We start from the raw sequence: 115,343 nt of genomic DNA on the forward strand, positions 1-115,343 counted from the left end.
TATTAGGCACGCCGCCAGCGTTCGTCCTGAGCCAGGATCAAACTCTCCATAAAAGAAGAAAATGAATAGCTCATTTCTTGCTGACTTTGAATCCGAAGATTCGTTTGTGTTTGTGTCCCCGATAGAGTCGGTTCGACAAACTGTATTTGTTAACGTTTTGCTGTTCAGTTTTCAAGGTTCATATCGTTACCTCTGCTTCAGAAGCAACTTTTATATAATATCAATTCAAGCTTTGAATGTCAACAACTTTTTTGATATTTCTTCTTGCTTTCATATCCCAAAAGCTCAAGGTTGTCCACCTTAACATTTACATACAAGTTAGTCAACAACCAATTATAACTTTGTCGTTTTGCTCACTCACAAATGCGACGTTTACTAATATACCATCTAGTTTTAACGATTGCAACTTTTGTTTCAAAAAAATGTTCTGCTATGTTCTATAGAACCTCTCGTCGATAATTTAAATTCGATTATACTCTAAGCTTATTATGAAATAATGAAGGTAGAATTACAAAGCGAAAAAGATGTCCGCTTTGTAAAACAACGTTTTCTGTCGAAGCAGATAAGTAAAAAATAAAGTGCGAATGCTTCCAGTTCGATTTAGACGCGATATTCTTCCCAAGTTGTCTTTCCAAGAAGATACAACCTTAACATGCCGCTTTCTCATTATGTATTCCTGGATCCATATTATCGCCTATAATCAGTATTCCTATATCTTTTTCGCCGGACTGTTTATCGTAGTAAGTACCTGAATACTAGCTGTTAACTCTTTAGGTATTACAATTTTCATGTTGTCGTTATTTGTTAAACTATTTATAGGGGACGTTAGGACCTCGTGATGAAATCAGCATGAGTGGAGTGGATAACAGCAAATCAGTTAGTTACTTTTAAACTTAGAAGACACTTATCCTCGATTCGATTCGTAAGTGTTCATATAAATCTGTCATGGTTTTGGTCGGGATCACGTCGTTGATTCAATCAACTGATAATGTCCATAGAAGAATTGTCCAAGGCCTAAGCTAACAATAGCTTTGATCGTTGCTCTAAAAATGACGAGCTGTTGACTGACTCCTTCATTTGACTGATCTCTAGTTTTCATCATTCATGAACGTCATATATCATAACCCCCTCTCCTCACACCCTTTAAAACGAGTTAACATACTCTATATCTACAATAATAGAAACCCATGGTTACTAAGTTTCAGCTTGATGTGGTCGATAATCTCTTGGTCAGTCACTTTTTCGCAAATATGGACGTAGTCTTTTTAGGATTTTGATCTCCTGCTTGAGATAAAAAATTTGGGGATTTCTAATGCCTGACGACGTCAAATAAGAATAAAAAAGGTGGGGTCTTAAATGAACATATGTTTTCGAGTCGATAGTTCATTCAATATTGGTACTGGCCATGTCATGCGTTGTTTAACTCTTGCAAAAGAACTCAAAAAGAACGGGCACTCTATATACTTTATCTGCAGGTTGCACGATGGTCATCTCTGTAATTTAATTGCAGGTGAGGATTTCAAAGTATTCAAACTAAGAAAACCAACAATATTTAAACCTTCATATAATTTACCAAAGCATGCATCATGGCTTGGTATATCACCGAAACAAGATATACAAGAAACAATTAACATAGTAAGTTCCAGTCAAATAAAATTTGATTGGATTATCATTGATCATTATGCTATAGACAAAGTTTGGGAAAGGGAAATCAGAAAATATATTCCGAGGATAATGGTTATTGATGATATTGCAGACCGTGAACATGATTGCGATATTTTATTAGATCAAAATTATTATCTACACGCTAACAATCGATATAATAATTTGGTTCCTGCTGCCTGCATCTTATTATTAGGTCCGAAATATACACTACTTAGAGATGAATTTATTGATATGTACAAATTGCCAAAAATCCGTAAAGAACGTAAGGTAGCATTAGTTTTTTATGGTGGCAGTGATCCTACAAATGAAACGCTGAAAGCATTAAATGCGATAAAAATGATACGATCAACTCCCCTACTAACACACGTGGTAGTAGGTCCATCCAACCCAAATAAATATTTAATAAAAAAGCAATGCGAGCAATATAATTTCATTTTCCATTTCAATATTAATTACATGGCCAAACTAATCTATGAGGCGGACTTCGCTATTTGTGCAGGTGGTAGTATAACTTGGGAAAGGTATTGTCTTGGTACCCCAGCAATATTAACAGCTATTGCCGATAATCAAATAATACTTTGTGAAAATATAAATAATTTAGGAATTGACCAATACTTGGGAGTTTCGGAACTTGTAACTGAGCATAATATGAAAGATGAGATTATATCTTTTCTTAAAAAAAATAATCTAAATGATTTAAGCAAAATATCTAAAAACATTGTTGATCTAAATGGTAAATCAAGAGTATTGAACATACTAAATACAATTAAATAGCTCTATTAGCGAAAGTAATAGAGCTTTTGATTACATTATTATAAATACGTAATAGGATCTCCAAATTTAAAATCTTTGTCAGCTTTTTTACCCAAAAGACTTTTATAATACTGTGGTTTTATACCAAATCCCGGTCGTACAATACGAATATTACTGGATGTAAACGCTTCTCCCTTTTTAATATCTTCTGCAGCATAGATGGATCGTCTAAATTGTAAGGATCTAACTTCTGATTTAGTAGGTCCATATTTTATCTTCCCCAATGACTTCCATGCCCTTTCCGTTTCCTCTACGAGTAACTTCATTTCATTCGGTTCCATTGAAAATGCTGAATCTACCCCACCTTCATTACGATCAAGAACAAAATGCTTTTCAATTATTGTTGCTCCCAGAGCAACACTTGCTACCGCCACTCCTATTCCCATGGTGTGATCAGATAAACCTACTTGGCAATCAAAAAGCTCTCTCATATGCGGGATTGTTAATATATTTGTATTTTCAGGTGTTGCAGGATAAGTACTGGTACACTTTAACAGTACAATATGTTGACAACCCGCAGCCTTTGCGGCACGCACGGTTTCATCCAATTCTGCAATAGTAGCCATGCCCGTCGATATAATCATGGGTTTTCCAGTGGCAGCGACTTTTTCAATTAACGGGATGTCATTATTTTCAAAGGATGCAATCTTATAAAATGGAACATTTAATTTCTCTAAAAAATCTACTGCTGTTTCATCAAAAGGCGTGCTAAATGGAATTAGTCCTAGCTCCGTTGCTCTTTTAAATATCGGTTCATGCCATTCCCATGGCGTGTAGGCTTGCTGATATAATTCGTATAAGGATTGCCCATTCCATAAACTGTTTTGATCATTAATTATAAAATCAGGATTTCTAACATTTAGAGTCATCGTATCCGCTGTGTACGTCTGGATTTTTAGAGCGTCTACTCCAGAATCCGCAGCGGCTTCTACTATCATTAGTGCTTGTTCTAACGATTGATTATGATTACCAGACATTTCCGCAATGATGAATGGTTTTCGATTGATCTGAAAAGGATTTTCGAACATTTTTTTATTCATGTAAATCCCCTTTAAATACATAGTTTCATTACTTAGCAGTTAAACCGTTTGATTTGTTACTTTTTCCAAAAATGATATACTTCATGACATTCAACTTGTTTACAACCCACTTTATGATAAAAGTTAATAGCATTCAAATTTCTTATTTGCGTTCCTACTTTAATTTTATTACATCCTTTTTGATAGGCTTGATACTCTACAGCATTAAATAAACTTGTACCTATACCGCTCTTACTAACTTCTTTAGTGACAGAAATCAGTTCTATTAGACACGTTTTTTGAAAATAAGAGCATAATACGAAGCCATTGATGATCCCTTTTTCATCCTTTGACAACATAAAATACTTATCAGTTTTTCCAAAAGCATTCATTGCCCATTGTTGATAAACATATTTCCCACCGCGTTTAGCAAATTCAGGATCCGATATAAATCTTGAATGAGGAAAATCTGCCAATTTAATAATCCTATCTACCTTTTCTAACGATTGATAAGTAGTTACATTTCGCGGCATTTCATTTATCTCAACAAGTTTTTTTTCGAATTGAATATTTATATCCGCTAAAAATGCTGATGTATCTTTTGCAATCAACTGCGCATTCACCGGATTGGCATTCTGATTCACAATTGCTATAAACAAATAATTACTAAATTCGACCTTTAAATTTCCCCACTCATTTTTAGTAAGAGACTTATTCAAGATAGCTTTTGCACATTTAATACCGAAAAAATCACTATCCCATTCTAACTCATTGAAAGTTACTGCATTTTCGGTAGAACCCACCATAACCTCCCCCCTTCGTATATTCCAATTTGTAAAATTCACATGAGTGACTTTTTGGACTTATCAAATTACCAAGTATTACAACGTTTAACTGGTTAACTCGCCCCTAAAAGTTTATTCATCTTTTTGTTGTATGTGATGATTAATCATTTGCCATTCCGGATATTTGTCAAGTAACTGTATGATATCTTCCAATGTAAATTCAGAGCTTTGTTGGTACAATGCTCCAATAATTTTTTTAATAAGGAGAAAGTCTGCCTGTGTGTCAACAGTCCAACGATGATGACTGAAATCTTTGTCATTAGAGACATTCAATAATTTGAATACTCCATCGTTATTAGTCATATATCTAGTCACATGCTCTCGATCCACTTTTAACTCCGCTTTGTCATATGCTTCTTTTAAAGCATGAAACGAAAACACCTCTGTATCCATCCCCCTTGGGAATGTCCTTATTAATGTATTAGAGACGTATTTGAGCGGGTGGTCACAAGTGAAATAGCTTTCTATAACTTTATCTATTTGTGCAGGATCAATAAGCGGACAATCAGATGTCAACCTGACCACTACATCTGCCTTTGTTTGAATTGCCGCCATGTAGTACCTTTTTAACACGTCCGTCTCAGAGCCTCTATAATACGAAATCTCCATGTTTTTGCATAAGGTTACAATAGGATCATCTATAGTTTGGTCCGTAGTCGCTACCACAATTTCATCAATAAATTTCGATCTATTTACACGTTCCAATTGATACTCCAAAAGAGGTTTACCTAAAACTTTCAAAAGTACTTTCCCCGGCAGTCTAGAAGAACACATCCGAGCCTGAATAATGGCAACTACCCGCATTTTCCCACCTCATTCAATCGAATAATAGGAGATCACTTTTTTTACTCCAGTTATAACATCATCGAGATCTCTCTCAGACATTTTCGAATATAATGGAAGTGTTATAATTTCCGAGTAAATTCTTTCCGCATTTGGACATAAATGTTTTTTATAACCCAATTTTTGATAATATGGGTGTAAATATACTGGAATGTAATGAACATTAACTCCAATATTTTCTGCCTGTAAAGCTCCAAATATTTCATTTCGATTCGTGCTTAATTTCTTAGAATTGATTCGTATAATATACAAATGCCAACTAGAGTAGCGGTCATGTTGCTGAAATGGTGTTATTATAGCATCTAGTTCTTCAAATGCTTTATTATATTTCATTGCAAGCCCTCTTCGCTTCTCAACAAATGTATTTAGTTTCTTCATTTGACTTAACCCTAGCGCAGCCTGTATATCCGTCATCCGATAATTGTAACCAAGATCTTGCATCTCATAGTACCAAGGCTCATTATTTTTACTTAGCTTCTGAGGATCACGAGTGATTCCATGGCCTCTAAACAGCAATAATTTTTCATAATAATTTTCATTGTTTGTCGTAATCATTCCCCCTTCACCAGTTGTAATGTGCTTAACGGGATGAAAGCTAAACATGGTCATATCTGCTAGGGAACCCACTTTTTCATCTTTATATGTGGCTCCTAAGGAATGTGCGCCATCAGCTATTACTATGATTCCGCTGTTTCTAGCTATAGATATTATTTCATCGTAATCAGCTGGCTGACCTGTAAAATCAACAGCTATAATTGCTTTTGTTTTCTCTGTGATTTGAGTTAGGATGGATTTAGGGGAAATGTTGTAGGTTCTTGGATCTATGTCTGCAAATACTGGCTGTCCACCTACATATAAAATACAATTGGAGCTTGCCGCGAAGGTCATAGGAGTGGTAATTACTTGATCCTTTTCTTTAATTCCAGCTGCAAAACAAGCAGCGTGCAAAGCAGCAGTTCCACTAGAAAATGTAACAGCATATTTCGCACCTACGAATTCCGCAACTGCCTTTTCAAATTGAAGTATCGTTGGACCGGTTGTAAGATAATCACTCTTTAAAGTATTAATGACGGCTTCTATATCCTCATCATCGATCCATTGCCGTCCGTAAGCTAAAAAAGTATCCCTAACGGGTTTTCCGCCATGAAGAGCTAGCTTGTTTTTATCCATTCTATGCTCCTTGCTTTTTATAAAATTTTAGTTGTTTTAAGCCACTTTTCAGTCTTTTCAATTCCCTCCTCTAAGGAAAATTTAGGCTCCCAGTTTAATAATGCTTTAGCTTTACCGTAATCACATAACAACTTTGGTATTTCACTCTGCGGATGAATGTGTTCTATATGCTGAATATGCTTGTGGTCTTTAACTATTAGTTTTGCCAATTCATTTATGCTGACATCTTCTCCAAGTCCTGCATTAATGACTTCACCGTTTACTTTATTTGAATAACCAGATTCGACAACAAAACGCGCACAATCTTCTACATAAAGCAAATCACGAGTTTGAGTCCCATCGCCGTATATCTGTAATGGTTTACCTGCCAACTTGTTTTTCAGAAAAATAGCCACGACTCCTCCCTCTCCGCCTGTTTTTTGATAAGGTCCATATGTATTAAATGGACGAATAACAGTTGCTGGAAGTTCATAAGCATAATAATAGGACAACACCATATTCTCCGCGGCTAGTTTCGAACCGGCATACGGCGAAGCAGGTTTAACTGCATTTGTTTCTTTAATTCCCTTATCGCTCCATGCCTGCTCATACACCATGCATGTGCTCATAAAGACAATCTTCACATTATAACGCCTGCACAGCTCCAGGATATTGAACGTGCCAATGACATCATTATTAAACGTGTTCTTGGGATGATCGATGCTATCCTGTACATTTATACTTGCAGCTAAGTGATAACAAACATCAAACTGATGGATAAACAAATGACCCAGTACATGCCTATCCTTTATATCCCCCTTGACAAAACCCTTAAAATTTTCTTTGTGTCCTAGACCCTCTAGATTTTCTATTCTTCCGTTTGAAAGATCATCCAGCACCCAAACCTGATGACCATCTCTCAATAGTCGATCGACTACCCATCTTCCGATAAATCCCGCCCCGCCAGTTACAAGAATATTCATAGGAATCATCCTCTCTGACCTTTTAAAACTATAATTATCTTATTTGCGCCAGCTAACATTTATTCATGTGAATTTTTTCTACAAAGGCCCGAAAAAATGAATCCTGACTTTCATTTTCATTGCTATCCCCTTCGACCATTCTACTTTTCTATACTATTGTGAAAGAACTATTTCGTAAGCCTCTTTATTAACTTTTTCAACCGTTCACCAGAATTGCTAAAATCAGGATAGGCATATTTGAGAAATTCAACTTTTTTACTTTCGACATAAGAATTCCAATTAGGATCATCAAAATAATTTACAACCAAATCTCCTAACTTTTGCGGATCATTTTGAACCAGTTCATCCAGACTATTAAAGTAACCTGTATAACCTGGAAACTCTTTGTTCAGAATGAATACGGGTTTGTTTGCGAGCATTGCTTCTAATCCTACTGTTGAAGGATAAGAAACAACTGCATCAATGTTAGGAAGAATATCGTAAAGATCAATATCTTTTGTGGAGTAAACGAATGGAAATTCTTTCGTTAATACGTGGTGATTTATATTCGGATAATCTTTAACCAAAATATTTAAATTAGCCTTTTTTGAAATTGTTTCAATTAAAACTCTCCACTTTCCAATACCTCTATTTCCCCTAACTACAATCATTAAATTCTTCTTTGTTGCATCCAACCCTAATTGTTTATTAAATATTGACCGATCTATTTTAGGGTTTGCAAATGCCTGATCGAATCTTGGATGACCAATTACTTCAAGGGATTCTTCAGAAACGCCCAACTTTTTATACCAGTCTATTTCAAAATCACCGTATACCGCATCAATTGTTGCCACTTTTGGTATATAACCGAACTCACTGCCTATGATGCCATGCTGCATACAAATTGTAGGTATACCCCTTTCGGCGGCTACTAAAGTTAATATTCGGCTGATAAAACTATGAGTATTCGATACAACGATACAGGATATAGAGACGTTTTGAAGGAAGCATTTAGTCTGTTCAATCCGATGTATGATTTCAGTTATTTTCGCTAAAAATATATTTTGAAAATTAATATTTTTATATAGGTGATGTTCTGTATGAACATTGAAAATATCTAGTGCCTTATTTTTCACTTGCATGACCGCTTCTGGTGTGGCGATTGGGTAATTACTTAAATAATCGGTGGGTATATGACTAACCTCTTTTTGGTGATCCGGGTTTCTTGGAGTCGTCGTCAAATGAGCGGATGGTTTTTTAGTACGTTTCCAGTTTTTATCGCCTGCCATGATGATCAATGTTTTTGCAGGGTCAAAACATTCAATGAACGTCTCTTTTGGAAATCGAAGGATTGTGTCGAAATTTAACAGAACTTTCGCTTCATTATTTTTAACTAAAGGTTGCTTGGTATGTGAGTGCTTAAACTGATCAAATGCTTCTTGAATCTCTTTTTGATCATTCACTTGGTTGATCAATTGCTTGGTGAATTCTTTATCGTTTAATTTATGATAAATCTCATCATTATTTCTAATTAATCCTGTAAAGTGACATAAATAGGGCAAGGAGAATCCGCTATACTTCAAATCTTTAAAATCATGAAGAAAGTCAAGGTATAATGACCAGTAATTCTTAACTTTAGTTTGCATCCTGTCACTCCTTCCAAAGTTTATCGATTCGATCGGACATGATTTTGATTTGCATTCATTTCTTTCTCAAAATACTGTTTGTACGAACAAAAGGATAATTTATCTATAATTCACCCCCCATATTACTTTGTCTTTTAAAGATTCTGAGCGTATAAGCTCCTAATCCAGATTCTTTATCGCAGCGATTTTCTTCTACTTGTTGTAATCCATATTTCTCAAAGATATTTTTATAGTTTCTTGGATATAACCGCCAATGTTCTGCTTTCTCCGCTTCAATAGTAATCAGATATGATCCAGTAATTCTTGCGATATCTTCAAAAATCCATTCGCTGTCTGGATGAATATGTTCTAGAACAGCCATCGTAAAAACCAGATCAAAGTGATGAGTAGGTAATTGCTTGATTGTTTCTTCTATTGACGAATGAATAATTTCTGAGTTCTTCTCTAATAACGGATAAGTTTTCTTTAAGGCAGTAATTGCGTTTTCACTTATTTCAATCCCGGTTAATTGCTTAAACCCATTTTCGTAAAGATGATTTAAATTTCTCCCAACATTACATCCAATTTCAAGAATTTTGCCGGTTTTCAGTATATACTTTTTGACATATTCAGTTAAAAATTCACTTCTTTTAACTTTATCAATATAGTGGTCTGGTTGACTTTGATGAACCCAATAGTCATGAATTTCCTGAAGGGTTTTCTTATTTTTTTTACTCATTTATTTCCCTCCTTGATCAATAAAAATTAACATATTTTATAAATATTGAAACCAAGTCATAAAAGATTTTAACTACTGACCTCAATACTGTTAGTACATTCAAGTTTATTCAACCTGACCTGTCAGCCTTTCGATTAACTTTTTCAATCTTTTTCCTGACATGACAAAATTAGGATAAGCATATTTGAGAAATTCAGCTCTTTTCTTTTGGGCATAAATATTCCAATCAGGATTTTCAAAGTATTCTATTATCAATTCTCCTAACCTTTTTGGATCATTTTGAACCATCTCATCTAAACCATTGAAATAGCCTGAATAACCTGGAAACTCCTCATTTAAAATGAATACGGGTTTGTTTGTAAGCATAGCTTCTAAGCCAACGGTAGATGAATAAGATACAATGCAATCAACGTTAGGGAGAATATCATAAAGATTATAATTTTTTGTAGAGTGTACGAATGGAAACTCATCAACTAGTGTATGGGGATTTTTACTTGGGTAGTTTTTGATTAACAGATTTAGATTATTTATTTTTGAAATGGTTCTAATTAAAGTTCGCCACCTGTCAATATCCTGATTATCCCGCATCACCATCAGTAATGTTTTCTGATTTGTATTTATCCCTAAATGATGGTCAAATTGAGAACGTGTTATATTTTGCTGCGAAAATGCCTGATCGAATCTTGGATGACCAATTATTTCAATGGAGCCTTCGGACGCTCCTGCTTTTTCATACCACTCCACCTCAAAATTACCGTACACCGCATCAATCGTTGCAATTTTAGGTAAATAACCAAATTCTCCTGAAATAATTCCATGTTGCATACAAATTGTAGGGATGCCCTTCTCTACAGCAACTAAAGCTAATATGCGGCTTATGAAACTATGAGTAGTAGATACAACTATACAAGAGACAGATACACTATCCAGGAAGTTTTTAGTCTGTTCAATCCGGTTTATGATATCGGATATCATGTTTAAAAACATATTTTGAAATTTTATGTCCTTATATAGATGGTGTGTTTCATAAGAATTAAAAATTGCCTGCGCCTTGTTTTGAATCTCTGTTACCGCTTTTTTTGTATCAACTGTGTAGTCACCTAAATAATCAATAGGTATCTGAAGAGCCCCTGGTATTGATATTTTTTTAGATTTACTTTTACCAGAAGTAAGTATTATGGTTTCGGAAGCATCAAAGTAATCATCAAGCGTCATTCTTGGAAATCGAAGCAATTTGTCAACATGTAATACTACCTTCCCATTTCTATTTTTAGCCAACGGTTTTCTTTGATGAGTCTGAATATACTTATGAAAAACCTCTTGGATTTCTCGTCGCTCTGTCACCCGACTGTTTAATTGGTTGATAAAATTTTCATTATATAAATCATCCCAAAGAACCTCGTTATCTTTAATGACGCTGTAGAAGTGACAAAATAAATAAGGGATGGAAAACCCTCTATAATTCAACGCTTCAAAATCATTCAGAAAATCGAGGTATAAAGACCAATAATTTTTTAAGAAGGTATTCATAAAATCCTCCTAACCATTTCCACTTCATTTTAAATTAGGTCTTCTTTCTCGAGCAATGCACGTAACTCATTCATGCTTAGTGGTTCTTGACTCCTGGAGCTATATGTTCCAGGAGTGCATTTTATTCTATTGCTATCTCTTACTCCTAAGTTTGAAACTCCGGGTATGATATACATATCCGATAACTCCCAAGCCTCTTTCGATTCATCATAGGTCATCAATTCTTCATACATTTTTTCTCCAGGTCTTAATCCCATTACTTCCACACTAATTCCTTCACTATTTATCCCATATTTCTCACATGTTTCTTCTATTATAATATTCGCCAAGTCCACTAGTTTGATTACTGGCATTTTTAACACAAAAACCTCCCCTCCCTTCGCTTCTTTCATAGCCTTAATTGTCAACTGTGTAGCCTGATTCAACGACATCATAAACCGTGTCATATTCTCATCTGTCATGGTAATTTTCTGGTTTACAAGAATTTGCTCTTTGAAAAGTGGAATTACTGAGCCTCTTGACCCCATTACATTGCCAAAACGTACACTTGCGAATATAGTTCGGCCGGAAGTTCTACCGTATTCTGCTGACGAAATCAATCTTTCCGCAATGAGCTTTGTCGCACCATACGTATTAGTAGGAGAAACTGCTTTATCTGAACTTGTGAAAACTACTTTTTTTACATTTTGAGAAATAGCAGCTCTAATCACATTATTGGTGCCGTTAACATTTGTCCTTACAGCTTCATATGGATTCTGCTCGCAAGTATCAACATGTTTCATAGCAGCTAAATGAAATACATAGTCAATATCTTGCATAGCAGCAAACAAACTATCATAATCACGAATATCGCCAATTATAAAATGTAATTTATCGTTATTTCCTATTTCATGTCGCAGTAATTGTTGCTTATACTCATCACGGCTAAAAATCTTAATGACCTGTGGATTTTTTTTCATTACCGATTGTACTATGCTCTTTCCTATGGTTCCGGTGCCTCCAATTATTAGTAATTTTTTTTGTGTAAAATCCATAATCTTTCCTCCTTCCTCAATCAGAATTTTTTACGCCTAGCAATAATACTTTTTCCGATGATACTATATATATTCAGAAAAAGATTATCGGTTAAAGACTTAAGCCTATTGCTCACTCGTCATTAATTATCCCCTCTGTACTTATTCACTTTTTCACACTCTTTCAAGTATTTTAATATACTACTAATGAATCTTTAATTCACAAATGTATAATTAGCAAATTATTTTCAATCACCAAAATATGGTACACGATTGAATTGTAGCTAAATAAATACTATGAAACATATGCGCTAAATTACTAAACAGTTAGAAAATCATTTACCCACAAAAAATAATCTAAACTGGAGTGTTTTTATTATGAAAGAAAAAAATACAGAGGGTCAAGAACTCCTATGTATCAATACAGAGAAGGTGTACGATTGGATTACAAAAGAAACAACGTTTAATCTGAATATTACTGATTTAGATTTGCCGATAAATCCTATTTCGGGTATGCCGTTAGAGTGTAGCGATATTGATATCGATACGGTTACTTGTGCGATTTCTCCTACAACAGGTCTTGACCTATCGCCGCCACCAATTGAAGTTTTAGATCGGGTCGATAAGAATTTCGTGATTGATGGAAAACTAGTGACACTACAGCTGGTAACCATTCGAAAAAACTTCGAAGTTTCTATTTTTGTCGATTTAGTACCAGATTTGGGAGGGGCGACAATTGAAGTCGACAGCGTAGAATTCACACGTATTGAACAAGTGATTCTTTGTGCGCCAATGGGTACAGATGTAAAAGTATCTTACACTGATTTGGATTGCTTTGTAATCGCAGCTACTTGCAATCCAACAACAACAGCGACTGCTGACGAACTTAATGTATCAGTTTCGGTACGACTATGCCAAAGCATTCAATCAACGTTTGATGTGACACTTGAGGTATGCGCAGACTTCTGTCGACCAAGGGATGGACTTTTATTCCCACCTTGCCCAGCACCAACGATTCCACCTCAATGTCCAATCATTTTCCCGAACAACGACAATAAAAATAATTGTTAGGGTACCGGCATAGAGCGAAGAGTAAATCTTCCGCTCTTTATTTTTGGAGTGCCTCTTCTATCATGCGCCTAGTCACTATCCAGTTAAGACAACAGCAATAGGTTAGCACCATTGAACCTCCTGCTACTCGCACTGTCAAAGAAGCAGCCAAAATAAAGAACAAAGAGTGGAAAAACCAAAAAGCAATCATTTCTTCTTGAGATCTAACAGATGCTCTAGTTGCCCAGATTAACCGAAAATTTTATTGAAAGAGTACTTGCTAATCATATTCGAAAGGCGGATAATAATGAAAAAATGCAAAGGGTGGTTATATTTACCTGTAGAAATAAAGGTAAGAGAAATGGACGCTAAATTACTTTTAGCATATTATGCAGCGAAAGAAGGCTATCAAGTTATTATAGGCGAACACAGGATCGTCGAATTAGCTTCAACAGTATATCCTAGGGGTATTTTTTTCTCAAAAGGATATCCTCGTGGTTTTAGGAAAAGAATCTTGACGAATGCAAAGAATAATGGGCATACAGTCGTTGAACTAGATGAGGAGGGATTGCTTATAAATGATACAACACGATACTTACATGATCGAATGATGATGGATATGTTTGATTTAGTTACGCAGGAATATTGTTGGGGAAGTTTTCAAAGGGAGGTTATTACAGGCGCCTTTCCGGACAAAGAACATAAGTGCTATATTGTAGGCAATCCAAGATTTGATCTACTGACGTCAAAATACAAAAATATTTATAAAGAGGACGTAGAACACATAAAAAATAACTATGGCGAGTTCGTTTTAATTAATACAAGATTTTCAACATATAATTCCTTAAGTGGAATGAAAAAAGATAATATTGATTCCATGTATTTTAAAAAGTTATATAATGATTTTGTGGAATTGACAAAAGCTATGTGTCAAAAATTTCCCGATACCCACTTCGTTATAAGGCCACATCCAGGAGAAGACCCTGAATCATACCATAATGAATTTTCCTCCAACAATAACGTACATGTAATCCACGAAGGCAATATCATCAAGTGGTTAATGGCAGCTAAGGTTGTTATACACAATGGGTGTACGTCAAGTATTGAGGCATTCCTACTTGGAAAAACAATAATATCCTATATACCAGCCACTTCAAATGACCATGATGTAATATTGCCGAATCAATTGGGAATAGAGGCTACCAATATTAAAGAGGTTAATACATTCTTACACAGTATTTTAAATAATAATAATTTTGCTTCCAGTAATTATATAGAGAAAATGGATCAGAACAAAAAAATCTTATTAGATTATTATGAGCTAACGGATAAAAAATTTTCATACGAATCTATCTTTCTTTTATTAAACTCCATTCAACTGCCTGCAGTACCAAACCATTTTTCTCCATCCCAAAAGACGCTCTACGTAAAAGAAAATAAGAAAGTAAAACATTTCTTTCCTTCGCTATCAAAGGAAGAAATACAGAATTTTTTTAGGAAAATAGATGAGGTGGAGGGTAACAGTAGCTCCACTTCCATTAAGATGATAGGAATAGACCTGTTTGAAATTAAGGAAGACAGGTTTGTGTGAGACCTTAATTCTCGCGAGAAATAAAATTGAACAATTCGAAGCCAGGGACCATACAACTCAAGGATTTTAAGGAATTAAAAATAACGCATCTCTCCTGTATGATAACGGAATTTACACCTCCGCTAATAGATAGGAGAGATGTGATTTTTTCTATAAAGCGGCAACTGTATTTTCCAAGAAAAAAGTCCAGAGAATTGTAGCGAAAAAATGCAGAGTGTAGCTACCCAGTAATTCACAATTTCTTCGATAGTGCGTTTGCCAATCAGAAGCTTGAGCCTGTATACGAAATAACGTTAGCATGGTGAATCAGCCCCCAGTGCTGCAGTTAAACGAGAGTCGGTAAATATTCGATTCCACTGACTAAATTCAAGATTTGGTGTAAGAATTAAGCTGTTTCGTTCATAACACTCTGAGATAATTTGAAATAGTAGTTCTGCGCTACCTTTTCCAAAAGCCAGATAGCGCATTTCATCTAAAATGATTAAAACTACTTTTTCTAACTTCTTACGAAAGTTCGTTATTCACCCGTTGGCCAATGCTGTTTCAAATTCTTCCATTAAGTGATATACGATAAAGAAAAACCTCAAAACCCTTCTCACAAGCTCTCCTTCCTAATGCAGAAGCCAAGTAAGTTTTGCCATTATCATAAGCCTTTCATAAGGACAAGATCCAACTGTCGACTGCGTTAGGTATCCATGCCATCGAGCGTCTAATCTATGTCCTAAAATCAAAAGAGTATATTAGCAAGTTGAAAACCAGAAACAAACACATCGTCACTTCTAACCTCATCATCAAGGATGTTATGTATATGGCCTATGAGCCACAAGATGCCTATTTATACTTTCAATGAAAACTGTTTAATCTCATGGTTCTTACGCACACTTGATGAATGGTTCATCCTGTCATTTTATGGGTATAGTATACAGGCCATCGCACGGTAACTCAATAGTTCAAGAAATACCGTTTACTCGGATCTACGTGCAACCGGAAGGCCGAACCATCAAAGGGACCTCTTTTAGACAAAAAAAACCACCTAATATTATAATTAGAAGGTCTTCGATCATAATTCTGTATCACGTCTAAAGTGAGTGTAAAACAGTGTCGTTTGAATCTTGACTGTTTCACCTATTCGCTATAAACGTGATACCTATACACTTTTTATGCGCTAACTGTACGTCCCAGGAGGGATTCGAACCCCCGACCGACGGCTTAGCTTACCACTATGGCTTTCGCCACCAGCAATGACTGTTTGTAGTCTGGACTATAACTTCACCATTTCAGGTGCGACACGTTTAGTCTCTACGGAACCTCACGATAATCTAAAGATTATACTTTGGAATTTCTACCTCCGGATTGACCGGACCTTTGAATTTCCTTGATCTTGATTATGTAATTAAAGATCGTAAGTTTCCTCGGTATTGCCACCAGCATGATCTGTTAAGGTTTCACCGATACGGTGTCGTCCACTTTACAAGTTCTCTTTCCTTGTAAAGGCTCCTATTCTTGAAGGCCGTTGCTCTATCCAGCTGACCTATTGAAACATATTCCAAACATCAATATTGTAAGGTCATTAATTCTAATATGATGGACTGCACATAAAGTCAACATATTTCTAAAAACATTTTTCATCATTTCTTATTTGCGTAACTTTCAAGACTCTGAATGCAAAAAAACCTTTATTATTTAGTTTGATAGTCCTGTCCAAATCCCCAATGATAAGTTACAATATCTATAATGGGTGTGACCTCTTCTCCATCGGCACCAGACCCTTTATGCTTGATTACTTCATGTTTATAACCTGGTGTAGGATCAATAAGTTTAATTCTGACATGGTGGAAGAAAGTGACTAATAGATTACAGAGTTTGATAAAAGATAAAAAATATCCTATTAAGTTTATGAATAACTTGATAGGATATTTTTTCTTGTATGACCCCTACGGGATTCGAACCCGTGTTACCGCCGTGAAAGGGCGGTGTCTTAACCGCTTGACCAAGGGGCCAAAATTATATGGTGGAGAAGGAGGAATTCGAATCTACGACCGATTGCCCTACCACTAGTAACTGAGTAATCCTTAAATAAAGATATTAGAAACATTTCTTCCAAACCCCATTTACTTAAACGACCACCTCACATCAAGTATGGACATTGAAGAATAAGGCTAAATGCGATAACGTCTCAAGACGGTGGAGTTAGTCCACGCACTTGGAAATTAAATAACGTTTCCACTGATCCGACTAGCTGATAAACAATCCCTTTTTCGTAAATTGGAAGTGTATCTTTTTCGGCTTGTTTTTCTTTTAACCGTTGCTCACGCTCAGGTTCAGGCTTCAGACCGCGTTTTTTGAAGCTGGTTTCTCTTTCTTGTCAGAAGCCTTGGCACGATCCCTTGCCTCGAGATAGGTGGCGCCAAAGGCAATGTTTTCTTCACCAATTCGCCTTTATCAATGACTAACATAATAAATTCACCCTGAATATGGACATTGGCGTACCTCCCCCAGTCTGTTATGTTTGTTTGATAACTTACATTATATAGAACTTGGGGAGTGCTCTATTTTATATATCTTGAAAGCTATGATCCCCAAAGGCCCTGAGTGATGAAATTTACTCATTTAACAAAATAAAACCATTACATCCGACAGTTAACAAACAGTTAGTTTTTTTGATATTAATAGTTAGGATAAAATTTTTTTGGTGATGATTGCTCAACACAATCATCACCAAAAATGCTTTTTTAAAAGCACCTCACGTTAACTTTTTTAAACCAATATGAAATCGTTGATGTCAACTATGCATTACCCCGATTTAGTTAAGAGGATAAACACCTGACTTTTCCGTTATAAAGAACTTATTTTGTACGGAAGATAAAATTCGCAAAGTTTGTGAGCATTTTCAGTATTGAATTTAATTAATGCGACGCTAGTCAAAGTTTATAAATCTCCTTTTATCGCTTAACTAACTTTAGTAGTCTTAATACCCACTTTCCTTATTTCGCCATGCTTTTTAAACTCAATTGCTGTTATTAATGTGACTATTAACGCCCCAATAATATCTGTCAGCATACCAACACTCATCAAAAGTAACGCTGCTAAAAACATGATTACTCTTGTGTATATATTTATTTCCGAGATTAAATAGCCTTCTAATGCGACCGAAAGGGCAAAAACCCCAACTAAAGCAGATACACACGCCAATGCAATTTCCATTGTAGACCCATCCATAAGTAATTCTGGACCGTACACGAAGAGAAATGGGACAATAAAGGCTGTAAGACCTAGCCTTAGTGCAATTAATGCAGTTTTATTGGGGTTAGACTTAGCTAAACTACTTGCGGCAAATGCCGCCACTGCTACCGGTGGTGTAATAACAGACAAACAGCCATAATAGAAAATAAACATGTGAGCGGCCATAGGGGTCACTCCAAATTCAATCAAGGCAGGTCCGACTACAATTGCTAGTACTAAATAAGCTGCTACTGGCGGAAGCCCCATGCCAAGAATGATGGAACTTACCATTGTTAGTACAAGCAATAAAAATAAACTACCTCCCGCAAGATCAGTTAATATGCCTGCGAAACGCAACCCTATCCCTGTCATGTCAATAACACCAATCACGATTCCCGCACAGGCACAGGCGCTTACAACCATTAAGCTTAATTTAACCCCTTCCTGTAATGACTCTACGATCTTTCGTATAGACATTCTAGTTTCTTTCCTAATCAAACACACAAGAGGGATGGATATGATTGCCCAGAATGCCGAATAAATAGGTGTATTCCGCTCCACCAAAAGAAAGTAGACTAAAACAAATATCGGGATGAGTAAGTGACCTTTTGTTAATAAAAGCTCTTTAACATTATAGACGTTCTCCTCTCGCTTTAAGCCAGAGCTAGTCTCAAGGCGAGCTGCATTTAAGTCAACCATAATAAAAACAGCAACAAAATATAATATTGCTGGTATTATCGCTGCAAAAGCCACTTCTGCATACTCAACTTGCAAAAAGTCGGCAATTAAAAATGCTACAGCTCCCATAATCGGAGGAAGTATTATTCCACCTGTAGACGAGATCGTTTCCACTGCGCCAGCGTATTCTGATTTGTAGCCCTGTTTCTTCATTAATGGAATGGTTAAAACACCTGTTGTAACGACATTGGAAACTGGATTCCCGCTAATGGTTCCGGAAAGTGCGCTTGAAACGATTGATACCTTTGCCGCTCCCCCTCGATATCGACCAACTGCGGCCATCGATAAATCAATGAATAATTTCCCTGCCCCCGATGCCGCTAAGAGTGATCCGAATATAACATATAGAATAATATAAGTAGCGGATACACCCAACGGCTGACCAAATATTCCCACATTACTCATACCAACCTTACTTACCACGTCCGCAAATGAATACCCTGTATGCGCAAATAATAAAGGTAACTTATTACCTAATAATGCGTAAATTATGAATATTCCCGATATTATAGGCAACGCCCATCCTAACGTTCTCCTTGTTGCTTCCAAAGTAAGTATTATCATGATAGCTCCAATAACAATAGTCATTGTTGAAGGGTTGCTAATCGCTGTTAAAAGACTAATATGGTTTAAAAATACATAACCTGTTACCCAAATTGATAGTAATGCAAGAAGAAAGCTTATAATTATGGGTATTCTACCTTCTTCCTGTCTTTCCATATTATCGCCATCTTTTTTCGTTATCAATGGGTAGGTTAAGAAAATAATTACTAAGGCTAAACCATAATGCATGGACCTTTGCTGAAGGGGTGGGAATATTTTTACACCGGCTGCATATAAGTGAAAAGTTGCTAATGCTAAACAAGTGACCCCGACTATCCTAATTATAATTTTTCGGTCCAAAAAAACATCTCCCTTCTCAGACTTTGAGGCAGAGTGTAGCATAATACTTATTTCTGCCTCAAAATTAAACTACCTATTCATTGGCAGTTACTCGGTTATACCTTTTTCTTCAAAATACTTTTCCGCTCCCGGATGAAATGGAATGCCTACTCCCTTTCGAATGCTTTCCGGATTGATATTTTTAGCTGTTGGGTGAATAGCACCCATTTTTTCAGGGTTCTCCAGCATCGTCTTCACGATTTCATAAACTAGCTCTTCATCCGTATTCTCATGTGTAAAAATATAGCCCGGAACAAATGGTATTTTCAATTCTTCGTCATTTTTGTAAACGCCTGGCTCGATAGTGGAAATAATTGTTCCCGGTTTATATTCCATATACTTTTCAATGACATCGTCGTCCACTGAAATGACCCTAACATCTTCATTGGCCTGCAATTCACGAACTAAAGTAGAAGGTATGGGTCCCATTAGCATACCAGCTTCTATACTTTTATCCTGAATGCCTTGTTGTACCTCTTGGTAGTCATAGGGGAGAATCTTATAGTCTTTTTCTGTGTACCCATATCCCACTTCTAAGATCTCTTTAAACATTGCTTCGGGAGCAGATCCAGGAAATACCCCGATGGTTTTTCCTTTTAAGTCGGCATAGGTCTGGATCGGCGAATCCTTTGGAACGACAATATGAATTGGCGCTCCTTCTGCATAGCCTACAGCTCTTAAGACAGTTGTATCTCCTTTGACATTATCAAAGGAACCCTTTTGATAAGCTTCATCTGGGCCGTACGAAGCCATTATTGCAAAGACTGGCTCACTTTTTTCATAACCGTCAATAACCTTTTGAATTTTTGAGGGCTCATCACTCGTCGCTTGTACTGAAAACACCGTATCGGGCATTACATCAGCATCTTTAATAATTTTTGTAAGCCCAGCTGCTAAAATATAATGCGATCCACCTGCTGGAGGCGTATAGATAGGAATGATATTTGATTTGCTTGCCGATGTCGAACTGCACCCCGCTATTGTCAATAACAATAACAATCCAACTGGGAGTAATAATTTTTTCATTTCTGACCTCCGCACTTTTTATATTTTTCTATTAATTACAATCATCCTATTTCTATGATTATAAAATTCTAAATGGATCCGAAATAACATTTCCAGTATCAATTAAAACACTTTTCACTTCCGTATATTCAAGGATCACTTCCCAACCGTTTTCTCGTCCCTGACCACTCGATTTGTAACCACCAAAAGGAACACCTGGAGCTACTTTACGGTAATTGTTAATCCATACCGTTCCCGCCTTCAGTGTACCCGCCATCCGATGCGCTCTTTGAACATCTTTCGTCCAAACAGCTGCGGCTAAACCAAAATCCGTGTCATTTGCAATTTGAAGTGCTTCTTCTTCTGTTTCAAAGCGGATCAAACAAACGACAGGACCGAAGATTTCTTCTCTAGCAACTCTCATATTATTATGAACATCACCAAAAATAGTCGGTTCGATAAATAGCCCATCTTTTAGTTCATCTGAATCGGGTTTATTTCCTCCGTAAATCAAAGTGGCCCCTTCATTCTTACCGATCTCAATATAGGATTGAACTTTTTTATATTGCCCTTCAAAAGAAATGGTCCCCATTTCCGATTCCATATCCAGAGGATTGCCTAGTTTGATTTGAGCCGTCCTTTCTTTTAAGACCTCGACAACTTCATCATAAATCGAGTTTTGTATCAATACTCGCGATCCTGCCATACATGTTTGTCCAGTTGCTGCAAATATCCCTTGAAGAACCCCATTAACTGCATTGGATAAATCAGCATCCTCAAAAATAATATTAGGTGATTTTCCTCCAAGTTCCAGAGATACTTTTTTAAAGTTATCTGCTGCACTTTTTACAATGGTTCTGCCCGTATCCGTTGAACCCGTGAAAGTAACTTTGCTTATATCAGGATGTGCCGAGATCGCTGCACCCGCTGTTTGCCCATATCCTGTTACCACATTCACGACACCTGGTGGAAATCCAGCTTCCTTTATTAATTTTGCCAACTCTAAAATGGATACCGGGGTTACTTCAGATGGCTTGAACACAATCGTATTCCCTGCTGCCAGCGCAGGCGCTAATTTATATATTGTAAGTAAAATTGGAGAATTCCATGGAATAATCGCACCTACAACGCCAAGTGGTTCTCTCACGGTATAATTAATCATATTTGGGATATCCACTGGGTTTGTTTCCCCTCGAATTTTATCCGCATAGCCAGCAAAGTAGTAACACCACTCTGGGACGGCTTGCATTTGTCCAAGCATATCACGAATCAGTTTGCCGTTATCTAGTACTTCACTCACGGCTAACTTCTCTGCGTTTTCTTTAATTAAGTCCCCTAGTCTTCGTAATAGCGCGGCCCGCTTGCTACCCGTCATACGGGACCATTCTCCATTCTCGAATGCATCTTTTGCAGCCTTCACGGCTATGTCAACATCTTCTTTCTCTCCTGCTTGTGCAACGGCCCATACTTTTCCTGTATAAGGATTAATCGATTCTATCGTTTTTCCACTAACACTATCTACCCATTCGTTATTTATGAACATCTTATAGTGCTGGATATCCTTGTAAGGGCTTTCAAACAAAGTGGCCTTCATTGTCGTAGTCATAGCATTTCCTCCTATTAAACGATTAATTTTTTATATTTAAAAGGTTATCAGTTTCCTTAGTACATCAAAAATCCACCATCTACATTAATCATTTGCCCTGTAATATAACTAGCATCATCAGAAGAAAGAAAAGCGACAAGACCAGCTAGATCCTCAGGTTCTGCAAATCTTTTTATACATTGTCCCTTTAAAATTTCATTTTTAACTTCCTCAGTTATTGTCCCTCTAGGCACTTCAGTAGTTGTATAACCAGGCGCAATCGTATTAACTGTAATATTATAATCGCCGACCTCACGAGCCAATGATCTAGATAAGCCAATGACACCCGCTTTAGATGAAACATAATGGATATAATGCGGCTTACCCATCAATACGGTTGCAGAAGAAATATTAATAATGCGGCCGCTTTTTTGCTCCTTCATAACAGGAACAATGGCCTTGCAGCACATAAATATCCCTTTTAAATTTATATCTACCACGCGATCCCATTCGTCATCGCTAATTTCCTCGAACGGTTTTAATTTGATTGTCGAAAACATCGCAGCATTGTTTACCAAAATATCTATTCTTTCATATGTTTCAACAATTTTCTTTGTCATTTTATTGATTTGATTTTCGTCAATCACATTCACTTCAATTGCTAAAGCCTCTTGATTATTTCCTCTTATCTCTTCCTCAACTTTTTTCGCATTTTCATAGTTTATATCAGCAATGACTACCTTTGCCCCCTCGTTGGCCAAACGTTTAGCATATACTTTGCCTATACCTTGACCAGCACCAGTGACTAACGCAACTTTTCCATCTAGTTTCATTACCATACCCTCCTGTAACTTCAATGAATTTTGTCTAGAAAATGTAGATGTCAACCAGATAACACGTAATATTCGGACATTTTCAAATAGTCATGCTCACAACCTTTTTAGGATAGTTGACTTTTATTTCGTCACCGATTTCAAAAGACATTAAATCTTCTCCAACAAGTACATCACCTGAATAGATTTCCTTTGTTCTACCAATAAGATCCGCTTCTTCTTCTGTAATCCCCCCTAATAAAACAATATGTGTATAAACAGCCAATTTTGGCTTTACACGCTTAAATATTTCTCCAGCTTGTTCCGGTGTTGTATGAATATCCATAATATGCCGGATCGTTTCGGGATTAGCTGCATCCAAGCTAGCCGCAGCCACTTCATGAATTAATAAATCAACATTCCTGGAATGCCGAATGAGATTTTCGTTATATTTTGTATCCCCGGAGATGAGAATGGAATGCCCTTCATAGTCAATCCGGAAGCCATAGCATGGTTTGATTGTGCCATGATCGACTAAAAAGGCCGTAATCTTTATTCCTTCTTCATCGTAAATTAAGCCTTCTTCATAATCATATGCTTCAATTTGAGCACCTCTCGGATGAATCGTTCCGTGGGCAATACGAGCATTTATATCCTTGCTAAAAGCTTTTTCTAAATGAGATGCCATTTGCTTTGTCCCTTCAGGCCCTCGTAATTTCAACAGTTTTGCTCTCTTGCCAAGGGTTGGGATAACTCCTGAAAGCCATAAATCAGGAAAACCTACTAGATGATCTGAATGCAGATGTGTTAAAAATACTTCATCTATTTCGCCAGGGAAAATATCCAGTTGACTAAGACGTAATACAGCTCCCCGACCGACGTCAAATACCAGTTTCTTTTCTCCAATTTCCACTAAAGTCGTATTTCCAAATCGATCCAAACTCACCACGGGGCACCCAGTTCCTAGTAATGTTACTTTAAACTTTGACGCTTGTTTTTTTATGTTTGTTGTCATGAGGATCATTCTCCAATCCATTGAAATTTTATTGAACATTCTCTATTAATAGTCAATTAAAATCAAAGCTCAGCTAGTGTTGTGTTTTTTTAACTGATACACCAAAAAAGACCATCAATGTTCAATAAGGGCCTCTTTATTTTTTTCTTTTACAATCAAAGCGCTTTCAATATTTTGTTCAAGATGAAATTGGTACTTGTCACTACGATATAGAGTTCTCGATAGCTCAGCTGGTTTTCCATTACTCAAATACATAATATCCTCCCATAATATTAAGGGTGATCCATTGCTCACTTCTAAAAGATCCTCCTCAAATTCCGTCGCCATAACAATTTCGAAAGTACGGGCATACTTTAACGGAAATAGATCATATTTATCAATTAAGTAGCTTTCCATCAAATTAAAATACGGTGTATGATCCAAAAGTTGGTCGAAAAAAGAACGAAATAGACTGACTGGATAGTAGCTTGTTTTTAAATTAACTGGTCGTCCATTAATTAGCCTAAGTAAAACAATTTCTATTAGCTCATCACCGCTTGATAGACCCAACTGGGCAGCTATTTCTTCATCGGCAGCAACTTGCTTTTTAGATAAAGTTTTTATTTCAGGACTTTCTCCTATTGCTTGCGCATTTTCAGCAAAGGATGTAAAAACGGATAAGTTTTCTTTTAATTTAGGGGAGGAAACGAATGTCCCCTTTCCTTTTATCTTTCTTAAATAACCCGCGTAAGCTAGTTCATCCAGCGCCTTACGAATTGTTGGTCTACTTACTTTAAATTCTTTCGCCAATTCCATTTCAGAGGGGAGCTTGTCATTTTCCTTCAACTCTCCAGCTTTAATTTGATAAAGTAATTTTTTCTTGATTTGATAATAAAGTGGAATAAAGCTTCCTTCCTCGAGTTTCATCATTAAATTCTCCTAACTGTTTTCAATATTGTTAACTTGTAAGGACATGTTAACATCTTGAGTAGTAACTTATCACATTTTTTCATCAATTGCAATAACATTTTTTCAGTATTATCATTGTCGATCAAAAATCTTTTAGCAAAGTTAATTGAATCAGCTTCAAAATTACTGTTTTTAAAATTGCACAGGGGTAACCCTTGCTGAATTTCAAGCTTCTATAAAAAGTATTAAGCTACTTGAATGTCTGTTGCACTTTTTTGTTTCTTATCCGTCCTGTGGCTAATTCCGCGGCATTCTAAGTAAGCAGCACCACTGGATGGAATAGCTGCTTCCCCCGTCATTAGGACATACGGACGTACTCTATAACAAAAAAATACTGGCTTTTGGTGCTGACGATCAAATGACCTTCAGAACCGAGCCAGAAGATGTTTTTTCTATCACTACGCTTCTTAATTCCCCATTTGGAATCAAGTAGAGATTCCTTAAACAGCGTTTCCAAGGACACGGATGGCTGTTGAACAATCCCTTTTTCATAAACCGAAAGTGCCTCTTCTTCCGCTTTTTTTCAACTATTGTTCGCGCTCGGCCTTGGTCTATGAAATGGACTCAATGAGGTAATGTTTTCGTTTCATTGACACTTTTACATAAAAAATTTGATATTTTTGCCACGCGTTTTTCAATATATACAAATAATTAACCGAATAAAGGTTAATGAATGTATAAATCCAAAAACAAGATGTGGACATTCAATTACCGTCAGAATTTTCTGTCGTAACTTCTATAAACTCTCGGGCTTTTCCTTTCGTATTTTTGGAACATCCTACTAAATGTAGTTGCGTCAGGAAAGCCCAACAAGTTGGAAATTTCTTGAATCGGCAACTCCGTATCTAACAGTAATTCGCGGGCTTTATCAATTTTCAGTCTGCGGACATACTCCATTGGAGATATTCCAAGCCCTGTACTAAATAAGTTCCTGAGGTGACTTTCGCTTGTATGTGTTACCTTGGCAAGACTATCCATAGTGATTTTTTCTTTCATATTTTCCTGAACAAAGCGTGAAACCATCTGGATTCTTGAGTCTAATTGAACAGGGGGGATGCTTTGATCACGAAGAATATGAAAAAGTTCTCGTACCCAGTTCGACACCAGAGAATGCAATTGAAGTTGATTTAACGTTTCACTTTGATCGAATGGATTCGTGATGTTCCTACTAGTCATGGTGTTGCTAGTTTCAATAATTTGATACCAAAGATTAATAAGACTCTTCATCTGCTCGGGGTCAGGTGCAGATACAATCGGAAGACCATAATGTTCAACAATGTGATAGGGACCAATGCGGGCATCTTGAATAAGAGAGAGATACCGAATAGGCCCATCATTTTCACTTGCAATGAATGCAAATGAAGTATGCGGAGGGACAATCAATAGATTTCCGGCTTGCAACCTCTGTTCCCTACCATTAAAAAAAACAGTCTTACTTCCGGATAATATATACCAAAATACCGTATAAGGCTCTGCATTTAAGGGAATATGCCAATCAGGTCCGTACTCTCGTAAAAATGTCCAACGTACACGAAGGAATAAATTAGGAAGACTATGCATTTTGTCAAGATGAATTTGCACTATTAGCAACCTCCAGATAATGATAATTGTTTTTGCCAAGTTAACAATCGCTCGCAACGTTCCGAATTATCGTAACTAATAGTAATATTAAAACAACAAAATAAAGAAAGGGGAATAAAAATGTCAATTACATTAAACAAAGAATTAAGTGCAGAAAAGGTTCGCAAATATCAAGGAGAAAGGTACCTTGGTTCATCTACACAATGCTCTCCAGATGAAATGACTAAAAAAAATGGAGGGTGCGGACGGACAACAGCCTGTAACCAATGTTCCCATCCATTAAAAAAAACAGTTTTATCTTCGGATAATAAACAACAAGATACCGTATAACACTCAGCATTCAAGGAATTATGCCATCCCGGGTCATTCTCTGGTAAAAATGTCCAACACACATGATGGAATTAATTAGGAAGACTACGCATTTTGTCAAAATGAATTTGTACTATTAGCAACCTCAGGGTTATGATAATCGTTTTTGCCAAGTTAACAATTGTTTGTAACATTCCTAATTGACAGATTTCATTGTAATATTAAAACAACAAAAAAGAAAGGGGAATAAAAATGTCAATTACATTAAACAAAGAATTAAGTGTAGAACAGGTTCGCAAATATCACGAAGAAGGATACCTAGGCCCATTTACGCTATGCTCTCCAGATGAAATGGCTAAGATTAGGGAGAAACTCGTGAACGAGATCGATGTGGAGAAAAACCCACATAGTCAGCACACTAATCATAAGTTGGTTTATGACTTGTGTACCCATGAGAACGTGATCAAACCAATCCAAAGTATTTTCGGAGAATCACTTGTGCTATGGCGTTCTGTTTTCTGGTGTAAGAATCCGGGAGAAAAAGCAGTTCCCTGGCATCAGGATGCTTATTATTGGCCGATTGAACCCGCGATCAATATCACTGCATGGCTTGCAATCGATCCGGCCTTTGCATCAAATAGTTGTGTTCAGGTTATTCCTGGATCCCATAAAAGTGTGGTTCCACATATTAGTTCTAATAAATCCGATAACATGTCAATCTTTCATGCAAAAGAAGCGGATTTGAACTATGTAAATACCGATGAAGCCATACCTATGGAATTAGAACCCGGACAATTCTTCCTCTTTAATGAAAGATTGCTACATTATTCTGCTCCAAACACTTCTGATCAAAGACGTATTGGTCTAGCGATCCGTATTACGCTTCCTTTCGTCAAGATTGGTGGAGAGCAAGACAGCGAACAGAGGTTTGAGAAATCAGGAATATTTAATCCATCTAAGATCCAAGAGGGTAATAATTTCTTAATTGGTGAGGATACTGTTGGAATCAACAAATATGGTGTGCCTCCAACAAAATAACTTGTATTTAGTGATTGGCATACTCCTGAATTAATAGATAAACACAAATGGTTTTCAAGCACTTTGATAACTATTTGTGTTTTATTATGTAAACACACTAATGAAATAATCCAGAAGGCTATAGAGAAAGTCAACGAAGTCAAAGATTTTCAGAAAAGAGGATATAGTATAGGAAAAATTGCCGAATAAAACAGGCTATACAAAGCGTACAATAAAAAATTATTTATCGCCCGATTTCAATTCTGTCCATGTTCAATATGGTGTACAGTATAAACTATCCAATTTAGAACTGAAGTGATTGCCTTACGCTAGATAGGAAAAACCTACAAAGAAATCTATATTTCTATTTGTAAGAAAGGATCTGTAGGTAGAGAAGCTGGAATTAGACAATTTACGGCGAAAAAAAGGTTACAAAGTTATCTTGAAGACGAAATGACCAATGCTCTAACAGAAATAGTGGAAAGAAAATGGCTTGTATAGTTACTCTACAAGCCACTACATAAAGTGAATACAAGTGAAGATATTCTTGTGTAATTTCTATGTAATCACTTTTAGCTACTTAATCGAATAATAGAAAAAGAAAAAGTGTTTTGAAACCTAATGTAGCAAGGCTTCAAAACACTTTCCTCTTTTCTTAAAAGCAAACAATTTCATACTTTAAACGTCCCAGGAGGGATTCGAACCCCCGACCGACGGCTTAGCTTACCACTATGGCTTTCGCCACCAGCAATGACTGTTTGTAGTCTGGACTATAACTTCACCATTTCAGGTGCGACACGTTTAGTCTCTACGGAACCTCACGATAATCTAAGGATTATACTTTGGAATTTCTACCTCCGGATTGACCGGACCTTTGAATTTCCTCAATCTTGATTATGTAAATAAAGATCGTAAGTTTCCTCGGTATTGCCATCAGCATGATCTGTTAAGGTTTCACCGATACGGTGTCGTCCACTTTACAAGTTCTCTTTCCTTGTAAAGGCTCCTATTCTTGAAGGCCGTTGCTCTATCCAGCTGAGCTACTGAGACATGTTCCAAACAATCAAACGATCATCAGGACATTTATTATTATAGGATAGGTCACACATAAAGTCAATACTTTTTCCAAATCTTTCTTACCAAGCAAAAAAAAGGATGTAGACATTGATTTAACAATGTTTACATCCTTTTTCTCAAGTACGTCCCAGGAGGGATTCGAACCCCCGACCGACGGCTTAGAAGGCCGTTGCTCTATCCAGCTGAGCTACTGAGACATGTTCCGAACAATCACAGGATTGCGGGGACATTTACTACTATAGAATGGGGCGCACATAAAGTCAACACTATTTTTTAAAACTTTTTTATTTCGATTGAATCGATTGTTTCATGCGCCATATTTTTAAACATTACATTTACTGTTTCATCCCATTCTACGACTGCATAAGTCGCCTCTTTCCCGCCTCTTGGTAGCTTTGTGCTTCCTGGGTTTAAAAATAGGATACCGTCTTTCAGTTCTGCACCGTAGAGATGTGAATGACCAAATAGCACAATATCAGCGCCCATTTCTTTCGCGCTATAGTAAAGGCTCATCAAGGACCGGTTCACATCATGTTCATGTCCATGGACAGCAAGGATTGACTTTTCGTGCACTTCCACCAAAAGCGATGAGGGAAAACGAACATCGAAGTCGCAATTTCCACGGACGATGTGTATATTTCGTAAAATTGGATCATCAAATGGCAATTCACTATCACCGCAATGGAAGATGGCATCTGCAGGAAGGGAGGAAACGGTTGTTACCGTTTCCTGATCTCCATGCGAATCACTCATAACGATCAGTTTCATTTCTGATCCCCTTCCATATATTGAGGAAGCTTGGATTTCAACTTCGAAAGAGCCGCCCCGCGATGGGAAATCGCACTTTTCTCTTCAGGGGATAATTCCGCCATCGTCCGCTTTTGTTCAGGCAGGTAAAATATCGGATCATAGCCAAACCCATTCGTCCCTTGTCGTTGTGAATGAATGATTCCTTCGCAGCTCCCCGAAAACGTCTCCGTTGCAATTCCGGGACCCGCCACTGCTAGCACACAGCGAAAACGGGCCGTACGTGCTTCTTCAGGGGTCTTCGCCAACTCTCCCAGCACTTTGTCGATGTTGGCATCATCATTCTTCTCCAAGCCTGCATAACGAGCGGAGTATACTCCTGGAGCTCCGTCAAGTGCATCGATTTCCAAACCGCTATCGTCTGCGATGACGATTTTACCCAGTAGATTCGCCACTGTCTCAGCTTTTAAAATCGCATTTTCCTCAAATGTGGTACCCGTCTCTTCCACATCGATATTTCCCTCAATATCATTCAAAGTAAGGACTTGCACTCCAAAAGGTTTGAACAATGCCTCGAAATCTTTTGCTTTTCCTTTATTATTCGTGGCAATGAGTACTTCTTTCATGAAGGATCCTCCTCTTTTTGTCTAATCATTTGTCCAACTAATCCGAGCGCCTCTTGTTGCACTGCAAATAATTGATGAATCCCCTCTTCTGCGAGAGTGACTAGCTCATTCATCTCCTGACGCGTAAATGTCGCTTCTTCACCCGTCCCTTGTAATTCGACAAACGCCCCGGCACCTGTCATGACCACGTTCATATCGACAGCGGCTTCCGAATCTTCCACATAATCGAGATCCAATATTAATTGGCCTTCGTTCGACTTTCCAACACTTGTCGCCGCAAGAAAATCAGTAATTGGAAATCTCTTTAAGTCTTTATCCTGATACAGCTTAGCAATCGCTAACGTCATTGCCACAAAGGCACCTGTAATAGACGCTGTTCGCGTTCCACCGTCCGCCTGTATGACGTCACAATCGATCCAAATGGTCCGCTCTCCAAGCGCCTCCAAATCCATTACTGCACGCAACGCACGCCCGATCAATCGTTGTATTTCCATCGTCCGTCCACCGACTTTTCCTCGCGTAGCTTCACGCTGTGTCCGTTGCCCTGTCGCACGTGGCAGCATCGAATACTCTGCTGTCACCCAACCTTTTCCCCCGCCTCGAAGAAAATGGGGTACCCGTTCTTCGATTGTTGCCGTGCAAATCACTTTCGTATTGCCGACCGAGATTAGAACCGAACCTTCAGGATGTAGCAAATAATCTGTTTCAATTGTAATTGGCCTAATTTCATCAAATTTTCGTCCATCATGTCTCATCATGAGTACCCTCCAGCTTTCAAATTGCGTTATCATCTTATCATAACCTGTTTCACAGACGCAAAAACCCGGGAAATCCGTCTTCGGACATCCCGGACCTTTTTACAGTTTGATAGTCTTTACTTCCGGCTCCGGAATCGATAGCCAGTCCATCACGATCGAACGAAATTGCTCCACATTTCCCGTAGAAAAGAAAACAGGTGAGACTTTACATTCGGATGTTCGCGCTATATTTCCAATAGCTAGGGTTCGTTCCACATCACGCACCGTCTCTACCGCCGAAGAAATGATCCTTACATTCGCAGGTAGATGCTTTTCAATATGATGTTCCAAAAGCGGATAATGTGTACACCCTAAAATAGCCGCATCAAAATCCTTGCCCAGCATCGGCTTCAGTGTCTCTGAAACGATTTCATCCGCCAGTTCTGATTGGTATTGACCACTCTCCACAATCGGCACGAATGCCGGACAAGCAAGTGGATACACCGTTGCAGCTGGCGATAACGAATGGATAGCATCATTATACGCACCGCTTTTGATCGTCCCTTCCGTTCCGAGGACAGCAATTCTTCCCGTTGCAGAAGCGTTCACCGCAGCACGGGCACCCGGTACAATTACCCCGATGACCGGAAATGAAAATTGCTCTCTTATATCTTCTAATGCGACGGCGGTTGCCGTATTACAAGCTATGACGAGCATTTTTATACCTATTTTGGAAAGCGCCGTTGCCATTTCCATTGTAAACGTCCGTACTTCTTCCACTGGTCTTGGGCCGTACGGACAGCGTGCATCATCTCCCAAGTAAACGATTTGTTCATACGGTAATTGACTGAGCATTTCTTTCACGACGGTCAAGCCACCGACGCCCGAATCAATTACTCCAATTGGTAAATCCACTTAAATCCCTCAATCCTTTTTCATCTCTTGATGAAGTTTAGTTAACAGCTCTGAAAATTCCTTGATTTGCCGCTCATCAAAGTCAGCTAAGACATTGCTTAAATAATCCCGGCGTTTCTCGATCACTTCTTCGATAACGCGCTCCCCTTCACTCAATAAATGAATGCGGACAACCCGGCGATCCTGTTCATCCCGTACGCGCTTCACAAGATTATTTTTCTCCATCCGATCAACTAAATCCGTCGTTGTACTGAACGCAAGGTACATCTTAGTCGATAAATCGCCAATTGTCATGTCACCATGTTCAAACAGCCACTGTAAAGCTATGAATTGTGGCGGTGTAACAGTATAATTGCTCAAAATACGACGACCTCTTTGCTTAATGATCGCTGAAATATATCTCAAGTCCTTTTCCATGCGGGCAACATCATCTATATATTCCTGATTAGGTGTATTTTGCTCCTTCAAGTAGATCAGCTCCCAAAACAATTACTGTCTTTCTATTGTCACCTTTTTTCGTGTTGAAGGCAATACTTTTCCTAGACAGTGGCCGCGACATCCTGCTTCAAAAGAAAAAACAGTTGCCCGATGACTGCGGAAAGCAGCCCGTTCAACTGTTTGAAAAGATTATAAAAATATCAGCATGCTACTCTCATATCGTTGCATACCTATACTCGCGTTCATGTATGGTCGACGACTTCCATCATGATCACTTATGCTTAATGCAATTTCAACTCACCTAGCCGCAACAATTCGACTATCGCTTGTGCCCTTCCGGAAACACCTAATTTTTGAATTGTGTTCGAAATATGATTCCGGACAGTCTTTTCACTAATTCCGAGCCGTCCTGCGATTTCTTTTGTCGTATGATCGTCAACGAGCAGATGAAAGATTTCACGCTCTCTTGCAGTCAGCAAGGAACGGTTTTTCGATTCTTCTGTCAAGACGCGCCCCTCCTATCCACTTTCACTTTAAAATATGTGAAGAGAGAGCGGGCTGTGCCGGCTACTTGCTCATTTCAAACCCTAAAAGTGACTTTTCTTCTTCCGTCCACGGAATACTTTTACCAGAGCCCCTTCCGACCTGGACCATCGTACCCCTTCCTGTAAAAACAATATCTTCATTTTCGTTCTTCGCCATATAATGGATATCGGCCGAACTGTTGCCGACCGACTCCGCTTTTACATAAATCGAAAGCTTTTCATCGAAAAAGACTTGTTTGACATAATCGCACTGCAAGTCTGCAACGACCGGTATCTTCTTCCCATCCGGATTGAGCCAATCATTCATCAGCCCAATACACTTCAAGTATTCAATTCTTGCATATTCAAAATAAACAAAAGGTACCGTATTGTTCAAATGACCGTACATATCCGTATCAGAAAACCGAACCTGTACGGGCACAGAATATGTAAATCCCGCAATCCATGATGATAAATCATGTATATATGTCTGTTTCAACCCCAAATCCCTCCAAACAATTAGTGAAACATATTTTACCTTTCTAGTTTACAGTATATTCGCTCAAAAGTGGGATGAATATGCATCAAAATGAGCGAAGTCCTAAATCGCACCTACTACTGGTAAATTTGTTTTAAAACGTAGAATGGAAGGATGATCACTTATATTACATTTTGATCATTTTGAGGATGGATTGAGCGCTAGATAGAAGTTATGATCATTCAGAAGATCGATTGAGCACTGGGTACGAAGTATGGTCACACAAAAAGAGGATTGATCACTTCCTACAAATTATGAGCACTCAAAAGATAGATTGATCGTTTGCCACAAGATATGAGCACTTAGAGGTTAGACTGAGCGCGTGCTGCGTATTATGAGCACTTAGAAGATGGGTTGAGCATTCGATACGTATTATGAGCACTCAAACAATAAATCGATCTCTAGTTACAAATTATGAGCATCCAAACGCCAAATTGAGCACGTTACGCTATTTATGATCTCCCCGAACTTTTCCAAAAGAAAACCCCGCCAGGTAGTTTCCTGAGCGGGGTGTTCGGTAGGTTGAAATCAGTCTACCATATGATCGCTTCCGAAGAAGTTTTTAAAGAGTTGAACAGAAGTTGCGCGGTTCATCGCTGCAATCGACGTTGTGAGTGGAATCCCTTTTGGACATGCAACTACACAGTTTTGTGAGTTACCGCATTCAGTAATTCCTCCGTCTGCCATTATCGTTGCTAACCGTTCGTCCTTATTCATCGCACCTGTTGGATGCGTATTGAAGAGACGGACTTGTGAAATAAGCGCAGGACCGATGAAGTCAGTTTTGTCGTTGACATTCGGGCATGCTTCAAGACATACACCGCAAGTCATACATTTTGAAAGCTCATATGCCCATTGACGTTTACGCTCAGGCATACGTGGCCCTTCACCTAGATCATATGTCCCATCGATTGGAACCCAAGCCTTGATTTTCTTTAAGGAATCAAACATGAATTCTCTGTCAACAATCAAATCACGAACGACTGGGAATGTTTTCATCGGTTCAAGTCTGATCGGCTGTGTGAATTGGTCGACTAGTGCTGTACACGATTGACGTGGACGGCCGTTGATAACCATTGAACACGCACCACAAACCTCTTCTAAACAGTTCATATCCCAGTTAACTGGAGTCGTTTTATTGCCGTCTGCATTCACCGGGTTACGGCGAATTTCCATCAGGGCAGAAATAACGTTCATGTTCGGTCTATATTCCAACTCAAATTTCTCCCAATATGGAGTCGATTCAGCTGTATCCTGACGAAGAATTTCAAAACGGACAGTTTTTTGTGCCGTCTGTTGTTCACGTTCCTGTACGGCAGTATTTTGCTCGCTCATTTACGTCAATCTCCTTTCGTCGCGGAATAGTCGCGTTTACGTGGCGGAACAAGCGAAACGTCGATATCTTCATAGTGGAAGATCGGAGCAGATTTTCCGTCAAATTTCGCCATTGTCGTTTTCATGAAGTTCTCATCATCACGTTCCGGGAAATCCGGTTTGTAATGCGCCCCGCGGCTTTCGTCACGATTTAGTGCACCAAGTGTGATAACACGTGCTAAGTATAGCATGTTTTTCAACTGACGCGTAAATGTCGCGCCTTGGTTAGACCATTGTTGTGTATCGTTAATATTGATATTTTCATAACGTTCAAGAAGCTCTTGAATTTTTTCGTCTGTTTCTTTTAACTTATCATTATAACGTACAACTGTGACGTTGTCCGTCATCCATTCGCCAAGCTCTTTGTGAAGGATATAGGCGTTTTCAGTGCCATCCATTTTGAGCGTGTCATCCCACTTCTGTTGCTCTTCTTTCACTGCTGTATCGAAGATTGCTGATGGTAGCTCTTCCGCAGTCCGTTTCAAGCCTTTCATATATTTAACGGCGTTCGGTCCTGCGACCATTCCTCCGTAAATTGCTGAAAGAAGTGAGTTTGCTCCGAGTCGGTTAGCACCATGCTGTGAATAATCACATTCACCAGCAGCGAACAGACCTGGTATATTTGTATGTTGATCATAATCGACCCATAGACCACCCATTGAATAGTGAACAGCCGGGAAGATTTTCATTGGTAATTTACGTGGATCATCGCCTGTGAATTTCTCATAGATTTCAATGATTCCACCAAGTTTAATATCCAGCTCTTTTGGATCCTTATGCGAAAGGTCCAAGTAAACCATGTTTTCACCGTTGATGCCGAGTTTTTGATTGACACAAACATCAAAGATTTCACGGGTTGCAACATCACGCGGCACGAGGTTACCGTATGCAGGATATTTTTCCTCTAGGAAGTACCAAGGTTTACCGTCTTTGTAAGTCCAGACGCGTCCACCTTCACCACGTGCAGATTCACTCATCAGACGAAGTTTGTCGTCACCAGGAATTGCTGTCGGGTGGATTTGGATGAACTCACCATTGGCGTAGTATGCACCTTGTTGGTAAACGATGGATGCCGCTGATCCTGTATTGATAACAGAGTTTGTCGTTTTCCCGAAAATGATCCCAGGGCCCCCAGTCGCCATGATGACCGCGTCACCTTTGAACGCCTGGATTTCCATCGTTTTCAAGTTTTGTGCTTTTATACCGCGACAAACGCCTTCATCATCAAGGATCGCTCCTAGGAACTCCCAATGTTCATATTTCTGAACTAATCCATCTACTTCGAAGCGACGAACTTGCTCGTCCAATGCATAAAGGAGTTGTTGTCCAGTCGTTGCACCCGCAAATGCTGTACGGTGGTGAAGTGTACCCCCGAAACGACGGAAATCCAGAAGTCCTTCAGGTGTCCGGTTGAACATGACGCCCATCCGGTCCAATAAATTGATGATCCCTGGTGCTGCATCCGTCATCGCTTTAACAGGCGGCTGATTCGCTAGGAAGTCCCCTCCATATACAGTGTCGTCAAGGTGGATTGCAGGCGAATCGCCTTCCCCTTTCGTGTTCACTGCACCGTTGATGCCTCCTTGGGCACATACGGAGTGGGAACGTTTAACCGGGACGAGTGAGAACAGGTCAACCGGAGTGCCTGCTTCAGCCGCTTTGATGACTGCCATCAAGCCTGCAAGACCGCCGCCGACAACAATCAATCTGCTTTTTGCCATTATTGTTTCACTCCTCAAATTTTAGGTAATCTCAATGTCAATCATAATTTTTACACAAATGCAAGTATTGCCTGTACACCGATAACAGAAAGTATTACGAAAGCTGCAATCGAGACGTAAGTGACGATTTTCTGTGAACGTGGCGATTGCGTGATTCCCCAAGTGACAAGGAATCCCCAAAGCCCGTTCGCCAAGTGGAAAGTCGCCGCAATAACACCCGCGATGTAGAATGCAATCATGAACGGGTTCTCAAAAATATCAGCCATCATGTTGTAGTCTACTTCGGCTCCCAATGCCTTCTGAATTCTTGTTTCATAGATGTGCCATGCGATGAAAATTACTAGGAAAACTCCTGTAATTCGTTGCAACATGAACATCCAGTTGCGGAACGTACCAAAGCGCTGTACGTTATTTTTCGCAGTAAAAGCTATGTACACACCATAGAACGCATGGAACATGAGTGGAATGTAAATGACAAACCATTCTAAAAACAGAACGAACGGTAAATTCCCCATGAAATTGGATGCGTTGTTGAATGCTTCTGCACCGCGTGTCGCAAAATGGTTAATAACCAAGTGCTGAGCAAGGAAGAGCCCAACCGGGATGATCCCGAGCAACGAATGTAGTCGGCGCAAATAAAAATCTGATTCTCTCGACAAATCTTTTACCCTCCCTTATTGCTGAGGACGTGCATCTAAGGCTGCCATCGTTTTGACACGAAGCAACCGTTGACTGCTCTCCTCTTCATGATACAATAATATAACATGTTCATTGTACTCCTCTGTTTTGAAGAGGTCAAGATGAGGAAAGCATTTGTCAGCTGATTATTCTATTAATTTCTACATTATCCGAAGGGTTGTTTATTCGATTGGAAAATATTACATACGACTCGCCGACCCGCTTCGGCTACGAATTATTGCGCGATCATGTATTGCCAAGCATACTCGGGAAACATGAAGACGAAATCCTCTATTGGGCAGGGAAAGAAATCGCTCGAAAATTCCCGGTTTTTGCTATCGAAGAATTGCCTGTTTTCTTCCAAGAAGCAGGATGGGGTGAGCTTATACTTCATGAAACGGCAAAAGACGAGGCTTTTTACATATTAAAAAACGAAGCAGGCCCAACTTTCCACAAAAGATCCTTTCACCTCGAGGCCGGTTTTTTGGCGGAACAGTATCAGAAATTGAACGGCTTACTAACAGAGTGCTATGGCGAAGTAAACGAAAAAGAACCCCTCGTTCACTTTCATGTGAAATGGGATTTAAAATCAACTATTTGAAATGTTGATAGGGATGCTCCAGGAGATCCGAGCATCCCTAAGAGGTAGACAAAGTTGTTATTTAACTTTGTCTACCTCTTTTTTAGGTATACGTTGTAAATTAGTAATTCCTTCAGCCTGATTGAAAACGATTGTCACGTGGAAGGCAGGCTAAGAGCGCGACGTTCAAAAAAAGTGCCTTAATTTCTGCAAAGAGCACAGAAACACAGCAAATCGAACCCTTCACTGTTCGATTCGTAACGCCTGCATGACTCTCTTCCTGCGAGCCCGCACGAAGTCGAGCGAAGACGCGAATCGAACTAGAGTTCATGAGCGGACGAGCGAGTTAGGAAGCCATCCTAAGGACGCCGCGTCCTGAAAAGTGACTTAATTTCTGCAAAGAACGCAGAAATATGGCAAATCGAACCCTTCGCTGTTCGATTGGCAACGGATGCATGACCTACATCCTGTAGGCCTCAACAACTGATGCGAGCGTTTGGCAACAGGCTGAGGGATGCTCCAGTAAATCGGTGCATCCCCCTCTTTTATTCCCCAGCTAATTCGTATTGTTCGTGAAGGACCGTTACCGCTTTTTCCATATCCGATTCCGGAATAACAACGGATACTTTAATCTCTGACGTGCTCACCATTTTGATCGGAACGGATGCATTGCGCATTGCATCAAACATAGTAGCAGCAACGCCCGGATTCGATACCATGCCACTTCCGACGATCGACACTTTAGCAAGCCCTACTTCAAAGTCAACTTGTCGATACCCGAGTGCTTCCTGATTCATCTCCAATACTTTGACTACTTCGGCAAAATCCTGTTTTTTAATCGAAAAAGAAACGGATGGTTGTGAGTCCTCCCGGATCGTCTGCACAATAATATCTACGTTAACATGATGTTTGGCTAAGGTTGTAAAAATATTTGCAAGTGAACCATTGTAGGGTGTGTCATACATAACAGTGCTTCGGACAATATCGCGTTCAAATGCGACTCCCCGAACGATAAGATTGTTTTCCAAATCGATTTCCTCCTTAATGATCGTTCCTTCTCCTTCAATATGGGCTGGTCTGACACGCAATGGCATTTGATGGTTTTTAGCGAACTCGACGGCTCTCGGATGCAGGACCCCTGCTCCTAAATTCGCGATTTCCAGCATTTCATCGTACGAAATTTCTTCCAACTTCCGCGCTTGTTCGATTAAACGTGGATCGGTCGTAAAGACTCCTTCTACGTCTGTGTAAATATCGCAAACAGCCGCATCAATCGCTATAGCGATTGCAACAGCACTCGTATCTGATCCACCACGCCCCAATGTCGTCAATTGCCCCTGAGCATCAATTCCTTGGAAACCTGTTATGACAGCGACTGCATCCTCCTCAAGAGTGGAGATGATTCTTTCTGCACGAACTTGTTCAATCCGGGCATTTCCATGTATGGCTTCCGTTGTGACACCCGCCTGCCACCCGGTAAAAGATTTTGCCTCAACCCCTTCCGCAGCAATGGCCATCGCAAGAAGGGAAGCAGTTACTTGTTCACCTGTCGTCAAGAGCATATCCAGCTCGCGTCGCCCCGCGTTCGGGTTTACTTCATTTGCTAACGCTAGTAATTCATCAGTCGTTTTTCCCATCGCCGACACGATGACAGCTACCTTTTTCCCCCGCTTGACTTCCCCGACGACCAATTGCGCCGCATGTGCGATTTTTTCAGGATTCGCAACCGAAGTCCCACCGAACTTCATCACAATTCGTTCCATTTTCAGTCCTCCATCTTTTCCCGGAATGCCAAAAAGGCTCTCAATCATAAATTGAGAGCCGGTCCGATGGGAGCAATCACAAAAAAGCTCCGAACGGATAGCTCTCCAGGTATTTGATACCTGACAGACTCCCACTTCTTCAATGGAAATCCAGCTAAATCATCATGGCAGCTGATGATCCGCTTCGGCGAAAGTCCCTTTCGATTCCCCTCATTAGGCTGCCGCCTTCAGGAAATGTACTCTTAACATTCGCGCCTCTATCCTCACGATATAATGCATTGCATAATATGTGAAAAAATTCAGTGCATCCACAATATCATACTATTTATTTTCTCGCAATGTTTCATTTTGAAAATAGGTCTCCACTTTTTCCGCAACGGTCATTGGCAACCCTGCTTTTTGCAATTCTAATGCGGAGGCCTCCCGAATTTTTTTGACAGAACCGAAATGTTTTAATAACATATTTTTTCGTTTCGGACCAACGCCTGGTAGTCCATCTAGCGTCGAGGCAAGCGAATTCGTTTCACGTCGTTGACGGTGAAATGTAATCGCAAAACGATGCACTTCGTCTTGAATACGCTGCAACAAATAAAATGCCTCACTTGTTCTTTTCAACGGAATAAGTTCTGGCGGATCACCGTAAAGCAGTTCGGCTGTTTGGTGTTTATCGTCTTTCGCCAATCCTGCTATCGGGATGGATAAGCCAAGTTCGTCCTCGATAATTTCACGTGCAACTTCCATCTGCCCTTTCCCCCCGTCGATGACAATCAAGTCAGGCAAGGGCAACTCCTCTTTCAACACGCGGGTATATCTTCTGCGGACAACTTCCCGCATCGCACCATAGTCATCATGCGCCGCTGCCGTTTTCGTCTTGAATTTCCGATAGTCTTTCCGGTTCGGTTTACCATCGACGAAGGAAACCATCGCAGATACCGGATCCGCCCCATACGTGTGGGAATTATCGAATGCTTCAATATGCAACGGGATGGTAATATTCATCGCTTCACCAAGCTCTTCGCACGCTCCGATCGTTCTACTTTCCTGACGTTCAATGAGTTGGAATTTCTCCTTCAGCGACATCTGCGCATTTTTAATCGCAAGATTGACCAAATCTTTCTTTTTACCTCTTTGAGGAATCAGTACATTCACTTGCAGGAGCTGACGTATTATTTCACGGTCTATGCCTTGCGGCAACAAAATCTCCTTCGGTAAGAGATGTTCGGATTTCCCATAAAACTGGCCGATAAATGTTAATAATTCTTCCTCAGGTTCCTGATAGACCGGAAAGAGTGAGACATCTCGTTCAATCAACTTCCCTTGTCGAACGAAAAACACTTGCACACACATCCAGCCCCGATCGACTGCATAACCGAAAATATCGCGATCTGTAAAGTCATTCATCGTAATGGTCTGTTTTTCCATGACCGCTTCGATATTCGCAATCTGGTCCCGATATTCTTTTGCGCGTTCAAATTCGAGATTTTCCGCCGCCGACTTCATTTTTTCAGTCAGCTCTTTTTTCATTTGTTTGTAGCCGCCATTCAAAAATCGGCTGATATCTTCTACCATCGATTTGTACGTATCTTCCTGCACTTCATTGACACACGGTGCAAGACATTGGCCGAGATGATAGTAGAGACAGACACGATCAGGCAATGTATGGCATTTTCGATAAGGATATAAACGATCGAGCAGCTTCTTCGTTTCACTTGCGGCATGCGCATGCGGATAAGGACCAAAATACTTCCCTTTATCTTTTTTCACTTGCCTCGTAATGATCAGTTTAGGGTGCCGTTCTGCGGTCAACTTGAGATAAGGATAGCTCTTATCATCTTTAAGCATAATATTGTACTTGGGATCATGCTGTTTGATCAGGTTCAATTCGAGCACAAGCGCTTCAATATTTGAAGACGTGACGATATACTCGAAATCCATGATCTCACTGACAAGCCGTTGTGTCTTTGCATCATGCGTACCTGTAAAATAACTGCGCACACGATTTTTCAGCACTTTCGCTTTTCCAACATAAATGATCGTCCCTTGTCGATCCTTCATCAGGTAACAGCCAGGCATTTCCGGTAAAATGGCCAATTTTTGTTCAATCAGTTCATTCATCATTCTCACCTACTCAAAAAACCAGGTACCGATGAGGGGACCTGGCTTTTATCTAATCACTGTGTATCTTCATTCGGCAGAAGCCCCCGCCGAATGAAGATAAATCCTCCGGCGGATGTCACAGATTTTGAAAGGAGTCAAGAAGGCAGTCTAAGTTCGCGACGTCCTAAAAGAAAAGTGCCTTAATTTCTGCAAAGATCGCAGAAATACGGCAAATCGAACCCTTTGCTGTTCGATTCGCAACGACTGCATGACCTACATCCTGTAGGCCTCAAGCTCGATTCAAAATCTGGACACAATCACGCCGAGGCGTGATTGATTATGCGTGTTTTTCGATCAATTCAGCAAGTGCTTCTTTCGGCTTGAAACCGACCACTTTGTCAACAACTTCGCCGTCTTTGAATAGAAGAAGTGTCGGTATGGACATGATGCCGTATTTACCTGCAGTTTCTTGGTTATCGTCAACATCCACTTTGACAATATTCGCTTTGCCTTCGATATCTCCGCTAAGCTCTTCTAATACAGGAGCAATCATTTTACAAGGTCCGCACCAAGGTGCCCAAAAGTCCACTAGGACAAGTCCTTCTTTAGTATTCTCTTCAAATGTTTGATCTGTCGCATTGATAATAGCCATGTTAAAATTTCCTCCTTTGTTCACTATGTACGTAGTATAGCACGCACCCTTTACGCGAGCTAAATATATGCTTATAGCATTTTTAAACGGTGCCAGCTACTGGCACCGTTCTAAGTCAGTTCACCTTTGCTTTTTTCAATTCTTTCACTTCATCAATCAATAGTGGAAGGACTTCGAACAAGTCACCAACGATTCCATAATCGGCCACTTTAAAAATATTCGCTTCGGGATCTTTATTGATCGCCACGATCACTTTTGAGTTGGACATCCCTGCCATATGCTGAATCGCTCCAGAAATCCCGACAGCAATATACAGATCCGGTGTGACGACTTTACCCGTCTGTCCGATTTGCAATGAATAATCGCAGTAATCCGCATCACACGCTCCGCGGGAGGCACCGACTGCCCCGCCTAATAGATTCGCTAACTCCTGAAGCGGTTCAAATCCTTCTGCACTTTTCACCCCACGACCGCCAGCGACAACAACTTTCGCTTCTGACAGATCCACGCCTTCCGTCGATTTACGGACCACTTCAGAAATGATTGTACGCAAGTTTGTAATATCAACAGAAACGGACGATACATCCCCTGTGCGACCTGCGTCTTGTGAAAGCGGTGCAATATTGTTCGGACGTACTGTGATGAACAACAATCCTTCTTTATTTTCCACCTTCTCAAACGCTTTCCCCGAATAAATCGGACGAATGAATACTGCGTCATCGCCTTCCCCTTCAATTGCAGTCACATCGGAAATGAGACCCGAATCCAGTTTACTCGCAATCTTTGGAGACAAATCTTTTCCAAGAGCTGTATGTCCGAAAACGATTGCCTCCGGTTTTTCCTGCTCATAAACAGCCATGAATGCTTGGCTGAAACCATCCGATGTATATTGTTTCAAATGTGGGTGTTCAACCGTAATGACTCGGTCTGCCCCATAATGAATCAATTCTTCCCCGAGTGACTGAACTGCGTCACCACATAATACGCCGACGACTTCTCCGCCCCCGGCAATCGTTTTCGCTGCTGCAATCGCTTCGAATGAAACGTTACGCAAAGCACCTTCTCTCGCTTCCCCAAGTACTAATACTTTTTTAGACATATCGATTCCCTCCGATTCCAATTTCGATTCATTTACGTCTCTATACAGATTTCGTTTATCGAAGTCCCGTTTCTAGCAAAAAACAGCAGTCCAATTTCCGCTATATGTCAGGACTATTATTCCAACTATATTGATACCTTTAGATGACTTTCGCTTCTGTGTGAAGCAAACTGACAAGCTCTTTTACTTGGTTAGCGATTTCACCTTCCAGGACACGACCAGCCGCTTTTTGCGCCGGAAGATACACTTCGATTGTTTTTGTTTTCGCTTCCACATCGTCTTCATCCAAATCTAGATCATCCAACTCGAGCTCTTCCAACGGCTTTTTCTTCGCTTTCATAATGCCTGGAAGGGATGGATAACGCGGTTCATTTAAACCTTGTTGCGCCGTTACGAGCAATGGCAAAGACGTTTCAATTGTTTCGGAATCACCTTCAACATCACGGATGATTTTTACGGATGTACCGTCGATTTCAAGATTTGTGATCGTCGTCACATAATTGATACCCAACAGTTCTGCTACGCGAGGACCGACTTGGCCTGAGCCGCCATCGATTGCCACATTACCCGCCAAAATCAGGTCAACCTCTTTATCTTTCAAGTATTCTGCTAAAATTTTTGCAACTGTATGCTCATCCATTTCGTCAAGGTCATCTTCCGTATCAATCAATACAGCTTTATCAGCACCCATTGCCAAAGCAGTGCGGAGTTGTTTTTCCGCCTCTTCGTTACCGATTGTCAAAACGGTTACTTCCCCGCCATGTGCATCGCGTACTTGGATCGCTTCTTCAATGGCATATTCATCATACGGGTTGATGATGAACTCCGCTCCATCCTCGGCAATTTTACCGTTTGAAACTGTAATTTTTTCCTCTGTATCAAATGTACGTTTAACTAACACATAAATGTTCATATTGAGAACCTCCCTAATTTTCTATTATTTCCCCACAAATGAAGGGTCACGTTTATCAATAAACGCTTGGATTCCTTCTTTTGCATCTTCCGAATCAAATACAACACCGAATGCTTCATGTTCTGCTTTTACGCCTTCGTAATAAGTAGACGGCTTCGAATATTGGAGCATGTCCAATGTCGCTTTCACCGCAATTGGACTTTTCTTTGCGATTTTCCTCGCCAGCTCCAATGTCGCCGGTAGCAATTCTTCATCCGAATAGGAGCGATTCGCTAGCCCATAACGGACTGCTTCCTCCCCATTGATCGGTTCACTCGTCAAAAGCATCTCTGCCGCTTTCGGCATACCGACATATCTAGGCAAGCGTTGGGTACCTGCAAACCCAGGAATAAGACCTAGCTGCAATTCCGGTAATCCCAACTTTGCATTCGCAGTCACATTACGGATATGACAGGCCATTGCCAGCTCAAGGCCCCCACCAAGCGCCGCTCCATGAATAGCGGCAATGACCGGTTTAGGGAACCGTTCAAGGCGTTCAAAGACCTCTTGTCCGCTGTTCGCCAATTTGGAAAATTCTGCTCCCGACTCGATCTCAGTAAACTCTTTAATATCGGCCCCTGCCGAGAAGAATCTCCCCTCCCCATGCAACACGATCACTCTGACCGCGTCATCGTTTTCCACCTGGTCCAGAAGTGCATCGACTTCTACTATGAGTGCGCGTGAAAGCGCATTCGCAGGCGGCCGCTTGATCGTAGCAACCGCTACACCATCCCCTGTTGTTACAGATAGAAACTCCATTTCATCCCATCCTTTTTAAGCTTGTAAAGCTTTCATTATCAGTCGATGTACACCGACTGATAATTTCATTAAATCATATTTTTGGTCTTTCATCACCCATGAAGTGAGCGTTTCATCCATTGTTCCAAATACCATCTGACGTGCGAGGCGAATGTCAATGCTGTCATCAAGCGTCCCATTATCCATTCCCTCCTTCAAGATGTTATCCAGAAGGGTCAAGTATTCTTTCAATACGCCATTAATCTGCATCCGTAATTCTTTATTCGTTTGCCGCAGTTCCAGTTGGGTGACAATCGCGTAATAACGGTCTTCGTGGAGCAAGCGAAAATGATTATCGATCATTTTAAAGAGCTTCTCTGAAGTTGAGATATTTCTTTTCAATATCTCTTCCAAATCTTCTATAAAAATTGCCATTTTCTCTTTGAATACGGATATGAGGATGTCTTCTTTATTTTTAAAATATAAATAAATCGTCCCATCGGCAACGCCTGCTTCTTTTGCAATCTTTGAAACCTGCGCCTGATGATAACCGTTTTCCGCAATGACAATAATCGCTGCATCCACAATTTGCTTATATTTCGGCTTATCCCGTTTCACTTGTAATCACCACCAAAAAAGAAAATATGAATGGTTATTCATTCATATTTTCATATTAATCTATCATTTCTGTTAAGTCAAGCTTTGATAGAATGTTAGGAAGTGAGTAAATTTTGTTCTAAATTCTGTTTTTCCTCTTCCACAAGTGTGCGCCGCAATATTTTTCCGATTGCGGTTTTCGGCAATTCTTTTCGGAATTCATAAATGCGCGGAACTTTAAAAGCAGCCAATCGGTCGCGACAGTATTGGTCGAGTTCCTCCTCAGATACAGTAGCACCGTCTTTCAAGACGATAAACGCTTTAACCGTCTCACCTCGATAAGAATCCGGAACCCCTGCTACAACACATTCCTGAATCGCTTTATGCTCATATAAGACTTCTTCGATTTCTCGCGGATAAATATTAAAGCCGCCCGCAATAATCACATCTTTTTTACGATCCACAATATAGAAATAACCTTTATCATCCATATAACCGAGATCTCCCGTCAAGAACCAGCCATCTCTGAATGCTTGCTCTGTTTCTTCCGACCTGTTCCAATATCCTTTCATCACTTGTGGACCTTTTACTGCGATTTCCCCTATTTCGCCATTCGGTAATGGATCGGACGATTCCGGACCGAGAATGCAACAATCCGTATCTGGCCACGGAACGCCGATTGACCCTTTCACACGTTCTTCCGCCCAAGGGAAATTAACATGTGTCACCGGAGAAGTTTCCGTCAGGCCATAGCCTTCAACAAGCTTCCCTCCTGTCACTTTCTCGAATTTTTCTTGAATTTCAACTGGCAATGGAGCTGATCCGCTCAAACAAGCTTTTATGGAAGACAGGTCGTATTTTGCAATGTCGGGATGATTGAGTAAACCAATATAGATGGTCGGTGCTCCAGGAAATAGCGTCGGCTTCTGTTTATCGATTGCTTTCAAAGTCGTTTCCATATCGAATTTCGGGATTAACACCATCTTATTCCCTTGCATGACAGAAAACACTAGGACTGTCGTCATTCCATATACATGGAAGAAAGGTAAAACGCCCATGATCGTTTCCTCGCCCGCTTTGCATTTGTATAACCACTCATCACACATTCTTACATTTGAAATAAGATTTTTATGTGTCAACATAACTCCTTTTGGGGAGCCCGTCGTACCGCCTGTATACTGGAGCAGCGCAATATCCTCATCATAGTTGAACGCATAGTGTACTGGATGCGGCTTCGAACTGTTCATGATTTCAGTAAAAAGGTGATTCATCCCCCTATGTTCCACTTTGACGGTTACACCATGTTCTTTTTTCTGAATAAACGAGTATATAAAGTTTTTAGGAAATGGTAAATAATCTTTTAAGCCCGCTATAATGATATTCTCCAGTTCGGTCTCTTTAACGATTTTGGAAATTCGCGGAAATAAAATATCGAGCGAAATGATAGCTTTTGCGCCCGAATCCACCATTTGATAGGCGAGCTCACGTTCCGTATAAAGGGGATTTGTTTGAACAACAATTCCTCCCGCATACAATATCCCAAAATAGGCGATAGCGCTTTGCGGACAATTCGGCAGCATGATCGCTACCCGATCTCCCTTATTTATGCCGATCGATCGCAAATAATTTGCCAACTTTAACGCCGATTCATAAAACTCTTTATAAGGAATCTCTTTCCCCAGAAAATGTATAGCAATCTTGTTAGGAAATCTCGAGGCAGTCTTCGTCAAATATTCCTGAATCGGAATTTTTTCATACTGTAACGTCTTGGCAATCTCTGGCGGATACAAATCTAACCAAGGCTTCAAAGACATTCAATTGCCCCTTTCTATCTCGATTTCAGTTCTTTGAATATTCCTATAGTTTATTATAATCTCTAACGAATAGGCTTTCAAACAATAAACTGCATTAAGAGAATAAGTGAAAAATACACGGTTGAACTGCGTAGATCTCCTTTTGGCAAACCATATGAAAAAACCTTGATCGATATGCATCGATCAAGGCGTATTCGTAGTCATCCAATAAATTCCTACTGCAATAAATAAGATACAGACTATGATTAAGATTTTTGATAGTTTTTCCATTCGTCCATGTCTCCTAAGAAATACTTGCACCGATGACAAATGACAGTCCTACTGAAATGATCATCGAGATAAAACCGACAGAGCGATTATCTGACTCGATTTCTTTATCAATATTAAACTTCGGCGTTAAAAACTCAAATAAGAAATACGCAAAAATAAGCAGTAAAAATCCGTACAATCCCCATCCGATCATTTGTGGCAGTGAATTATGCTGCTCGATGGAATAGCGGAATATATTGGCGACACCAAAGATTTTACCTCCCGTTGCAAATGCGACAGAAAGGTTCCCTTTTCTGATCTCTTCCCAATTATTATATTTTGTAACAAGTTCAAAAATCACCATGGACACGATCAGACAGAGGACAACCACACTGAAGTATCCGGCCGTTTCCACCAATGGATGGCTCCAAAAACCAGTTTTCGTCATTTTTTCATACTCCTTTAACGTTCACTCAATCCTTCCTATACGGATGAAGTTGAGAAAGGTTTCAAAAAAACATCATTATTTCAAGATAATTAGAAGAAAGGAGTTTCTTTTTGGCGTTATCCTCAATTTGATCGCTATTGACTGTTGTTTATTTCAGTTCGACAACGGTGACACCATGTCCACCTTCCCCTGCTTCACCGAAGCGGAAACTCTTCACACGGGAATGATTTTTCAAATATTGTTGGATTCCTTTTCGCAAAGCCCCTGTCCCTTTCCCATGAATGATCGAAACTTGATGATAATTCGATAACAGTGCGTCATCCAGATACTTTTCTGTTCGAAGAATGGCGTCTTCGTACCGTTCTCCCCTTAGATCAAGCTCCAATTTAACATAGGAATCTCTTCCTCTAACAGATGCCGAGATGACAGGTTGCTTCTCTTTTTCAGGTTTGACATATTCTAAACCGGATTGTTCCAACTTCATTTTCAAAATACCGATTTGAACAACCCATTCCTGATCAGACACTTTTTCAATCAGTGTCCCTTTTTGACCATAGCTGAGCACTTTCACTTCATCGCCGACTTGCAAAGGTCTTGGGGCCGCTTTTGCTTTTACCACTTTTTTCTTCGCTTCCGTAGGTGCGGCGCCTTCAAGCCGTTTCCGCGCTTCAATCAATTCATGCTCTTTGACATCGGCTCCAACATTTAGTCGCATCGCACGCAAATCGGAAATAACCGCTTCCGCTTCACGCCTCGCATCTTCGACAATTTTTTTCGCTTTGTCTTTCGCTTTCGTTTCCAACTGCTCTTTCATCGCATCGTAATCAGCTATTTTAGCTTCCAATTCACGTTTCAACTGTTCTGTTTCCAATAGGATTTCATGCGTTTCTTCCGCGTCTTTTTCCGATTGTACGCGGCTTGTCTCCAGGGAAGCAATCATGGAGTCCACTTCGCCACGATCCGTTCCGGTAAAGCCTTTTGCCCGATCGATGATTCGCTCTTGAAGACCAAGCCGCTTGGAAATTTCAAATGCATTACTGCGACCCGGTACGCCAATCAATAATCGATAAGTCGGACTCAGTGTATCAATATTGAATTCAACACTTGCATTCGCGACGCCCGGACGATTATAGCCATAAGCTTTCAATTCCGGATAATGTGTTGTCGCCATCACTCGAGCACCACGTCCATGCACTTCATCGAGAATCGAGATCGCAAGTGCCGCCCCTTCCTGCGGATCCGTACCCGATCCAAGTTCGTCGAAAATCAACAAGGAACGGTCATCGTATTTCTGCAAAATGTCAACAATATTGACCATATGGGACGAAAATGTACTCAAGCTTTGCTCAATGGACTGTTCGTCGCCAATATCCGCATACACCGATTCGAAAACAGCAACTTCTGAGCCATCAAGTGCCGGGATCGGTAGCCCCGCCTGCGCCATCAATGTACAAAGCCCGACCGTTTTCAACGTCACCGTCTTTCCACCTGTGTTCGGTCCCGTAATGACAATTGTTGTAATATCCTTACCGAATTCAATCGTATTGGCAACCGCTTCGTCAATCGGGAGCAGTGGATGCCTCGCTTTTGTAAGACGAATATAGCCTTGATCATTCACTTCCGGCTTCGTACATTTTTGGGCCTTCCCGAATTTTGCCTTCGCTAGAATGATGTCGATTTCGGATAGAACAGCAACGAGGACAAACAACTCATGCGCAATTTCCTGTACCTTCGCTGAAAGCTCGAGAAGGATTTTTTCAATTTCTTCCTGTTCTTGCATTTTAAGCCGTCTAATTTCATTGTTCGCTTGGACGACTGCATCCGGTTCAATGAATAGCGTCTGGCCAGAAGAAGACATATCGTGGATAACACCGCCATAATGGGAACGATATTCTGCCTTCACTGGAATCACGTAACGATCGTTTCGAATGGTCACAATGGAATCGGACAACATTTTTGCCGCATTTTTGCCACGTGTATAACTTTCCAGTTTTTCACGCACACGCCCTTCTTGCATCCGAAGGCTTTGTCGGATTGAACGGAGGGCACCCGAAGCACTATCGACGACATGACCATTGTCGTCAATGCATGCATTGATTTCATGTTCCAAGCCCGTCAAAACCGGAATTGCCTCTTTTTTCGCAGTGAAATGAGGAATTTCGATCTCCTCATCTGTCTCAATCGCTTCGATGAATTGACGCAGGATGCGGCTCGCTCGAATCGTATTGGCAATTTCCATCAATTCAAATGCGCTGAGCATCCCACCCATTTGCGCACGTTTGGCGTGAGGTCTTACGTCACTGATTCCCCCCATCGGCACATTGCCTCGGATCCGTAAAATGGCTAAGCCTTCATCCATTTCTTCCAATAACCGGACAACTTCTTCGAAATCACTGACAGGCACTAATTTTTCAATCATTGTCCGTCCGGCAGATGATGTGCAATAACCTGCTACAATCTCCCGGATTTTATCAAACTCAAGTGTTTTTAAGACACGACTTTCCAATGTCTTACACTTCCTTTCACTTCCGTATAATGTCACGGATGAATCGTTCAAGCGGCCATGCATTGACGACCGTCTCTTTTTTCAACCATGCTTTTTGGGCGTATTTCACACCGATTTCCATATACTTTAATTGATCAATGGCATGGGCATCTGTATTGATTGCAATCCTCACACCCGCTTCCTGCGCCATGATCAAATGCTCCGTCGCAAGGTCAAGTCTATAAGGGTTTGCGTTCAACTCCAATAGTTTGCCATATTCTTTTGCCCATTGGATCAACTGTGGCACATCCGGATCATAGCCATCCCGCTGTCCGATGATTCGGCCTGTCGGATGGGCAATCATATCGACATGTGGATTTTTCATAGCTGTATGAAGCCTGTCCATAATTTGCTCCTGCGTTTGATTGAAATTCGAGTGGATGGATGCGATGACAAAATCGAGTTCACTTAACAATTCATCGTCAAAGTCGAGCGTCGCATCGGGAAGAATGTCCATTTCTGTCCCACAAAAAATTTCAATGTCCTTATATTCTTCGTTCAATGAACGGATTTCTGCTATTTGCTCGCGCACCCGATCCGGCGTTAGACCATTCGCCACTTTCAAATATTGCGTATGATCTGTGATCACCATATGGGTATAGCCTTTTGCCCGACAGGCTTCCACCATTTCACGAATCGAGTACCCGCCATCCGACCACGTCGTATGCATATGAAAGTCTGAACGAATATCTTGCAATTCAATCAGATCATCCAATTCTTCGATCCGATCGATTTCACGGCCGGTACCCCGGACGGCTGGCGGGATGAATGGTAAATCAAAATGAGCAAAAAACTGTTCTTCCGAATCGAACGTCGTGATTTGTCCGTTTTCATCCTCCACCCCGTATTCACTGATTTTCAACCCTTTTGATTTTGCTAGTTGGCGCATGCGTATATTGTGATCCTTCGATCCTGTAAAGTGATGGATAGCGGACGCAAATTGCTCATCTGTTACAAAACGGAAATCCGCGTCCATTTGATCCTCCAAATCGAGCGTGACGGAAAGTTTAGCATCACCGGCTGCAATCGTTGCAGCAAGCGGTAAGGCGGCAAGCAATTTTTCTCGTACAGTTCCCGGCTCCTCCGTGACGACGATAAAATCGACATCGCTACTTTCCTCTTCGGCTCTACGGTAACTGCCCGCCACTGAAAAACGTGTAATTTCAGGAATTGCTTGCAGCTCAGTCTCTATCAAAGAAACGACTTTTTCCACTTGCCAGATCGCGAACTTTCCTTGCCGCGAACCTAACAGCTCGATTTCTGCCAGTATATTCTGCTCCGTCTTTTTGCCAAAGCCAGGCACTTTGCTCACTTTTTCAGCGATACACGCCTCCCGTAGCGATTCAACCGAATCGATGCCGATCGCCTCGCGCAATTTGGCAATCCGTTTGCCGCCAAGCCCAGGGATTTTCAAAAGAGGAATAAGCCCTTTCGGAACTGTTTGTTCCAATTCCTTCAGCAGATCAGACTCGCCGTTTTCCAACAAATCGGTAATGACTGCACCTGTCCCTTTCCCAATCCCCTTCAATGTTAAAATATCATCCATTTCCGCTAAACTCCGCGGATCAAGTTCAAGGACATTGGCCGCTTTTCTGAATGCAGCCACCTTGAAATGATTTTCCCCTAGCAATTCCATATATAAAGCGATTTTTTCAAATGTACGGATAATCGTTTTTTTATTCACCTTTAAAATCCCTCCAAATTGTAAAGTGGAAAGCGCTTAGCATAGAGGCTCTCTTGAAAAAAGCTTCCCTCCACGAAGGGGGAAGCCATCATTTTGTATAGATGTACCACCAGTTCCGCACCATCTCCGAAAGCACCGGTGTATGCTCAAACATCGTCTTGGCAAACAAAGAACTACTTAACATGTTTTGAATGAAATCCATCGGTAACATGGCTAACAAGTAAAGGACAAGGAATATGAAAATATAAAATTCCAAAAATCCGAATAGCGCCCCAACAAGACGGGCGACAAAACCTAGGACCGGCACGTATTGCAAGAAATCGAACATAGAAGCCACAATTTGCAAACCGAATTTGACCACAAGAAAAATGAGGACAAATGCAAGCAAACGATAAAACGTCTGATCCAAATCAAGCTGTTCAACGGTCATAGTCAATTTGGAACCTGCAGTGACACCCGGATAAGGAACCCAAAGAACAAATTTCTCTGCCAATTGTTTATAATACAGATAAGCGACGATCAGTGCGATAATGAAACCTGTCATATGTATGAGTTGCACGATAAATCCGCGCTTGAATCCTGTAATAAGTCCCCCTAAAAGGAGGAAAATAATAAGTAAATCTAGCATGTCAGACCGTCAACCCTTCAACTTTTTCAATTCTTCTTCCATTTGTTCAAGTTGCTCTTTTAATTTAAGATAATCATGTACAGTATTTACAGCGGTGAGCACAGCGATTTTTGCACTGTCGAGAGAAGGGTTACGCGCACTAATTTCGCGCATTCTATCATCGACCATCGAGGCGACCAGCCGCATATGACTGCTAGTTTCGGTACCGACCATCTTATATGTCTGACCGTATATGTCAACCGCTATGCGCGTCTTTTCTTCTTCAATCAAAGACCTGACCTCCTACAATCAATTACGCCTAAAAAACTCTAGTACCCATCATACCATGAAAGTGATTTAGTTGTCATGGACCCAATATTGAATAAGATTGACCCTATCATCCCTTGAAGGAAAGGAAGTTCATAATTGAGCAATCATGTCATTGAAGTAGATGCACAAGTTTTACAAAAAGTGATGAATCACTATGCATCATCCAAAGTGGTCCGCAATGCACCTGGTGTCGTTTTTGCGGCAAAATTACCGGATACGGCGATCACTGCTTACAAATCTGGTAAAGTGTTGTTCCAAGGCGCGGGAGCCGATCGAGAAGCGGCACGTTGGGGCAAAGCGGAAATTAAATCGACATCCGTCAAACCGACATCGAAAGGGGATCGATTGCCAGATCGGTTGGCAGAACTCTCTGTCGTCGGATCAGACGAAACCGGCACCGGCGACTTCTTTGGACCAGTGACCGTTGCCGCGTGCTACGTAAGGGCCGATCAAGTGGCGCTCGTTCGTGAGCTAGGTGTGATGGATTCCAAGCTATTAACGGATGACGTGATGCGAAAGATCGCCCCAGATTTGCAAGCAACTCTGATTCATAGCGTGCTCACTTTGAAAAACGAGAAATACAACGAAGTACAGGGCCGCGGTTGGTCCCAAGGGAAAATTAAAGCATTGCTTCATAATCAGGCGCTTAAGCATGTGCTTCGGAAAATGGGTGATGAAAAGCCCGCCTATATTTTAATTGACCAATTCGCGGAGAGAGGCATTTATTATAATCATATTAAATCGCAATCCGAAATCATTCGGGAAAACGTATTATTTTCAACGAAGGCGGAAGGGTTACATGTTTCAGTTGCAGCAGCCTCCATCATTGCACGTGTTGCGTTTTTGGAAGAGATGGACCGGTTGAGTACTGTGGTAGGCATGACGCTCCCGAAAGGTGCAGGACCCAAAGTCGATGAAGTAGCCGCAAGGATTTTATTAAAAGATGGGGAAGAACAATTGAAATCGATGACCAAATGGCATTTTGCGAATGCGGGGAAAGCGAAAAATATCGCCGTTAAGAAAAAAAGGTAATAGCGTTGTCGGGTTAGCTTGGGGGTTATCGGCGCTTGCTGATTATTTATCGGCGTTCTTAGCATGTTTATCAGCGCTCCTCAGTCGGATATCGGTGTTTGTTCGTGATTTACCAGCGATTCAGGATTAAACTACCACAAAAAAAGCCGCTCACGGCACCGTGAGCGGCTTTTAATCATTTATCCTCGAAGCAGAGCCCCTGCTTGTTCGGTTAAAGCTTTCAATACTTTGTCATGCGCTTTGACGACTTCTTCGTCTGTCAATGTGCGTTCCGGATCTGTATAGGTCAAGGAGAACGCCACTGATTTCTTACCTTCCTCCACGTTAGCCCCTTCATACAAGTCAAAGAGTTTTACGTCTTTCAATAATTTCCCGCCTGCACTGCGGATGACTGTTTCAAGTGTTCCCGCAGATGTTCCGCTATCAACAACGAGGGCGATATCCCTTGAAATCGATGGGAAACGCGGAACTGGAACGTATACCAATTCATCCGTTTCGATGGATAGGATTTTTTGAAGATTCATTTCCATCACGTACGTATTTTTCAAATCACGTTTTTTCTGTTCAGTCGGATGGATTTGGCCAATCAAGCCGATCTGTTCACCGTTATACAGTATATTCGCTGTGCGGCCAGGATGCATGCCGTTAATAACAGCTTGCTCGAACGACAAACCTTCGCTAAGGCCAAGACTGTCCATAATACCTTCGACGATCCCTTTCAGCACAAAGAAATCAACCGGTTTTGTTTCGGCTTGCCAAGCATGATCGACCCATTTTCCGGTGATGACAGCTGCTACATGTTCCACTTCCTGCGGCAATCCGTCCTCTTCTTCTCCAAGGAATACCGATCCTGTTTCATAAAGGGCAACTGAATCGATACGACGTGCAACGTTGTACGTCGCCGTTTCTAGAAGATGTGGAATGATACTTTGCCGCAGTGTACTCCGGTCTTCACTCATCGGCATGAGCAATTCTGTAACAGGCGCTGTTTCAAGCGCATACTGTTGTGCATGTTCCTTCGAAGTCAATGAATACGTCAACGCTTGATACAAGCCTGCCCCTTCGAGGAAAGCTCTCACTGTACGACGCTTCGCTTGATACGAAGTCAAACCTCCTGGCTTCGACTCCGCAATCGGCAGTGTCATCGGAATATGATCGTAGCCGTACATGCGAGCAATTTCCTCGATAATATCTTCTTCTATGCGAAGATCTTGTCTACGAGTCGGCGCGTCGATAACTAGTTTGCCGTTTACCGCTTCCGTCGGGATCTGCAATCGATCCAAGATGGATAGCATTTCTTCTAGCGAAATTTTCATGCCAAGACGATTGTTGATATAATCCGGAGAAACGGTGATGCGTGCAGGTGTCTTATCAAGTTCGTCAACGATGACAGAGCCAGCCAACACCTCTCCACCTGCAATCTCGGCCATCAATTGTGCAGCACGTTCTGCAGCCGCAATGACGCGGTTCGGATCGACGCCTTTTTCGAAACGTGTACTCGCATCACTGCGCAATCCGATTTCTTTCGAAGTTTGGCGAACAGATGCCGGCGCAAAATAAGCCGATTCAATGACAACCGTCGTGGTTCCATCATGCACTTCAGAGTTCAAACCACCCATGACACCCGCAACAGCGACAGGTTCGTGCCCATTTGTGATGACTAGATTATGCGACTTCAATGTTCGTTCCGTCTCATCTAACGTCGTGATCTTTTCGCCTTCTTCAGCGAGACGGACAGCAATTTCCCCTGTTTCAAGGCGATCGTAGTCAAATGCATGAAGTGGTTGACCGTACTCCATCAAGACGTAGTTCGTAATATCGACAACGTTATTGTGAGGACGTACTCCTGCCGCCATCAGACGATTTTGAAGCCATAATGGTGATTCGGCGATTTTGACGTTTTTCACGACTTTCGCCACATACATTGGATTTTCTTCGATTGCATCGACACGTAACTTCAGCACATCTTCCGCTTTTTCAGCAGATTCTGTATATGAAATTTTCGGAAGTTCGATACCTTGGGATAAAATTGCACCTACTTCATATGCAACGCCTAGTATACTGAGCGCATCAGAACGGTTTGGCGTCAAATCAAATTCCAGTACTTGATCATCCAATCCAAGCAATGGCAATGCATTTTCCCCGGGAACCGCCGTTTCAGGCAATACATAAATTCCTTCCGCATAAGCTTTCGGAACAAGCTTTCCTTCGATAGCCAGCTCTTGGAGGGAACAGATCATACCGTTCGACTCTTCACCGCGCAGTTTTGCTTTTTTAATTTTAAAATTGCCTGGCAGCACTGCACCTGGACGTGCCACAATTACTTTTTGCCCTTCTGCAACGTTCGGGGCACCACAAATAATTTGTGTAACTTCTTCCCCAACGTCCACTTGGCAAATGCGTAACTTATCCGCTTCCGGATGCTTCACACATTCCTTTACATAGCCGACAACGACATTTGTCATGCCGTGGGAACGATCGATGATGGAATCAACTTCAATTCCGGAACGTGTAATCCTTTCCGCTAGATCTTCCGGGGCGATCCCTTCGATATTTACATAATCACTTAACCATTTTGTAGATACTAACATGTTATGTCCTCCCCTTAAGCTTCCGTCCGGTGGAATTGTGATATGAACCGCACATCATTCGTATAGAAATGACGGATATCTTCCACACCATATTTCAACATTGCGATCCGTTCAGGCCCCATACCGAAAGCGAAACCTGATACAGCAGCAGGGTCATAGCCAGCCATTTTCAGCACGTTCGGATGAACCATCCCCGCACCCAAAATTTCGATCCAGCCGGTCTTTTTACAAACATTACAGCCCGACCCACCACATTTGAAGCATGAAATATCCATTTCAACAGACGGCTCCGTAAATGGGAAGAAGCTTGGACGTAAACGGATTTCGCGTTCCTCACCAAACATTTTCTTCGCGAACGCAGAAAGGGTCCCCTTCAGATCGCTCATCCGGATATCTTCACCAATGACAAGCCCTTCGATTTGTGTAAACTGATGCGAATGCGTCGCATCATCGCTATCACGACGATACACTTTCCCTGGGCAGATGATTTTGATCGGTGCGCCGCCTTTCGCTTCCATTGTCCGCGCTTGAACAGGTGATGTGTGCGTACGGAGAAGTACCTCTTCTGATATGTAGAACGAATCTTGCATATCACGAGCTGGGTGACCTTTCGGCAAATTCAATGCTTCAAAATTGTAATAATCTTTTTCAACTTCAGGACCCTCTGCAATTTCATAACCCATACTGATGAAGAAGTCTTCGATTTCTTCGACAACGCGAGTCAGCGGGTGATGATTGCCTGTACGCGCAGGTCGTCCTGGCAATGTTACGTCAATCGCTTCTTTTGCAAGTTGCTCATTGATGGCCTGCTCTTCAAGTTTCGCCATCCGTTCTTCCAATACTTCTGTTACCGTTTCACGGATGACGTTGACGAGCGCCCCCATTTTCGGACGTTCTTCAGCAGGGAGTTTCCCCATGCCTTTGAGTAAATCCGTAATCGGCCCTTTTTTCCCTAAGTAGGCAACACGGACTTCGTTCAATGCTTTTACATCTGAGGCGGCTTCAATTTTTTCAAGCGCCTCCATTTTCAGCTGTTCCAATTGTGCTTCCATTTTAAGTCTCCTTTTCTTAAATCAAATGAGCCTTGGCGTATTTGCGCCTAGATTTTGAATTGAGCTTGAGACCTACAGGAGGTAGGTCATGCAGTCGTTGCGAATCGAACAGCGAAGGGTTCGATTTGCCTTAATTTCTGCGACCTTTGCAGAAATTAAGGCACTTTCCTTTTAGGACGTCGCGAACTTAGACTGCCTGCCTTAATTCCTTTCAAAATCTGTGGCATCCGCCGGAGGCTTTAATTTGATTCAGTGGGTTTTAAAACCCACTGAATCAAATTAAAAAAATCCCCGCCCCTAAAAAAGGGACGAGGACGAATTCGCGGTACCACCCTGATTATCATGCCAATAAACATGATCTCTCAATTTCGGAATAACGGTCCGGCGCCGGCTCACCTTTACAGTTCTCACTGGTCCTAGCGGCAGCTCTCGGGGTGAACTTCAACAGACACTTGCCCATCTGCGCTTCCAGTCAAGGCGCGGACTTCCTTTCGGTTCGTGTGATGTCTACTTTTCCCGGTCAATGCTTTTGATTTTTTCATTCATTGCTAGTATACCCGAAATCATTTTGTTCTTCAACAAAGTGTAACGTTAATTTTTTGAATAGGCATAGAGCAAAATACCCGTGGCCACTGCAACGTTCAACGATTCCGCTTTTCCATACATCGGGATTTTAACGGTTTCATCAGCTATTTCTAACAGTCCAGGGTCGACTCCGCTGCCTTCATTTCCAACAATGACTGCAAACTCAGCTTGCGGCTCGACTTCAAAATGATTGACTGCATTTTGCAGACCGGTCCCCAACACGCGAATACCCGCTGTTTTCAATTGCGATACCCGTTCGAATAAATCACCCTTAACGACTGGGATATTGAAATGGGACCCTTGTGCCGAACGAACCGTTTTCGGATTGTACGGATCCGCTGAACCTTTTCCGAGGATGACCGCATCCATCCCTGCTGCATCTGCTGTCCGAATCATCGTCCCTATATTGCCTGGATCTTGGACAGCATCTACGAGCAACAGTTTTTTCCAACTCACAACCTCTTCTTCGGCATGTTGTGGTTGACGGCAATGCGCGTATACACCTTGTGTATGTTCTGTTTCCGAAATTTCTTTAGCGACCGCATTGTTTATTTCCACTATATGTACATTTTCCGTGGACCAATGGGCAGGCAATTCAATACCTTCCCGTACCATCAATGTCAGGACGATTCCTTCATGCTTTAATGCTTCCTCGACTAAGTGAAATCCTTCCACTAGAAATTCTTCCGATTTATCACGTTCTTTGCGCGTTGTCACTAGCTTCTTCCAATGCTTCACCAATGCGTTTTGTGGGGATTCAATGCGTTTCATCTATACCGTTACCGCCTTTTTCTTTTTAGTGTATCAAATGACGGTATAGTTGGCGATATTTGTGTACAAAATGACTGTGGGAGGTTGATAAAATGGATTTCCAAATAAGAGATGCGATTACGGCAAACATGAGAAATAATTCAGCGGAAGATGTCCGTAACGTCGTCGAAGATGCAATTAAACGTGGAGAAGAACACTTGTTACCAGGACTTGGCGTGTTCTTCGAGAAGCTCTGGAACAGTTCCGGCGAACAGGAGAAATCAAAAATGGCAGGCGAACTAGCACAAGCGTTTTCTGCTGGATGAATAATTTCGAAATGGCGTGGGGAACAAGCACCTGCGCCATTTATTTATCTTTATTCAGCGGGTATCCAAACGCCTGCTGAATAGTAGAAGAACGCAGGCTAAGATCGCCACGTCCTGTGGCAACGCCTGCATGACCTGCATCGTGCAGGCCCAAGCCTCCGGCGTATGTCACAGATTTTGAAAGGAGTTCAATGAAGGCAAGCTAAATGCGCGACGTCCTAAAAAGAAAGTGCCTTAATTTCTGCAAAGATCACAGAAATTAAGGCAAATCGAACCCTCCGCTGTCCGATTCGCAACGCTTGCATGACCCACATCGTGTGGGCCTCAAGCTCGATTCAAAATCTAGATGCAATTACGCCGAGGCGTAATTGATTATAAAAAACAAGCTCAGGCATGAAAACCTAAGCTTGTTGATTGATTCATCCTAATAATGTTGCAAGAACTGCTTTTTGTGCGTGCAGACGGTTCCCTGCTTGTTGGAAGACGTAGGAGTTCGGTCCATCGATAACGGAAGTCGCGACTTCTTCCTCACGGTGCGCAGGAAGGCAGTGCAGGAACATATAGTCTTTCTTCGCATACGCAACCAATTCATCATTGATCTGGAAATCCTTGAACGCTTCAAGACGTGCAGCCGCTTCATCTTCTTGGCCCATACTCGTCCAGACGTCCGTATAGACGACATCTGCATCTTTCACAGCTTCAACAGGATTCGTCGTAGTGACAACACTTCCGCCATTTGCTGTCGCAATCTCTTGCGCTTTCAAAAGAAGGTCTGCGTCGTATTCGAATCCTACGGGCGTTGCAACCGCTGCGTGCATACCCATATGAGCCGCCGCAATGATCAAGGAATGCGCCACATTATTGCCATCCCCGATATAAGCGATTTTCTTTCCTGCCAATGACCCTTTCACTTCCAGTATCGTCAGCAAGTCCGCTAAAGCTTGGCACGGGTGAAAAATATCCGTCAAACCGTTAATGACTGGAACTGAAGTATGCTCTGCTAGTTCCTTCACCATTTCATGTGAATTTGCGCGGATCATGACACCATCCAAATACTCCGAGAAGACATGACCTGTATCATAAACCGATTCCCCACGACCGATTTGCAAGTCTCTTGCATTCATAAACATTGCATGACCGCCGAGTTGGATCATCCCTACCTCAAATGAGATACGTGTACGTGTAGAATGCTTTTCGAAAATCATTCCTAATGTCTTCCCTACCAACAATGGTGGCATATGTCCCGCTAACATTTCCTGTTTCATATCATTTGCAAAATCCAATAAAAACGCGACTTCTTCGCTTGTATAATCAAGAAGGGATAATAGATCTTTTCCTTTTAAACCATTCGCTATTTCCATATTCGTCTTTTTATACGTCACCATTTCCTCAACCCCAATCGTTAATTTCGATTTGTATATTCAATTATATGTATGCATAATTATAAAGTCAAGTGCATTATTATGAAAAATCACAAAAAAACTGCACAAGTCATTTACCCGACTTGAGCAGTTCCCTAAACATTTATTCAAACGTTATTTTATTCACTGTGACACGATCTAACTTTTTGATGACTTCCACCATCAGTTTCACGGTGTTTTCAAAATCATCGCGATGCAACATAGCTGCATGCGAGTGAATATAACGAGTCGGAATACAGATTGCCAGAGATGGCACGCCTTTCCCTGAAAGATGAATGGAACCTGCATCCGTTCCGCCACCCGCCATCGTTTCGAACTGATAAGGGATGCCATGTTCTTCAGCCGTATCAATGACAAGTTCCCGCAATCCTTTATGCGAAACCATGGAAGCATCAAACAACACAAGTTGTGGACCATCGCCCATTTTGCCCATCGCTTCTTTCGATGAGACTCCCGGCGTATCACCTGCCACACCGACGTCAACCGCAAAACCGATATCCGGCTGGATTTTCGCCGCTGCCGTCCGCGCCCCGCGTAGACCGATCTCCTCCTGCGCAGCGCCAACCCCGAAAACGATATTAGGATGCTTCTCACCTTTTAACGCTTTCATCACTTCAATCGCAATAGCACAACCGATTCGGTTGTCCCATGCTTTGGCAAGCAAGTATTTTTCATTATTCATAACCGTAAATTCAAAATAAGGAACGACCATATCTCCAGGCAAGATTCCCCACTCCATCACTTCCTCTTTGGAAGTCGCACCTACATCGATAAACATATCCTTGATATCGACCGGCTTTTTACGTGCTTCCGGTGTAAGTATATGTGGAGGCTTCGATCCGATAATACCTGTCACCGTATCCCCTTTGCGCGTCACAATTGTTACCCTCTGCGCAAGCATGACTTGTGACCACCAACCGCCAACCGTTTGGAAAGAGATGAATCCTTTATCATCGATTTTCGAAACCATGAATCCCACTTCATCGAGGTGACCGGCCACCATGATTTTCGGTCCATCTGCATCGCCCGTCTTCTGAGCGATCAAAGACCCTAAACCGTCTTGGGTCAGAGCATCCGCGAACGGCTCTATGTATGTTTGCATCACTTCGCGCGGTTCACGCTCATTTCCCGCTATCCCTTTTGCATCTGTGAGCGCTTTCAGCATCGTTAATGTATCGTCTAATTTCGTCAAATGCTTCGACCTCCTAAATAACTCATACATGAGTAGTATATTCGAAATGGGTGCTATTATCAAAACATTACGGATCGAGGAACAAATAAAGTAAAAGGGGAATGAAAATGACATTACTGATCAACTATTTATTTTCAACATATTTCTATTAGCATCAAAATCACCCAGTTAGTTAGAAACCGATAGCGGAAGACGGATTTCCACAGTCGTTCCATAACCTTCTTTACTTGTAAATCGAATAGATCCTTGATGGTTTTCAATAATTCTATAACTGACCATAAGACCTAGACCAGTTCCTTTCTCTTTATGTGAATAGAATGGCTCTCCAAGTTTACTTAGCCGTTCTGGCGGGATACCGATACCTGTGTCTACGACCAAAATTTTGACCATCTGATTTCCTTCAATCATCGTACTTATTCTTAATTCACCTCCGCCCGGCATTGCCTCTATTGAATTTTTCAGAAGATTAATTAATACTTGTTGAATTTGCTTCGGTTCACAATAGATGAATTGATCTTTGTCATAAAGTTTTATTTTAAAGATAATATTTTGTAGCATTGCCTCTTTTTCCATCAATGAAACAACTCGATTTATTTGGGTATGAATAGATGTAGTAGTGAACTCCATACCGATACTCGGCTTTGCAAGTTGAAGGAAATCTTCAATTGTCGATTCAATTTTATGAAGCTCTTCCTGCATGATGGGACCGTATAGATTTTCCTGCTCCGTTGCAACTAATTGAATAAACCCTTTTATAGACGTTAATGGATTTCTAATTTGATGAGCAAAACTTGCAGCTAATTGTCCAACGGTGTTTAGCTTGTCCCATTTTCTTAAAAGCTCGTCTTGCAATTTCTGTTTAGATATATCTTGTGAAAGCGAAACAAATCGTATGACCTTCCCTGCTTCATTTATGATGGGCGTCAACTTTGTTCGAATCCAACAAACCTCTCCGTCTTTCCCCACCACACGATACTCGATTATCTTTAATTCCCTCGCCGATTCATCATAAAATCGAATGAGTTCGGTTTTATCGTCTGAATGACAAGTTGAAACTAAAAGCGTACTGTCCCTCATCAAATCGTAAATAGGAACCCCAAGGAGTCCTTCCATCCTTCGGTTTATGTAAAGAAGCTTTTTCTTCTCGACATCGTACTGGCAAATGCCAACTTCCACATTATTTGTAATATCCTTTATTAATATTTCTTGTTGTAAAATATACTCCATCTGCTTTTCGATGAACGCTTTCATTTCTAACGTTTCCTCAAGATTTTTTGATAGCGCAATAACGCCTTGAACCCTTCCTTTATTATCATAATCCGGCAATATACTAAAGTTCACTGGAATCATAATACCGTTTCTCGTCATTCGAGCGGTATTCATTCGGATGACTTTTTCACCACCAAGCAATCGATTTTTAATTTCTATAAATTCATGCATAAGATGATCAGGAACGAATGGACTCTTGTTCCCTTTTAGTTCTTTATTGTTCCACCCAAATAGCTTATCATAGGCGTTATTAACAGCAACGACAGTCCCATCAAAATTACAGTTGATTGCTGCATTGTCTGTTAGGTCTAGTACCGTAATTTTCTTTTCAACTAATAATTGTTCAACTGCCGTATAGCCGGATGGATCTGCAATCGGAATTGCCTGTACACATACTTCGTCCAAAGAAACCCATCTACACAAATTCACATAAAACGGCAAACTATCCCCTTTTATTCTGATTAATCTGAAAGTGAATGGAATAACCCCTCCTTCATAGGATTCAGTAATACGCTGCATAAATAATGTACGATCTTGCTCATGTACCACTTCCAAGATCGATGTGTCGGTTATAGAACCGACTTCTCTCCTCAACATTTGACAGAATTCTTTATTTGCACTAATTATTGCTCCGTCTTTAGTCAAGCTAAAATTGATTGTTATAACGTCAACAGTTTGAGCATTAAGCTCTTCATCTACATCCGTATTCATCATCAACATGCCTCCCTTGTTCAGAAGAAAAAACGATCAAAACAGCTTTTCTAATCTCTCTTGAAATATATCACAACAATCCGACATTTTGGTGATTTTCCGGATTTCGAAAATGCACAATTCAAGTCCACAACCCGAACCACAAAGAAAGAAGCCAAGCTATCCGCCCGGCTTCTTCCTTGCTTCCGAATTATTTTCAAAATAAATGTGACCTTCAGCCGATGAACACTATTTACAGCAATTCCTTCCGCAAATCAGCAGCGCTCTTCGGTGATAGCAAACCAGGGGCAATATCAAATACCGTTTTTGCACCCGCCTCACCGTTTTGATTCAAGCGGTAAGCCGCACGTGCATAAGCGACAAGGACACTGGATGTGAATTCAGGGTTGCTGTCGAGTTTCAAGGAATATTCCATCACTTGTGCATTGCCTTCGCCCGTTTTACCGCTACGGATCACGAAACCGCCATGAGGCATTGCGGAGTGATCGCGTTTCAATTCTTCTTCAGAAATAAATGTCACCGTCGTATCATAGTCCGTGAAGTAGTCAGGCATCGTGACAATTGCCTGTTTCACTTCTTCTGGATTTGCACCTTCTTCTAAGACAACATAGCATTCACGTGTATGCTTTTCCCGTGTAGATAATTCAGGGAATGATCCGCTACGCACACGGTCAACTGCATCTGGCACAGGAATTGTATATTGGACGGCCCCTCTTACGCCCGGGACTCTTCTTACCGCATCTGAATGCCCTTGACTTAAGCCTTTCCCCCAAAATGTATAGGTTGCACCTTCCGGAAGAATCGCTTCGCCATACAGGCGATTGATGGAAAATAAACCTGGATCCCAGCCGACGGAAATGATGGCCGTCTTGCCATTCGGTTTTGCGGATGCATCAACCGCTGCAAAATATTCCGGAACTTTCGCATGCGTATCAAAGCTGTCCACTGTGTTGAAATGTGCTGACAAAGCAGGACCTTGTTCAGGTAAATCGTTTTTCGATCCGCCACACAGGATCAGGACATCGATTGCGTTCGTAAAATTTTGGATGTCATCCATCTTATGTACAGGTACGTTCCCATTCAATAACTTCACATCTTCCGGATTTCTTCTGGAAAATACCCCGACTAATTCCATATCTTCGTTTTGACTGATTGCGGATTCTACACCACGTCCTAAGTTTCCGTAACCTGCAATTCCAATTCTAATTGTCATCTTCCAATAACTCCTTTCATGTTACTGCTTTCATATTCAGCAGTTTGTTGTATAAGTTTACCTCTTTATTCGTCATCTTTCTAGATAACCTATCCGCTTTTGCTAAAAAATCTTCATCGACAGCCCCAAATCCGTACCTGCCCTCTTCTTGTCGAAAGATCGGGAGTGCTTCGTACTTCAGTGGATAGCCGCCATCTTCTCGAATGAATCCTTGGAGTGATTTTAAATAGTGCAATACCTCTGCATGCAATTTCCCATTCATGTGAAGGGATTCCGTTGCTGTCAATACGAATGTCGTTGTTTCCCCATAGGGTCCGCTTCCATACCGATTTCCTACATTCTCAGCAATCCATCCTGTAAAGCGCCCTTTATTGGAAAGACGATCAATTTTGTTGAAAATCGTTCGTAATATATCCACTTTTATGAAAGATAAATCGAGATCCTCTTTTTTCAACTTCTCATCATCAAAATGAAAGACCCATCCAGCAGTCGTCATCTCTCGATCCACTATACTTTGCAATTCAACGAAAGGACCGGTCTTTCGCATTTCATCATTATAGAGTTCGACAAGTGTGATTTGCATATCATTTTGAACATGTTCCGGCATCTGTGCGACCAATTGCTTATCGATTGCAAATTCTCCGTTTTCAACCCGTCCAAAATAGAACGGAATTTCCTTCTGGATACTGATCAACGCCGAGGCCAAACGGGATTGCTCGTCATCCTGTCTGACGTTCAGCTGAAAGGGAATCGTTTCCACTGAATCGTCACGCTTCCAGAAAACCGCCTCCATTAGGATCGTATCAAAAGTGGAACATGCATGTCGGACGACAATTCCAGCTTTGACAATATCGGACGCATCGAAATGATTCGGTTGTATAAAAAATTCAATGGATGGATCCGCCGCGATTTTCGGAAAGATGGGATGCCCTGTCGACAATCTTTCGTGTAGAACGGGTTCATCTTCTTTTTTAATTAAGAATGATGGTTTCCTTGTCAAATTTCGCGTATAGAATGGCTCGTACCAATGCTCCAAATCGAGTTCGACGAAAATATATTGTTTTTCAATTTGTTCTTCAATCGCTTTCTCATCCTGCTTACTAAACAACTTTTTTATGAAATTCAATGGATGGATCCCCTCCGCTAATTCGTTGGTATGGAATCATCTTAACGTTTCCACCATGAAAACGCTATTCCAACTGCATTGTTCATAATCTAGCCTTTTCACTAATCTCCAAAAAAATGTTAAACTATAAGGGATGCATTTCAATTGAAAAGAGGCTTCATTATGCGCGGTTTTGTCTATCTGATCGTCTTTTTCTCGTTTTTTGATTTATTTTCACAGTTACCCGTCATGAGTCCGTTTGCGCTTTCGCTCGGGGGCACACCGTTTTTGGTCGGACTTGCTGTCGGTATGTATTCCTTTTCCAATACGATCGGCAATATCATCTCGGGATTTATGACCGATAAAAGAGGGCCGTTCCTCATACTTGTATTGGGATTGTTCGCTTCCGCCCTTTCCCTTTTCCTCTACTCGGCAGTAGCGGATGCGTCAGCATTGCTCGGAGTCCGGTTCATCCACGGTTTCATGGAAGGGTTGATTGTTCCAGCGGCATTCACTTTTCTCGCCAATCGTGCCGAAGAATCGAAAAGAGGTCGTAATGTCGCCATTTCAGGTGCATTTGTCGGACTTGCCGCCATCATCGGTCCAGCATACGGGGGAATAGTGGCTGCCAAAACAAGTACACCGTTCATCATGGCTATCAATGGGGGGATTATGTTTCTGTTAGCGATCCTCGCATTCTTTGTTCTCCGTTCATTCAACTATGTTCGTAAACTCAAGGCCAAACAAATTCGGCGCTTTCCAGTGAAAAACTTATTCCGAAATCGGGGGATGATACGGGCATTTGCAGGCGCATTTTTTCTCATGTTCTCACAAGGCGTCCTTGCACTCGTCTTACCTTTGAAAGTCGAATCGCTCGGATTTGATACAAAAACGAGCGGAATATTATTGAGCACGTTCGGTGTTGTTGCAATCCTGATTTTCCTACTGCCAATCAACCGAATATTCGACCGTGCCCGTCCGGTTTCGACGCTTGCATTCGGCATCACACTGATGGGCTTGAGCATGTTATTTTTAAGTCAGATCGAGGAATTGAATTTTTTATATGTGGCCATGGCAATTTACGGGGTAGGCTTCGCTTTCCTTTTCCCTTCCATCAATTCCCTGCTCATCGACTCGTCTACGACTGAATACCGCGGAAAAGCATATGGCTATTTTTACGCATTCTTCTCAATCGGTGTCGTAGCAGGATCGGGTCTGATCGGATTTTTGGACCTTGAGTTCCGAGGCGCATTCATGCTAACAGGTATCATTTTGCTAGCCGTAGCGGTCTATACGTTGCTCGGAATGAAAAAAGGTTCTATTGACAAATCAACTCCTGTCGCTTAAAGTCAAAGACGAAATGAATACCCTGTCCGGGAGAGGTTCATAGCGACCCTCTATAAAAAACTATGTATGGATGTACGGTCATTCGACACGGCTTTTTTAGATTGCATAGACGAACCTCCCCGACAAAATTTAGGGGAGGTTTTTTAATTGGCTGGAAGAGATGAAGCAACATTGAGTGATTTGACATTGCTCGGCAACCAAAATACGAAATACGCATATGAATACAATCCGGATGTGTTAGAATCCGTCGACAATATGCATGTCGGAAGGGATTATTTTGTCAAGTTCAACTGCCCGGAGTTTACATCCCTTTGCCCAATGACGGGCCAACCTGATTTCGCAACGATGTATATCAGCTTCATACCTGATAAAAAATTAGTCGAAAGTAAATCATTGAAACTGTACTTATTCAGTTTCCGGAATCACGGCGATTTTCATGAAGACTGCGTCAATATCATCATGAATGACTTGATCAAACTGATTGAACCGCGTTACATCGAGGTTTGGGGCAAATTTACGCCACGCGGTGGGTTATCGATCGACCCTTACTGCAATTACGGTAAACCTGGAACGAAATACGAACAGATGGCCGATCATCGAATGATGAATCATGACCTCTATCCGGAGAAAATCGATAATCGCTAAAAAGTGGCAAGTTCACTAATTGAAGATAAAAACATCCGGAGCGACTTGGCTTTACAGTCATCTTCCGGATGTTTTTTTACGCTTTTTCCATCGTATACGATTTGATCTCGTTCATGAAGGCTTTGCCGTACCTCTCCAACTTCGACAAGCCGACTCCATTCACTTCAAGGAATTCCTCATCTGTTACAGGCATTCTTGCAGCCATATCCCGCAATGTTTTATCGGAAAAGACGACAAAAGGAGGGACCCCGGCTTCTTGGGCCAAGTTCAGACGGAGTGCACGAAGTTGTTCAAATAACGGATCATCGTTTGTAATCTGTTTCGTCACAACGGACACTTTCCGGTAGATTTTCACTTTCCCTGTCAAGACATCTTTGCCGCGCTCACTGACATAAATGATGGGAAATTGTCCGTTCTCAACAGATAGGCAATTTTCGGAGATGATGAACTCGATAAAATCAGAAATTTCTTTTGTGTTACGCCCTTTCATCAGTCCATAGGTCGTCAGTTTATCAAAACCGAATTCCAAAACTTTTTTGTTCCTTGAACCTGTTAACACTTGTGCAATCATCGTTTTTCCGAATCGTTGCCCCATTCGGATGACACAAGAAAGCACCATTTGAACGTCCACCGTTACATCGGAACTTTCCCTTGTATCCGTGCAGTTGGCACATCGTCCACAAGCCACTACATCCTTTTCACCAAAATACGTAATGATAAATTTTTGTAAACAAGTTTCCGTATGACAAAAATCGATCATAGATTGCAGCTTTTCCAGTTCCGCCGGAATCCGGCCTTCATCTTGTGACTGGTCGATCAGGAAGCGCTGCGTGTGAACGTCCTGTGATGAAAACAATAATGTGCAATCACTATCGAGACCATCACGTCCAGCACGCCCGGCTTCTTGATAATAGCTCTCCATATTTTTCGGCATCTGATAGTGGATCACATATCTTATGTTACTTTTATCGATGCCCATCCCAAAGGCATTTGTAGCAACCATCACTGTTGCTTCGTCCATTAAAAAACGATCTTGTTCCAATTGCCGTTCAACATCCGACAAGCCCGCATGGTATTTGGCAACCGCTACCCCACTTTTCCGTAACATTTCATAGACGGAATCGACCGCTTTCCGTGTAGCTGCGTAAATGATACCCGCTTCCCCGTCATTTTTCTTTACATATTCCTTCACGAATTTGTCCCGATCTTGTCCTTTAATGACTGAAAAGGTAAGATTGGATCGTTCAAAACCGGTCATTACCGTATTTGCTTCTGTGATATCAAGTTGGCGGCATATATCTTCCCGCACATCGGGAGTGGCGGTTGCGGTAAGTGCCAACACGATCGGTTTCTCGTCGAATATCGAAATGATGCTACGAATATTTCGATAGCTCGGTCGGAAGTCATGTCCCCATTGTGAAATACAATGCGCCTCATCGATTGCGATCATCGGAACATAAATCGAACGCAGCCGATTTGTAAATGCTGTGGAATCCAGTCGTTCCGGTGCAACATATAGAAGACGGTACTCTCCCCGTTCCGCCCGGTCCATCGTCTCCCGATATTCCTCTGTGGATAATGAACTATTAATGAAGGCAGCGGCGATCCCTGCCTCGTGAAGCGCATCGACTTGGTCCTTCATCAGTGAAATGAGCGGGGAAATGACGAGTACAGTCCCTTCCATGACCAATGCCGGCACTTGATAGCAGATGGACTTCCCTCCGCCTGTCGGCATCACACATAGCGTATCTTTTCCGGACAGAACATTGCTGATCACCTTTTCCTGCCCTGTTCGAAACGAATCATATCCAAAATAATCGCGTAACACAGTTGTTGCTTTCGTTATCAATGATTTATATCCCCCTGTTACTTTCGAAATCATCCATTCGATTGATGCGGGAGATTATCCCATCTTTCTATTATAGAAGAAGAAAGACCCTTCTTCAATCCGACAGGAAGCATTCTACTTCTTCATGATGGGATAATGATTGGCAGGCGAATTTCGACAGTCGTACCAACACCTTCCTGACTTGAGAATTGTATGGTTCCGTTATGACTTTCGATAATTTTATAGCTGACCATTAAACCAAGTCCCGTTCCTTTCTCATTTTGTGAATAAAACGGTTCTCCGAGTTTCTGAAGCCGCTCCATGGACATCCCGCTTCCGGTATCTGCAATTGTAATTTTGACCATATTATCCGCTTCTACTGCCGTTCTGATTTCGATAATTCCTCCGCTTGGCATTGCCTCTATTGAATTTTTGATAATATTCATGAAAACTTGTTGAATTTGCTTTGACTCGCAACGTATGAAAGCGTCCTCACTATTTTGAAAAACTTGAATTTCTATATCGCGAAGCATTGCTTCCTTCTCTAACAATGAGACAGCTCGCTTAATCTTATTCTGAACCGAAGCTATGGAAAATTCGGATGTACTACTCGGTTTGGCGAGTTGTAGAAATTCCTCGATAATGGACTCTATCATTTCGACTTCTTCGGTCATGATCGCTTTAAAAGACTTGTCATTTTTCAATTCGAGCAATTGGATGAAGCCTTTGATCGTAGTCAAAGGATTTCTAATCTGATGGGCAAGACTTGCCGCCAATTGCCCAACAACGTTTAATTTATCCCATTTTTGCAAAAGTTCATCATGCAATTTTTGATTTGTTATATCTTGGGTTATGGAAATATAGCGTAACACATTTCCTGCCTCATCTAGAATTGGCGTAATCGTTGTGCGAAGCCATCGAATCTCTTCGACCGTATCCAGTACTCGGTATTCTACGTCTGTTTGTTCTTTGAATGCTCCCTTATAAAACCGAGCCAAGTCTGCTACATCTTCCGTGAGACAATTCGCAATGAACATCCGATGATCGCGTAAGACATCGGCGACCGGGATGCCAAGAAGACCTTCCATCGCCGGACTGAGATATAGAAACTTGTTTTCCATTGCATCATATTGGCAAATTCCCACATTTAAATTATTCGTTATATCCTCGATTAACATTTGCTGTTCTACCAAATGTTCAATTTCATATGTATTCATAAAACCGCATCCCTCCTTCTTTTAAAATTATTAAAACTTTAAATACTATTTTATCATATTTTTCAAAAAGGAGAGGATAATGTTGAAAATTCCCGTAATTTGGATGGTTTTACTTATCTACGCAGTCGACTTTATGAATCAAAAAAAGCACCAGATTTCGGTGCTTAAAAAGGGATTATTGTTGAAATAGTAAGCGTTCTTCATCGCGACTATGTATTTCATTGACGACCATCAATGCTTGAAAGCGTTGTAGAACAGCGGAGCTTAAATTTTCTTTTTCACGCAGTTCCTCAATATCTTTCACAATGATACGCAGTAAATCATGATCTCTCGTCAATTGGGTGACAGCATCTTTCAATTCCGGTTGTTCCTCCACGATTTCCCCATAGAACCCTTCTTCCTCCGCGTCCGCATGGCTGATAACACGTGTTTTCCAGTAATCGATCAGATCGTCCGCTGCCCGATTCGCAGATGAAAGGTCCCCCTGCTGTAAAAACTCCAGCAACCCTTCCGTTTTCTCGTTAGCTCCCGATAATCCCCCTTCGTGAATTGCACGATGGGAATGTAGTTGTTTTAACGCTGGACCTGCCATTTCAATCACCCTTTCACTTCATTTGTACCATTAAGGGTAACATAATCACAAATAATTAGGAAAAGATAAAAAATAATAGCCTTTCTGTTAAGAAAATAAGAAACAGAAGGGCTATTTGTGAAGTGTGCGTACCAGAAATGATGCAATTTTCATCTACTGGACTTACAATCACTCTTAAATTGACAAATCAAATGATAAGAACTTAGATAGTTGTCGTTCATGCTTGTCGAGCACAATCCGCGCCGGATTGATGCCCTGCTCACGCAGTACTTCAATGTTCTGAACGATGAATTCGTCGCTGCCGACAACATAGAAGAGTCCATCCTTGTCTGTAGCAAGATTCTTCACTTCATCATAGTAGTCTTTACGGTTATCGACGAACTGTGAGGTGAACTTCTTGTCAGGTGCGGATTTAAAAATATCAGTGAATAAGAAATCTTTCGATGAATCGATGTTCAAGGAATGAATTTGATTGACGTTATCAGCACGTTCGAAATAATCAAGTACAAGCGGTCTGAAAGTTGCCAGGCCAACACCTGATGACAGTAGGTAAACATTTTTGTCTTCTCTTTTAAGCGGTACATTCGAATGCGTCTTAAATACGGCAACTTCATTGCCGACTTCAAGATTTCTTAAAATCGTTTTAAACTCAGAGCACTGCTCTCTGATGCGTGTCGTAATACCAATTGAATTTTCGTGCGGTAAAGTGGAGATGGACATATGGCGAATCAGGCTTCGGTTTGGTTTATCTCCAGCATTAAAACCTTCCAGTGCGAAGTGAGTGTGGGAACCTTCTTCCCATGTAAAGTCTTCCGGACAATCGAGCAGGTACGTTTTGATCTCAGGCGTTTCTTCAATAATCTTATTTATTTTAGTCCAGTATATTTGCATCATCTATTCTCCTAACTTAATTATATCTATCGTTACTATCTAGTATACAATAATTGATAATTATTCTCAATTAAACAGACTAATTATTTCAGATAGTTTATGTGACATCCGCCGGAGGCTTTATCTTCGTTCAGCGGGCGTTTAAACACCCACTGAACAGTAAACCAAAACGCATTCATCTCGCCACCTATGAAGGTGGGAGTTTTCCACTAAATGAAGATAAAAGAGGGCCGTCGCAGAAAGTCAACTTTCACTGACTTTCTGGACCGCCCCTAGTTGTCTGGCTAAACATATCGACGATGAACTTTATTGCGATCATAGGAATAGACGACTTGCATATTCTCCACACTAGTTTCTAAATGGACGATTCGACCCCATAACTGATAAATATAAGGAAGCACATTTTCCAAATACTGAAGATCGAGTTCCGTCCCTTCATACTTATGCACTAAATACAATTCCCCGTTACGTAAATAATCTCCATTTTCTACTACGATATATGGAAATCCACCATTCACCCGAATGGAGACAAGTTGGTCGCGGACCAATTCATAGTCTTTTGTAGAAATTTTATAATCGCTTCCTTTTTTCTCGAATAAATAGAGATCTTCCTGTTCGGCCAACTCTTTCGTTAAATAATTTCGGATAAAAGAAATATCCGATTCGATTTCCCGCACTTCAAAAATCTTCTCCCGACCCGAATTCGGCTTGACGCCCAGTTTCCTCATTTCCTCATCCGGTTCGTTGTAGCGTCTTTCGATGTCTTCAAAAATTTTCACCCCGAGATAGTAAGGATTAATGCGAGTCTTTGAAGGTTGCACCACATTGGCATTCAATGTGGCAAACTCGATCGTTTCATCCGAGGTTAAATCCATTTCCCTGAGGATTCGTTGATGCCAATAAGATGCCCAGCCTTCATTCATAACCTTCGTTTCAAGTTGCGGCCAAAAATAGAGCATCTCTTCCCGCATCATTGTTAAGATATCCCTTTGCCATTCTTCAAGCTCACGGCTATTTTCTAAAATGAAGAGCAGCAAGTCTTTCTCTTCTTCCGCAGGGAATTTCCCTGCTTTTTTCTTCGTTTTTTTCGTTTCAGGTTCCCGCTGATCCAAACTCCATAAATCATCATAAGGAGTTTTTCGTACATAGCTTTCCATTTCTTCGTCCAACTCATCAATCGGTTTTTTCCCCTTGTTTAAAGTAGGATCGACATGTTCCTGAATCGCCAAAACGGCATCCAAAAATCGTTCAACCTCTTCCTTTCCGTGAACCATTTCATATTCTGCAATTCTTTCCGCAGTCGCAGTCATACTTTCAACCATATCTTTACGTGTATTGGAAAAACGGACATTGTTTTTAAAGAAATCGCAATGAGCCAGAACGTGGGCAATGATCAGCTTATTTTGAATTAGGCTGTTCGTATCCAGTAAAAATGCATAGCATGGATCCGAATTGATAACAAGCTCGTAAATTTGGCTCAGCCCAAGATCATATTGCAACTTCATCCTATGAAACTGTTTTCCGAAACTCCAATGTGTAAACCGTGTTGGCATGCCATATGCCCCAAACGTATAAATAATATCCGCTGGACAGATTTCATAACGCATCGGATAAAAATCGAGTCCGAACCCTTTGGCAATGTCTGTAATCTCACCGATGGCCCGATGAAGCGCTTTATATTCCGTCAATCGAACCCCTCCGCATTTTTTTGGAAAAAGCTTTTGAGCGCGTGATACACATCTTTTTTCTCCTTCAAGATATATGGACGGAATTTCGGATGGTCTATCGTCTTATAGGTGTTCATCAATGTGGAAAAGCGATTATACGCATTCACTTCCCCGTATCCGAACATATTCGAAACAGTCATGAGCTCGTTGACCAATTGAATGCATTTCGCATTGTCGGAAGACATGTTTTCCCCGTCCGAAAAATGGAAAGGATAAATATTATAGCGTGACGGATGATACTTTTCTTTCACTAACTCCAATGCTTTGAGATATGCGGAGGAACAGATCGTCCCGCCACTTTCCCCTTTCGTAAAAAAGTCATCTTCAGTTACAACTTTTGCTTCGGTGTGATGTGCGATAAATTCAATTTCGACACTTTCATACTTCGAACGTAAAAATTTAGTCATCCAAAAGAAGAAACTTCTCGCAATAAATTTCTCGAAATTCCCCATGGAAGCACTCGTATCCATCATAGCGAGTACAATGGCTTTCGACTCCGGCTTTTGCACATCGTTCCAAGTTTTAAAACGAAGATCATCATTATGGAATGGTGCAATTTCTGCCTTCCCTTTCATTGCATTCCTTTTGACGGCCGATAAGATCGTCCGTTTTTTATCAATATTGCCGATCAGCCCTTTTTTTCGAATATCATTGAATTCGATTTTTTCCGTTGTCGTCTCGGCATGGTCTTTTCGTTCCAGATTCGGCAACTCCAGTTCCTTGAATAGTGCCTCTTCAATTTCGGCAATGGACACTTCCGCCTCTGTATAATCATGACCAGGCTGATTCCCGGCTTGTTTACCTTGCCCTTGCCCGCCCTTATCCTGTCCTTTATCACTTGCCACGACATCTCCGACCTGACTATCCCCGTCACCTTGCCCTACATGTTTGGACTTGTCAAAGTTATAACGGATTTTATATTCATCTAGTGAACGGATTGGAATTTTGATGACTTCCTGACCATTCGACATGATAATACTTTCTTCACTAATAATATCGGGCAAATTATTTTGAATGGCTTCCTTTACTTTATCCATATGCCGTTTCTGATCCTGATACCCTTTCCGATGGAGGGACCAGTTTTCCTGAGAAACGACAAACTGATTTTCCTGTTTTTCGCTCATTTTCACCCACACCTATCTATTATCTATCCGAGATTTTATAACTCCAATGTATTGAACAGCAACGATTTTTGAGAAAAAAACAAGACCAATGCATCATCAGTCTTGTTTTTCCCCTTCAACTCCGCTATCGATTCAACAGACTTCCAACATAACGTAATAACTCATTGGCAGAAGTAGAATTATAGCCGTATTCGTCAATCAATCGCGCAACGACCTCATTGATTTTCTTCAGCTGCGATTCATCCGGTGTTTGAGATGAAGTTGTAATTTTTACAACATCTTTCAAATCGGCGAACAATTTCTTTTGGATCGCTTCTCTTAGACGATCATGGGATCGATAGTCAAAACGTTTTCCTTTTCTTGCATAAGCGGAAATCCGGATAAGAATTTCTTCCCGGAATGCCTTTTTCGCATTTTCCGAAATTCCAATCTGTTCCTCGATCGAACGCATTAGCTTTTCGTCTGGGTTCATCTCTTCTCCAGTTAACGGATCTCTCAATCTGTTTTTATTGCAATACGCTTCCACATTATCCAAATAATTATTCATTAACGTGATAGCCGATTCTTCATACGAATAGACAAACGCTTTTTGGACTTCCTTCTTGGCAATCTCGTCGAATTCTCTTCTCGCAATGGCAATATAATTCATATACTTTTCCCGGTCTTCCTGGGAAATCGAAGCATGCTGATCCAGTCCATCTTTTAAAGCACGTAAGACGTCAAGCGCATTGATGGAAGGCACTTCTTTGCGAATGATGGCCGAAGAAATCCGGTTGATGACATAGCGCGGATCTATACCATGCATGCCTTCGTTCGGAAACTCTTTTTTCAATTCCTCTACATCGACTTGGTTAAATCCTTCCACGTTTTCTCCGTCATACAACCGCATCTTTTTGACGACATCCAATCCTTGTTTTTTCGAGTCTTCCAATCTCGTCAATACCGAGAAAATCGCGGCGACACGCAAAGCATGCGGTGCAATATGAACATGGGCCATATCGCTTTCCTTGATCATTTTTTCATAAATACGTTCTTCCTGGCTGACTTTCAAATTATACGGAATCGGCATAACGATAATTCTTGAATGCAAAGCTTCGTTCTTTTTATTGGATATAAAAGTCCGGTACTCCGTTTCATTCGTGTGCGCGACAATCAATTCATCCGCACTGATCAATGCAAAACGTCCTGCTTTGAAATTCCCTTCTTGCGTAAGGGATAAAAGATGCCATAGAAACTTTTCGTCCAGTTTCAACATTTCCTGGAACTCCATCATCCCTCGGTTTGCCTTATTTAATTCTCCATCAAATCGATACGCACGCGGATCCGATTCAGAACCGAATTCAGCAATCGTAGAAAAGTCGATGCTCCCTGTCAAATCCGCGATATCTTGTGATTTCGGATCAGATGGTGTAAACGTCCCAATCCCGACACGTTTATCTTCCGAGAAAAAGATCCGCTCCACTAACACATTTTCAATTTCCCCACCGTATTCTTTTTCCAAACGCATCGTATTCAAAGGGGATAAGCTTCCTTCGATTCGAATGCCATATGTTTCATAAAAGTCGTGGCGCAAATGTTGCGGAATGAGATGAAGGGGATCCTCATGCATCGGACAACCTTTAATGGCGTAAACCGCCCCTTCATCCGTTCTAGAGTAGCTTTCAAGCCCTCTTTTCAACAACGTCACAATGGTTGACTTACCGCCACTTACCGGTCCCATTAACAATAAAATCCGCTTTCGGACATCTAACCTCTTTGCCGCTGGATGAAAATATTCTTCCACTAATCGTTCAATCGCATCTTCTAACCCGAAAATTTCTTCTCCAAAAAACTGATAGAGGCGTTTCCCGTCTCTTTCGATTAACCCCGAGCTTTTGATCATATTGTAAACACGCGAATGAGCTGTCTGGGCCACTTCTTTCCTTTTCTTTACAACGTCCAAGTATTCCGCAAATGTACCTTCCCACTTCAACTTGTTTTCTTCTTCTCTAAAGCTTCTTACTTTGTCTAAGATATCCATTGAATTCCCTCCATTCAGGGCATGGTTTTATCTATAGTATGCGTGGAACAAGCTAATCATGACGGCTCTATGAAAACATAAGAAAAGCGCTACGTTCATAAACGAATTTGAATCGTCTTGAACGTAGCGCTTTTCATCATTTACTTTTAACGGGTATATCATTCGACGAACTGAATAAGTTCCCGACAATCAGCCCTGTAATGAAAGCGATCACGCTGAGTACAAACGGTGTTCCGCTTTCTGGTATTCCGGGATAAACGATAAATAAAGATCCGATGACAAGGCCAATCATTACTGCAAATGTTGCATACTTGTAGTGCGACAGCAAATATTGGATCGTCTTGCCACTAATGAGTAAACCTACGACCATTCCGGCACCGATGACGATGATGATGGGAAGATTAAAATTTGAAAGTGCCCCAATTACTGTTGAATAAACACCGAGCACCAACAATAATAAGGACCCACTGATTCCTGGCAATAACATCGCCACACTGCCTGTTAATCCCGCTAAAAAGAGAAGAATTACATTTCCACCAGTTAAGGCAGTGATCGGTTTTTGACTCTGTGGCAGCATCGATGCTAAAAAGGCTAGTAAAATTCCTACGACAAGAATAAGTAGGAAATGGGACCACTTGAAATTCTTTTTCACATTCGCTTGTTTTGCGATAAAAGGAAGGACGCCTATCATCAGTCCTAAGAAAAAATATTGTGTTGGAGCATGATAATTTTTCAATAAAAAATTCATTACTTTGCTGAATACAAGTAGCGTAACAGCAATGCCAATTGCTAGCGGCACCAAAAAACCGATATGTTTTTTCCAATCACGACTGAAAAAACCTCTGATTGCCGTCAACAACTCATCGTATATCCCTAAAATGTTGGCGATGGTTGCGCCGCCCGATCCAGGAATAAGATCGCTGATTCCCATGAAGAATCCTCGATATAAATTTCTCCACTGCATAAAACCTGTTCCTCCAATTTCAATTGAATGTTCTTAGTATACCATTTTACGAAAGTGAAATGGAGGGTCTCTCTACTTATTTCCCTTTCTATCCTATGGATCCCCTTCAATTTCCAACTGTCTAAGACGGCTAAGTGATTGAAAAGTTCCTTTTTGATATGCATGACGCCTCGGCATAATTGATTCGCTAATGATACAATAGGCCGGCCCTATTATTATGAAGTGAATTTAAAAAGTGCCGGCGTATCTATCGCTAGCACTTTCTACATCTTATAGTCCCATTTTCTTCGCAATGATCCCTTTCATGATTTCATTCGTCCCTGCGTAAATCGATGCGACCGGAATATCCCGATAACGCCTGGCAATCTTATAATCTTCCATATAACCATAGCCTCCATGTAACCGCATACACTCAGCGGAAATCTCATGAGCGGCTTCGGTTAACCAATATTTAGCCATGGACACTTTCTTAACAATTTCTTTCCCTTCTATGTGATCTTCAATGAGCGATTCAAGAAACGTTTTCCCAAGTTCCACTTTCGTCGCCATTTCTGCTAGTTTAAATTGGGTATTCTGAAATGAAGAGACCGGCTTTCCGAATGCTTGACGGGATTTCACATAATCAATGGTCATTTCGAGCATGTCCTCGGATGCAATTTGTGCACTGATTGCAACGACGAGCCTCTCCTGTTGAAGCTTTTCCATGAGATATTGAAAACCTTGACCTTCTTCACCAAGCAAGTTTTCGACAGGAACACGACAGTCTTCAAAGTATAGCTCTGCTGTATCTTGCGCATGAAGACCGACTTTGTCCAAGTTTCGGCCTTTTGTGAATCCCGGCATTCCCTCTTCCATAACAAGGAGACTGATTCCCCGATGTTTCGGTTCAGCATTTGGATTCGTTTTTACGACGACGAGGAATAAATTACCGTTCACCCCATTCGTAATAAACGTCTTTTGTCCATTCACAATATAATGATTTCCATCACGTATGGCTGTTGTTTGCACATTCGCCAAATCGGAACCTACACCCGGCTCGGTCATTGCAATCCCTGTAATATAGTCTGCTGAGGTACACCCAGGCAGCCAACGTTCTCGTTGCTCTGGGGAACCGTAAGCTTCGATATACGGAACGACAATATCATTATGCAAACTAATCCCGACTAAACTTGTTCCGACCCTTTCCAACTCTTCCATAATAACGACACAAAAGCTAAAGTCTAGTTCAAGCCCCCCGTAATCTTCGCTCACTTGCGGACAAAGAAACCCTAACTCGCCGAGATCTTTCCAAAACTTCCGTGGGATAATCCCTTCCTTCTCCCACTTCTTATAGTTCGGCACCGCTTCTTTTTGCAAAAATTTTCGAAGCGTTTTTCGAAATATAAGATGTTCCTCCCCTTCAAACCTGTATCTCCCCACTAGCAATCCCCTTTCTTTTGATACATTACGCCTCGACGTAATCATAATGCATTTCCAATGATTCCCATCATGCGAAACATGACTTTGGAAATGCGTGGTAGATCGCAGTCACCCGCGCTCTAAATCCTATCAAAGCATGTTTATCAAACTTAAGCAACTAACAAGTTATAATTGTTCGAAAATACATTACACTTGGTATAATTGCTTCCGGAAAACGGAAAATTATTTTCTCTCTCGATGTTCTATGAAGTTAATGCTATAATAGCACTACACTCGTGAAAGCGCTGCCAAATTTATTTTTTTGAAAGGGAGTGATACAAATGGAGCTAGTTCTTCACCAAAAGCTGGAACAAAAACTATTAATGACCTTTGAGCTTAGACAAGCTATTGAACTATTACAATATTCCACTTTCGAACTCGACCAATTTATCAGGGAACAGGAACTTGAAAATCCTTTGATCGAATTGAAGGAAAAGGATGGACATAATCAATATGAAGAGCGTATACAAAGGGTTTCCTCGACATCGGACTCTTCTGAATCCCTGATTGAAAAAACACGATCATTTGAGGCCAATATGAGAGATGAATTATTTGCACAAGCAAAATTCATGTTTTCAGATGAGCATATACTCTACTTATTGAGCACACTCATTTATAATTTGGACGATAACGGCTATTTAAACCAGCCCGTTGGCGAGTCCATGATCTCCCTAAACTTGACCGATCTTGACATCGAACGAGGAATCCAGTTACTCCAGCAGTTCGCACCGCTTGGCACCGGGGCACGAACGTTGAAAGAATGCCTACAATTACAGCTGAAGTACGGCTATCCAGATGAAAAAGAGGCGGAATATTTAGTGAACAATCATTTGCAGTTATTAGCAGATCGCAAGTGGAATGAGCTTTCAGCCTTGATGAAAATTCCATTAGCAGAAGTAAAAAGGTTGTCCGATTTAATTCGCTCGCTCAATCCTCGACCATGTACGTTTATTGCCGATTTTGCGACCGATTATTTGAATCCGGATATAATCGTTGAATACATAAACGATGAATTTACGTTCCACTTGAATGATGGCAATTTGCCTTCCATCCAAATCCATCAAGATTATTCACGTTATTTGCAAGGAAAAAGTGATGTTGCCAACTATATGCACGAGCATTATAAAAGCTACCAATGGCTGCTGAATAGTATTGAACAGCGGCGTAATACAATCATCTCCATTATGCATGTACTGCTCGAAAAACAGAAAAATTTCTTCTTGAAGGGATTTCAAGCTTTGGAGCCACTAACTCTAAAAGAAGTGGCAGATGAGATTGGCATGCATGAGTCTACCGTTAGTCGTGCGACGGCAAATAAGGTCATTCAAACACCATTAGGCTCCTTCAATCTTCGGTTGCTTTTTACATCGAAGTTGGAAACGACCGACGGAAGTAGCATCTCCCAAACAACCGTCAAATCCTTGCTAAAAAGCTTTATCGATCAGGAAGACAAATACAGACCGCATTCCGATCAAAAAATTGCCGACTATTTAAAATCCGAAAAAGGAATCACGATTTCCAGACGTACGATCAGTAAGTATCGAGAGGAAATGAATATTCCCTCCTCAAGTAGAAGAAAAGAAATTCGTGTATAACAACAAAAGCGCAGTGCGCCTGCCTAGAGTCTAGACGGAAACAAAAACGTCAAGGTAGCAAAATAACTACCTTGACGTTTTATCCATGTTAATTTGATGCATGCACTTCATTCTTACGACGTTCGATCGCTTCTAGGCGCTCATCATACTCTTCGACTGTCAACTTATGCTCGACAAAGTAACGATTGCGCGGATGTGTACGGCATTCGTCCGAACAGCTGCGCATATAGAAATGCTCGTTCTCTTCAGAACAGAGGATTTTCGCATTACATTCAGGGTTCGCACAGTTTACATAGCGCTCACATGGTGTTCCATCGAAATGATCCCGACCAACGACCACATGTTCCACCTGGTTAATTGGTACAGCGATCCGCTCATCGAACACGTACATTTGACCATCCCAAAGCTGTCCTTGTGCGACAGGATCTTTTCCATATGTGGCAATACCACCATGCAATTGACCTACATCTTCAAAGCCTTCACGTACAAGCCAGCCGGAAAACTTCTCACAGCGAATGCCTCCTGTACAATAGGTCAGGATTTTCTTCCCTTCGAACATCTCTCGATTCTCCTGAATCCACTCTGGCAAATCACGGAAGTTTTCAATATCTGGACGAACTGCTCCCCGGAAATGTCCTAAATCGAACTCATAATCATTCCGTGCATCGATGATAATCGTATCCTCTTCCTGCATTTGCTTGAACCATTCTTCGGGACTTAAGCGTTTTCCTGTCAATTCATTCGGATTGATATCTTCTTCCAAACTTAAATTGACAATTTCTTTACGCGGTCGCACATGCATTTTCTTAAATGCATGTCCATCTGCTTCATCGATTTTAAAAACGATATCACTGAAACGCTCGTCGCTTCTCAACAGTTCCATATAGGCATCCGTCTGCTCAATCGTACCGGAACAAGTTCCGTTGATTCCCTCTGTTCCGACAAGGATACGACCTTTCAAACCGATTTCCTTACAAGCCGCCAAGTGCTCCGCTGCGAACGTTTCTGGGTCTTCTACAGGTACATATTTATAGTACAGAAGAACCCGATAAGAATTTTTCTCCATTTTTCCAACCACCTTGTTTTTTATAATTGCATGTTATAGCCAACAACCGGATCGGATGATACACATGGTTTTGTTAACATACAAAAGCAATCCCGTACTCATTAAATCCGGGACCTTGACATTATATCACATGATTGTTGTCGAAAAAAAGGATTTTCCATACTGAAATAGGCACTTCAAACCGTTTGTTACATTTTTTTTACGGTATCAAAAAAATAGTTCTTTCCCTTCCTATTTCCCCCCTCATATTTTCCGATTTTTTGTCAATCCTTGGTTTGCCTTTAGTTTTCATGTATACTAGGAGAATAGATTTACTGACTAAATTCGACACTATCTTACTTTATTTTGAAACTATTTAAGTAGACTATCCGTCTAACTTTCTATAAACAGAAAAGGAGTCTTTAGCATGAAAAGAACACATCGGAAACGTCGCTCTTTATGGATTGACGCGACTTTTTCCATCGCCATTATTACCCTTACCGTAGCCGCCATCTACTTGATTTCATTGACGTCCAAAAACGACGAAGCCTCGTCTACGGGTAGTGATAACAGAACAAAACCATCACCCGTTATCATTGATACAACCGATTCGAATTACCCGGGCATCAAAATTATCACAGAGACTTCGAATGATCTCTTTTCTCCATTCGCTATCCAATATCCACAAAGCATACATAACCATTTCAACGAAGAGATTTCAGCGTACATAAAAAAAGCAAAGCAGGACTATTTAGCGAAAATGGAAGAAGAGAAAAAACTCGGTAATGACACGACAGGTGAATTGAATATTTCATTTGAAACACTCCTCCACCCTTCTGATCACTATTCTTTTGTACTGATCAACAGCAGCTCCATAGGAGGCGTTGACGGAGTGACTGAAATTCGTTCATTTCACTTGAATCCGGACTCGGGGGCAATCATTACTATTGAAGATGTGTTGAATCACGATTTAAATAACCTTGAACAGATTACCAATCTAGTGAGAGATGCCTTGTACAATGATCCTAGTTTAAAGGAAAATTTATCATTGGAAGACGCTCACCGCTACACAGAGCCTATCTGGGAAAATTACAGGAATTTCGCCATCACGGATGAGTCGCTTATCTTCTATTTTGATGAGCACATAGTGGCTTCTGACACCGCTGGTCCGCCGATTGTTGCCATTTCCCTTCAAGATGTCAATGAATGGGTGGCCAAGGGCTTCAAACTACATGAGCCATCTACTGACATCGTCGACAATGTGGAAACAGATGACGTAATGGAAAAGAACGACGGTCATGGACAAAAAGACCATACCCCAGATTCAGATAAATCGTCTGCAAAAGATGAAGAGAGCAAAGATGACTCGACTGAAACTGGATCTGAAAGTACTGTCGATACGGATAAAACAGTGGATACAACCGATACAATCGATTCGACTGATTCAACTGTAAAACGTGTGGCTCTCACATTCGACGATGGACCCGATCCAAAAGTGACCATGCAAATTTTGGATATTTTAAAGAAGTATGATGCCAAAGCGACATTTTTCATGTTGGGGAGCCGGGTCGAATATTACCCTGAAATCGCCAAACATGTCGCCGATGCGAGGCATGAGCTAGGAAATCATACATGGAATCATCCCGATTTAACAAAAGCGGGTGTAGAAAAAGTCCGCAACGAAATCAATCGTACTTCTTCCATCATCGAGGAAGTCACCGGCGTGAAACCGACCGCATTCAGACCTCCTTATGGCGCAGTCAATAAAACGGTACGTGCTCAAACGGATTTACCAATCGTCCTATGGGATGTCGACACACTCGATTGGAAGCATCGCGATCCTGAAAAACTTCTTGCAAATGTAAAAAGTGCAGTGAAAGATGGAAGCATTATTTTAATGCATGATATCCATCAATCTACAGCTGACGGGCTCGATGCCGTTCTTGCATACTTACAAAGTGAAGGGTTCATCTTTGTCACCGTCTCAGAATTAGAGTAAAAACCAGATCTCCAGAACAAGTGCTAGCACTGTTCCGGAGGTCTTTTTTTATCTTCTTCGTCTTATTCAATTCAGTTGCCTTGGATGTATAGGAATTTAACTTGATTCAGCAGAAGTCTTCCACTTCCATAAGCGGCGAGATGAATGCCAGAAGGCATTTCAATCAGAGGGAGTCTAATCTTCCACTGATTCAAGTTAAGCCTCCGGCGGATGTCACAGATTTTGAAAGGAGTTAATTGCGAATCGAACAGCGAAGGGTTCGATTTGCCGTATTTCTGCGTTCTTTGCAGAAATTAAGGCACCAGCCATTAGAAAGCGCAATTCAAAATCTGGACGCAATTACGCCAAAGCGTAATTGATTTGAGCATATTTCCAATAATTCCGCGCAACTTTGTTCTATACAAGCTAACACAAATTTGTTATACTACTATTAGAACAACTAGGAGGTGCCATGGTGCTTATTCAAATTGAACCGTCATCGAGTATCCCGATTTATACACAATTGACCCATCAGTTGATTGTACTCATTGCTCAAGGGCAATTAAAAGCAGGTGATACCTTACCTTCTGTAAGGTCTTTAGCTTCAGACTTAGGCATGAATATGCATACCGTAAACAAGTCCTATCATGAACTTGAAAAAAAAGGGCTCATTCAAATCGTTCCCAAATCTGGTGCGATGATTAACCCGATTCCACGTGACGGAATTGCTGAAGTGCATCGATTGCGAATTGCCGAAGAGTTAGAACCTATTATCGCTGAGGCGATCGCACTGGGGATGACTTCAGAAGGAATTGAAATGCTTACCGCGACCATCATTTCTACTTTGAAGGAGGAATCTTAAATGGCTCTGACGATTTTCCTTATCATGATTGCCTTTATCATTATCATGCAAGCTTCCATACCATTTTTACTAAAGAAAACGCTCGCTTTCGGCGTCACCATTCCAGAAGGGTATACCGATAACAAAACTGTCACTGCTTATAAAAAAGTCTATTCGGCTATTAATATACTGCTTGGCATATTTGCGCTCTTGGGATTTGCAATTTGGGCCAACCAACGAGCACTTTCCGAAGAACGCATCGTACTAATCGGCTTAAGTATACAGTTTGGATTCTTATTGATCTGCATGGTGCTTTACCTTTACTTCCATGCGAAAATAACCCGTTTGAAACGCTCACAAAACTGGGGAGCAAATTTGAAACAAGTGCGCATTGCAGATTTGGCCATTCGTTCGAAAGATGAAATGCTACCGACTGCTCTATACGCTTTACCTATCATGATCACCATCGGCCTGATCGCCTATACGGCAACCCAATATGGGAATATGCCCGATCTAATCCCGACACATTGGGGCCCAAACGGTCAACCGGATGCATTCAGTGAAAAGACGCCCTTTTCTGTTGTCGCCCTCTTGCTTATCCTACTTGTCATACAAGGAATGATGCTTGGTATCCATGTGCTGACCAAACGATCCGGTATTAAACTGAATGCAGCGAAAAGCAAAACTTCGCAAATTCAGCAATTATCATTTCGGAAGTATACGAGTTGGTTCCTTTTCATGACTAGTTTTTTGATCACGATTTTATTCGGCTTTTTACAACTCGTCACCATTCATGATGGGCTGGGCAATGAGGTCATCATGCTTGCCTTCCCACTCGGTTTTTTGTTCGTCATACTGATTGCAACCGCGGTTTACGCCTTTAAAGTCGGACAGGGCGGTTCAAGGATTGACGTTCTAGTGGAAGAAGAATCCGCTCCAGGTGTTACCGACGTTGACGACGATCAATACTGGAAAGCCGGTGTCTTTTATGTCAATAAAAATGATCCTTCCATTTTTGTTGAAAAGAGATTTGGGGTCGGCTGGACGATCAATTTCGGCCATCCGGTCGGTTATCTTGTCCTCTTTGTTCCGATCTTGCTCATTATCGCCATTAGTCTATTTCTATAATTGGTAAAGCCCTTGTAGGGCTCGATAAAAAGGGATGCTCAACTATCATGAGCATCCCTTTTTTGCTTATTTGTAAGTGGTGATTAACTGAATATGCTTGTACTATGCAACGGCTGTAGTCTTGCTTTCGGGTCGACATAAGCTTTTGCGTGGTTCACAGCAATCGGTGCTTCCCCTAGTCCGACAGCAATCAGTTTTACTTTTCCATCATAATTCGTAATATCCCCTGCTGCGTAAATTCCTTCAATATTCGTTTCCATACGGGAATTGACCAAGACGGAGTTTTTGTCCATTTCGAGTCCCCATTCCTTCAGTGGTCCAAGCGAAGAGATATTGCCATAGTTAACGATTAAATGATCGATTGGCATATGTTGTTCGGTACCGTCTTTTTCAGCAAGAAGTATTCCGCTTACGTTTCCATTTTGCCCTTCGATCGCTTTGATTGCACGGGAAGTTAACACGTTCACTTTCGATTCCATCAGTTGGTTGACACTTGTTTCATGCGCTGTGAAACGCTCACGACGATGGACCAACGTTACTGTTGAAGCGATGTCTTCCAGCATAAGCGCCCAGTCAACCGCTGAATCGCCTCCTCCACATACCAGCACTTCTTTATCCTTAAAGAGGGATAAATCTTTGATGCCGTAGTGCAGTGTCTTCCCTTCAAACTCCACTTCTTCCTTCAAACCGATTTTACGGGGTTGGAATGCGCCGATTCCTGCTGTCAATAATATCGTACGTGTCAAATGCACACCTTTATCCGTTTGCAGGACAAAATGATCGCCATCACGCGTTGCTGATAGCGCCGTCTCCCCCAACAGGATTTCCGGCTTTGCATAATGGGCTTGTGTCACTAAATTGGCGACAAAGTCCTTTGCAAGAATTTTAGGGAAACCACCTACATCATAAATATATTTATCTGGATACAACTCAATGAGCTGGCCACCAAGTTGAGGCAAGCTATCGATAATTTTAACGGACATCTCGCGCAGTCCTGCGTAAAATGAAGCGAAAAGCCCTGTCGGACCTCCCCCGATTATTGTAATATCGACGATTTCTTTATCCATATATAAACACTCCAATTAGCATAGTCTTGGATGAAAATTTCTTTCTTTCCGATCCACTCTACTTATTATCTAACAAATTGCAATAAAACTCACTTAATGTGTTTTAGCATTCACTATTTTTTTTAATAAAGATCAGATAAGCGGACACACTTTTCCCACATTAGCCTTCTCTATGTGTTTTACAAAACGCCAGAACGATTTCTTTTTCATCGTCCTCCATCTCAAAATCGAGAGGCTTTTCCGTCGATCGTTCGAAGAAATGATAAGTGGCAATCCATTCTTTCTCATCTTCAACTGCAAAAATGACCCGCAGTCCCGTTCCCCCTTCCGCGTATAACTCATCCTCTTCATCCACTGTAATATAGAGTCGATATTCGTATCGATCCCCACGAATGATTCCAGTCGGATCAACCATTTGTTCAACAATGTATTCATTTATTTCCATAATTACTCAGCCTCTCATGTACATTCATTGGATTTTGGCAATGAAATCACCACTCTCCATACTACATCATTCTCAAGTGAAAAGGGTAAATTTCAAAATATTGTCCTGAAAATGCGCATTCCGTGAAATTTATTTTGCAATCTCTCCAAACTTCATGAACAATAGGAACAGAAAAGCTTTTACCACTAATTATTTTGGGGGGATTCACATGCTTACATTTGAAGATTATCAATACACAAGACCTGATATGAACAAACTGAAAGTAGAGTTTGACGTTCTGCTGCAAACTTTCCGTTCTGCCGATTCATCGGCACAACAAAACGAGATTATGAAAAAAGTCAATGCCATTAGTAATGATTACTCGACGCAGGCCAACCTTGTCTATATTCGGGCTTCCATCGATACAAACGATGCATTTTATCAACAAGAGCGCGATTATTTTGATGAAATCGGTCCTGAATACCAAGAGTTGGAAACAGCTTACTATAAAGAGTTAGTAGCTACCCCTTTCCGCTCTGAACTTGAGGAGAAATGGGGTACGCAACTGTTTGCACTGGCCGATAATGCCATTAAGTCTTTTTCACCGGAAATCATTGGCCTGTTACAAAAAGAAAACAAGCTTACTTCCGATTATTCTAAACTGATTGCGTCCGCACAAATCGAATTTGACGGAAAAACGTTGACGCTCGCTCAAATGGGACCTTATGCTGAATCCCCAAACCGAGCTATTAGAAAAGCTGCAATGGAAGCCTCTTATCAGTTCTATGCTCTTAACGGCGAGAAATTAGATGCCATCTATGATGGTCTCGTTAAACTGCGCCATGAAATTGCGACAACACTCGGCTTTCAAAACTTCGTCGAACTAGGCTATGTGCGCATGAACCGCATTGACTATGACGCCGACATGGTTAAGAAATTTCGGAAGCAAGTGCGGGAACATATCGTGCCGTTGGCAAACCGGCTGTACAAACGCCAGACAGAGCGTATCCAAGTGGATACATTGAAATTTTATGACCAGTCTCTTAACTTCTTGACGGGTAATGCAGTCCCACAAGGCTCGCCTGAATGGATCATCGAGAACGGAAAAAAAATGTATGCGGAACTGTCACCCGAAACGGATGAATTTTTCAAGTATATGACCGAAAAGAACCTACTGGATGTCGAAGCAAAGAAAGGAAAAGAAGCAGGAGGTTATTGTACTTATATCGATAACTATGAATCGCCTTTCATTTTCTCCAATTTCAATGGGACTTCAGGTGATATCGATGTCTTGACCCATGAAGCAGGGCACGCCTTTCAAGTCTATTCAAGCCGGCATATCGGCATCCCGGAATATATGTGGCCAACCTATGAAGGAGCAGAAATCCATTCAATGAGTATGGAATTTTTCACATGGCCTTGGATGGAACTGTTTTTCAAAGAACAGACCGACAAATACAAATTTGCGCATTTAAGCGAAGCCCTGCTCTTTTTACCCTATGGAGTGGCGGTAGATGAATTTCAACATATCGTCTATGAAACCCCGGAAATGACACCTACAGAAAGAAAAGCCGCTTGGAAACAAATCGAACAGACATATTTGCCAATGCGCGAATATGATGGGATCGATTTCTTAGAATTGGGCGGCGTTTGGCAACGCCAAGCTCATATTTACACAAGCCCGTTCTATTACATCGATTACACACTTGCTCAAATCTGCGCCTTCCAATTTTGGAAACGGTCTCGTGAAGACCACGATGCAGCTTGGAAGGACTATTTACATCTTTGTACGCTAGGCGGGTCCAGATCGTTTACTAAACTCGTTGCAGAAGCGAACTTGTTATCGCCTTTCGAAGACGGTTGTGTGGAGTCTGTCATCGGTACAATCGAAGCTTGGCTCGATTCGGTTGACGATAAATCTTTATAAAAAGACAAAACGGAGTTAACCCATTTCCTAGGGTAACTCCGTTTTGTTCAATCCATTCGGTTATCCTGCTCACCGTTGTAAAACGTATATTGATTTTTTCCATTTTCCTTGGATAAATAGAGCGCACGATCCGCCTTTTCATAAAGGGATTCAAATCGATCATCTCCCGTAGCTACGGCGATGCCAATACTGATGGAAACACCAAGATTTTCAATATGTCCTAACGCATCGAATGATTCGTTTATCTTCTCGATTAACTTGCTGGCCAGTTGACGAATTTCCATCGCACCTACATCGGAGAATATGACAACAAATTCATCACCGCCAATCCTCGCAGTCAAATTCTTCTCGCCAACAATCTCTTGAATCGTTTTTGCTGCCAACTGTAAAATCCGGTCCCCTTCTCCATGTCCCAAAGAATCATTAATCGTTTTAAAATTATCAAGATCGACCATCATCAATGCAAGTAAACGTTGCTTCTTTTCCAACCGATTGTGAACCTCTTCCTCAAGTGCTACACGGTTTTTCAGTCCAGTTAGGCTATCGTGGAAAGCAAGATGGATCGGTCTTGCTACGAGACGGGCGATTAAAAAGGAAAGGCTGATTGCACCGATTAAAATCAACATTAATTGTTGGATAAACTCATTTCGATATTGCCCGAGCAACCCTGAGAATTCAGCGTCGTTATAAATGATTTCAATAACCCGTTGCGTTGAAATGCCTCTCTTCTCGTCGGCATTATAAGGGATGTAGCGATAAGTTACACGGTGTTTCCCCATACTTTGAACACGTTTCTGTACCTTGCCGCTTAAAACAGCCTCCCGCAACAAAGGTCGCATTTCCGGCGTTATCTCCTTGTCGTATTTAGCAGCTTCCGTCTCACCAAATCGAAATCCCTCAGAATTATAGATTTGAATGGAATTAACGGACTCGTATCTGCTCTTTAAAGTGTCCATTGTTTTTATGAAGTTGAACTTTTCGAAAATCCCATGATTTTCAAGTGATATGCCAAGTTCCAATAGATAATGATTGTCTGGGGTTGGCACATAACTAAATTTTTTGATTTCCCCATTGTATTGCTGTAAATCCAGTCCATCATGCGAAAATTCGGCTCCCGCTCTTCTTTCGTTCAATAATTTGGAAAATGCGGAACAACACTTATTGAAATCTAGACCGATATCCGGCTCGAAACTACTGTAAACCACCTGATTACGCGTATCGATGACATAGATATCCATCCCGAATCGCTCTTTCAATGCTTGAAAATCCCATCTTTCAAAGTCATTTTCCTTTTCATACAAAGCAAGCAATTCATCCGAATACGCCTTCATTTCATCGGCAATTTGATAGTCCATTAAATTGTAAACGTTATCAATTGTAGTCAGCGATTCGACAATTTTGTCTTCAACTAGGCTTATTTCGGTTTCATGGCCAATGCGAACGCGCTCCTTCAACTTTCCGTAATCAAAAAAAGCGATCACGAAAGATACTGCCAAGGAAAAAGCAATCAAAATCAGTGTCAGCTGCATTCTAAAATACTTGTTCACTTTTTTCTCTCCTCTACTTTCGCCCGTTATCGCTCCTTGGAATTAATTTCCCTTTTCTAGTTTAGCTTAACATTGTGAGAAAAAACATATCTTTATAGATTTTTCCGCAACTATCGTCCTTTTTAAAAAACCATAAAAGTATATTTTGCACAACCTCTTTCATAGATGATCAATAACGCCTCGGCGTTATTGCGTCCGGATTTTGAATTGAGCTTGCTCAATTAACTCCTTTCAAAATCCGTGACATCCGCCGGAGGCTTGGGCCAACAGGATGTTGGTCACTCAGGCGTTGCCAATCAAACAGCGGAGGGTTTGATTTGCCGTATTTCTGCGTTTTTTGCAGAAATTAAGGCACGTTCATTCAGAACGCGGCGACCTTAGCCTGAGTTCCTCTATTCAGCCGGGGTTTGAACCCCCACTGAATGGAATGCATTACTAGCATTCATCCCACCACTTATAGAAGTGGGGGACTTAAGTTAAATCTGTGCAAAACAAAATGCAGGACGCCAGTGGACGTCCTGCATTTTCATGATTGTCGCCTTAAGTTAATCCGGTAGCATTGCCATTTTCGTCGATGTCCATCTTGAGAGCAGCTGGCGTTTTCGGCAATCCCGGCATTGTCATAATATCCCCCGTCAGACAAACTAGGAAACCGGCTCCCAATTTCGGAATGATTTCACGTACGGTGATGGTAAAGCCATCGGGCCGCCCAAGCAGTTTAGGATCATCCGAAAATGAATACTGGGTTTTCGCCATACAAATCGGCAATGTTTCCCAGCCGTTCTTTTCAATTTGCTGCAGATCTTTCAAAGCTTGGTCAGTTAACCTAACACCTTCCCCACCGTACACTTTTTGTACGATTGTTGTCAGCTTGTCATGGATCGATTGTTCTACATCGTATAAATGCGTAAACTGAGTCGGTTCCTCCATTAAGCCGACAACTTCCTTTGCCAAGGCGATTCCGCCTTCACCGCCTTCTTCCCAAACATTCGTAAGCGCCACTTTCACATCATTTGCTCGGCACCAATTCAGCACCACTTGATGCTCATCAGAGGTGTCTGTTATAAAGCGGTTCAGTGCAACGACCGGTTTTACGCCAAATGCGTGAACCGTATCAATATGTTTGGCCAAGTTTGCGATCCCAGCAGTAACCGCCTGTACATTTTCATCGCCTAGCGCCGATTTCGGCACGCCTCCATGCATTTTGAGCGCACGGATCGTCGCGACGACAACAACGACATCGGGTGCAAATCCGCCTCTCCGTGCTTTGATATTCATAAACTTCTCTGCACCGAGATCGGAGCCGAATCCAGCTTCAGTCACCACAATATCAGCTAATTGGCGTGCCATATTTGTCGCGATCAACGAATTGCAGCCATGCGCAATATTCGCAAACGGTCCCCCATGGATCAACGCAGGTGTTCCTTCCATCGTCTGGACCAGATTCGGCTTGAACGCTTCTTTCAGAAGTAATGTCAGCGCCCCTTGTACCCCTAGATCACGAACGGTCACCGCTTCCTTATCATATGTGTAGCCGATCACGATCCTGGCAATCCGCTCTTTCAAATCTTGCAAGCTAGTCGCCAAGCAGAACACAGCCATAATTTCAGAAGCGACTGTGATGTCGAAGCCATCCTCCCGTGGGACCCCTTGAGCCGGCCCTCCAAGTCCGATCGTCACTTTCCGGAGCGCCCGATCGTTCATATCCAAAACGCGTTTCCACGTAATTCTACGTGGGTCGAGCCGCAATACATTTCCTTGATGTAAATGATTATCGATCATTGCACTCAGTGCATTATTTGCGGTCGTAATCGCATGGATATCCCCGTTGAAATGCAGGTTGATCTCTTCCATCGGCAATACTTGGGCATAACCGCCGCCTGTTGCACCGCCTTTTATACCCATGACAGGACCCAAGGACGGCTCCCGCAAGGCAACCATCGTCTTTTCACCTAGCTTAGATAATGCATCGGCCAAACCGACGGTTACCGTCGATTTGCCTTCTCCAGCCGGTGTCGGGCTTATCGCCGTTACAAGCACGACTTTTCCGTCCCGGCTCTTTGCCGGCAATTGGGAGACATCGATCTTTGCTTTGTATCGCCCATAAGGTTCTACAGCATTTTCTGGTATACCCGCTTTCTCCGCTATTTCGGCAATCGGTTGCATAGTTGCCTGGGAAGCGATTTGTAAATCCGTTAATGGAACGACTTTTTCTGTCATATTTAATGCCACCTTTCATCACCTATAGTATAGGTCATATCCACATATATAGGATAGTCATTTTTGTGAAAAATACTGACAAAAAAGTCATTTCGATATCAGGAGCGCCACTTTCCCGAACTGTTTGCTTTCTTCGATATAATCAAACGCTTGCTGCGCCTCATCCAGTTGGAACACGCGATCGATAACCGGCCGCATACCGTACGTTTCGAGATGGGTAAGCATCTCCCGTAGCTCTTCACGGCTTCCCATCGTCGAACCGAATAACTGATATTGACCATAGAAAAACGATCGTAAATCGAAGTCAACGACATCTTCCGTTGTCGCTCCAAACACAACGATACGGCCGCCCTTTTTCAAAACGCTTAAAGAGCGGTTAAACGTCGCTTTACCGACACTTTCAATGACAAGATCAATTGTCTCGCCCTTCAATTCCTGCTTCCAATCCCCATTCGTATCAATCGCTCGATTGGCCCCTAGTTCAAGTGCTTGTTTTCGCTTCTCTTCACTGCGGGACGTCACAATGACACGTGCGCCGATATTCTTGGCAAAAGAAATCAAGTAATTCGACACACCCCCACCCGCTCCAGGAATAAATACCGTATCTCCCTTTTTCAATCCGCCTTGCGTAAAGAGTGCCCGATAACCCGTCAGTGCAGATAAGGCCAACACTCCCGCTTCTTCCCAAGTAAGATGGGCAGGCTTCTTTTCCAATTGCTCTTCAGAGATAACGATTTTCTCTGCGAATGTTCCATGGTCTGGCATGCCCAACAAATCGAACTCTTTCGGTGGTGCATCGCTATTTTCAAACCACCGGAGCGATGGATTGATGATCACTTCATCTCCAACCTGAACATTCTTCACATTTGCACCGATCGATTCAACGATACCAGCACCATCCGACCCTAATATTAATGCTTCCGGCGCATTTCCTCTCCGTGCAGGTATGTATAAATCCCGGCGATTTAAGCCGGCAACTTTCAGGGCAACAATGACTTCATCCTTCTTGGCAATCGGCTCTTCCATATTGCCTATTTTCAATTCTCCCGCTTCATGAATAAATGCTTTCATAGCCCTCTCCCTTTCCTTTATCAAATAATCAAAACATCCTCTTTATTCAATCATACTTGAAAATTTACCTAGTTTCATATAAAAAGCGTAAAAGGTATTTCCCTTTTACGCTTTTTATTCGTCAGCCGTTTGTTGTAAGGTGACAACAACAATTTCCGGCTGATTCAACATCCTGATCGGTATGATACTATTTCCGAGGCCGCGGCTTATAATCAATCGACTTGCATTTTTCTCATGTACGCCTGATGTATATTTCGGGAACCATCCCTCTCCCGGTGATACAAGCCCCCCGAGTCCCGGAATCCGAAATTGTCCACCATGTGCATGTCCGCTAAAAACAACATCGATGCCTTGTTCGACATAGACTTCGAATTGTTCAGGCCTGTGGGATAATAGCACTTTGAATTGCTCTTTGGGCACTTGCCGAAACGTCCGTTGAATCGATGTCTCCACTGCAATATCGTCCTCTTGTTCACTTGCCAATGGATCCTCAATTCCACCTATTACGATCGAATGATCAGATGGTCGAGTAATCCTATATGCTTCATCTGTTAATACATAAACACCCAATCTTTCAAGTTCGCCTTTTATATATTCTACATCATTCGTCGCAATTTCATGATTGCCGGTCACATAATAGATCGGCGCAACTGTTTGAAGCTGTTCTACAAGCCGCAAGCTTTGTTCGAGATGATAGCGATTGCTATCGATCAAATCACCCGTAATGAAAATTACATCAGGTGCGATCGTCTTCACTTTACGCACAACAACTTCATGATCCTTGCCATAAACGGCATCATGTAAATCCGATAGCTGGACAATTGTGTAGTGATTAAATGCATCGGGTAGTTTTTCTGAGATGAGGGTATAATGCGTAATACCGACTGTCGCATTACTTCGGTAAAGCTCAAAAGCACAAAGACCCAATAGTAGAAGTAGTAAAAAGCATCTCTTCTTCGTGAATCGTCGTAGATGCTTTCCATTGTTCTTTTTCGGGGAATTCGATGCAGTCATAACCAGCGTTTTTTCATTTTAGCCAGCTCTAGTAACTCAAGGACTTCTTTTTTCGGCAATTCGGTTAAAATCGCAAGTAATTCACGTTCTGCCAACCTTCTCCCTTTCCCGCTCCGATACCGTTCTTTATTTTGCGCATCGATTTCGGCATACAACTCATCCATCGCCTCTACTTGTTCACTTGTTTCCACCTCGCTCATAATTGACTCTCTCAACTTTTCATAGAGCATTTCCGCATTTGTTGCGCCGGATGTTTTAAATGGGGTCGAGGCATTCCCAGTCCCTAAGATGAGTTCGTCCGTCGAAACATTAAAGCGTTCAGAAATTTTTGCAATCCAAGCGGCAGATGGTGCATTTTTTCCTTTTTCCCAATCTTTAATGCGGCTTGCAGATGTACCGATTGCGGTTCCAAAAGCCATCATCGATAATCCGCGTTGTTCCCTTAACTGTTTTAAACGCATGCCAAAATCTTCTTTGTTCCATTCAATCACACTTACGCCCCCTTAATATTTCGCTTTCTATCTCTATTATTTTTTAATCGGAGGTTTCTGTCAATCAATTTTTTGATTTTTCTATAAAACTTATTCAGTATCCCCTTTTTTGCCGGTCATAGTTTTCTTCATTCTTTGCTATGTATGCTTTTATAATGTCTTCATTTGTAAACCCTAGCTTCTTTGCGATCGCTCCGTAATGAATCCAAATCTCCCGATAAGCTTCCATTGTAAGCTGGTCTAAAAAGCGATAAATGACTGCAGTGGCCTTCAAGAATAATTGTGTCAGATTTCCTTGCACTTCCCCTTCTGGCCAGTCCGCAAGGGAATCCAGCCCTTTTTCAATCCCAAGTGATAGTAGAAAATGAATGGAGTCCACATACTCTTCAAGGATAACGGTTTCTTCCGACGGACCTTTTTGACTCCAAAATTTAAAACAGCGTGTTTCATTGGCAAGTTCAGCCAATTCTACGAGAAGTGCTAGGCCTTTTTCTAAAAAGACATCTGTCTGTTTGTCCCGATTTTGTTGGATAAAAGCATCCAGTTCCCGTTGCATAGAAAATAATGTTGTTAGTTGCATAAAAAAACCTCCACTTTTTTTGAATTTCTTGAAACCAAATCATTTGGTCATCCGTATAAGAGAGTACCATAAAATTAGTAAGGGGGATCTGTCATGGGCTTTCTGATCCGCTTAGTCATTATTGCACTCATCATTTATTTATTTTACCGCGGGATTCGTTATTTAACAGACGCCAAACGGAAATTGGATGAGGCATACGAGCAAGAGCAATTTTATTTTTATGACGATGTAAAAAATGTGCGGAAAAATTTCTTCATCACGTACAAAGGTGCACTTTTTGAAGGTGAAAAGTATTTGGGTACCACTCATGATTCCATTGATGTCGTCTCCATTTTCGTTTGGGTAAAAGACGAAGCGAAACTACAAGGATTCACGAAAGACGATTTCCAATTCCTCAAATCAGAAATTCTATCCAATTATCCAAAAGCAGACATCAGCTGGAAAAACCCAATTGAACAATTGATGAAATAAACAAAAGCGCAGGGCGTCTAACGCCCGTAGACTGGATGACGACAGAAAGCCCGGTTGCTTATCGGGCTTTTTCTTATGCTGTCGTTAGCCCCGGTAAATCGACACCAAGAAGATAAAGAAGTCCGATACCATAAGCAATGGCTATTACAAAAAATCCTACCCGGAATGCCGTATGCCTTGTTTTATGTCGGAACATCTGCATGCCGATGTAAGCACCGATGCCTCCCCCTAAAAGAGCTAGCAGCCATAGATTCCGCTCAGGTATGCGCTTCTGTTTCTTTTTCGCCTGACTTTTATCATATCCCATCGCAGCGAACGCCCAGATTGACATGAACATGATCCAACTGATTAGCACAGACTCCATTCGCTCCCCCTCCTTTTCTCTATTCCCATTTTACACCATTTCAGTACAAATAAAAACCGCCCCAAGTCCCGGAGTGGCTCCGTTTCGCGAGGCGGTTTCTTATTGGTTTCTTATTTTGCGATTGATTTTTTTGCTGCTTCTGCTAGTTGTGCGAATGCTTGTGCATCCGTTACAGCTAGGTCAGCTAGCATTTTACGGTTTACTTCGATACCAGCAACTTTTAATCCGTGCATAAGTGTGCTGTAAGATAGACCGTTTGTACGTGCTGCCGCATTAATACGTGTGATCCAAAGTTTACGGAATTCACGTTTCTTTTGACGACGGTCACGGTATGCATAGTTAAGTGATTTCATCACTTGTTGGTTTGCAACTTTGTAAAGTCTATGTTTTGACCCGTAGTAGCCTTTTGCTAATTTTAGTACTCGATTACGACGCTTGCGCGACACTGTTCCACCTTTTACGCGTGGCATAGTTCATTACCTCCTGCTTTTCTGTCCGATTGAATTTTCTTATTACATGTATGTGATCATTTCGCGAATGCGTTTGTAGTCGCCTGAAGAAACGAGGGAAGCTTTACGTAAATGACGTTTCGCTTTCGTCGACTTGTTTGCAAAAAGGTGACTTGTGTAAGCACGGCCACGTTTTACTTTACCAGCTCCGGTTTTTTTAAAACGTTTCGCTGAGCCGCGGTGAGTTTTCATTTTTGGCATGATCTGTTCCTCCTAAATCTTTCGTTGTTACTGTTTTTCTGCGGTTGGCGCCAGCACTAGGAACATGCTACGGCCTTCCATCTTCGGTCGTTGTTCAACCGTCGATACTTCTTTGCACGCTTCTGCGAAGCGGTCAAGAACACGTTGTCCGATCTCCTTGTGCGTGATAGCACGTCCGCGGAAACGGATGGACGCTTTCACTTTGTCCCCTTTTTCAAGGAACTTAATCGCGTTACGTAATTTCGTCTGGAAATCATGCTCATCAATTGTCGGGCTTAACCGGACTTCTTTAACTTGAATGATTTTCTGATTTTTACGTACTTCACGGTCCTTTTTCTGCTGTTCGAATTTGAACTTCCCATAGTCCATGATACGAGCTACTGGGGGTTTCGCTTGTGGAGCGACAAGGACGAGATCCAAATTCACACGAGCGGCAATCTCCAATGCCTCGTTGCGGGATTTGATTCCGAGCTGTTCGCCGTTATGGTCGATAATGCGCAACTCGCGGGCACGGATGCCCTCATTTACGTACATGTCTTTGCTAATAGTAATCCACCTCCGGATATAATCTCGCGAATACATGGTTTGGGTATACCGCCTGATTAGGTCGGTCCCACAGGTCCATCCAATAAAAAAAGGTAGACAAATGAAATTTGTCTACCCGCGTATGTGTACGCACATCAAGATGTACGGCACGTTCACTCATGTGCTGACCTGTCAACAACGGTTAGGCGTCAAACAGGTGAGAAGCGGGTAGCCTCTTCTTATACCACAAACTGTATTCAGTCATTACTAACCTTAATTACTTTATCATGGATAAAGATATGTGTCAATTACTTTATTCGAAAAGAGTTAGACGTTGACCACTTCGTCTTTTAATTTCGCCAAGAATGCTTCAAACGGCATGCTTTCCGATTTTTGTTCTCCGTATTTACGGACATTCACTTCACCGGATTCCACTTCTTTGTCACCAAGCACTAGCATATAAGGCACTTTTTGCATTTGCGCTTCCCGGATTTTATAACCGATTTTTTCGTCACGACTATCGATATCCACCCGGAATCCTGCTGCCACTAGCTTTTCACGAATTCCATCTGCATAATCGAAGTGAGCATTCGGTGAAACCGGGATCACTTCGACTTGAACAGGTGCAAGCCAAGTCGGGAATGCCCCTTTGTATTCTTCGATAAGGAAAGCAACGAAACGTTCCATCGTCGAAACGACGCCACGGTGAATGACGACTGGACGATGGTGTTTACCGTCCTCTCCGACATACGTCAAGTCAAAACGTTCAGGCTGCAAGAAGTCCAGTTGTGCAGTAGAGAGCGTCTCTTCCATTCCAATTGCTGTTTTCACTTGAACATCAAGCTTCGGTCCGTAGAAAGCTGCCTCCCCAATCGCTTCTACATAGTCTAGCTCCATTTCGTCCATCGTTTCTTTTAACAAGCGTTGTGCATGTTCCCACATCTCATCATCATCGTAATATTTCTGCGTATCTTCTGGATCACGATAAGAAAGACGGAAGGAATAATCAGTGATATTGAAATCTTTATAGACATCGATAATAAGCTGAACAACACGTTTGAATTCTTCTTTAATTTGATCCGGTCGCACAAAAATATGTGCATCATTCAATGTCATCCCACGGACACGCTGTAAACCGGATAGCGCCCCGGACATTTCATAGCGGTGCATCATACCAAGCTCTGCAATTCGGATAGGTAAATTCCGATAAGAATGGATGCCGTTTTTGTAAATCATCATATGGTGTGGGCAGTTCATCGGACGAAGAACTAGATCCTCATTGTCCATGCTCATGACTGGGAACATGCCGTCTTGGTAGTGACCCCAGTGACCGGATGTTTTATAGAGTTCCACACTTCCGAGCACCGGCGTATACACGTGGTCATAGCCTAGTTTTTCTTCTTTATCGACGATGTAGCGCTCAATGACACGGCGGATTGTCGCACCTTTTGGCAACCAGAGCGGCAAGCCTTGGCCTACTTTTTGGGAGTTCATAAACAAATCGAGTTCTTTCCCGATTTTCCGGTGATCCCGTTCTTTCGCTTCTTCTAGTAGACGCAAGTGCTCTTTTAATTCATCTTTTTTGAAAAATGCTGTTCCGTAAATCCGTTGTAGCATTTTGTTATCGGAGTTTCCACGCCAATAGGCGCCCGCGATGCTAAGCAATTTGAATTCTTTCAGTTTCCCTGTTGACGGTACGTGGACACCACGGCAAAGGTCGAAGAATTCCCCTTGTTCGTAAATGGATACTTGTTCGCCTTCCGGAATCGCTTCAAGCAGTTCCAGTTTGTACTCATCGTCGATCTCTTTGAAGCGACTTTCTGCCTCCTCACGCGTTACATCGTGACGGATCACTTCGACATTTTCACCGATGATCTTTTTCATTTCCTTTTCCAGTTCCGGTAGGTCGTCTGCCGTAATCGGCTCCGGTGAATCGATGTCGTAGTAAAATCCGCTATCGATCACAGGGCCAATACCGAGCTTCGCGTCCGGAAACTTCCGTTTGACAGCTTGTGCCAATAAATGCGCTGTACTATGGCGCAAAATCTCTAAAGCTTCTGGTGATTGTGGCGTAATGATCGCAATTTCGCCGTCTTCCTTAATCGGCGTTTTCAAGTCAATTAGCTGATCGCCAATTTTTCCTGCCAATGCACTTTTCCGAAGTCCCGGGCTGATCGATGCCGCAACCTCCTCTGTAGTTGTACCTTGCGGAAATTCTTTCACCGCTCCATCCGGAAATGTTAAGTTAATCATTTCTGCCATTTGAATACGCTCCTTTTTTCTTTTTAAGCAACAAAAAAAGCCCCATCCCTGGAAAGGGACGAAGCTTTAGCTCGTGGTTCCACCCTTGTTTCTTCCATCTGTCATAACAATTGACAGAAAGATGAAGCTTGACATCGGCTAACGGGCCGGGTTCCGTCATCGGTTACTAGTATCGTTTCACCAACGCTGCTCGGAGGTGGTAAATCGTCTGTCTGTTCTGCAGGGCTTCCAGCCAATGACCCTGTTCTCTGTAAGTCGACAAATCGATTGTTGTCCTCGTCCTTGCATTTCAGTTTATTGAATAATTTGTAGTATACGTCGATTTTTGCGAAAATGCAAGTCATTTTCAAAACTTGTGACCTTCGCTATACATTTCCGCCCCATCAAGTAACGGGTTGGACCGACCTAGCGCTGTTTCTCAAAGCGGCGCTAGAAAAGTCTACCAGCCACCACTCTTCTATCAGCGTCGCCGGTTTTCCCCATCCAACTGCACGGGAATGCTGACCATACGGATCCTCTCCATGATCCGTGCAGCTTTGACGATTTCCCTTTCCCCTCGTTGTGTATGAGCCAAGTGATGTTCAAGATCATCCAGATTGAAATTCGATGTGAAAAAGGTCGGCAGTTTTTCAGCCATCCGGTATTGCAAAATCGTTCCAAGAACATCATCCCTTGTCCAAGCCGTCACTGCCTCCGCACCGATGTCGTCCAACATCAGCACTTGCGCTTTTTTCACAAAATCGAGCTTCTCATTGAGCGATTGATCTTGGATCGATTGTTTGATTTCCCTTAAAAACTCGGGAACGTAGACGGCCACTGTGCGGATTTTCCGAGTAGCTAGCTCATTGGCCAATGCACCGAGAATGAAGGACTTCCCAATCCCGAATGGTCCGTAAATATATAGCCCGCGTTCAGGAAGCTTTCCTGTTTCGTCAATGGCATTCAGAAAATCTTTGGCTACACGGACCACTTTCACCCGACTCTCGTCAAAGAACATGTCGATGTTCTGCAACTTTGCCGCCATGACGTCTTTTGGCATGTACATGCTATCGACCATTTTGGCAACATTGCGGACTTCTTCGTCAGCGAGCTTGGTCGGGCATTTCATATACTCTACGTCAACCAGTCCACGCGCCATCAAGAGTTTCGGTTCAAAGCCTTTCATGATGTTTGTACAACCGTCGAGGTTCGGACATTTGTCACAACGATGTGAAGCAGTTGCATATTCGTATAACTTATTGAGACTTCGATCCACAATTTCCTTATCGACTTCAGTGGAATGATCCGACAAGAATTGTTGTACCCCTGGACTCTCCATCACTTCTTTTCGTAATTCTTCATAGCGTGTTGCAAATGTCGGAGCCTTCACAACCCGATTCAATGCATCTCCGATTCGTTCCAATTCAGTTCACCTCATCTCTTGTAATACCCAGTTCTTTCATCAGTTTACGACGCTCTTCTTCAACATTGAAATCGGTTGTTGAGGATTTCTTCGGTTGCTCCCGTTTTTCCGGTTTATCTTCTTTCTTATAAAACCAATCGGGAACCCGCTCTTCTCGTCCGGATTTCCGTCTTGTCGGCGCCTTTTGTCCTTCGTTTTTCCATTTAATATACTGATCATGCTCTTGCCGCGAAATTTCCATCGCAGCCCGCACCGTTTCGATTTTCTTATTCATCCAATGGGAAGCGATTCGCTCTACATATTTATTCGTAATTTTGCCGTCATTGCGCAAGTGAACGTATTGTAACAAGACATTGACAACACCTATGGACAAACCATGTGTATGGATTAGTCTTTCCGCAAGCTCCACATCTACAGGTAGCGGTTCTTTCCCGTTAATATCACGGAGCATATCAATGGGTGGTGTATGTTCAAGATAATGCACCAATTCATCGTCTCGGGTTTTCAGTTCCACTTGTTGCATCGGTTGCTCTTGTTCGTACACTTTCCGTAGAACAGGAGGCTCTTTCGATACATTCATTTTGTAAAATTCAGTTGCAGCTTTACGCAAGCGTTCTTCCGGCAACTGAAGATCTTCATCAAGTGCCATCATCACAACTTTTTGCATATCCAATGGGGTCAATGAATAAAGGAATGCCAACTTCGCAATCGTTTCCTTGGATACTGCAGTCAATGTAGCTTGCGGAACCATCTGCTCGGATAATCCGGCTTTGAGAAGGTCAAAATCAAAAGAGGATTCGACAAACGGAACCGGTTTCGGTTCATTCCGGCCTTGGAAATTTTCGTTCAACATTTCTTCACTAAAGCTCTGCGGTACGGGCTTGTATACATCCATGAATGTGCGAGAGACATCTTCGTACCCATCATCTGATCCTTGATCGAGTGCAAAATGTCCCCTTAAATTCCGATAGGCCTGCTCTCCTATTTTGCTAAATAAAAATGTCGATAATAAGGGATCTGAGAAAAAAGCTTTTGCATCAAGAGGAGGCAAAAGCTCGTAGATGAATTCCCTTACGTCCCCCTCCTTCTTTCTTCTCGTCCGCAAAAGACCGATTGCTTCCAATGAAATACGTGCTTCAAACACACGTCCAAGGGGCATCGTCAAAATGTTCATCAGATGATAGTGATTATACGTAATGGCATTTCCCTGTTCCCCATCCGCCCAAAGTGTCATGAAGAGACTTAACGCATCAGGGCCGATCAGTGGCTGATAAAATAAAGTGAGGAGTTGACGGTCATAATCCGAGAATGGATGTGGCAACCCAATGGTGTATGCATCGACTGGTTGCAGTTCTTTATAGAGATGTGCCACTTTACCCCTCCTTTCCATTCATAAAGTGAAACTTCAATCAGTGGGGGTTTTCCTCATCCCCCACTGATTGAGGGGAACACAAGCTAAAAGCGTCACGTCCTGTGACAACGCTTGTGTGACCAACATCGTGTTGGCCCGAACCAATCGGGCTTTTATCTTCCTTTAACGGATATCCAAACTACCCGCTGAAGGAAGGCAACTTAAGTTCACGGCGTCCTGTAAGTGCCTTAATTTCTGCAAAGGGCGCAGAAATTAAGGCAAATCGAACCCTTCGCTGTTCGATTGGCAGTTGATCTCCCACCTATCCTTATCGTTTTACTTAAGTCTTAAGGTGGGAGTCTTACTGCCCGTTAATGCGGGATAAATTCCTTACATTATTTTTTTGTCCGTTTCTGCAAGTTTTGCAATTCTTCAATGAACACCGTCACATCTTGGTATTGACGATACACAGAAGCGAATCGGACATAAGCAACTTCATCGACATCGATCAATTGTTCCATCACCATTTCGCCGACTTCATCCGAATTGATTTCCACAACACCTGCACTTCTTAAATTTTTTTCAATTGTATAGACGATAGTTTTCAAATCCTCCAGCGACACAGGGCGTTTCTCACATGCCCGGATTAACCCTCTTAACACTTTTTCGCTATTGAACTCTTCCCGGCTACCGTCCTTTTTCACGACAATCAGAGGCATTTCCTCCACTTTTTCAAATGTCGTGAATCGGAATGCACAACTTTCGCATTCCCTCCGGCGTCGTATCGATCGATTCTCTTCTGCCGGCCGAGAATCAACGACCCGGGTGCCATTATACTGGCATGCTGGACATATCATAGCTGTTTCCTCCGCTTTTCCATAGATAGTAACTTAATTATAACAGAACGCCCTCAAAAAATCGGAATGTAGTTGAAAGAATTGTCTCATCCCCCACATTCCGAATAGTCCGACATGAACCTGCCTCTTCTAATCCCTATCCGTCACGCCAGGACATCAAGCGGATAAAGATAAAAAAATTCCGCCTCTCCTTAGTGGTTGAGGCGGAACAAACATTATGCATTTACTGCTGTTTTAAAATTGTTTACACTGTTTAGTGCATTTCCCACTTTTTTCGTCAAATCCACAACCCGTGCTGAATAGCCCCACTCGTTGTCGTACCAAGCAAGTACCTTCACTTTCCGGTCACCCATGACGATTGTGGAAAGACCGTCAATGATTGCCGAGTCAGTTGTTGTATTGAAGTCGATCGAAACAAGCGGTTCTGTCGTGAATCGGAGAACACCGTCCAGTTCATTTTTCGAAGCTTGCTCAAAAGCTTCGTTGACCATCTCAATCGTGACATCCTGTTTCACATCCACTACGAGATCGACAAGTGAAACATTCGGTGTTGGAATGCGCAATGCCAAGCCATGAATCTTCCCTTCCAATTCAGGCAATACGAGCGACAATGCTTTGGCAGCCCCTGTCGTAGTCGGAATGATCGATTGCGCACATGCTCGTGCACGGCGAAGGTCTTTATGTGGATTATCCAAGTTTTTCTGATCATTTGTATACGCATGGACTGTCGTCATCAAGCCATTTTCAATGCCGAATCGATCATTCAGCACTTTAGCCACTGGAGCTAGGCAGTTCGTTGTACAACTGGCATTCGAGATGACATCATGTTTGTCAATATCGAGTTTGTCATCGTTAACTCCCATCACGATCGTGATGTCTTCATTTTTTCCTGGAGCAGTCAAAATCACTTTTTGTGCTCCCGCCTGAAGATGAAGAGCCGCTTTTTCACGTGAATTGAATTTACCCGTTGCTTCAATAACGATATCTATGCCAAGCTCTTTCCACGGAAGATTCAGTGGGTCCCGATCCGCAACAATTTTCACACGCTTCCCGTTGACAACTAGAGCTCCGTCCTCTGCAATCACTTCACCCTCAAATGTACCATGAGTAGTGTCATACTTTATCAGGTGCGCAAGCGTTTCAGGTGGATAAGACGCATTCACCGCAACAATCGTTACATCATCCTCTAAAATCATTTGTCGGAACACCATCCGTCCAATTCGTCCGAACCCGTTAATCGCTATTGAAGTAGTCATAAGTAGTCCTCCCACATGTATGTTATACTTTTTATCTATTATCTGTGATTAGTATAACACATTATATGTGATAACCAAGATGAAAACTAAACTTTTATAATATCTTTCTTTTCAGAATACAAGTCAAGACTTCATTTCCCATTCTAGTAAAAGTCTTTCTAGCTGTTCTTCCGTCTGTTCAACCGCATGATTATTGTATAAAACGGCATCTGCCTCTTTTTCTTTTTCCTTCACAGGCATCTGTGATTGAATGCGGGCATCCGCTTCTTCTTCCGATAACACATTTCTCGCAATGAGTCTTTCTTTTTGTACTTCCGGTGTAACAGATACGACAATGATTTTATCGACAAGCGACTGGAGCTTACTTTCGAAAAGAAGGGGTATGTCCATGATGACCGTCCGGGCACCTCTTGCCAACCATTCTTCTTTTTGTCTTAACATTTCTTTACGTATGGCAGGATGGATGATCCCATTTAATTGCAGACGCTTTTCTTTGTCATTGAAAATCAGCTCGCCAAGTTTTTCGCGATTCAACGATCCGTCAGCTTGTAACACCCCTTGTCCAAATGCTTGGCTAATCTCTGTAAGGACCGGGCTTCCAGGTTCGACAACCTGTCTTGCAATTTCATCCGCATCCACAATCGGAAAGCCTTTTCTCTTCAACATCGCAGATACGGTACTTTTTCCACTTGCAATACTTCCAGTCAAACCAATGATCATCGTTCTCCCTCCTTCTTCTCACTTTTGGCAAGTTGGACAATAGACGGATGTGCGGCCTGCAATTTTCATGCTTTCCGTCGTTGTTCCGCATACAGCGCACACTTTCCGTCCATACATCCGAAGTCTTTTTTGCATCGTTCCGGTCTCTCCATTGATATTCCGGTAATCGGAAATGGAACTACCACCCGCATCAATACTTTCTTGTAACACGGCGACAATGGCATGAAACAATTCCTTTTTCCTTTTCTCGCTAATCCGCTCCGCTGTTCTTCCAGGATGAATGTTCATATTGAAAAGCGCTTCTGTTGCATAAATATTGCCACAACCTGAAATGACATGTCCATCCATAATCACTTCTTTAATCGGTTTCCGGGCATATTTCGCCAGCGCTGCCATTTCCAGAAAATGACGGCAAGCATCCGCCTCAAAGGGTTCTGGTGCCATTTTCAATAGAGGCGGATGATCCGCCTCACAATCCAACAGTCTCACTTCCCCAAATCGACGGATATCCGAATAGACAAGCAAACCTCCATCTTCCATCTTGAATAGGACATGAATATGCTTACGAAACTTCAGCTCTGGTATTTCATCGATCGTGTTCACATCGAACCAGGCACCCGTCATGCCAAGATGACTGACAAGGAGACAAGCGTTCCCATCCTTTTGTAAATGAAAGTAAATATATTTGCTACGGCGTGTCACATCCATGATGGTCATACCCACCATCTCCGCCATAAAATCCTCAGTCGTGATTCCTTTAATAATCGCTTCTTTTCCTAATTGTTTTGAATGGATGACCGTATCAGAGACGGTCACCTCTTGGATCGTCCTGCCTTTCGCAACCGGCGCAAGTGCACGGACAACTCCTTCAACTTCCGGTAATTCCGGCATCTTTTACTTCCCTCACTTCGTTTCGTACCAGGACAATCCGAATGCCCAATCCACTTTCAGCGGTACATCCAATGCAATGGCGGATTCCATCACTTCTGGTACGATTTGTTTCAATTTTTCAATTTCATCTTCAGGGGCTTCAAAAATGAGCTCGTCATGCACCTGAAGGAGCATTCGTGTCTGTAAGCCTTCATCTTCCAGTCTTTTTGCCATGTCGATCATCGCTTTTTTGATAATATCGGCAGCGCTTCCCTGAATCGGCGTATTCATCGCTGTCCGTTCTGCGAATCCTCTCAAATTGAAGTTCGAACTTGTAATATCGGGCAAATACCGTCTCCGGTTCATCAATGTCGTGACATAGCCTTTCAGCTTCGCATCAGCAACAATTTCTTCCATATACGCCTTCACACCCGGGAAGCTGTTCAAATAAGATTCGATAAACGTTGCAGCTTCCTTCCGCGTAATGCCTAAACTTTGCGAGAGCCCATAATCACTGATCCCGTAAACAATTCCGAAATTGACCGCTTTTGCCGCCCGACGCATATCCGATGTAACGGCGTCTTGATCCACACCAAACACGTCCATTGCCGTCTTCGTATGGATATCCGCGCCAGCTCGGAATGCCTCGATCATTTTTTCATCCTTCGAAATATGTGCTAACACACGTAGTTCGATTTGGGAATAATCCGCTGCAAATAAGTACCAGCCAGGTTCCGAAGGGACGAATGCAGCTCGAATTTTCCTACCTTCCTCAAGTCTGACAGGGATATTCTGTAAATTCGGATTGATGGAACTGAGACGGCCAGTCGTTGTCAACGCTTGTTGGAAACGTGTATGGATTTTCCCGTCCTCGTGAATTTCTTTGGATAGCCCTTCGATATAAGTGGAGTTCAACTTACCAAGTTGGCGATAAGTTAATATCAATCCGATAATTTCATGTTCGCTTTCCAGTTTTTCAAGTACATCAGCTGCCGTCGAATAGCCGGTTTTCGTCTTTTTGATCGGTGTCAAACCGATTTTTTCGAACAGGATGACGCCGAGCTGTTTCGGCGAATTGATATTGAATTTTTCGCCCGCTGCTTCATAGATGGCCGCTTCAAGTTCAATTAACTTCGCCGAGAGATCGGAACCGATTTCCTGCAATGTCTTCAAGTCTGTCTTGACGCCCGTGACTTCCATTTGGCATAAAATTTTCGCCAGCGGCAATTCAAGTTCGTGATAAAGATCGTAGAGATCATTCTCTTTTAGTTTCGTTTCGATAACGTCTCGTAGGTCCCAAATTACACGCGCTTTCCGACTGGCATGTTCGGCAATTTTCTCTTCATCCGGCACTGATTTTTTTGCACCTTTTCCGTATATCACCTCATCAGGTTGAACGTCTGCCCTTCCGAACTCCCTTGCAATGGAAGCAATGTCCGGATACGTTGACGATGGATTGACGATATATGAAGCGAGAAGAAGATCGAACTCAAATCCTTCTGCAATGAGCCCCTGACCTGCCAGGGAGGCGATTGCCGCTTTTGAATCAGAAGTGTATTTCTTATTTGCCGGATTCCCGAGCCATTCCTTGAAAATTGCCGATTGTTGAGCAACTGCTAACGTAACGAACAATGTACGTTTCTCATCCGCTAAGCTGATTCCTAAAATATCCGCAGTCAAATAGTTATCCTCGATCATCTCGATATGGATGGCCATTTCGTCTGTGAGATCCGCTTCCGTTATTTCGGTGAGGAATTGGATGTCGATCGCCTCTTGCGGTTTCTCCGCTTCTTGAGGGGCGATTTTTTCAAGCAATGTTTTAAATTTCAACTCTTGATAGATCGACGTCACTTTATCCATATCTGGACCTGCATAGGAGAGATCATCGATTGATATCGTAAGGGGCGCCTTCACTTCTATCGTAGCAAGCGTTTTACTCATATAGGCTTGTTCTTCATTGTTCGTCAAATTCTCTTTTAGTTTTTTTGCCGTGATGTTGTCGATGGACTGATAGACGTTTTCAACCGAGCCATATTCTTTCAACAACTTCAATGCAGTCTTTTCCCCGACACCAGGCACACCTGGTATATTATCGGATGTATCGCCCATCAAGCCTTTCATATCGATAATTTGTTGCGGCTCTATACCGTACTTTTCCTTCACATGATCGGGTGTATATTTCTCGATATCCGTCATCCCTTTTCGGGTGATGTATACCGTTGTCTTCTCACTCGCCAGCTGTGTTAGATCTTTGTCTCCGGAAATGACGATTACTTCAGAACCATCCGCATCACCCGTTGTACTCAGTGTGCCGATAATATCGTCCGCTTCGTACTGATCCAGTTCATATTGAGGAATGTTAAACGCTTCGAGCAGCTTGCGTAAATAAGGGAATTGCTCCGATAATTCAGGCGGTGTTTTTTGACGTCCCCCTTTGTATTCCCCGTATGTCTGATGCCTGAAGGTTGTCTTGCCCGCATCCCAAGCTACGAGCATATGCGTCGGTTTTTCGTCCGCTAAAATATTTTGTAGCATCATCGTAAATCCGTAAACGGCGTTAGTATGGATTCCGCTGTCATTGGTCAATAAAGGCAAAGCGAAAAATGCTCGGTATGCCAAACTGTTTCCGTCCAGTAGCACGATTTTCTTTGTCGTCACGTTCAGTCCACTCCTCTTTCATCAAATACACCTTGGCATAGCTACATTTAATTTGTAATAGCCGCCGAAGGCTTGCAGTTCATATGCAAAATCACATAAAAAACGTCATCTTCCTTCATCTTACCACGTAGACGGGTATAATTGAAAATGCCTGCATAGCTAGCGGAAGGCTAGTCATGCAGGCATTTTCGTTACTCCAAATAACCGGTCAACACTTTCGCATACGGCGAATCCGCAGGAAGGATGATCATCGTGTCGTCCCCGATAGTTTTCGTATAGGACTGAAGTGTGCGGTATAAGTTGTAAAACTGAGGATCTTTTGAAAAAGCATCATTGTAGATTTTGGCGGCTTCAGCTTCCCCTTCAGCGTGGATGACTGCAGCCTCTTTTTTCGCAAGTGCAAGCATTTCCTGTACTTCACGGTCAGTTTCAGCTTCGATTCGTTTCTTATCCGCATCCCCTTCGGATAAATACTTTTGTGCCGTCGATTCGCGTTCGGAAATCATTCGTGTGTAAATTGATTGTTCATTTTCCTCCGGCAAGTCGATGCGTTTCATCCGGACATCCACCACTTCGATGCCGTAATTCCCTTCGGTGAGAAATTCATTCACTCGCTCTGTTACACGATCATTTAAACTACCTCGAGAAGAATTTTCATCATTGACGATATCTACATAATCCAACTGACCGAGTTCTGTGCGGACCACCGAGTAAATGAACTCTTCCATTCTTGCTTCCGCGTTTACGATATTGCGGGCATTGGCAATCATTTTAGCAGGATCTGTTATTTTCCAGACCGCATAGTTATCGATAATGATCCGTTTTTTATCTTTTGTATTAATCTCTTCTTCGGAAACATTATACGTCATCTGATTTTTCGGCAAAGTTGTGACGCTTTGGATGAATGGTATTTTCAGATTAATGCCCGGTTCTTTGACGATCCGTTTAATCTCTCCAAATTGACGGACGACCCGATATTCATCCTCTTTGACAATAAATAGATTCGCAATTAAGATAATGGCTACTGCAAAAATAGCTGTTAAAATGACAGTCAGTTTCGCATATTTTTTGAATTCTATCGGTTTTTTCGGACTATTAGGCGTGCCGGCTGTTTTCGGTTCTTTACTCCCTTTTTGCTTCGCACGTTGTTTTTCGATAAATTTCTCTTCCATACTTTTGAATGGGTTATTGTCGTTCGCCATTAGTTCCCGCCTCCTTCTTTACTATTTTCTGCAGGGGGAGGGGTTTGGTTTTCCAGTTGTTGCAATGGCAAATACTTTACCGTTTCCCCATCATCGTTCATAATATAGATTTTCGCTTTCGGCAATACTTGCTCAAGCGTTTCGATGACAAGTCGTTGTCGCGTAATTTCTTTATTCTTCATGTATTCAGCATGCAAGTTGTTAAAGAGAGCAACATCTCCGCGCGCCTGTTCGATTCGGGCTGTTTTTTGCCCAGTTGCCCGAGATTTGATAGCGTCACGCTCCCCTTCTGCTTCGCTGATCTTCTGATTTTTATATTTCGCAGCTTCGTTGGTTTTTGTTTCTTTCGTTTCACGTGCGTCAGTTACCGCAGTGAAAGCTGCACGCACTTCAGAGTTCGGCAATTCGACATCTTGCAATTTTACACCTTGGATAGCAATCCCGATATCGTATTTGTCGACGAGTGTTGCGAGCAATTCGCGTGTTTGTGCTTCAATTTCCGCTTTCCCATCCGTCAATGCTGAATCGATTTTCGAACTTCCGATGACTGAGCGGATAGACGCGGACGTGGCATCTGTCAGAATTTCTTGTGGATCCTGGGCGTTGAATAAATATTTTTGTGGTTCGGTAATTTTCCACTGTACAACGAGATCCGTGAGGACGATATATTCATCTCCCGTAATCATTTTGGTTTCCTTATCGAATGAAACCAATTCTCCACCAGGATCCTGCTTGTAGCCAAATTGTAAACTATAGGTTTCTTTAGAAAGTATCTCCACATGCTGGATCGGCCATGGTAATTTAAAATGTAATCCTGAATCCGTGACAGTTGTATCTGCTGTACCAAATGTAATGACAACAGCCTGTTCGGACTCATCGACCGTGTACCATGTCGTCAAGGCGATGACGACTAGCAACAAGCCGGCAATTATCATGCCGATCAGTACTGAAATTCGGCGTGTACTCATAAAATAGCCCCTCCTCTTTATGTATCTTCTTGATTATACGGATGAATTTCATGAAAGTTTCATAGCAATGGATAATTTCCAAAGTTAAAACGATCCAAAGCACTGGATCGTTTACGTTTGCTGGGATATTGGCAGGTGGATTGTAAAGGTCGTACCAACACCGATGGTACTTTTCACTTCGACCGTCCCCCCATGCGCTTCGATTAAATGCTTCACAATGGCTAATCCTAAACCTGTTCCTCCCGAATCACGACTTCTGGCACGATCAACACGATAAAACCTTTCAAATAGCCGAGGCAACTCCGCTTGCTCTATGCCAATCCCTTGATCTTGCACTTCAATCACAGCATGCTCAGCAGTCTTCTTAGCCATGATTGTCACCTTTGTTCCTTCTTTTGAATAATTGATCGCATTGGATAAAAGATTGACCATTACTTGGATGAGGCGATCCGTATCCGCTTCAATGATAAGATAATCGGGAATATTCACCATTAGATCCATGTTCTTATGTTCTAACTTGCCAGAGACAATTTTTAAGGCATTTTCAATTGTTTCTTTTACATTGACCCGAACAAACTCGAGGGAAAACCCTTCCCTTTCGATTCCCGAGAGTTCCAACAAATCTGCAATGAGAAGATGAAGTCGATCACTTTCCTTTTGAATGATCACAAGAAATTCCTGTAAAATAGCCGGTTCATCCATCGCTCCGTCCAGCAGAGTTTCGGTGAAGCCTTTGATCGAGGTTACTGGTGTACGCAATTCGTGTGAAACATTGGCAACAAAATCTTTGCGCACTTCTTCGAGACGGACAAGCTCAGTTATATCATGCATGACGACAACAATTCCAAGCCAATTTCCATGATGGCCGATAACTGGTGCACCATAAACGCTCATATAAGAAAGTTGCCCGCCAACTTCAATGCGGACTTGTTTTTCAATGACCTGCTCCGTCATGAAGACATCCTCGATCAGATTTTCAATATTTGTTGGTAAGCCAATCGATTTAAATGTCTCGCCCACCAATTCTTCCTTTGAATAGCCGAATGTTTTCTCGAAAACACCGTTTACCAAATTGACAGTCCCTTCTCGCCCGAACATCAGCAAGCCGCTTCCCATACTTTCAACCAATGTTTTCAAACGCTCTTTTTCCATCACTCTTAACGTTGACATTTCTTGAAGGTTGCTAGCGATCCTATTCAGAGCAGTGGCTAATTCGGTATCGTATTCAGGCTTTTCCGTTTGTACCCTTACCAAATAATTACCCTTAGCGATTTGCATGGCGATGTTCGTCACTTTATCAACTGGATGTGCATATTGCTGCATCATTTTAGATGCCACAATCATCGATAAGAAAAAAGCGATAATAAGCGTTACAAGAAGGAATATCCAGTATTTCTTTTGAATCTCCATATCAACCGTATCTGCAAACAATGGAAAAAACTGGCCCAGGACAATACCGAGACCAGTTAGCAGAATCGAAACCAACACGGAACAAGCAATGACAAGACGGAAATAGAGGCCTTTCATCACATTTTCTGCTCCTCAAATTTATATCCGATTCCTCTCACTGTCTTGATAAAAAGAGGTTTCTTTGTATTCTCTTCAATTTTCTCACGTAAATGACTGACGTGTACATCCACGATTCGCGTATCGCCCGCAAAATCATAATTCCAAACTGCGCTCAGCAACTGATCCCGTGAAAGGACGCGATTTTTATTTTGCATAAAATACACGAGCAGTTCAAATTCTTTAGGTGTAAACTCAAGCTCCTCTTTGTTTAAATAAGCAATATATTGCTCCGGATGGACGGTCAATGGTCCGGATTGCAGAAGACCATTCTCCTCTTCCCGATCATTTCGATCTCCGGTCCGCCTTAACACCGCTTTAACCCGGGCAACAACTTCCCGTGGGCTAAATGGTTTCGTCATATAGTCATCCGCACCAATCTCAAGTCCGAGCACCTTATCCAGCTCGTCCCCTTTTGCGGTTAACATAATGATTGGTGTTTCAATCCCGCGTTGCCTCAACGTTCTACATACGTCAATCCCATCCATTTTAGGAAGCATCAGATCAAGCAAAATCAGGTCTGGCTGCTCTGATTCCGTTTTATGTACAGCTTCTTCGCCGTCGGCCGCCGAAATGGTTTCATACCGCTCCTGTTTCAAGTTATATTCGAGCAACGTACGAATTG

99 protein-coding genes, 2 tRNA genes, 1 rRNA gene and 2 riboswitches (2 of these 104 cut by a window edge) are annotated in these 115,343 nt (G+C 41.7%); of the genes, 16 read left to right on the plus strand and 86 right to left on the minus strand.

Annotated elements, in window-relative coordinates; all coding sequences use genetic code 11:
- Both ACFPRA_RS15340 and ACFPRA_RS15345 read right to left on the minus strand, forming a co-directional pair.
- A 16S ribosomal RNA gene (locus tag ACFPRA_RS15340) occupies positions 1 to 53 on the minus strand; its annotated part reaches 221 nt to the left of the window's first position; the annotation flags it as partial.
- Positions 54 to 961: 908 nt separating this feature from the next.
- Positions 962 to 1,102, minus strand: a complete 141-nt coding sequence (locus ACFPRA_RS15345; protein ID WP_381436485.1) for a hypothetical protein — start codon at positions 1,100 to 1,102, stop codon at positions 962 to 964.
- 254 nt (positions 1,103 to 1,356) lie between these two features.
- On the opposite strand from ACFPRA_RS15345, the gene pseG reads away from it, so the two are divergent.
- A complete protein-coding gene (gene pseG, locus ACFPRA_RS15350; RefSeq protein WP_381436488.1) occupies positions 1,357 to 2,439 on the plus strand; it encodes a UDP-2,4-diacetamido-2,4,6-trideoxy-beta-L-altropyranose hydrolase in 1,083 nt (360 codons plus the stop codon).
- Positions 2,440 to 2,477: 38 nt separating this feature from the next.
- Here pseG and pseI read toward each other — a convergent pair whose 3' ends face one another.
- The 9 genes from pseI to ACFPRA_RS15395 all read right to left on the minus strand — a co-directional run bounded on the left by pseI (position 2,478) and on the right by ACFPRA_RS15395 (position 12,224).
- Complete coding sequence (pseI, locus tag ACFPRA_RS15355; RefSeq protein ID WP_381436492.1) at positions 2,478 to 3,518, minus strand: pseudaminic acid synthase; 1,041 nt, start codon at positions 3,516 to 3,518, stop codon at positions 2,478 to 2,480.
- A 56-nt stretch (positions 3,519 to 3,574) separates the two neighbouring features.
- Positions 3,575 to 4,300, minus strand: a complete 726-nt coding sequence (locus ACFPRA_RS15360) for a GNAT family N-acetyltransferase (RefSeq protein ID WP_381436495.1) — start codon at positions 4,298 to 4,300, stop codon at positions 3,575 to 3,577.
- 114 nt (positions 4,301 to 4,414) lie between these two features.
- A complete protein-coding gene (locus ACFPRA_RS15365; protein ID WP_381436497.1) occupies positions 4,415 to 5,146 on the minus strand; it encodes a cytidylyltransferase domain-containing protein in 732 nt (243 codons plus the stop codon).
- A 9-nt stretch (positions 5,147 to 5,155) separates the two neighbouring features.
- Positions 5,156 to 6,355, minus strand: a complete 1,200-nt coding sequence (pseC, locus tag ACFPRA_RS15370) for a UDP-4-amino-4,6-dideoxy-N-acetyl-beta-L-altrosamine transaminase (RefSeq protein WP_381436500.1) — start codon at positions 6,353 to 6,355, stop codon at positions 5,156 to 5,158.
- A gap of 17 nt (positions 6,356 to 6,372) precedes the next feature.
- Complete coding sequence (locus tag ACFPRA_RS15375; RefSeq protein ID WP_381436504.1) at positions 6,373 to 7,317, minus strand: dTDP-glucose 4,6-dehydratase; 945 nt, start codon at positions 7,315 to 7,317, stop codon at positions 6,373 to 6,375.
- 167 nt (positions 7,318 to 7,484) lie between these two features.
- Entirely contained in the window at positions 7,485 to 8,942 is a 1,458-nt protein-coding gene (locus tag ACFPRA_RS15380) for a hypothetical protein (RefSeq protein WP_381436506.1), read from the minus strand.
- A 103-nt stretch (positions 8,943 to 9,045) separates the two neighbouring features.
- Positions 9,046 to 9,660 carry a class I SAM-dependent methyltransferase gene (locus ACFPRA_RS15385; protein WP_381436509.1) on the minus strand — a complete coding sequence of 205 codons (615 nt, stop codon included), beginning with the start codon at positions 9,658 to 9,660 and terminating at the stop codon, positions 9,046 to 9,048.
- 105 nt (positions 9,661 to 9,765) lie between these two features.
- Positions 9,766 to 11,190 (minus strand): hypothetical protein, encoded by a 1,425-nt coding sequence (locus ACFPRA_RS15390; protein ID WP_381436513.1) that lies wholly within the window; start codon positions 11,188 to 11,190, stop codon positions 9,766 to 9,768.
- Between the two features lie 29 nt (positions 11,191 to 11,219).
- Positions 11,220 to 12,224 carry an SDR family NAD(P)-dependent oxidoreductase gene (locus tag ACFPRA_RS15395; RefSeq protein ID WP_381436516.1) on the minus strand — a complete coding sequence of 335 codons (1,005 nt, stop codon included), beginning with the start codon at positions 12,222 to 12,224 and terminating at the stop codon, positions 11,220 to 11,222.
- Between the two features lie 357 nt (positions 12,225 to 12,581).
- On the opposite strand from ACFPRA_RS15395, the gene ACFPRA_RS15400 reads away from it, so the two are divergent.
- Entirely contained in the window at positions 12,582 to 13,274 is a 693-nt protein-coding gene (locus ACFPRA_RS15400) for a BMQ_0737 family morphogenetic spore coat protein (RefSeq protein WP_381436518.1), read from the plus strand.
- 286 nt (positions 13,275 to 13,560) lie between these two features.
- On the plus strand, positions 13,561 to 14,844 hold the full coding sequence (locus ACFPRA_RS15405; protein WP_381436521.1) for a surface carbohydrate biosynthesis protein: 1,284 nt from the start codon (positions 13,561 to 13,563) through the stop codon (positions 14,842 to 14,844).
- Positions 14,845 to 15,137: 293 nt separating this feature from the next.
- Here the strand turns inward: ACFPRA_RS15405 and ACFPRA_RS15410 are convergent, their stop codons facing one another.
- The 9 genes from ACFPRA_RS15410 to ACFPRA_RS15450 all read right to left on the minus strand — a co-directional run bounded on the left by ACFPRA_RS15410 (position 15,138) and on the right by ACFPRA_RS15450 (position 26,692).
- Positions 15,138 to 15,311 (minus strand): ATP-binding protein, encoded by a 174-nt coding sequence (locus ACFPRA_RS15410; RefSeq protein ID WP_381436523.1) that lies wholly within the window; start codon positions 15,309 to 15,311, stop codon positions 15,138 to 15,140.
- A gap of 1,461 nt (positions 15,312 to 16,772) precedes the next feature.
- Positions 16,773 to 16,844 (minus strand) — tRNA-Glu (locus ACFPRA_RS15415).
- A 949-nt stretch (positions 16,845 to 17,793) separates the two neighbouring features.
- The gene (locus tag ACFPRA_RS15420) at positions 17,794 to 19,707 is read right to left on the minus strand and encodes a TRAP transporter permease (RefSeq protein ID WP_381436526.1); all 1,914 of its coding nucleotides are present in this window, start codon (positions 19,705 to 19,707) and stop codon (positions 17,794 to 17,796) included.
- Positions 19,708 to 19,794: 87 nt separating this feature from the next.
- On the minus strand, positions 19,795 to 20,772 hold the full coding sequence (locus tag ACFPRA_RS15425) for a TAXI family TRAP transporter solute-binding subunit (protein ID WP_381436528.1): 978 nt from the start codon (positions 20,770 to 20,772) through the stop codon (positions 19,795 to 19,797).
- A gap of 58 nt (positions 20,773 to 20,830) precedes the next feature.
- Positions 20,831 to 22,357, minus strand: coding sequence for an aldehyde dehydrogenase (locus ACFPRA_RS15430; protein WP_381436531.1), 1,527 nt, complete (start codon positions 22,355 to 22,357; stop codon positions 20,831 to 20,833).
- Between the two features lie 56 nt (positions 22,358 to 22,413).
- Entirely contained in the window at positions 22,414 to 23,169 is a 756-nt protein-coding gene (locus tag ACFPRA_RS15435) for an SDR family NAD(P)-dependent oxidoreductase (RefSeq protein WP_381436534.1), read from the minus strand.
- A gap of 82 nt (positions 23,170 to 23,251) precedes the next feature.
- Complete coding sequence (locus ACFPRA_RS15440; protein WP_381436538.1) at positions 23,252 to 24,202, minus strand: MBL fold metallo-hydrolase; 951 nt, start codon at positions 24,200 to 24,202, stop codon at positions 23,252 to 23,254.
- Positions 24,203 to 24,277: 75 nt separating this feature from the next.
- Positions 24,278 to 25,069 carry a GntR family transcriptional regulator gene (locus ACFPRA_RS15445; protein WP_381436542.1) on the minus strand — a complete coding sequence of 264 codons (792 nt, stop codon included), beginning with the start codon at positions 25,067 to 25,069 and terminating at the stop codon, positions 24,278 to 24,280.
- A gap of 756 nt (positions 25,070 to 25,825) precedes the next feature.
- Entirely contained in the window at positions 25,826 to 26,692 is an 867-nt protein-coding gene (locus ACFPRA_RS15450) for a helix-turn-helix domain-containing protein (protein WP_381436545.1), read from the minus strand.
- A 120-nt stretch (positions 26,693 to 26,812) separates the two neighbouring features.
- Between ACFPRA_RS15450 and ACFPRA_RS15455 the strand changes: the two genes are divergently transcribed.
- Positions 26,813 to 27,022, plus strand: a complete 210-nt coding sequence (locus ACFPRA_RS15455) for a hypothetical protein (RefSeq protein ID WP_381436547.1) — start codon at positions 26,813 to 26,815, stop codon at positions 27,020 to 27,022.
- Between the two features lie 231 nt (positions 27,023 to 27,253).
- Positions 27,254 to 28,039 (plus strand): phytanoyl-CoA dioxygenase family protein, encoded by a 786-nt coding sequence (locus ACFPRA_RS15460; protein WP_381436549.1) that lies wholly within the window; start codon positions 27,254 to 27,256, stop codon positions 28,037 to 28,039.
- Between the two features lie 1,179 nt (positions 28,040 to 29,218).
- Here ACFPRA_RS15460 and ACFPRA_RS15465 read toward each other — a convergent pair.
- The 11 genes from ACFPRA_RS15465 to ACFPRA_RS15515 all read right to left on the minus strand — a co-directional run bounded on the left by ACFPRA_RS15465 (position 29,219) and on the right by ACFPRA_RS15515 (position 37,374).
- Positions 29,219 to 29,292 (minus strand) — tRNA-Arg (locus ACFPRA_RS15465).
- Between the two features lie 76 nt (positions 29,293 to 29,368).
- Positions 29,369 to 29,863 (minus strand): metallophosphoesterase, encoded by a 495-nt coding sequence (locus tag ACFPRA_RS15470; RefSeq protein ID WP_381436552.1) that lies wholly within the window; start codon positions 29,861 to 29,863, stop codon positions 29,369 to 29,371.
- Positions 29,860 to 30,468: an XTP/dITP diphosphatase gene (locus ACFPRA_RS15475; protein WP_381436554.1), complete on the minus strand. Its 609-nt coding sequence runs from the start codon at positions 30,466 to 30,468 to the stop codon at positions 29,860 to 29,862. Before ACFPRA_RS15475 ends, ACFPRA_RS15470 begins: the two co-directional genes overlap by 4 nt.
- Positions 30,465 to 31,226, minus strand: coding sequence for a ribonuclease PH (gene rph / locus ACFPRA_RS15480; protein ID WP_381436557.1), 762 nt, complete (start codon positions 31,224 to 31,226; stop codon positions 30,465 to 30,467). The genes ACFPRA_RS15475 and rph overlap by 4 nt, the downstream gene beginning before the upstream one ends.
- Before the next feature lie 99 nt (positions 31,227 to 31,325).
- Positions 31,326 to 32,120 carry a glutamate racemase gene (racE, locus tag ACFPRA_RS15485; RefSeq protein WP_381436560.1) on the minus strand — a complete coding sequence of 265 codons (795 nt, stop codon included), beginning with the start codon at positions 32,118 to 32,120 and terminating at the stop codon, positions 31,326 to 31,328.
- A 9-nt stretch (positions 32,121 to 32,129) separates the two neighbouring features.
- Entirely contained in the window at positions 32,130 to 32,537 is a 408-nt protein-coding gene (locus tag ACFPRA_RS15490; RefSeq protein WP_381437568.1) for a MarR family winged helix-turn-helix transcriptional regulator, read from the minus strand.
- Positions 32,538 to 32,839: 302 nt separating this feature from the next.
- Positions 32,840 to 33,064 carry a helix-turn-helix domain-containing protein gene (locus ACFPRA_RS15495; protein ID WP_239390298.1) on the minus strand — a complete coding sequence of 75 codons (225 nt, stop codon included), beginning with the start codon at positions 33,062 to 33,064 and terminating at the stop codon, positions 32,840 to 32,842.
- Between the two features lie 61 nt (positions 33,065 to 33,125).
- Positions 33,126 to 33,581, minus strand: coding sequence for an acyl-CoA thioesterase (locus ACFPRA_RS15500; protein WP_381436563.1), 456 nt, complete (start codon positions 33,579 to 33,581; stop codon positions 33,126 to 33,128).
- 567 nt (positions 33,582 to 34,148) lie between these two features.
- Entirely contained in the window at positions 34,149 to 34,955 is an 807-nt protein-coding gene (gene sdhB, locus ACFPRA_RS15505; protein ID WP_381436566.1) for a succinate dehydrogenase iron-sulfur subunit, read from the minus strand.
- A 5-nt stretch (positions 34,956 to 34,960) separates the two neighbouring features.
- Positions 34,961 to 36,715 carry a succinate dehydrogenase flavoprotein subunit gene (gene sdhA / locus ACFPRA_RS15510; RefSeq protein WP_381436567.1) on the minus strand — a complete coding sequence of 585 codons (1,755 nt, stop codon included), beginning with the start codon at positions 36,713 to 36,715 and terminating at the stop codon, positions 34,961 to 34,963.
- Between the two features lie 50 nt (positions 36,716 to 36,765).
- The gene (locus ACFPRA_RS15515; protein WP_381436570.1) at positions 36,766 to 37,374 is read right to left on the minus strand and encodes a succinate dehydrogenase cytochrome b558 subunit; all 609 of its coding nucleotides are present in this window, start codon (positions 37,372 to 37,374) and stop codon (positions 36,766 to 36,768) included.
- A gap of 209 nt (positions 37,375 to 37,583) precedes the next feature.
- On the opposite strand from ACFPRA_RS15515, the gene ACFPRA_RS15520 reads away from it, so the two are divergent.
- Entirely contained in the window at positions 37,584 to 37,994 is a 411-nt protein-coding gene (locus ACFPRA_RS15520; protein WP_381436572.1) for a YslB family protein, read from the plus strand.
- Positions 37,995 to 38,518: 524 nt separating this feature from the next.
- On the opposite strand, the gene ACFPRA_RS15525 is transcribed toward ACFPRA_RS15520, so the two are convergent.
- The 13 genes from ACFPRA_RS15525 to zapA form a co-directional block, all read right to left on the minus strand.
- On the minus strand, positions 38,519 to 39,736 hold the full coding sequence (locus ACFPRA_RS15525; RefSeq protein WP_381436574.1) for an aspartate kinase: 1,218 nt from the start codon (positions 39,734 to 39,736) through the stop codon (positions 38,519 to 38,521).
- Between the two features lie 90 nt (positions 39,737 to 39,826).
- Positions 39,827 to 40,004, minus strand: a riboswitch (Lysine riboswitch).
- 53 nt (positions 40,005 to 40,057) lie between these two features.
- Positions 40,058 to 41,851, minus strand: coding sequence for an excinuclease ABC subunit UvrC (gene uvrC / locus ACFPRA_RS15530; protein WP_381436577.1), 1,794 nt, complete (start codon positions 41,849 to 41,851; stop codon positions 40,058 to 40,060).
- A 319-nt stretch (positions 41,852 to 42,170) separates the two neighbouring features.
- Complete coding sequence (gene trxA / locus ACFPRA_RS15535) at positions 42,171 to 42,485, minus strand: thioredoxin (protein ID WP_239390306.1); 315 nt, start codon at positions 42,483 to 42,485, stop codon at positions 42,171 to 42,173.
- Between the two features lie 115 nt (positions 42,486 to 42,600).
- The gene (locus ACFPRA_RS15540; RefSeq protein WP_381436581.1) at positions 42,601 to 43,584 is read right to left on the minus strand and encodes an electron transfer flavoprotein subunit alpha/FixB family protein; all 984 of its coding nucleotides are present in this window, start codon (positions 43,582 to 43,584) and stop codon (positions 42,601 to 42,603) included.
- A gap of 139 nt (positions 43,585 to 43,723) precedes the next feature.
- Complete coding sequence (locus ACFPRA_RS15545; protein ID WP_381436583.1) at positions 43,724 to 44,497, minus strand: electron transfer flavoprotein subunit beta/FixA family protein; 774 nt, start codon at positions 44,495 to 44,497, stop codon at positions 43,724 to 43,726.
- 24 nt (positions 44,498 to 44,521) lie between these two features.
- Positions 44,522 to 45,295, minus strand: coding sequence for an enoyl-CoA hydratase (locus ACFPRA_RS15550; RefSeq protein ID WP_381436586.1), 774 nt, complete (start codon positions 45,293 to 45,295; stop codon positions 44,522 to 44,524).
- A gap of 15 nt (positions 45,296 to 45,310) precedes the next feature.
- Positions 45,311 to 45,892 (minus strand): TetR/AcrR family transcriptional regulator, encoded by a 582-nt coding sequence (locus ACFPRA_RS15555; protein WP_381436588.1) that lies wholly within the window; start codon positions 45,890 to 45,892, stop codon positions 45,311 to 45,313.
- 95 nt (positions 45,893 to 45,987) lie between these two features.
- Positions 45,988 to 47,685, minus strand: coding sequence for a long-chain-fatty-acid--CoA ligase (locus tag ACFPRA_RS15560; protein WP_381436591.1), 1,698 nt, complete (start codon positions 47,683 to 47,685; stop codon positions 45,988 to 45,990).
- A gap of 283 nt (positions 47,686 to 47,968) precedes the next feature.
- Entirely contained in the window at positions 47,969 to 48,382 is a 414-nt protein-coding gene (locus tag ACFPRA_RS15565; RefSeq protein WP_381436593.1) for a DUF350 domain-containing protein, read from the minus strand.
- A gap of 148 nt (positions 48,383 to 48,530) precedes the next feature.
- Positions 48,531 to 50,888 carry an endonuclease MutS2 gene (locus tag ACFPRA_RS15570; RefSeq protein WP_381436596.1) on the minus strand — a complete coding sequence of 786 codons (2,358 nt, stop codon included), beginning with the start codon at positions 50,886 to 50,888 and terminating at the stop codon, positions 48,531 to 48,533.
- Between the two features lie 16 nt (positions 50,889 to 50,904).
- The gene (gene polX / locus ACFPRA_RS15575; protein ID WP_381436599.1) at positions 50,905 to 52,611 is read right to left on the minus strand and encodes a DNA polymerase/3'-5' exonuclease PolX; all 1,707 of its coding nucleotides are present in this window, start codon (positions 52,609 to 52,611) and stop codon (positions 50,905 to 50,907) included.
- Positions 52,612 to 52,699: 88 nt separating this feature from the next.
- Entirely contained in the window at positions 52,700 to 53,239 is a 540-nt protein-coding gene (locus ACFPRA_RS15580) for a CvpA family protein (protein WP_381436602.1), read from the minus strand.
- A gap of 9 nt (positions 53,240 to 53,248) precedes the next feature.
- Positions 53,249 to 53,509: a cell division protein ZapA gene (zapA, locus tag ACFPRA_RS15585; RefSeq protein ID WP_381436605.1), complete on the minus strand. Its 261-nt coding sequence runs from the start codon at positions 53,507 to 53,509 to the stop codon at positions 53,249 to 53,251.
- Between the two features lie 135 nt (positions 53,510 to 53,644).
- Between zapA and rnhC the strand changes: the two genes are divergently transcribed.
- Positions 53,645 to 54,580 carry a ribonuclease HIII gene (gene rnhC / locus ACFPRA_RS15590; protein ID WP_381436607.1) on the plus strand — a complete coding sequence of 312 codons (936 nt, stop codon included), beginning with the start codon at positions 53,645 to 53,647 and terminating at the stop codon, positions 54,578 to 54,580.
- 179 nt (positions 54,581 to 54,759) lie between these two features.
- Here the strand turns inward: rnhC and pheT are convergent, their stop codons facing one another.
- The 3 genes from pheT to ACFPRA_RS15605 all read right to left on the minus strand — a co-directional run bounded on the left by pheT (position 54,760) and on the right by ACFPRA_RS15605 (position 59,579).
- Positions 54,760 to 57,171 carry a phenylalanine--tRNA ligase subunit beta gene (pheT, locus tag ACFPRA_RS15595; RefSeq protein WP_381436610.1) on the minus strand — a complete coding sequence of 804 codons (2,412 nt, stop codon included), beginning with the start codon at positions 57,169 to 57,171 and terminating at the stop codon, positions 54,760 to 54,762.
- Positions 57,172 to 57,185: 14 nt separating this feature from the next.
- Positions 57,186 to 58,223, minus strand: a complete 1,038-nt coding sequence (gene pheS, locus ACFPRA_RS15600; protein ID WP_381436612.1) for a phenylalanine--tRNA ligase subunit alpha — start codon at positions 58,221 to 58,223, stop codon at positions 57,186 to 57,188.
- A 591-nt stretch (positions 58,224 to 58,814) separates the two neighbouring features.
- Positions 58,815 to 59,579 (minus strand): TrmH family RNA methyltransferase, encoded by a 765-nt coding sequence (locus tag ACFPRA_RS15605; RefSeq protein ID WP_381436615.1) that lies wholly within the window; start codon positions 59,577 to 59,579, stop codon positions 58,815 to 58,817.
- A 92-nt stretch (positions 59,580 to 59,671) separates the two neighbouring features.
- Between ACFPRA_RS15605 and sspI the strand changes: the two genes are divergently transcribed.
- Complete coding sequence (sspI, locus tag ACFPRA_RS15610; protein WP_381436618.1) at positions 59,672 to 59,884, plus strand: small acid-soluble spore protein SspI; 213 nt, start codon at positions 59,672 to 59,674, stop codon at positions 59,882 to 59,884.
- A 419-nt stretch (positions 59,885 to 60,303) separates the two neighbouring features.
- On the opposite strand, the gene argF is transcribed toward sspI, so the two are convergent.
- The 5 genes from argF to ACFPRA_RS15635 form a co-directional block, all read right to left on the minus strand.
- Complete coding sequence (gene argF, locus ACFPRA_RS15615) at positions 60,304 to 61,269, minus strand: ornithine carbamoyltransferase (protein WP_381436620.1); 966 nt, start codon at positions 61,267 to 61,269, stop codon at positions 60,304 to 60,306.
- Between the two features lie 139 nt (positions 61,270 to 61,408).
- The gene (locus tag ACFPRA_RS15620; protein WP_381436623.1) at positions 61,409 to 62,497 is read right to left on the minus strand and encodes a M42 family metallopeptidase; all 1,089 of its coding nucleotides are present in this window, start codon (positions 62,495 to 62,497) and stop codon (positions 61,409 to 61,411) included.
- A 168-nt stretch (positions 62,498 to 62,665) separates the two neighbouring features.
- The gene (locus tag ACFPRA_RS15625) at positions 62,666 to 64,480 is read right to left on the minus strand and encodes an ATP-binding protein (RefSeq protein WP_381436625.1); all 1,815 of its coding nucleotides are present in this window, start codon (positions 64,478 to 64,480) and stop codon (positions 62,666 to 62,668) included.
- A 229-nt stretch (positions 64,481 to 64,709) separates the two neighbouring features.
- Complete coding sequence (locus ACFPRA_RS15630; protein WP_381436629.1) at positions 64,710 to 65,690, minus strand: diaminopimelate dehydrogenase; 981 nt, start codon at positions 65,688 to 65,690, stop codon at positions 64,710 to 64,712.
- A gap of 16 nt (positions 65,691 to 65,706) precedes the next feature.
- Complete coding sequence (locus ACFPRA_RS15635; RefSeq protein WP_381436632.1) at positions 65,707 to 66,816, minus strand: hypothetical protein; 1,110 nt, start codon at positions 66,814 to 66,816, stop codon at positions 65,707 to 65,709.
- Positions 66,817 to 66,978: 162 nt separating this feature from the next.
- Here ACFPRA_RS15635 and ACFPRA_RS15640 point away from each other — a divergent pair, with 162 nt between their 5' ends.
- Together ACFPRA_RS15640 and queF are read left to right on the plus strand one after the other, a co-directional pair.
- Positions 66,979 to 68,142, plus strand: coding sequence for an MFS transporter (locus ACFPRA_RS15640; RefSeq protein WP_381437570.1), 1,164 nt, complete (start codon positions 66,979 to 66,981; stop codon positions 68,140 to 68,142).
- Positions 68,143 to 68,168: 26 nt separating this feature from the next.
- Positions 68,169 to 68,212, plus strand: a riboswitch (PreQ1 riboswitch).
- Positions 68,213 to 68,289: 77 nt separating this feature from the next.
- Entirely contained in the window at positions 68,290 to 68,787 is a 498-nt protein-coding gene (gene queF, locus ACFPRA_RS15645; protein WP_381436635.1) for a preQ(1) synthase, read from the plus strand.
- Positions 68,788 to 68,863: 76 nt separating this feature from the next.
- Here queF and recQ read toward each other — a convergent pair whose 3' ends face one another.
- The 9 genes from recQ to ACFPRA_RS15690 all read right to left on the minus strand — a co-directional run bounded on the left by recQ (position 68,864) and on the right by ACFPRA_RS15690 (position 80,569).
- Positions 68,864 to 70,636 carry a DNA helicase RecQ gene (gene recQ, locus ACFPRA_RS15650; protein ID WP_381436638.1) on the minus strand — a complete coding sequence of 591 codons (1,773 nt, stop codon included), beginning with the start codon at positions 70,634 to 70,636 and terminating at the stop codon, positions 68,864 to 68,866.
- A 122-nt stretch (positions 70,637 to 70,758) separates the two neighbouring features.
- Positions 70,759 to 71,832: an ATP-binding protein gene (locus ACFPRA_RS15655; RefSeq protein WP_381436641.1), complete on the minus strand. Its 1,074-nt coding sequence runs from the start codon at positions 71,830 to 71,832 to the stop codon at positions 70,759 to 70,761.
- A gap of 175 nt (positions 71,833 to 72,007) precedes the next feature.
- Positions 72,008 to 72,424, minus strand: a complete 417-nt coding sequence (locus ACFPRA_RS15660) for a hemerythrin domain-containing protein (RefSeq protein ID WP_381436643.1) — start codon at positions 72,422 to 72,424, stop codon at positions 72,008 to 72,010.
- 174 nt (positions 72,425 to 72,598) lie between these two features.
- Entirely contained in the window at positions 72,599 to 73,315 is a 717-nt protein-coding gene (locus ACFPRA_RS15665) for a dihydropteridine reductase (RefSeq protein WP_381436646.1), read from the minus strand.
- 284 nt (positions 73,316 to 73,599) lie between these two features.
- On the minus strand, positions 73,600 to 75,003 hold the full coding sequence (locus ACFPRA_RS15670; protein ID WP_381436648.1) for a SpoVR family protein: 1,404 nt from the start codon (positions 75,001 to 75,003) through the stop codon (positions 73,600 to 73,602).
- Positions 75,000 to 76,166: a sporulation protein YhbH gene (gene yhbH, locus ACFPRA_RS15675; RefSeq protein WP_381436651.1), complete on the minus strand. Its 1,167-nt coding sequence runs from the start codon at positions 76,164 to 76,166 to the stop codon at positions 75,000 to 75,002. The genes ACFPRA_RS15670 and yhbH overlap by 4 nt, the downstream gene beginning before the upstream one ends.
- A gap of 124 nt (positions 76,167 to 76,290) precedes the next feature.
- Positions 76,291 to 78,186, minus strand: coding sequence for a PrkA family serine protein kinase (locus tag ACFPRA_RS15680; RefSeq protein WP_381436653.1), 1,896 nt, complete (start codon positions 78,184 to 78,186; stop codon positions 76,291 to 76,293).
- 136 nt (positions 78,187 to 78,322) lie between these two features.
- Positions 78,323 to 79,150 (minus strand): DUF368 domain-containing protein, encoded by an 828-nt coding sequence (locus tag ACFPRA_RS15685; protein ID WP_381436656.1) that lies wholly within the window; start codon positions 79,148 to 79,150, stop codon positions 78,323 to 78,325.
- Between the two features lie 270 nt (positions 79,151 to 79,420).
- The gene (locus tag ACFPRA_RS15690; protein WP_381436658.1) at positions 79,421 to 80,569 is read right to left on the minus strand and encodes an acyl-CoA dehydrogenase family protein; all 1,149 of its coding nucleotides are present in this window, start codon (positions 80,567 to 80,569) and stop codon (positions 79,421 to 79,423) included.
- A 320-nt stretch (positions 80,570 to 80,889) separates the two neighbouring features.
- Here ACFPRA_RS15690 and rpoN point away from each other — a divergent pair, with 320 nt between their 5' ends.
- Positions 80,890 to 82,203, plus strand: coding sequence for an RNA polymerase factor sigma-54 (rpoN, locus tag ACFPRA_RS15695; protein ID WP_381436661.1), 1,314 nt, complete (start codon positions 80,890 to 80,892; stop codon positions 82,201 to 82,203).
- An 88-nt stretch (positions 82,204 to 82,291) separates the two neighbouring features.
- Here rpoN and trhO read toward each other — a convergent pair whose 3' ends face one another.
- Complete coding sequence (gene trhO, locus ACFPRA_RS15700) at positions 82,292 to 83,269, minus strand: oxygen-dependent tRNA uridine(34) hydroxylase TrhO (protein WP_381436665.1); 978 nt, start codon at positions 83,267 to 83,269, stop codon at positions 82,292 to 82,294.
- Between the two features lie 406 nt (positions 83,270 to 83,675).
- Here trhO and ACFPRA_RS15705 point away from each other — a divergent pair, with 406 nt between their 5' ends.
- The 3 genes from ACFPRA_RS15705 (at position 83,676) to ACFPRA_RS15715 (ending at position 87,195) form a co-directional block, all read left to right on the plus strand.
- Positions 83,676 to 85,247: a polysaccharide deacetylase family protein gene (locus ACFPRA_RS15705; protein ID WP_381436668.1), complete on the plus strand. Its 1,572-nt coding sequence runs from the start codon at positions 83,676 to 83,678 to the stop codon at positions 85,245 to 85,247.
- A 454-nt stretch (positions 85,248 to 85,701) separates the two neighbouring features.
- Positions 85,702 to 86,088 carry a GntR family transcriptional regulator gene (locus tag ACFPRA_RS15710; protein WP_381436671.1) on the plus strand — a complete coding sequence of 129 codons (387 nt, stop codon included), beginning with the start codon at positions 85,702 to 85,704 and terminating at the stop codon, positions 86,086 to 86,088.
- On the plus strand, positions 86,089 to 87,195 hold the full coding sequence (locus tag ACFPRA_RS15715) for a DUF1648 domain-containing protein (RefSeq protein ID WP_381436673.1): 1,107 nt from the start codon (positions 86,089 to 86,091) through the stop codon (positions 87,193 to 87,195).
- Positions 87,196 to 87,278: 83 nt separating this feature from the next.
- Here the strand turns inward: ACFPRA_RS15715 and ACFPRA_RS15720 are convergent, their stop codons facing one another.
- Entirely contained in the window at positions 87,279 to 88,262 is a 984-nt protein-coding gene (locus ACFPRA_RS15720; protein ID WP_381436675.1) for an NAD(P)/FAD-dependent oxidoreductase, read from the minus strand.
- A 160-nt stretch (positions 88,263 to 88,422) separates the two neighbouring features.
- Positions 88,423 to 88,707 carry a DUF6509 family protein gene (locus ACFPRA_RS15725; RefSeq protein ID WP_381436678.1) on the minus strand — a complete coding sequence of 95 codons (285 nt, stop codon included), beginning with the start codon at positions 88,705 to 88,707 and terminating at the stop codon, positions 88,423 to 88,425.
- A 208-nt stretch (positions 88,708 to 88,915) separates the two neighbouring features.
- Here ACFPRA_RS15725 and ACFPRA_RS15730 point away from each other — a divergent pair, with 208 nt between their 5' ends.
- Positions 88,916 to 90,613, plus strand: coding sequence for a M3 family oligoendopeptidase (locus ACFPRA_RS15730; RefSeq protein ID WP_381436680.1), 1,698 nt, complete (start codon positions 88,916 to 88,918; stop codon positions 90,611 to 90,613).
- Positions 90,614 to 90,660: 47 nt separating this feature from the next.
- On the opposite strand, the gene ACFPRA_RS15735 is transcribed toward ACFPRA_RS15730, so the two are convergent.
- The 6 genes from ACFPRA_RS15735 to ACFPRA_RS15760 all read right to left on the minus strand — a co-directional run bounded on the left by ACFPRA_RS15735 (position 90,661) and on the right by ACFPRA_RS15760 (position 97,536).
- The gene (locus ACFPRA_RS15735) at positions 90,661 to 92,160 is read right to left on the minus strand and encodes a GGDEF domain-containing protein (protein WP_381436683.1); all 1,500 of its coding nucleotides are present in this window, start codon (positions 92,158 to 92,160) and stop codon (positions 90,661 to 90,663) included.
- Positions 92,161 to 92,700: 540 nt separating this feature from the next.
- Positions 92,701 to 94,380 (minus strand): formate--tetrahydrofolate ligase, encoded by a 1,680-nt coding sequence (locus tag ACFPRA_RS15740; protein ID WP_381436686.1) that lies wholly within the window; start codon positions 94,378 to 94,380, stop codon positions 92,701 to 92,703.
- Positions 94,381 to 94,467: 87 nt separating this feature from the next.
- A complete protein-coding gene (locus tag ACFPRA_RS15745; protein WP_381436688.1) occupies positions 94,468 to 95,451 on the minus strand; it encodes a zinc-binding dehydrogenase in 984 nt (327 codons plus the stop codon).
- 114 nt (positions 95,452 to 95,565) lie between these two features.
- Positions 95,566 to 96,465: a metallophosphoesterase gene (locus ACFPRA_RS15750; protein ID WP_381436692.1), complete on the minus strand. Its 900-nt coding sequence runs from the start codon at positions 96,463 to 96,465 to the stop codon at positions 95,566 to 95,568.
- Positions 96,462 to 96,956 (minus strand): helix-turn-helix domain-containing protein, encoded by a 495-nt coding sequence (locus ACFPRA_RS15755; protein ID WP_381436695.1) that lies wholly within the window; start codon positions 96,954 to 96,956, stop codon positions 96,462 to 96,464. The genes ACFPRA_RS15750 and ACFPRA_RS15755 overlap by 4 nt, the downstream gene beginning before the upstream one ends.
- Positions 96,957 to 97,050: 94 nt before the next feature.
- Positions 97,051 to 97,536 carry a dUTP diphosphatase gene (locus tag ACFPRA_RS15760; protein ID WP_381436697.1) on the minus strand — a complete coding sequence of 162 codons (486 nt, stop codon included), beginning with the start codon at positions 97,534 to 97,536 and terminating at the stop codon, positions 97,051 to 97,053.
- A 93-nt stretch (positions 97,537 to 97,629) separates the two neighbouring features.
- Here ACFPRA_RS15760 and ACFPRA_RS15765 point away from each other — a divergent pair, with 93 nt between their 5' ends.
- Positions 97,630 to 98,007: a sigma-w pathway protein ysdB gene (locus ACFPRA_RS15765; RefSeq protein WP_381436700.1), complete on the plus strand. Its 378-nt coding sequence runs from the start codon at positions 97,630 to 97,632 to the stop codon at positions 98,005 to 98,007.
- Between the two features lie 73 nt (positions 98,008 to 98,080).
- On the opposite strand, the gene ACFPRA_RS15770 is transcribed toward ACFPRA_RS15765, so the two are convergent.
- From ACFPRA_RS15770 to ACFPRA_RS15845, 16 genes are all read right to left on the minus strand, one after another.
- Complete coding sequence (locus tag ACFPRA_RS15770) at positions 98,081 to 98,371, minus strand: DUF1294 domain-containing protein (protein ID WP_381436702.1); 291 nt, start codon at positions 98,369 to 98,371, stop codon at positions 98,081 to 98,083.
- A 110-nt stretch (positions 98,372 to 98,481) separates the two neighbouring features.
- The gene (rplT, locus tag ACFPRA_RS15775) at positions 98,482 to 98,841 is read right to left on the minus strand and encodes a 50S ribosomal protein L20 (protein WP_239390353.1); all 360 of its coding nucleotides are present in this window, start codon (positions 98,839 to 98,841) and stop codon (positions 98,482 to 98,484) included.
- 42 nt (positions 98,842 to 98,883) lie between these two features.
- Entirely contained in the window at positions 98,884 to 99,081 is a 198-nt protein-coding gene (rpmI, locus tag ACFPRA_RS15780) for a 50S ribosomal protein L35 (RefSeq protein WP_239390354.1), read from the minus strand.
- A 27-nt stretch (positions 99,082 to 99,108) separates the two neighbouring features.
- Positions 99,109 to 99,615: a translation initiation factor IF-3 gene (gene infC, locus ACFPRA_RS15785; RefSeq protein ID WP_381437573.1), complete on the minus strand. Its 507-nt coding sequence runs from the start codon at positions 99,613 to 99,615 to the stop codon at positions 99,109 to 99,111.
- A gap of 318 nt (positions 99,616 to 99,933) precedes the next feature.
- Positions 99,934 to 101,868, minus strand: a complete 1,935-nt coding sequence (gene thrS / locus ACFPRA_RS15790; RefSeq protein ID WP_381436706.1) for a threonine--tRNA ligase — start codon at positions 101,866 to 101,868, stop codon at positions 99,934 to 99,936.
- 460 nt (positions 101,869 to 102,328) lie between these two features.
- Positions 102,329 to 103,270 (minus strand): primosomal protein DnaI, encoded by a 942-nt coding sequence (gene dnaI / locus ACFPRA_RS15795; RefSeq protein ID WP_381436708.1) that lies wholly within the window; start codon positions 103,268 to 103,270, stop codon positions 102,329 to 102,331.
- 1 nt (position 103,271) lies between these two features.
- A complete protein-coding gene (locus tag ACFPRA_RS15800; RefSeq protein ID WP_381436711.1) occupies positions 103,272 to 104,642 on the minus strand; it encodes a replication initiation and membrane attachment family protein in 1,371 nt (456 codons plus the stop codon).
- Positions 104,643 to 105,016: 374 nt separating this feature from the next.
- Complete coding sequence (nrdR, locus tag ACFPRA_RS15805) at positions 105,017 to 105,478, minus strand: transcriptional regulator NrdR (RefSeq protein ID WP_381436713.1); 462 nt, start codon at positions 105,476 to 105,478, stop codon at positions 105,017 to 105,019.
- A gap of 215 nt (positions 105,479 to 105,693) precedes the next feature.
- Positions 105,694 to 106,734 (minus strand): glyceraldehyde-3-phosphate dehydrogenase, encoded by a 1,041-nt coding sequence (locus ACFPRA_RS15810; RefSeq protein ID WP_381436716.1) that lies wholly within the window; start codon positions 106,732 to 106,734, stop codon positions 105,694 to 105,696.
- Positions 106,735 to 106,857: 123 nt separating this feature from the next.
- On the minus strand, positions 106,858 to 107,454 hold the full coding sequence (coaE, locus tag ACFPRA_RS15815; protein WP_381436719.1) for a dephospho-CoA kinase: 597 nt from the start codon (positions 107,452 to 107,454) through the stop codon (positions 106,858 to 106,860).
- 18 nt (positions 107,455 to 107,472) lie between these two features.
- Complete coding sequence (gene mutM, locus ACFPRA_RS15820) at positions 107,473 to 108,345, minus strand: bifunctional DNA-formamidopyrimidine glycosylase/DNA-(apurinic or apyrimidinic site) lyase (protein WP_381436721.1); 873 nt, start codon at positions 108,343 to 108,345, stop codon at positions 107,473 to 107,475.
- A 12-nt stretch (positions 108,346 to 108,357) separates the two neighbouring features.
- Positions 108,358 to 110,982 (minus strand): DNA polymerase I, encoded by a 2,625-nt coding sequence (gene polA, locus ACFPRA_RS15825; RefSeq protein ID WP_381436724.1) that lies wholly within the window; start codon positions 110,980 to 110,982, stop codon positions 108,358 to 108,360.
- 191 nt (positions 110,983 to 111,173) lie between these two features.
- Positions 111,174 to 112,184, minus strand: coding sequence for a protease modulator HflC (gene hflC, locus ACFPRA_RS15830; RefSeq protein ID WP_381436728.1), 1,011 nt, complete (start codon positions 112,182 to 112,184; stop codon positions 111,174 to 111,176).
- The gene (gene hflK / locus ACFPRA_RS15835; RefSeq protein WP_381437576.1) at positions 112,184 to 113,119 is read right to left on the minus strand and encodes an FtsH protease activity modulator HflK; all 936 of its coding nucleotides are present in this window, start codon (positions 113,117 to 113,119) and stop codon (positions 112,184 to 112,186) included. The genes hflC and hflK overlap by 1 nt, the downstream gene beginning before the upstream one ends.
- A gap of 144 nt (positions 113,120 to 113,263) precedes the next feature.
- Positions 113,264 to 114,679, minus strand: a complete 1,416-nt coding sequence (gene pnpS, locus ACFPRA_RS15840) for a two-component system histidine kinase PnpS (RefSeq protein ID WP_381437578.1) — start codon at positions 114,677 to 114,679, stop codon at positions 113,264 to 113,266.
- On the minus strand, positions 114,679 to 115,343 hold the 3' portion of the coding sequence (locus ACFPRA_RS15845; protein WP_381436731.1) for a response regulator transcription factor. It continues 46 nt past the right edge of the window; 665 of the gene's 711 nt are visible here — the last part of the coding sequence; the start codon falls outside the window, past its right edge; the stop codon is at positions 114,679 to 114,681. Before ACFPRA_RS15845 ends, pnpS begins: the two co-directional genes overlap by 1 nt.

Origin of the sequence: Sporosarcina soli, assembly GCF_042655805.1 — a bacterium.
GTDB classification, from domain to species: domain Bacteria; phylum Bacillota; class Bacilli; order Bacillales_A; family Planococcaceae; genus Sporosarcina; species Sporosarcina soli.

Excerpts from the sequence above, each read along its gene's own strand:
- ACFPRA_RS15365 (WP_381436497.1), bottom strand. The coding sequence starts at position 5,146 with ATGCGGGTAGTTGCCATTATTCAGGCTCGGATGTGTTCTTCTAGACTG.
- ACFPRA_RS15440 (WP_381436538.1), bottom strand. The coding sequence starts at position 24,202 with ATGTTCAATAAAATTTCAATGGATTGGAGAATGATCCTCATGACAACA.
- sdhB (WP_381436566.1), bottom strand. The coding sequence starts at position 34,955 with ATGAGCGAGCAAAATACTGCCGTACAGGAACGTGAACAACAGACGGCA.
- ACFPRA_RS15545 (WP_381436583.1), bottom strand. The coding sequence starts at position 44,497 with ATGAACATTTATGTGTTAGTTAAACGTACATTTGATACAGAGGAAAAA.
- ACFPRA_RS15460 (WP_381436549.1), top strand. The coding sequence starts at position 27,254 with ATGTCAATTACATTAAACAAAGAATTAAGTGTAGAACAGGTTCGCAAA.
- ACFPRA_RS15750 (WP_381436692.1), bottom strand. The coding sequence starts at position 96,465 with ATGACTGCATCGAATTCCCCGAAAAAGAACAATGGAAAGCATCTACGA.
- ACFPRA_RS15390 (WP_381436513.1), bottom strand. The coding sequence starts at position 11,190 with ATGAATACCTTCTTAAAAAATTATTGGTCTTTATACCTCGATTTTCTG.
- rpoN (WP_381436661.1), top strand. The coding sequence starts at position 80,890 with ATGGAGCTAGTTCTTCACCAAAAGCTGGAACAAAAACTATTAATGACC.
- ACFPRA_RS15410 (WP_381436523.1), bottom strand. The coding sequence starts at position 15,311 with ATGCGCTATCTGGCTTTTGGAAAAGGTAGCGCAGAACTACTATTTCAA.
- trhO (WP_381436665.1), bottom strand. The coding sequence starts at position 83,269 with ATGGAGAAAAATTCTTATCGGGTTCTTCTGTACTATAAATATGTACCT.
- ACFPRA_RS15810 (WP_381436716.1), bottom strand. The coding sequence starts at position 106,734 with ATGACTACTTCAATAGCGATTAACGGGTTCGGACGAATTGGACGGATG.
- ACFPRA_RS15655 (WP_381436641.1), bottom strand. The coding sequence starts at position 71,832 with ATGAATACATATGAAATTGAACATTTGGTAGAACAGCAAATGTTAATC.
- coaE (WP_381436719.1), bottom strand. The coding sequence starts at position 107,454 with ATGATCATTGGTTTGACTGGAAGTATTGCAAGTGGAAAAAGTACCGTA.
- ACFPRA_RS15425 (WP_381436528.1), bottom strand. The coding sequence starts at position 20,772 with ATGAAAAAATTATTACTCCCAGTTGGATTGTTATTGTTATTGACAATA.
- pnpS (WP_381437578.1), bottom strand. The coding sequence starts at position 114,679 with ATGAAAGGCCTCTATTTCCGTCTTGTCATTGCTTGTTCCGTGTTGGTT.
- ACFPRA_RS15385 (WP_381436509.1), bottom strand. The coding sequence starts at position 9,660 with ATGAGTAAAAAAAATAAGAAAACCCTTCAGGAAATTCATGACTATTGG.
- ACFPRA_RS15525 (WP_381436574.1), bottom strand. The coding sequence starts at position 39,736 with ATGGAACGAATTGTGATGAAGTTCGGTGGGACTTCGGTTGCGAATCCT.
- ACFPRA_RS15580 (WP_381436602.1), bottom strand. The coding sequence starts at position 53,239 with ATGCTAGATTTACTTATTATTTTCCTCCTTTTAGGGGGACTTATTACA.
- ACFPRA_RS15405 (WP_381436521.1), top strand. The coding sequence starts at position 13,561 with ATGAAAAAATGCAAAGGGTGGTTATATTTACCTGTAGAAATAAAGGTA.
- rpmI (WP_239390354.1), bottom strand. The coding sequence starts at position 99,081 with ATGCCAAAAATGAAAACTCACCGCGGCTCAGCGAAACGTTTTAAAAAA.
- uvrC (WP_381436577.1), bottom strand. The coding sequence starts at position 41,851 with ATGAATGAACTGATTGAACAAAAATTGGCCATTTTACCGGAAATGCCT.
- nrdR (WP_381436713.1), bottom strand. The coding sequence starts at position 105,478 with ATGATATGTCCAGCATGCCAGTATAATGGCACCCGGGTCGTTGATTCT.
- ACFPRA_RS15725 (WP_381436678.1), bottom strand. The coding sequence starts at position 88,707 with ATGGAAATAAATGAATACATTGTTGAACAAATGGTTGATCCGACTGGA.
- hflC (WP_381436728.1), bottom strand. The coding sequence starts at position 112,184 with ATGGCGAACGACAATAACCCATTCAAAAGTATGGAAGAGAAATTTATC.
- ACFPRA_RS15435 (WP_381436534.1), bottom strand. The coding sequence starts at position 23,169 with ATGAAACTAGATGGAAAAGTTGCGTTAGTCACTGGTGCTGGTCAAGGT.
- rph (WP_381436557.1), bottom strand. The coding sequence starts at position 31,226 with ATGATGAGACATGATGGACGAAAATTTGATGAAATTAGGCCAATTACA.
- pseG (WP_381436488.1), top strand. The coding sequence starts at position 1,357 with ATGAACATATGTTTTCGAGTCGATAGTTCATTCAATATTGGTACTGGC.
- ACFPRA_RS15605 (WP_381436615.1), bottom strand. The coding sequence starts at position 59,579 with ATGAAACGCATTGAATCCCCACAAAACGCATTGGTGAAGCATTGGAAG.
- ACFPRA_RS15660 (WP_381436643.1), bottom strand. The coding sequence starts at position 72,424 with ATGGCAGGTCCAGCGTTAAAACAACTACATTCCCATCGTGCAATTCAC.
- ACFPRA_RS15475 (WP_381436554.1), bottom strand. The coding sequence starts at position 30,468 with ATGAAAGAAGTACTCATTGCCACGAATAATAAAGGAAAAGCAAAAGAT.
- ACFPRA_RS15470 (WP_381436552.1), bottom strand. The coding sequence starts at position 29,863 with ATGAAACTGATCGTTATGAGTGATTCGCATGGAGATCAGGAAACGGTA.
- sspI (WP_381436618.1), top strand. The coding sequence starts at position 59,672 with ATGGATTTCCAAATAAGAGATGCGATTACGGCAAACATGAGAAATAAT.
- ACFPRA_RS15550 (WP_381436586.1), bottom strand. The coding sequence starts at position 45,295 with ATGGAGTTTCTATCTGTAACAACAGGGGATGGTGTAGCGGTTGCTACG.
- ACFPRA_RS15745 (WP_381436688.1), bottom strand. The coding sequence starts at position 95,451 with ATGAAAGCATTTATTCATGAAGCGGGAGAATTGAAAATAGGCAATATG.
- infC (WP_381437573.1), bottom strand. The coding sequence starts at position 99,615 with ATGTACGTAAATGAGGGCATCCGTGCCCGCGAGTTGCGCATTATCGAC.
- mutM (WP_381436721.1), bottom strand. The coding sequence starts at position 108,345 with ATGCCGGAATTACCGGAAGTTGAAGGAGTTGTCCGTGCACTTGCGCCG.
- ACFPRA_RS15395 (WP_381436516.1), bottom strand. The coding sequence starts at position 12,224 with ATGGATTTTACACAAAAAAAATTACTAATAATTGGAGGCACCGGAACC.
- ACFPRA_RS15560 (WP_381436591.1), bottom strand. The coding sequence starts at position 47,685 with ATGTCTTTGAAGCCTTGGTTAGATTTGTATCCGCCAGAGATTGCCAAG.
- pheT (WP_381436610.1), bottom strand. The coding sequence starts at position 57,171 with ATGTTAGTATCTACAAAATGGTTAAGTGATTATGTAAATATCGAAGGG.
- ACFPRA_RS15705 (WP_381436668.1), top strand. The coding sequence starts at position 83,676 with ATGAAAAGAACACATCGGAAACGTCGCTCTTTATGGATTGACGCGACT.
- ACFPRA_RS15430 (WP_381436531.1), bottom strand. The coding sequence starts at position 22,357 with ATGACTACGACAATGAAGGCCACTTTGTTTGAAAGCCCTTACAAGGAT.
- ACFPRA_RS15540 (WP_381436581.1), bottom strand. The coding sequence starts at position 43,584 with ATGTCTAAAAAAGTATTAGTACTTGGGGAAGCGAGAGAAGGTGCTTTG.
- ACFPRA_RS15770 (WP_381436702.1), bottom strand. The coding sequence starts at position 98,371 with ATGGAGTCTGTGCTAATCAGTTGGATCATGTTCATGTCAATCTGGGCG.
- ACFPRA_RS15760 (WP_381436697.1), bottom strand. The coding sequence starts at position 97,536 with ATGCAACTAACAACATTATTTTCTATGCAACGGGAACTGGATGCTTTT.
- ACFPRA_RS15720 (WP_381436675.1), bottom strand. The coding sequence starts at position 88,262 with ATGGATAAAGAAATCGTCGATATTACAATAATCGGGGGAGGTCCGACA.
- ACFPRA_RS15630 (WP_381436629.1), bottom strand. The coding sequence starts at position 65,690 with ATGACAATTAGAATTGGAATTGCAGGTTACGGAAACTTAGGACGTGGT.
- ACFPRA_RS15665 (WP_381436646.1), bottom strand. The coding sequence starts at position 73,315 with ATGCAAATATACTGGACTAAAATAAATAAGATTATTGAAGAAACGCCT.
- thrS (WP_381436706.1), bottom strand. The coding sequence starts at position 101,868 with ATGGCAGAAATGATTAACTTAACATTTCCGGATGGAGCGGTGAAAGAA.
- ACFPRA_RS15625 (WP_381436625.1), bottom strand. The coding sequence starts at position 64,480 with ATGATGAATACGGATGTAGATGAAGAGCTTAATGCTCAAACTGTTGAC.
- ACFPRA_RS15640 (WP_381437570.1), top strand. The coding sequence starts at position 66,979 with ATGCGCGGTTTTGTCTATCTGATCGTCTTTTTCTCGTTTTTTGATTTA.
- ACFPRA_RS15685 (WP_381436656.1), bottom strand. The coding sequence starts at position 79,150 with ATGCAGTGGAGAAATTTATATCGAGGATTCTTCATGGGAATCAGCGAT.
- ACFPRA_RS15455 (WP_381436547.1), top strand. The coding sequence starts at position 26,813 with ATGTCAATTACATTAAACAAAGAATTAAGTGCAGAAAAGGTTCGCAAA.
- ACFPRA_RS15400 (WP_381436518.1), top strand. The coding sequence starts at position 12,582 with ATGAAAGAAAAAAATACAGAGGGTCAAGAACTCCTATGTATCAATACA.
- ACFPRA_RS15730 (WP_381436680.1), top strand. The coding sequence starts at position 88,916 with ATGCTTACATTTGAAGATTATCAATACACAAGACCTGATATGAACAAA.
- sdhA (WP_381436567.1), bottom strand. The coding sequence starts at position 36,715 with ATGGCAAAAAGCAGATTGATTGTTGTCGGCGGCGGTCTTGCAGGCTTG.
- pseI (WP_381436492.1), bottom strand. The coding sequence starts at position 3,518 with ATGAATAAAAAAATGTTCGAAAATCCTTTTCAGATCAATCGAAAACCA.
- pseC (WP_381436500.1), bottom strand. The coding sequence starts at position 6,355 with ATGGATAAAAACAAGCTAGCTCTTCATGGCGGAAAACCCGTTAGGGAT.
- argF (WP_381436620.1), bottom strand. The coding sequence starts at position 61,269 with ATGGTGACGTATAAAAAGACGAATATGGAAATAGCGAATGGTTTAAAA.
- ACFPRA_RS15565 (WP_381436593.1), bottom strand. The coding sequence starts at position 48,382 with ATGACGAAAACTGGTTTTTGGAGCCATCCATTGGTGGAAACGGCCGGA.
- pheS (WP_381436612.1), bottom strand. The coding sequence starts at position 58,223 with ATGGAAGCACAATTGGAACAGCTGAAAATGGAGGCGCTTGAAAAAATT.
- ACFPRA_RS15765 (WP_381436700.1), top strand. The coding sequence starts at position 97,630 with ATGGGCTTTCTGATCCGCTTAGTCATTATTGCACTCATCATTTATTTA.
- ACFPRA_RS15445 (WP_381436542.1), bottom strand. The coding sequence starts at position 25,069 with ATGAAACTCGAGGAAGGAAGCTTTATTCCACTTTATTATCAAATCAAG.
- ACFPRA_RS15380 (WP_381436506.1), bottom strand. The coding sequence starts at position 8,942 with ATGCAAACTAAAGTTAAGAATTACTGGTCATTATACCTTGACTTTCTT.
- ACFPRA_RS15375 (WP_381436504.1), bottom strand. The coding sequence starts at position 7,317 with ATGAATATTCTTGTAACTGGCGGGGCGGGATTTATCGGAAGATGGGTA.
- ACFPRA_RS15740 (WP_381436686.1), bottom strand. The coding sequence starts at position 94,380 with ATGACAGAAAAAGTCGTTCCATTAACGGATTTACAAATCGCTTCCCAG.
- rplT (WP_239390353.1), bottom strand. The coding sequence starts at position 98,841 with ATGCCACGCGTAAAAGGTGGAACAGTGTCGCGCAAGCGTCGTAATCGA.
- hflK (WP_381437576.1), bottom strand. The coding sequence starts at position 113,119 with ATGATAATTGCCGGCTTGTTGCTAGTCGTCATCGCCTTGACGACATGG.
- ACFPRA_RS15345 (WP_381436485.1), bottom strand. The coding sequence starts at position 1,102 with ATGATGAAAACTAGAGATCAGTCAAATGAAGGAGTCAGTCAACAGCTC.
- ACFPRA_RS15490 (WP_381437568.1), bottom strand. The coding sequence starts at position 32,537 with ATGGAAAAGGACTTGAGATATATTTCAGCGATCATTAAGCAAAGAGGT.
- yhbH (WP_381436651.1), bottom strand. The coding sequence starts at position 76,166 with ATGAGCGAAAAACAGGAAAATCAGTTTGTCGTTTCTCAGGAAAACTGG.
- ACFPRA_RS15680 (WP_381436653.1), bottom strand. The coding sequence starts at position 78,186 with ATGGATATCTTAGACAAAGTAAGAAGCTTTAGAGAAGAAGAAAACAAG.
- trxA (WP_239390306.1), bottom strand. The coding sequence starts at position 42,485 with ATGGCTATTATCAATGCGACAGATCAAACATTTGAAGAGAATACTAAA.
- ACFPRA_RS15715 (WP_381436673.1), top strand. The coding sequence starts at position 86,089 with ATGGCTCTGACGATTTTCCTTATCATGATTGCCTTTATCATTATCATG.